Below are 115,343 nucleotides of genomic sequence, written 5' to 3'. Positions count from 1 at the left end.
ACCTTTAAAGACAATAATCCGTACATCCGGCACTCCCTCATAGCTGAAGCCATCGAAGCAACTATCAAACTTGATCAGGTTCTCCACTACCGCCACATCGTTCTTTCCACCAAGAGAAAAAAGACCTGCAAGAGCGTTACTGATATGGCGTTCGACATCTTCTTTATTGATGGTCGCGCCAGAAGGCTTCGTGTAAACCCCATCTTTGTGAGACGTGATCACTAGGATACCTTTACCACCACTGCCTTGTGCGGGTTTGATAACAAATCCGGGCCAATCTAGAACCATTTTATGGATCTTTTTGACTTCAGCTTGATGGCCAATCACACCAATCAGTTTTGGAACCGTTGCACCTGCTTGTTCCGCAATGATTTTTGTTTTTAGCTTGTCATCAACCAATGGGTATTTTGAACGATCATTATAGCGACCAATATAACTATGGTTGCGTTTGTTCATTCCCATTATGCCTTTATCTTTTAGCTTAAAGGGTGAGGTGAATTGTTCCCACATAACTTAGTCCTCCGCTAAAGGTTTAAAGCGACGAAGTTCGGTTAATCGGTAGCCGGTGTAGTTACCCAGTAATAGGATCACTGCAAGGATAACCAATTGAAGCCCAATAAAGTTAAACGTTAAGTGCTGGATAAATCCGTTGGTCATGCCTAAGTAAACTAATACTGCGGTGAAAAGCGAGCCGCCACCTTGAAGCATTACCTCTTTAGCGCCTTCCTCTTCCCAAAGGATAGACATACGTTCGATTGTCCAAGAGAGGATGATCATCGGGAAGAAGGTAATGGAGAGTCCTTCTGTCAGACCAATCTTGAAAGCAACCACGGTGAACACCGAGATGATCAAGATAACCGTAATGATGACGGCGGATATTCGAGCTACGAGTAATAAATTCAGCTTGGATAAATAACTTCGAATGATCAACCCTGTTCCCACAATCAACAAGAAGCCGACAATACCGGTGACTAATTGAGTTTGTACGAAGGCAACCGCGATAAGCACTGGCATGAAGGTACCTGATGTTTTCAGCCCAATGATCACACGTAAGAACACCACAATTAGCGCACCGATTGGAATCAGCATGATGGTTTTAAACATCGCTTGCTCTTCAAGGGGGAGGCTATGAATGGAGAAGTTGAGTAGTTGGTCGGCCACGACTTTGTTTTCTGTTGCCTGCGAAGATGAAACCTCTTGTGCGATCATTGAGAAATGCACGCTGCTGCTGCTTCCTCCGATCACATCGAGTAGAGAGACATTCGACTCATCCCAGATAAGCAGATTCGCTTGATTCGTTTCAATCCCGCTCTCTGGCGAAAAAAGTACCCAATCTTTTCCGTTCCAAACTTGCACCATACGTTGAATATTTTGGCGACGACGACCATCTTCAAGTTCGATAACACCTACTGATTTATTGTCTACACCGGCATAAGACAGCAGCTTAGTTGCTGCTTTTACTTTGTCCATTGTGTTTAGAATCAATGCTGCATTTTGACTATCGGGATCATTAAGGATTTTTATCAGTTCACGAGCAAAAGTGACGTTATCTGCCGAGCGTTGTGTAGCTCGTTCAATCACTGCAATGGCTGCTGCCTCTTCCGGCCCGTTAAAGGTTGGTTTGACAAGGCTTCCCTCTTGTGGAGGAATAACGTCAACTTGAGCTTGGTCATCAACTAAAAATTCGGTTTTGTAATAGATGGTTTGAGCATCTTTAGCTTGCCGAATTGACCACTCAGCCCTACGTCCAGTATCAGTATTCAAATAAGAGACACCGTAACCTGGCGATGAGGCTGATTCACTGATTAGCGTAAAACCTGATTGAGTGTGCGGTGCCGCAAGTGATACTTTGGCGGCTTTACCCTCGGCTGTAAACTCGATTCTGGCTTCTATATTCCAAACTTGGCTGGTTTCACCCGGAGTCCACGGCACGCCATAAGTTTGATGACGGAACATACTCAATGCAACCCCGCCAATCATTAAGAGCGCAATTGAGATATAGAAAGGAATTCTTGACGTCATAAAGTGTTCCTATTTTTCAGTCTTATTATCTGTATGAAGATATTTTTTGCTGACATCCACTAACGCGATATCTTTTATAAACTCTCTTCCAAGTAATACAGGATTGCTCATTTGAGAGCGATCTGCCAATGTAAATTGCGCTTTTTCATGGATTTTTCCGACTTTCACCCATAATTCAATGGCAGCACGTCGTTCTGTTTCGTTGGTAGTGGATTGACGAATTTTTACGTAGCGAATAATAGGCGCTTCAATCCAGTGTTTATCTGCTTGTTTATCTGTTTGTTTTTCTGATGTTTCTGAACCGTCTGCAAGATGGAATTTTACCCATTTTTTACCGTTGCGTTCAAATTCTTGAATATCAATGGCATTAAGCGAAGAGGTCGCGGCTCCAGTATCAATACGAGCATCAAATGATTGCTTCATTGACTCGATGGTAACTTTTTCTATTGCACCTAAAATGATGCTGCTTTGATGAGTGGTATTGCTTGTCTGTTCGACTGGGCTTTCTGTCGCAGGTTCATCGACGGAATTGGTGATGGGAGTCGCTTGTATTGCAACATCAAGCTTATCATTCAGTTGTTGGACATCAGTCTCAAGGCTTTCAATATAGTCAGCTTGGTTGCTTATCTGCAATTCAAGATTGGTCAACTTGTTGGAAAGATTCGTCTCTGATTGTTGGATCGTATTCACCAGTATTTGATGATTTTTATCTGCACTGGTGAGAGAGCAACCAGAAAGTAAACTGACGATGACGATAGGAGCATATCGCTTAAACATGTACGACCTTAATATTGAACTTTAAGTTATTGTTATCGTAAGTTTAACCTATCCGCAAGAATGCGTGAAGCTTCCTTATGTTAATGTGAAGTCATGCTCAGCTTATTGAGTAAAAACAGTGTCAAAAATGGTCTTTATTAACACTGTTTTGGATTTTGGATACTTTGGCGTGTGACTATGGTTTCTTGGCAACCAAAATAGCACGTCTTGGTGCGGGGTGGCCTTCGACCGTTTTAGTCGAGTCATTCGGGTCAAGATAATCAGGAAGTGAGTTGTGTGTCATCCATGTTGTTGAACGCTGCTCGCCCACCGTCGTGACATTCTCATCGACGATTTTTACATCAACAAATCCGGTTTGTTCCAACCACACTTTGAGTGCTTTAGCTGAAGGGAAAAAGTACACATTGCGCATTTGTGCGTAGCGGTCTACTGGTACTAACACCGCATTTTCATCGCCAGCAATAACCAAGGTTTCAAGCACAAGTTCGCCACCAGAAACAAGCTGATCTCTCAGTTGAATCAAGTGATCTAACGGTGAACGGCGGTGGTAAAGTACGCCCATGCTAAAGACAGTATCGAAAGCTTCTAATTTTGGTAACTGCTCGATGCCTAAAGGCAGAAGGTGAGCGCGTTGATCGTCGCCCATCAATTTACGAATCGCTTCAAACTGGATCAAGAATAGATGTGAAGGATCAATACCCACACATAGGCGAGCTTGTTCACCGAGCATGCGCCACATATGGTAACCGTTACCACAGCCGACATCTAAAATAGAGCGATCTTTCAACGGTGAGATATGAGGTAATACTCGATCCCATTTCCAATCTGAGCGCCACTCTGTATCGATGTGAATGTCGTGAGCGGTATAAGGACCTTTACGCCAAGGGTGAAATGTTTTCAGCAAGCTTTCTAGTTTTTTACGTTCACCATCCGCAATCGGTTGTGCATTCGAAATGGTGACAGACTCTTTTAGCTCAATCGTATCAGGTTTATCTGATGGAATTTTGTTCAGCGCTTTAACCCAACGCTCAAAATCTCCATGATCTGCATTACCCCAATCTGTTAACTGTTGAGGTAAAACATTTAGCCAAGGTTGAAGGCGAGTATCTTGTGCTATCAGTTGATAGAAATTAGCAAAATTGAACATGAGTTATCTTAATCGTTATATAAATGAGAGAGGCACTCTGTATAAAGTGCCGCTAAATAGTGAAGCTCACAGCTAGAGCGTGGTTAAAGTGCTATTTGATGGCAAACATAGAGCCGAAATTGAAACATTGAAACCAAACTTCGTAGCTTGAAAATCCAATGTCTTTAAAGCGATCTTTATGAATTTGGATAGAATCTGGTCGCATCACATTCTCAATGGCGCTACGTTTTTGACTCACTTCAAGTTCGCTATACCCATTGGCACGTTTGAAATCATGGTGCAAATCGATTAATAGCTCGTTTGAGGTTTCGTTTTCGAATACGTATTTTTCGGAGACGATGAGTATTCCGCCTGGGCGTAACCCTGCGTAAATCTTTTTAAGCAGCGCAGAGCGATCTTCAGGAGAGAGAAACTGTAGCGTGAAATTAAGCACGACAACGGAAGCATCTTTGATTTCAATTTCACGTATATCCGCTTCCAAAACCGTAACTGGGGTATCAGAGCGGTAAGCGTTAACATGTAATTTGCAGCGTTCAACCATTGCTGATGAATTATCAATGGCTAGAATTTGGCACCCTTCCTGCTGAATATGACGGCGCATAGAGAGCGTCGCTGCACCGAGAGAACAACCGAGATCGTAAACCTTTGAGTGAGGCTTAGCGAAACGTTCCGCAAGCATGCCAATAGCAGAGATAATATTGCTGTAGCCGGGAACCGATCGTTGGATCATATCTGGGAAAACTTCAGCTACTCTTTCATCAAAAGTAAAATCGCCAATCTTATCGATAGGAGCTGAAAAGATAGTGTCTTTAGTGTTCATGCTCATTTCTCAATGCAAGAGTTGGTGTGTGGAATACATGCGCCAACGTTACAAATTAGTGTTGCGAATACAGTCAATATTCAGAATTGGCGAATATTGACTGTAAAAAGGGGGCGTATTTTATGAAAAATTGCTCACTTTGTCATTAATAATGAGGAAGTAGATTTACACACTCAAAACATATCGATTTGTGGGCTGTTCACGCTATTCGGAAAAGTGGGGAGGGGTGGCAGGGTATGCCGTTGTTGAAGGGTTAAGTCTTGCTGTAACAGACCATAAAGTTTGAGCGCTAGTTCAGGTGCTTCAACGTTATCTGGTGTATGAATCATTAAATAGGGTTGCTTTCCTTGTTGGATCCAAGTGGAGAGCTTCACAAGCCAAGGTTGGAAAAAAGCCACATTAGCTTCAATATCTGGGTGTCCAATGAAGCGGATCATTGGGTTGGTGCTTGTTGCAATGGCATGGGTAGGGACTTTGGGTTTATTTTTGTGTGCTTCTCTTACCGCTTCCGTTGTCGGCGGAGCTGAAAACACAGGACGACTGTCCATAATGATCCGGTTGATGTTGTTTTCAATTAACCACTGATTAAACCGTTTTTCGTCATCATTCTTATTGAAGAAGCCCAAATGGCGGACCTCAATGCCTAATTTCATTTCTGGCGGAAAACCTTGGCAGAACTTCTGTAAAACAGGTAAGTCCGCAGGAGAGAAAGCGGCAGGCAGTTGGATGGTCCATTGACCAATTTTAGACCAGAGCGGCTGCATCACAATTAAGAAATCTTTCAAGCTTTGCTGGCTATGACGCAGCATCTGCTGGTGGGTGATCTCTTTTGGAAGCTTAAATGTGAAGCGAAATTCATCTGGCGTACTGGCTTGCCAGTTTTGAATTGTCGCCATTGACGGGGTCGCATAAAAAGTGGTGTTACCCTCGACGGTATGAAAGACCTGAGAATATTTTTCGAGCCTTTCTGCTGGTTTAGTACCACTTCCATAGAAGCTTGCTTGCCACTGAGAGTGCGACCACATGGTTAATCCAAGTCGAATGGGTAATTGAGTCATCATCTCTCTGTGAAGTAAGTGGCCGATATTTAACTGTACGAAACTTTTGATCGTTTGGAAACGGTAACGATATAATCCGATAAATAGTTAGACTTTTGATGTTTATTTAGCCGCTTGTTGGGGTGAAATGCATCAAAGCATGATAAAACACAACAAATTGTATTCTGGAAGGTCGATTTTAAGTGATTTTCAGCGTATAAATGACACTTTGCTCTGTCGGAAGTCCATTTTCTGGCAGCCTAGAATTAGACATTATTAAAGAGATTGGGAAATTCATTATGCGTACCCATTACTGTGGTGACCTGAACAAGTCCCTTGCAGGACAAACTGTAGAACTTTGCGGCTGGGTTAACCGTCGCCGTGATTTAGGCGGTCTTATCTTCATTGATATGCGAGATCGTGAAGGTGTCGTTCAGGTAGTTATTGACCCAGATATGAAAGATGTATTTGAGGTAGCTAGCCAACTGCGTAATGAGTTCTGTATCAAATTTACAGGTGAAGTTCGTGTTCGCCCTGACAGCCAAGTTAATAAAGATATGGCAACAGGTGAAGTGGAATTATTAGCAAGCGGTCTTGAAATCATCAACCGTTCAGAAGCGCTTCCACTAGACTTCAACCAAACGAACTCAGAAGAGCAGCGTCTTAAGTACCGTTACATCGATTTGCGTCGTCCAGAGATGAGCGATCGTATTAAACTACGTGCTCGTGCTTCTAGCTTTGTGCGCCGTTTCTTAGATGAGAACCTATTCTTAGATATTGAAACGCCTGTACTTACTAAAGCAACACCAGAAGGTGCTCGTGACTACTTAGTCCCTAGCCGTGTTCATAAAGGTAGCTTTTACGCGCTTCCACAATCTCCACAGTTGTTCAAACAGCTGCTGATGATGTCTGGATTTGACCGTTACTACCAAATCGTAAAATGTTTCCGTGATGAAGATTTACGTGCTGATCGTCAGCCTGAATTTACTCAAATCGATATCGAAACATCATTCATGTCTTCTCAAGAAGTTCGTGATGTAACAGAGCGTCTTGTACACGACATGTGGAAAGAGCTTTTAGATGTCGAGCTAGGTCAATTCCCGGTGATGCCATTCTCTGAAGCGATTCGTCGTTTTGGTTCTGACAAGCCTGATCTACGTAACCCACTAGAACTTGTTGACGTTGCCGATCTTGTAAAAGATGTGGAGTTCCAAGTATTTGCTGGCCCTGCGAATGATGAAAAAGGTCGTGTTGCGGTAATTCGTGTTCCTGGCGGTGCTAAACTGTCTCGTAAGCAAATTGACGAGTACGGTAAATTTGTCGGTATCTACGGCGCGAAAGGCTTAGCATGGATGAAAGTGAACGATCGTGCTGCGGGCTTTGAAGGTGTTCAATCTCCAGTTGCTAAGTTCCTAAGCGAAGATATCGTGAATGGTATTCTTGAGCGTACTGAAGCTGAAACAGGCGATATCATCCTATTTGGTGCAGATAAAGCGGGTATCGTTGCTGAGGCAATGGGCGCTCTACGTATCAAACTTGGTGACGATCTTGAGCTGACAGATAAGAAAGCGTGGGCACCACTTTGGGTTATCGATTTCCCAATGTTTGAAGAAGATGGTGAAGGTAACTTGCATGCCATGCACCACCCATTCACATCACCTCTAGGCATGACAGCGGAAGAGCTTCAAGCTAATCCGGCTGCTGCGAATTCTGATGCTTACGATATGGTTATCAATGGCTACGAAGTCGGTGGTGGTTCTGTTCGTATTCACAACTCAGACATGCAAACAGCAGTATTTAATATCTTAGGTATTGAAGCGAAAGAGCAACAAGAGAAATTCGGTTTCTTACTTGAAGCTCTAAAATACGGTACGCCACCACATGCTGGTCTTGCTTTTGGTCTTGATCGCCTTGCAATGTTACTTTGTGGTACAGAGAACATCCGTGACGTTATCGCATTCCCTAAAACAACAGCGGCTGCTTGTCTGTTGACGGACGCGCCTAGTCTTGCTAACCCAGCATCACTAGAAGAGTTAGCAATTGCCGTTAATTTAGCGAAAAAAGAGAAAGACGCCGAGTAATCAATCTCGAGTGGACTCTTGTTCGTTAAGTTTTAACAATGAATGCCCGTTTTGTTACGGGCATTTTTATATTTATGCCAAACTGAATTGAGCAAAATGCAGCCGCTTTATTTAGCTTGGGATGGTAAGGATTTATGTCAATTATTTTAGGAATCGATCCGGGTTCTCGCATTACAGGTTACGGTGTGATCAAACAAAATGGTCGCCACCTACACTATTTAGGTAGTGGTTGTATCCGTATGTCTGAAAAAGAGCTTCCAGGGCGACTCAAGCAAATATACGCCGGAGTGACGGAGATCATCACTCAGTTTCAACCGGATGTATTTGCCATTGAACAAGTCTTTATGTCGAAGAATGCCGATTCAGCTCTCAAGCTAGGTCAAGCCCGTGGTAGTGCGATTGTTGCCGCAGTGAATGCCGATTTACCCGTTTATGAATATGCTGCGAGGCTAATTAAGCAAGCGGTTACCGGTTCTGGTGGAGCAGATAAAGCGCAAGTTCAGCATATGGTGATGACGATGCTAAAGCTACCAGCCAAGCCTCAAGCGGATGCCGCTGATGGGTTAGGTGTGGCAATTTGTCATGCGAATACCAATAAAACATTGATTGCATTAGCTGGGAAAGCGACAGGAGCAAAAAGAGGGCGTTATAGGTAGTGATTTTTATTGTGGCGATCTTTTAGTCGATATAATCACTTAACGACTATTTAGCTCAAATTCATACAGTGAACAACAATAAAGAACTGGATATGTATCCAGTTCTTTTATATTCTTATTTGCGTATTTTATCCTTAAGAGAATGAATTGTGATTGGACGTCTTCGTGGAACCCTCATTGAAAAGCAGCCTCCTGAACTATTGATTGAAGTCAGCGGAATTGGTTATGAAGTTCAAATGCCAATGAGCTGTTTTTATGAATTACCAAATATAGGTGATGAGGCCATTATTTATACCCACTTTGTGGTTCGTGAAGATGCACAGTTACTTTATGGATTTAACACCGTTAAAGAGCGCGCTTTGTTCAGAGAAGTTATAAAAGCGAATGGTGTTGGACCAAAATTAGGTTTGGGTATCTTGTCGGGTATGACCGCGAGCCAATTTGTCTCAAGTGTTGAACGAGAAGACATTTCTACATTAGTGAAATTACCGGGTGTAGGTAAGAAAACCGCTGAACGTTTAGTGGTAGAAATGAAGGATCGTCTAAAGGGGTGGGGAGAAGGTGATTTGTTCACTCCTGCAACAGATGCGGCACCAAGTGATAATGGTACGATTACGAACCCTAACAGTGCCAAAGATGAAGCAGTAAGTGCGTTGCTTGCTTTGGGGTACAAGCCTGTTCAAGCATCTAAGATAGTTTCACAAGTAGCGAAACCTGACATGAGCAGCGAAGCTTTAATTAGAGAAGCGCTAAGAGCAATGGTGTAAAGTGAGAGCCACCGCTTTCGAATTTAACTATTTAAACAAATCACTATAAAAGTAGAGTAATTGATGATTGAAGCTGATCGTTTAATCGCCCCTGATAATCCAGTCTTTAAAGATGAAGATGTTATTGACCGTGCGATACGTCCGAAGAAACTGGCTGACTACCGAGGTCAGGATCATGTCCGCGATCAGATGGAAATTTTCATTAAAGCCGCACAAATGCGTGAAGAGCCTCTTGACCATCTGTTGATCTTTGGGCCTCCAGGGCTTGGTAAAACTACGCTTGCTAATATTGTCGCGAATGAGATGGAAGTGAATATTCGCACCACTTCTGGACCTGTTTTGGAAAAAGCAGGGGATCTGGCTGCTTTGTTGACCAACCTAGAAGAGAATGACGTCTTATTTATTGATGAAATTCACCGTCTGAGCCCTATTGTTGAAGAGATCCTCTACCCTGCAATGGAAGATTACCAGCTCGACATCATGATTGGTGAAGGCCCAGCAGCACGCTCCATTAAAATCGATCTGCCACCCTTTACTCTGATAGGGGCAACCACGAGAGCGGGGTCATTAACGTCACCGCTGAGAGACCGATTTGGTATTGTTCAACGTCTTGAGTATTACAATGTCAAAGATCTACAACATATTGTGCAGCGCAGTGCGGATTGTTTAGGCTTGTCGATGGATTCAGAGGGCGCACTCGAAGTAGCTCGTCGTGCCCGAGGTACGCCACGTATTGCCAACCGATTGTTACGTCGGGTTCGTGATTATGCTGAAGTAAAAGGCAATGGACACATTTGTTCAGATATAGCGGATAAAGCGCTCGACATGCTTGATGTCGATAATCAAGGTTTCGATTACATGGACAGAAAATTGTTGCTGGCCATCATGGAAAAATTTTCAGGCGGCCCGGTAGGGTTAGATAATTTAGCCGCAGCAATAGGTGAAGAGAAAGATACGATTGAAGATGTGCTAGAGCCTTATTTGATTCAGCAAGGCTATCTTCAACGAACACCTCGCGGTCGAATTGCGACTGATAGAGCGTATTTACACTTTGGGATCGATAAACAGTAAAACAACTAAGATGGTTAGACCTTTAGTCTAGAGCAATCACAAGTAAACCATCATAGCAGTACCGCTAGAAGAGCCGACTTTAAGAATAAGTCGGCTTTTTTGATATTTGTAGAACTGAAACCACCTATCGCACAATGCAATCTATGATTCCATTTTTGGTAAGTTGATTAATGCTTAGTATCGAAAGAGCGGAATATGTGGATTTTGTGTGTTTTTATTTGGGTGTTCTGTTAATAAAACAATCACTATTCATGACTTTTATCACGGACTGTAACCTTAGAGGTTAATGTTCGGTTGATCTAAATCAAGTTGGGTAAAAAGCAATCAAATTGCTTGGTGTTTAATTGACTTAAATCAAAGCAAGAATTGGTTATAAACCTTTTGAAACAATCTGATTTTAGCAGTAATATTAGCTCTAGCTATATTAGCTATCGCTTAACAAATAACTAACCATTGGAGTACATTTTCGCAACAATAATTTCTTTATTAATAACAGTTTGTGGGGTGGTTTAACATTTCACGCTGATGTTGCAGAATGTCTAACGTGTCACTCAGCCGACACAAAGGAGTTACCATGATTGACGTTGTTGATCTCTCGCGATTGCAGTTTGCATTCACGGCGATGTATCACTTCTTATTCGTTCCATTGACTTTAGGTATGGCATTTTTGCTTGCCATCATGGAGTCTCTATATGTAATGACCGATAAGCAAATCTATAAGGACATGACAAAGTTCTGGGGTAAGCTATTCGGGATTAACTTTGCACTTGGTGTGGCAACAGGCCTTACCATGGAATTCCAGTTCGGAACCAACTGGTCTTACTATTCTCATTACGTAGGTGATATTTTTGGTGCTCCGCTTGCCATTGAAGCCTTAGTTGCCTTTTTCCTTGAATCTACTTTTGTGGGTCTCTTCTTCTTCGGTTGGGATAGGTTATCTAAACGACAACATTTGGCCGTAACTTGGTTGGTTGCGTTAGGTTCAAACTTCTCTGCACTATGGATCTTGATTGCGAACGGCTGGATGCAAAACCCTGTCGGCGCAGAATTTAACTTCGAAACCATGCGTATGGAAATGGTCAGCTTTGCTGAAGTCGTTTTCAACCCTGTAGCGCAAGTTAAATTTGTTCATACTGTTGCCTCTGGTTATACCGCAGGTTCAATGTTCGTACTTGGTATCAGCTCTTACTACCTATTAAAAGGCAGAGATGTTGCCTTTGCTCGCCGCTCATTCGCGATTGCCGCCTCTTTCGGTATGGCCGCTATTTTATCGGTAATGGTTCTAGGCGATGAGTCTGGTTATGAACTAGGTGAAGTGCAGAAAGTGAAGCTTGCGGCGATTGAAGCCGAGTGGCATACCGAAGAAGCACCAGCAGCATTTACTGTGTTTGGTTTACCTAACCAAGAAGAGATGCATACTGATTTCGCCATTAAGATCCCTTACGTAATGGGTATTATTGCAACTCGCTCTTTTGATACTCAAGTGACAGGCTTACGTGATTTACGTGAAGAGCACGTAGAGCGTATCCGCACAGGTATGTATGCTTACGAATTGCTTGAAAAGCTGCGTGCTGGTGACAAGACAGATGCTAACAAAGCGGCATTTGACGAAGTTAAGAATGATCTTGGCTACGGACTTCTACTTAAACGCTATACCGACAATGTTGTCGATGCGACTGAAGACCAGATTCAAGCTGCTGCGGACGATTCAATTCCGACGGTTTGGCCTCTATTCTTCTCATTCCGAATCATGGTTGCATGTGGCGTTGCGATGCTTCTGATTTTTGGCTTTGCGTTTATTCAAACCTGCCGCCAAAAAATTGGTCAGAAGAAGTGGTTATTAAAAGCGGCGTTGTACGGCATGCCACTACCTTGGATTGCAATCGAAGCCGGTTGGTTTGTTGCTGAATTCGGTCGTCAACCATGGGCTGTTGGTGAAATCTTACCTGTGAATGTGGCGGTTTCTGCTCTGACAATGGGTCAGCTATGGTCATCACTGTTTGCCATTCTAGCGCTTTACACGGTGTTCCTAATTGCAGAAGTTTTCCTAATGGTGAAATTTGCACGTAAAGGACCAAGTAGTCTAAAAACAGGTCGTTATCACTTTGAACAAGACGAAAACTCTGTTGAAGACAAAGTTAGTCGCCAAGTAGAAGTATAAGTGAGGAAGCACAATTATGTTTGATTACGAAATCTTACGACTTATTTGGTGGATACTAATTGGTGTATTACTGGTTGGTTTCGCCGTAACGGATGGCTTTGACTTAGGTGTGGGTGCCTTGGTTACAGTAATCGGTAAAAACGATACAGAGCGTCGAGTGATGATTAATACTATCGCTCCACACTGGGATGGTAACCAAGTTTGGTTAATTACTGCTGGTGGTGCTTTATTTGCAGCTTGGCCATTAGTGTACGCAACATCATTCTCTGGCTTCTACTTTGCAATGATTGTCGCGTTAGCAGCTCTATGGCTACGCCCACTTGGTTTGGATTACCGCTCTAAAATTGAAGATCCTAGATGGCGTAAAGCTTGGGATGGTGCAATTTGTGCGAGTGGCGTGATCCCACCAGTTATTTTTGGTGTCGCTTTTGGTAACTTGTTGCAAGGCGTACCTTTCCAACTGAGTGACTTCATGATGCCAACTTATCATGGTTCATTCTTTGGTTTATTGAATCCGTTTGCTTTACTTTGCGGTGTTATTAGCTTGTCTATGTTCTTGCTGCAAGGCGCGACATGGTTACAGATGAAAACCGTTGATGAAGTACATACGCGTTCACGTACTATTGCTCAGGTAATGGGGCTTGTGATTGCAGTTGCATTTGTAGCGGCAGGTTTTTGGATTCAAAGCATTGATGGTTATGTGATTGTTAGTGCGCTAGATCATGCCGCTCCGTCTAACCCAATCAACAAAGAAGTGGTTAGAGAAGCGGGTGCTTGGATGGCGAACTTTGAAAAATACCCATTAATGTGGATTGCACCAGCGCTTGGCGTAGTCATGCCGCTAATTGCAGTCATCGCATCTCGCTTTGAGAAAGGTGCCATTGCCTTTATCGCATCAAGCTTAACGAATGCTGGCGTTGTATTCACGGCTGGTTTAGCAATGTTCCCATTTGTTATGCCATCAAGCCTAGTTCCTAGCCACAGCTTAACGATGTGGGATGCGACTTCAAGTGAACTGACATTAAACCTGATGACAGGTGTTGCGTTCGTGATGGTGCCAATCATTTTGGCATACACAACTTGGACTTATTACAAAATGTTTGGTCGTCTTGATAAGAAATTTATCGAAGACAACAGTACATCGGCTTATTAAGGAGCATTACTATGTGGTATTTCGCATGGATCCTAGGTGTGTTACTGGCATGTGCCTTTGGGATCATCAATGCTCTTTGGTTAGAGCACTCAGAAATGATGGATAAAGACAGTGAGTAATCTCACAGAGCAAGTGACCCGCTTACATGCGCCCATGAATAAAACTGTGCTAAGAGCATTAGCATTGATTTTGGGCTTCATGCATGTAGGTTTGGTTATGTGGGATCCTGATACATACGGGCAAAGCATTGGTGGTTTTAACGCAATCATCAGTCCGTTACTCATTTGGGCAATATGCTCAAGTATGATTTTTGGGATTGGTTTTAAACCAAGAGCTTGGTATTGGCAGTTATTGTTTAGCCCTTACTTCTCTCTATCCATATTGCTCTATTTAACAATGATTCGTTTGGCATCGTGATATTACATGCTGGAACAATGAGTTGAATGTTTTTTATTCGAATAGAGGCTATCTTAATCAGATGGCCTCTATTTTTTTATACTCAATTCAAAAAAAGCTGTGACTTTTATACTAATCAGTAATTGATGGGTTATAGTATTTGCTTACTTAAGCTAACGATGGTTTTAATTTAATCAATATGGCAGAAACATTTAACTGGCCAGTGACGATTTACTATGAAGACACCGATGCTGGTGGTGTGGTTTATCATTCAAACTATCTGAAATTCTTTGAACGCGCACGAACTGAGATGCTGCGAGCAAAAGGAATTAGTCAGCAAGTATTATTGGAACAAAACATCGGCTTTGTAGTCCGACATATCGATATAGATTTCTTACAAGGAGCCAAGTTAGATGACAAGCTTACTGTTGCCTCTTATCTAACTGAAATGAAACGAGCTTCATTGATCTTCTGTCAAGAGATCGTCAATCCTGATGGCGACATATTGTGTAAAGCCATAGTTAAGGTAGCATGTATCGATAATATGAAAATGAAACCCAAGGCGATGCCTAAATCAATTATTTTGGAGTTTACCGACAGTGAATGCTGATATTTCTATTCTCGATCTCTTTTTACAAGCTAGCATCCTAGTTAAGATCGTAATGTTAATTTTAATGGGAATGTCTGTCGCTTCCTGGGCGATGATCATTAAACGTAGCAAAGTACTTGCTGCTGCCGCGAAAAATACCGAAACCTTTGAAGATAAATTTTGGTCGGGTGCGGACTTATCCCAGCTATATCAAGACGTAAAAAAGCGTAAGGATGATATTACAGGGACGGAAGAGATTTTTTATTCAGGTTTTACCGAGTTTGCGCGATTACGTAAGAGTAATGCAGCCTCTCCTGACTTTATTATGGAAGGGACAGGCCGAGCCATGCGCGTCTCTGTTGCACGTGAAGTTGATGAACTTGAAACTAATTTACCTTTTCTTGCTACGGTAGGTTCGATTAGTCCTTACATTGGTCTATTTGGAACCGTTTGGGGGATCATGCATGCCTTTATCGCCCTTGGTGAAGTTAAACAGGCAACTCTTGCCATGGTTGCTCCGGGTATTGCTGAAGCGCTGGTTGCAACAGCGATGGGTCTATTTGCCGCTATCCCTGCAGTAATGGCTTACAACCGCTTAAGTAACAAAGTCAGTAAGTTAGAACATAACTACGCGACATTCTCTGAAGAGTTTCACAGCATTCTTCACCGTCAAGCAATGGCGGGAAGGGAGTAATCGATGGCGGGTTATCAACGCAAAAAGCGTAAAATGACTGCTGAGATTAATGTTGTTCCTTATATTGATGTCATGTTAGTCCTGCTCATCATCTTTATGGTGACATCCCCTTTTGTTACACAAGGGGTTGATGTAGAGCTACCAACTGCCTCAAGTGCGAAATCAGCACCTGAGTTATTAGGTGATAAAGCGTCAAGTTTCATTATTGTCGAAATAGACAAAGAGGGTAATTTGGGCTTAAGCGTTAATAATGAAGATGTGCAGCGAGGCTTGTCATTAACGGACGTTATTGTACGAGTGAAAGCTGAATTGTCGATAAACCCTGAGTCACCTGTTGCTGTTGGTGGGGATGCTGCGACGCCATACTCTGACGTTGTATTAGTCCTTGATGAATTAAGCCAAGCGGGTGTACCTAAAGTTGGGTTATTAACGGACATAAAGGGATAAATTTCCGTATTAGCATGAAAGAAAACAATAAAAAAAATAACAGTCGAGGTAGCTACGGCGGACCAGTTGCCATTTCTTTAGGCTTACATGCCATATTGGTTGTGGGTCTGCTGTGGGGAACAGATTTTACCATGTCGAAACCTGAAGTTTCAGGACAGATGGTTCAGGCTGTGGTTATCGATCCGCAACTCGTGCGTAAGCAAGCTCGTGAAATTAGAAAGCAACGCGAAAGTGCGGCTAACAAAGAACAAGATAGACTTGAAAAATTAAGACGCGAAAGCGAACGCCTAGAGAAAAATCGAAAAGCAGAAGAAGAGTCGATACGTAAACTCAAAGAACAACAAGCTCGTGAAGCTAAAGCGACACGCGCAGCGGAGAAAAAACGCAAAGCGCAAGAAGAGCGCGTTAAGAAAGAGCAGCAGAAGGCAAAAAAAGCGGAGGAAGCCCGTAAGCTGAAAGAGATTGAACTCAAGAAAGCAGAGCAAAAACGCGTAGCGAAACAAGCCGCGATTGCACAGGCTGAGAAAGAACGAGTAGCAAAAGAGGCCGCCATTGCCAGAGCGGAAAAACAACGTATAGAGAAAGAGAAAGCCGCAGAAGCTGCGAAAGAAAAAGCGCGACGAGCAAAAGAAGCAGCAAAAAAAGCGGAAGCGGATCGTATTGCAAAAGAGAAAGCGGCAAAGAAAGCAGCAGACTTGGCTAAGAAAGAGCAAGCTCGATTAAAGCAATTGGAAAAAGAACGCAAGCAGCAAGAAGAGGCGATGAACAATATCTTTTCTGGCCTTGAAGATGAAGCGTCACAAAATAATTCTGCAAAGCAGCAGTTCATCACTTCTGAAACGGATCGTTACGGTGCAATTTACACTCAATTGATCCAACAAAATTTGTTACTAGAAGACAGCTATAAAGGAAAGTCTTGTAAAGTCAATTTAAGACTAATCCCAACGGGTGCTGATGCTATGTTGAGTAATTTGTCGATTATTGGTGGTGATACTAGGTTATGCGCAGCTACTAAAAGAGCCGTAGCTCAAGTTCGTTCTTTTCCATTGCCAAAAGATTTGAGTGTAGTGGAAAAGCTTAAAAATATTAATTTAACCGTAGTACCAGAGTAAAAGGAATAACTTGTGTTTAAACGACTGATCATTGGGTGCCTGTTGGTTATTTCGAGTAGTGTTCAACTTGCGAATGCCGCTCTAGAATTGGTGATTACGGACGGAATAAATTCTGCGCGACCAATTGCGATCGTTCCTTTTAAATGGGACGGTACGAAACCATTACCACACGATGTGTCTGCCATTGTGGCTTCAGATTTACAACGTAGTGGTAAATTTAGTCCGATAAAAATCAGCAAAATGCCTCAAACTCCCTACAACGAGGGTGAGGTCGATTTTGATGCTTGGACAAGTTTAGGCGTTGATTCACTGCTTACCGGTTCTGTTACTCAAAATGCAGAGGGCAAATTTGTCATCAATTACCAATTAGTTGATGTGATTCGTGGGCAGTTAACTCAAGGACAAAGCAAAGCTCTGAGTACTGATGGACAGCTTGTATTGTCAAAAGACCATGTCCTATTTAGCAAAAGAGCGGTCATTGATGGCAAAAGAATGCGTGAATATGCTCACCGTATTTCTGATTTAGTTTATGAAGAGTTGACTGGGGAAAGAGGCGCATTTCTAACTCGTATCTCTTACGTCGTCGTGAATGATAAAGATAAATACCCCTACCAATTACGCGTAGCCGATTACGATGGATACGATGAAAAACTTGTGTTGCGTTCTAAGCAACCGTTAATGTCTCCCGCTTGGTCTCCTGATGGTCGACAGCTTGCGTATGTGAGTTTTCAAAATGGACAAGCTGAAGTTTTCATCATGGACATTTATACCGGAAAGACGGAAAAAGTAACGTCATACCCTCGACACAATGGTGCGCCAAAATTTTCACCTGATGGCAAGACATTGGCTATTGTCTTATCTAAAACGGGCAGCTTGCAAGTTTATACATTGGATTTAGCAACACGTAAATTGACTCAAATAACGAGCGGTAGATCAAATAATACAGAACCGTTTTGGCATCCTGATGGAAAATCCTTAGTTTTCACATCGGATCGGGGTGGTAAACCTCAGATTTATAGAGTAAATTTGGCAAATGGTTCGACTAACCGTTTGACTTGGCAAGGTAGCCAGAATTTAGGCGGCCAAATAACGCCAGATGGACGATTCCTCATTATGGTGAATCGCAGTAATTCTGGTTTCAATTTGGCAAAACAAGATTTGGAGACTGGTGCCGTTCAAGTGTTAACCAAAACACTCTTGGATGAATCACCAAGTATTGCCCCAAATGGCGGAATGGTCATTTATAGCTCCATTTATAACAAGACCAATGTATTATCCATGGTTTCTATAGATGGTCGATTCAAAGCTAGATTACCGGCAACAAATGGACGTGTAAGAGCGCCCTCATGGTCCCCGTTTTTGTAGCGACTCAGTTTGATAAAGTAAGGAAATAAAAAATGCAACTAAACAAAGTTCTTAAAGGGTTACTTATTGCTCTTCCTGTATTAGCAGTAACAGCATGTAGCTCAAGCGATGATGCAACTTCAACATCTGGCACTGAGACTAACCAATCTACAGCGGGTTCTTCAAATGGTGTGGATACAACAGTTGTTTCTCCAATCGGTGAGAACGCAGCACTTTCTGAGCAAGAGCTAAAAGAGCAAGCTCTTCGTGAAACTCAAACTATCTACTTTGCATTTGATAACTCAACAATTGCTGGTGATTACGAAGATATGTTAGCTGCTCATGCCGCTTACTTAAGCAAAAACGCATCACTACAAGTGACTATTGAAGGTCATGCTGATGAGCGTGGTACTCCTGAGTACAACATCGCACTTGGTGAACGCCGTGCCGCAGCTGTTGGTAAATACCTTCAAGCTCTAGGTGTTCAAGCTGACCAAATTAGTATTGTAAGCTACGGTGAAGAGAAGCCACTTCTTCTTGGCCAGTCTGCTGACGTATACGCTAAGAACCGCCGCGCAGTTCTAGTATACTAATCGAGGAATTGCCTCATGTTCAGTAACACTAAGCGTGCTGTTACGCTTACGTTACTGGCAAGTGCAGCGAACTTTGCGTTCGCTGCACCAGCTCCAGTATCTGACCTAAACAGTACCTCTTCGAATTCTGCTACGTCTTCTAGTATTTCTGCGTCAAATTCATCTGAAACTGATATCCAACGTTTGGAACGCTTGCTGAAAAATCGCAATCGCGTTCAACTGCAAATGCAACAACAAATGGATGGAATGTTACTTGAGATCAGTGAATTAAGAGGCGAACTAGAACGAAACAGCTACGATATGAAACAGATGTTAGAACGCCAGCGCGAACTATTCATTGAGTTAGATCGTATCCGTAGTGAAGTGAAAAATAGCTCTGTCCAAGCACCGAAAGTGGATGCTAAAGACAGCGCCGTAACAGGTGGAACTTTCAGCTCTGATGTTGATGAGCAAACCGCTTACCAGAATGCGGTTGACTTGATCCTAAAGCAACGAGACTACACAGGTGCCATTACTGCATTTAAGCAGTTCCAAGTCGATTTCCCTGACTCTGCCTTTGCTTCTAATGCACATTATTGGTTAGGCCAATTGTACTTTGCGAAGAAGCAAGATAAAGACGCAGTGAAAAGTTTTGCAGCCGTGGTTTCTTACAAAGAGTCAAGTAAGCGAGCGGATGCATTAGTTAAGTTGGGAGATATTTCAGCGAGAAATAATAACTCCGATCAAGCGAAAAAGTACTATCAGCAAGTCATTAGTGAATATCCTGGAAGTGCTTCAGCTAAAGTGGCTGCTACGCATTTATAGGTTTGCTACCCATATACAAAACAAGGTTGCTGAGGCAGCCTTTTTTGTTTTTGAATCCTTTTTGATTCAAAACCTAGTCAAGGTTATACTATTTGGATTATTGGAAGTTGCTAGAGCAAAACAATGAGCCATATACTGGACACCATCGACACTGTATACCCTTTCCCTCCGAAACCGATGCCGCTTACTCTTGAAGAGAAGCAGTTGCATATTTCGAGAATTAAAACGCTTCTCAAAGAAAAAGACGCGGTTTTAATTGCCCATTATTATACCGATCCTGAAATTCAGGCACTAGCGGAAGAAACTGGCGGTTTTGTCGGTGATTCTCTTGAAATGGCCAAGTTCGGAAATCGTCATTCGGCAAGTACATTGATCATTGCTGGTGTTCGTTTTATGGGTGAGTCTGCAAAAATATTGACCCCAGAAAAACGAATCCTCATGCCAACCTTAGAAGCAGAATGCTCACTAGATTTAGGTTGCCCAGCAGACAAGTTTACAGAATTCTGTGACGCTCACCCCGATCATATCGTTGTTGTCTATGCGAATACTTCTGCTGCTGTGAAAGCGAGAGCGGACTGGGTAGTCACATCAAGCATCGCATTAGAAATTGTTGAGCATTTAGACGCAGAAGATAAACCAATTATTTGGGGGCCTGATCGTCACTTAGGCTCTTACATCGCGAATCAAACCGGCGCCGACATGCTGTTATGGCAAGGTGAGTGTGTGGTTCACGACGAGTTTTCTGCTAAAGCATTGAAGGATATGAAAGCGGTCTACCCTGAAGCTGCCATTCTTGTTCACCCTGAATCTCCAGCTAGCGTGGTTGAGCTTGCAGATGCTGTGGGTTCTACAAGCCAACTGATAAAGGCGGCGAAAGAGCTTCCTCAACAAAAAATGATCGTGGCGACGGATAAAGGTATCTTTTTCAAGATGCAGCAACTTGTGCCAGAGAAAGAGCTAATTGAAGCGCCAACTGCAGGTGCAGGTGCAACATGTCGTAGCTGTGCTCATTGTCCGTGGATGGCAATGAATGGATTGAAAGCGATTGAGCAGGCACTGACAGAAGGCGGTGAGCAGCATGAGATCTTCGTAAGTGAAGAACTTAGAGTGAAATCGTTGATTCCATTAAATCGTATGCTGGATTTTGCAGAACAGCTTAATTTAAAAGTGAAGGGCAACGCATAGCGCGGACGCTTTTTATACTATATTTATATAAAGCCAGCTTTAATGCTGGCTTTTTTGTGGGCGAGAAAACGTGATATTGAAAATCCTATATAACGTTGATTAATCAAAAGTTTTAACGCATGATGAATGTTAACAAATGTATTAATAAGGTAGGCAGTAGATGATGATTTGGTTGCAGTTCAAACGTTGGGCTCATGCTAACCTGTTTGAACTCAATGGACGAAACTTGTTGATTGCCTTTGTCGTTTATCTAGGCGTGAGCTGGTGTTTGTTAAGAGTGACAGGAGAAAGCGCATTAACCGCTTCTTTTACTGACTTCATTTATTATTTAGCCGTGACGGCTTCAACGGTTGGCTATGGCGATATGTCACCGGAAACCAATGCTGGAAAGTGGGCTGTGATGCTGTTTGTTATTCCAGGTGGCTTAACATTATTTGCGGCATTACTTGGGCAATTTGCTAGCGTTGGTATTGAGTATTGGCGCGCTGGTCTATTAGGGAAAAGAAAAATGAATGTTGAAAACCATATTTTATTGCTGGGCTGGAATGGGCAGCGAACCATTCACTTAATAAGAATGCTTCAACATGAAGAGACAGGACGCAGACCCATCGTACTATGCAGTCGCTCAGATATCGAAAATCCGTTACCAGGCGAGATTGGGTTTGTAAAAGTAACGAGCTACACAGATAGCCAAGAGATGGAGAATGCGCAGATAGCAGAAGCAAGCTGTATCTTAATTGACAACCCCGAAGATGATATTACGCTTTCAGCTGCACTGTACTGCTCAAACATCAACCCTACCGCGCATTTACTTGTCTACTTCAAAGACGAAGCATTAAGCCGCTTATTGCACCAACATTGCCCTAATTCGGAATGTATTCCTGCGATCGACACTGAAATGTTAGCAAAAGCGGCCGTTGATCCGGGTTCAAGTGCACTGCATCAAGAGTTATTAAGTTCAACGAGAGGAATGACACAGTATTCAACTATCTTTCCTATGGACAAAGATGAAACACTAATTGAGCCTATTTTCCATATGTTCAAATCCGAGCATATGGCAACACTGATTGCAATAGATGCAGGCGAGGGGATTGAACTTAACCCTGAGTTAAAAACGGTAGTTAAACCTGGGACGAAGATTTTTTATATTGCTGATGAAAGGCTTGAGCACTTTGATTGGAATAAGCTCAATTAGATATAAATGAAAGCTTCTGTCGATGAATAATAAACAAAGGCCAATGAATACTGGCCTTTGTTTATTCTAATAACGGTATGTTTACTTTAATGAGATCGTTTTATCGAGCTTATTGATTCTCAGCTAATGCAACGCCTTTTTGGGTTAGACCGCATAGCATAATTGGCATCGCATTAAATATCTCTTCAAACTGCTCAAGTCCTTCAATGCCTTGTTCTTTTAAGGCCGTGATTGATGTCTCTGGATCGTAAAGCATACTTAAAGAGAGCAGCACGCCACCGAGTAAGGCGTTATCTTCGCTCTCTTCTGGCATTAACGTCTCCCAGTCATCACGACTAAGTTGCCAGCCTTGAAGTACGCCTTCACAAAAATCTCGTGTGGCTTCATTCACAATCTCTTCTTCATCAAGCTGGCAAATGGTAGGCCAAACCCATTCACCGTCAAGAAGCGCAGGGCGGAAGCTATTCCACAGTTCAATGACTCTTTCTACGTAAGTTTCTAGCTGCTCACCATCAGAAAAAGGAGCGGCTTCTTCCCCCCCCCATAGAAACGAAAGCCATTCGTGCGGTGTTAAGACGTTCGGAGCGGCTGCCATTGCAGTCACGAATCCATATGTTTTCGCTTCATTAATTAATTTATCTTCGAGCTCTGGTAAAGACAGAATTTCTTGTAATGTCAAAATAGAATACCGTATCAGTTAAGAGGGTGTAGAATGAAGTGGCTATCTTACCAAGCAATAGCAAAGGGAAAAAGACTTGATGTGCTGAGTTAATCACTATAAATTTTAATGAATAATTGAAAAGTATCGAAGAAATATGGATATACGTTCGTCACTTAAGAAAAAAAGCATCATAGCACTGGGCCTTTACCTTTGCTTTTTCATTGCAATTATTGGCAGCGTAACCTACTGGGTGGTAGAGCCGCCAGTAAGGGATAAACTTGTCCGCAATTTAGACTTGCGCTCAGAATTACTTTCCGCACAAATCAATGAACCACTCAATAGCTCTTTAGGGGTTCTATTCTCAATAGTCGGCATTGTGCAAACTGATCAAACCCAAGAAAAGCTCGACGAGGTTTTTCGGTCCATCTTTTTATTAAGCGATAACATTGTAGTGAGTGGTGGCATTTGGCCGCAGCCTTACAGCATTGATCGCAACATTCCTTATTCAAGCTTGTTTTACAACAGAAGCAATACTGGTGAGATCGATCAGATAGTCTCTTGGAATAATCCAGAAGCGGCAGGTTATCATAAGGAGTCATGGTACACCGAAGTGGCTGGTCGACCAGAAAAAACTATCTCGTGGTCTGATGTATATATCGATTCCTATACACATATACAAATGATCACCGCTTCTACACCGTACTACTTAAAAGGGCAGTTTGCAGGCGTCGCAACCGTTGATTTGTCTTTGGCTGGTTTGATTGATTTTGTCAAAAAGCATGCTGAACAGTACGATCTTGGCGTGGTGTTGCGTGATAATTATGGAAAAATATTAACCGAACATAATTTTAAGGTTGTCGATAATATATACATCAGTCGCTATACATTCGGTGCCTTTGATTGGCAAATTGAAGTGGTTAACTCTAAACGGTTAGTGTCCGATGAGGTGTTCGAGCAAGTGATGAATATCGAATTAGGTATCGTGCCATTACTGCTTATTTGTGTCATGGCTGGCTATTATCTTCTTAGTCGCTATTTAATTAATCCAATAACCGTCATCGCCAGAAAAGTGGATGAATCGAAGCAGGGTGGGATCATTGAAATTTCTTATTCAAGCAGAGATGAAATACGGCATTTGGTTGACGCTTTTAATGAGAAAACGGTTTATTTAGAAGAAGAGAAAATCAAAGCGCAAGCATCGACTGAAGCTAAATCTTTGTTTTTGGCAACTTTATCTCATGAAATCCGTACGCCAATGAATGGGGTGTTAGGAACGGCTCAAATTCTACTTAAAACTGAACTTACAGAGGCTCAAGAGAAATATTTAAAAACTCTTTATGACTCTGGAGAGCACATGATGACGCTGCTCAATGAGATTTTAGATTTTTCTAAAATTGAACAAGGTCATCTTGAGCTAGATCGAAGTGGGTTCCCAATCGACTCAATTGTCGGCAGTATCAATAGTGTCTATTACACATTATGCACTGAAAAAGGGCTTCAATTTAAAGTGTATTCGGAGATCCCTACCGGACGTTGGTATTACTCGGATAAAGCGCGCTTACGGCAAATATTATTTAATCTTCTTAATAACGCGGTGAAGTTTACGTCTCGTGGTTTTGTTGAGGTGTATTTAAAAGAGTACGAAGAAGATGGAAGCGAGTTTTTATCTATAAGGGTTAAAGATACAGGGATCGGAATCTCGAAAGAGGCGCAGAAACGAATCTTTAATCCATTCGAACAAGCTGAATCAAGTACTACACGTCGTTTTGGCGGTACAGGGCTTGGTCTTACGATTGTTAAACGGATCGCGGAGCTTATGGGCGGAGGAGTATCGGTTGTTAGTGAGGAAGAGATTGGTACTAGCTTTGAAGTGAAAGTGAAGATTGCCGCATGTAAACCAGGCTCAAAACAATCCCTGTTACAGCAGAAGTTAGATTACTCAGGACTGCGGGTATTGATTGTTGAAGATAATCGTACTAATACCATCATTATTGAAACCTTCATGAAGAATAAAGGCTTTGAATGTGTATGTGTTGGAAATGGAGAAGAAGCTCTTCAAATCGTTGCGGAGCAGAAGTTTGATTTAATTTTGATGGATAATCATATGCCTGTGATGGACGGTGTTGAGTCGATCTCTGGTATTCGATCACTTAGCCCCCCTATGAGCACGGTTCTGATCTTTGGATGTACAGCTGACGTATTTCGTGAAACTCGTGAGAGGATGCTAGGGGTTGGCGCTGATTATATTATTGCAAAACCGATAGATGAACGTGAACTGGATGACGCGTTGTATCGTTACGCCAGAAAATTATATCAGTACCAAACTGAGTCAACAGCCGTAAAAAATGTAGAAGAACTTCTTGTTCAGTTCTTTATTGAGCTTGAAAATTTGCATATTTCTCAAGCAAGCGCGACATTGGATCAGCTTAAACATTTATGCTCAAGGCCAATATCTCCCGCTCTTGCCATTTTGCTTCAAAACATAGAGTCATCATTGCAACTTAATGCCGTACCGAAGCAAAGTGATCTCGACCAGTTAACCTTACTTCTTATAAATAACTAAAATGTAATTTACTTACTGATAATACTCGTTATTTGACTGGTTATTGAGCAGTTGTCCAAAAAGCAGTGTTATAAGCTGCTTTTTTAATCTTAATTAGTTATTAATTTACCCTCCCGTTATTACTTTGATATTTATCACTTTAAAATATGTGTTTTAATAGCGCAAATGACTGGCTGGTTATTTAAAGCTGGTTTTATATTGCGGTTTAATTGTGATTTAGTAGTGATAAGTGTTGGGGTGTGGTAATGAAGGCTAATGGGTCATTCTGTTTTCGTAATGCGGCAGCAGATACGTTTGCAATGGTTGTCTTTTGTTTTATTTCGGGAATGATTGTCGAAGTGTTCATCTCTGGAATGAGTTTTGAGCAATCTTTGGCATCTCGTGTTCTATCTATTCCCGTAAATATCGCGATTGCTTGGCCTTATGGAGTATTTCGAGATTGGTTTATACGCAGTGGTTATAAAGTATCAACATCAAAACTAATGAAGAATGTTTCTGATCTATTAGCATATGTCCTTTTCCAGTCACCAGTATATGCAGGCATTCTGCTTGCAGTTGGGGCATCGACCGATCAAATTATTACAGCAGTTTCAAGTAATGCCGTCATCTCTTGTGGTATGGGGGTGCTATATGGCTACTTTTTAGATATGTGCCGTAAGTGGTTTAAAGTTCCTGGCTATTACCAAACGGCTTAACTTGCTTACTTTGGTTTTATTTTGATCTAATTAGCTACTTAATGAACAAACAAACGTGTAATCTGACTTTTTTCGCCAATTTCACTTGACCGAAATGAGTTAAATCATTAAATTAGCGCCTCGTTGACCAAGCAGTTAACGAAATACGGTGAGTTGTCCGAGTGGCTGAAGGAGCACGCCTGGAAAGTGTGTGTACGGCAACGTACCGAGAGTTCGAATCTCTCACTCACCGCCACATTCTTGAAGAAAGACGTCTTAGGGCGTCTTTTTTTATGCCGGTAAGGAAATGCAAACCTGTCTCCAGTAACACCTCTTATACTCATCCGCTTGGTATTATCATAGCGAGCTGCTGATAGCATGCCGTGTGAGATCTGATGAAAGCATACCTAAGTCAGAGTATTAGGCTTAAATACTGGCTGAGCAAACTGATATCAGATATTGTTACTACTGATTGGCAAGAGTCTATCTTCATAAAAATAAACAAGAATCTGGATACCAGGGCAAGGAATCACGGTATGAAAAGTGTCTTTAGTGCGGCTATTAAACGTTTTAAGTTGGCTCACCGTTCAATTCGAATCGGTACTTATATTGTGGCGGCCTATGCTTCTTATGCATTGTTAATAGGTTTAGCTTTACCTGCTGCCATAGAGTCCCAATTACCAAAACAGCTTCACCAATTCATCGGGCGTGATGTTAGCGTTCAAGACATTAAAGTGAATCCTTTTCTACTGAGGATTGAAGTTAATGACTTCATGATCGCAGAGAGCGATGGAATCAATCGCTTTGTTCATTTTAAGCAGTTAAAAACACAGTTTAATTTTTGGCAAAGTATTATCACTTTAACACCGACATTAGAGTATTTTTCTCTAATAGAGCCTCAAGTTCAACTGACGAGATTAAGCCAAGATAGCGCGTCGACAAGGTTTAATTTTACAGACATTATTGAGCATATTGCGGCTTTACCTCAAAAGTCCTCCTCCGAAATCCAGCAGGAAGAATCAAATCAGACTGTTGAAAAAGTGTTTCCCTTTAAAGCGCTGACAATCAATTTATCGAATGCTGCCATCGACATTCACGATAGACAAACAGGCGTAACGCTTGGCTATCACGACATTAACTTTGAGCTAAACGAACTTGATACTCAGGCCCAAGTCTTTGATGCTTCGCAGAAGAGTGCAGCTGCAACGCCTCTATCGACAAACCAATTTGTTCTAGAACTGTCTGGAAGCGATAAGAGTCGTATTGAATTTAACGGGCAGTTTCAACTTCAGCCGCTACTCGCAAAAGGCGACATCGGGGTATCTGCGATCCAGTTACCACCCTTATGGCCGCTAAGTGAAAATATCATCAGCGCTAATTTGAGTCGTGGTGCCATTAACTTCAACTCACATTTCTCTGTGAGTGAATTGCAAGAACAAATCAATATTCAGCTTAATCAAGGGCGATTTTCTATCGATGATTTAGCGTTTGAGTATGATGGTAAGCCCAAAGTGAAATTGGATGAACTGGCACTTGATGGTATTAAAATAAGTACTGCTGATAAACAGGTAGATCTTGAAGAATTATCGGTTACAGGTTTATGGGGGGATGCAGCATTAAATAGTAAGGGGTTAGATTTACCTCGTTATTTCACTCCAACTAACCGAGAGCAAAAACAGGTGGATGTCATTACGTCTGAACCTTCAGAAAGTGATACTTCTCAAGATGCGGCATGGCGAGTGAATCTGGAAAAAGTTGCACTTATACAAGCAGATTTGAACCTCGAAGATCGTTTTGTGAGTGACAATATGCACTGGCGAATCTTTCCATTAGATTTTGAAACGGGTGCGTTAAATAGTGATTTAACCGATCCTATTCATTATAAACTTGATTTAGCAATAGGCTCAGAGTTTAACAAAGCGCCGACCAAAGCTCGTGGTCAATACAGCGTGGAAGGCTTGGCAGACTTAATGAATGAAGACTTTGTGGCGCAAATGAAACTTGTATCGCTGGATCTGACACAGTTTCAACGCTACATCGCTCCGCATCTCAACCTTATTGTGGATAACGGTACGCTCAGTACACAAGGCTCCTTGAGTGCCAACAGTAAAGGAAAAGCTATTTTTCAAGGGCAAAGCTCAATAGATAACTTAGTCATAAAAGATGTGCTTGAAAAAGAACCTCTGCTTAAGTGGGAGAGTATGTCGCTGGAAGCGTTGCATTTTGACCAGCAGAAAAAACGGTTGAAAATTGATACCATTTTATTCAACAAACCGTATGCTAAAGTTCTTGTAACGAAAGATCGATTGACTAATATTGGTCAAATAACGAAAAAACAAGAGAGCGTAGAAGCAGAAAGTAAGAAAACAGAAGCTCAAAAAACAGAAGGAAAAAAAGCGTCCTCAGTAACGTCCTCTCAATCGGCTGAACCACAGGTTGTAGCCTCTACTTCTAAGGAAAAACAAGGTAGTGATAAAAATACCTTGTCGCTTGATATTGATAAAATTGCGTTTATAAATGGCTCTGCCTTTTTTGCCGATTACTCATTGGTTCCGAACTTCGCTTCAGGAATTGAAATGCTAGAAGGCAGTATTCAGCATATTTCATCCAATCCTCAAACTCGTGCGAAAGTGGATATCAAAGGCAAAATTGATAAATACGCACCGGTCACCATCCTTGGAGAAGTAAACCCTCTAGCACAGCCTCCTTATCTAGATTTGGATTTCAAATTAGAGAGTGCTGAATTGACATCGGTGAGTCCATATTCTGGGCTTTATGCGGGGTATTACATTGATAAAGGTCAGCTATCTATAGATATCAATTACCGTCTAGAAAACAATATCTTGGAAGGCGAAAATAACGTTGTTGTGGATCAATTGACGCTAGGTAAACGTAGTGAATCTGATCTTGCGACGAGTCTACCCGTCACGCTTGCGATTGGGTTGTTGAAAGATACGGATGGCGTTATTGATCTTGGTTTTGGAGTCTCTGGTGATGTCAATAGCCCTGACTTTAGCTTCGGCGGTGCAATTTTAACCGTCTTGGAAAACCTGATCACGAAAGCGGTTACCGCTCCATTTTCATTATTAGCGGATATGGTTGGCAGTGATGAAGAGCTCGATTATGTCGAATTTGAACCGGGAACTTCAGAGCTGAATGAGGCTGGTGAACAGAAAATTGTTTTACTCGCAAAAGCACTCAATGCAAGGCCGAATCTAAACCTTAGCGTTGAAGGCTCCGTCTCTATTAAAGACGATTCGGCTAAAATAGCAGAAGACGAGTTACAGCAGAAACTATTAAAGAAAAGTGGTCTTGCTAGGCTTCCTGAAGATTTAAGTGCGAGCCGTATTCCAGATACTGGGCCGCTGAAAGAAGCACTAGAAGTGGTAGCCGTTGAAGAGTTAAAAATAGATCTTGCTCAAGAGCGTCTAACTTTACAGGAAAAAGTCGCAGAGCCAGAACAAATATCTAAAGCGCTTTCTATTAGTTTATACAACCAACTGCTTTCGGCACAAGACGTCTCGTACCAAGAGTTAGGTGAATTGGCTCAGGAGCGAGCGAAAGCAATCAAAACGTCGCTATTGGTTAATAAAGTGCAAGCAAACCGCGTATTCATCATGGATAGCAAAACAAAACTTAAAACTGAAGAGCATAAAGCGTTGCTCACGATTGACTCAAACTAATTAGGGTCAACTTTAATAGAATGCTCCTTATCCAAATAGGGAGCATTAAAGTGCGCATGATTAATTGTCAATAGAGCTTGCGAGTTGTGGATACTTTCTTTGATAGCGCGGCAACATCGTTTCATTACCGAGTAGCCCACCTTGATGAATATACAGTAGGGTTTTCTCTGGGTTTTCTGCGCTCCATCGGTCTAAGCATTGCCACATTAGAGGGTCATAAAGCAGGTCGAATTCAATGTCGGTTTGTTGCTCTAAATTTAGCCACGTTTGGTAATCTTGTTGATAGAGCTTGCCAAAGTGGTGCTTTTTATCCAGAGACAAAATTTCTGGGTGATCGCTTTCACCTAATTCATCAAATTGGCTTGTCAGATAATCATTCCCACCCACACAGGCACAGGTAATCACAGGAATGTTATGTGTTTTTAAATGCTTATGAAGATAGAGTGCCGTCGTCCCCGTCCCTGAAGGTAGGGCAACCACGAAATTATGATTCGGTTCAAATCGAACCCAACTCAGTATCTCTCTTGCGAGTTGCTTCACGCCATATTCGGCGAGAGGAGATCGGCCACCTTCTTCAACATACAAACATTCTTCGGCTGGCTGTCGAATCTCTTCAATATAAGATTTTGGATGCAGTTCTGGTGCAACTTCGGAAAGATCAATAATATTAGCGCCAAGTTCGAGCGCTCCACGATAATTACCTCTTGGATATGCTTTAACCGATGCTGGAATATGATCAACATAAAACTCGAAAGACCAACCCTTTATTCGAGCCAGAGCCGCTAATGAATAGAATGAATTGGCCTGCGCAGATCCATAAGATATCAGAGTGGTGACTTTAGGGTAGTCACTCTCTAGTATGTTCATAAATTTACGAGCTTTGTTACCTGAAAAGTGGGAATGGAGTTGATCATCACGCTTAAGAAAGAAAGTGCTTTTCTGAAATTGATGTTGGGTTATAGGGCTATTGTCTAATTTCATACAACAAAATGTTTAACTAAGTTGGGCACAGTATCTAGTAGTATGGTTAAAGAGTAAACCAACAATAATTATAGAATACAATTTACCGCTATCCGCTAATGTAGATAAGCGGATAGCGATAATCAGTTATGAGTCGGCTAGGGGGATTGATTTTTGAAGTGATGGAAACGTAACGACAGCTTCGCAGCCTCCGCTTTTATGGTTGCTTAGTGAGAAAGACCAGCCATATCGTGAACATAAATCATCAACAATGAGCAAGCCTAAGCCATGTCCATCTGCGGAAGGCTTCTCAGTTAGCCCTTCACCTTGATCTTTTATGTTTATATATTCTGATGTCATCCTTACTTCAACAACGCCTTGGTTCGTTGCAGCAATGGCATTTCGTACTAAATTGCCAATGATCATGTTCATGACCGCTGTAGTTGCTTGAACTTGAGGTGAGGTTTCAATGGTGCATTCCACATTTACTTGCTTTAAAACAGCCTGTTCCGAATTTTGGTCAAGAATCGATTTGAGTTCAGATTCACTAAATTCTCGCATTGGCTCTGAATCATGGTCACGTTCATAACGCACTAGACCGAGTAAGGCGTCGACCATGGTTGACATCTGATACGCCGCATCATCGATTCTTTTGATCTGTCTTGTCTGAAATTCATTATTATCACCACGGCTCAATAGTTTATTTGAGCCTCTAACGACAGTCAGTGGTGTTCTGAGTTCATGGCTTGCGTAGCGTGCAAATGCCTGCTCCCGCTTCAAAAGAGAGTTGATTTCATGCCGATAATGGTTCATCTGATCGGCTAACAATTTAAACTCAACAGCAGCGCCATTATTGATTGAAAACGCTTGATCCACTTTGCCTTTATTGGTTTCTAGTTGTTTGGATAATGAATTAATTGGCTCGATCAGACGTTGCGAAAGTCGGTATAGTAGTGCGCCGAATAGTAACATCAAGGTTGTGACAAGCCCCATGACAACAGAGACAGAAAAAATAATTTCATCTAGTTGAAGTTCAACTTTGTCGATTTCACTTAATAGAATTATTGGAAACTGAGTGCCATTTTTTGAAAACTCACCTACATAGACCATTCTTGAATGTGGATCGTCACCCACTTCGCCTAGAAAAAAAGTCTTATCTTGAAAGAAAGGTAAGTACTCCTTCGGAATGAGATCCCAGTCATTATAGGCATCTGTTAATATATCAATGGTGATGACCCCATCTTCACCAGCTTGATAACGAGAAATAGCTTCGTTACGATCAAGTATGATCCGTCGTTCGCCAACTCTATCTTCTGACCAATGTATTGCGCTGTAAAAAATGGTGTAACTCACTCCTCCGACAACGGTCGATAGCAGTGCGAAAAATAGAGCTAACCTGCCCGTTAAACTTTTTGTGCTGGAGCGAAAGGTATTAATCACTGGCTACCTCCAAACGAAACCCTACTTTTGGCACTGTAATTAACATTGGGGAAGAAAAAGGCTTATCAAGCTGATTTCTTAATTGATAGATATGACTTCTCAGAACGTCATTGTTGGGTTCGTTTTCTTGCCAAAGTTTGTTTGCTATCTGTTCGCGAGTGACAATTTCAGGTGCTTGTTGGCACAATAACTCAAGAATTGTATAGGTTGTTGGATTTAGTGAGAGTCGTTTGGAGTCTCGGTAAGCTTGATGTGTTTTTTGATCGATAACCAGGGAGCCATAACTCATTTTGGTGCTTGCTACACTGCCACGATAGCGATTGATTAAAGCATTCATTCGAGCTTCAAGGATGTCTAAATCAAAAGGTTTTGTTAGGTAGTCATCAGCACCATGTTCAAAGCCTTTAAGCATATCTTCGCGGTTATCTAGCGCGGTTAACATCAATATTGGAGTGCAGTTGCCTTTATCTCTCAGTTGATTACAAACGGTTAACCCATCCATACGCGGTAGCATTAAATCAAGAATGATGATGTCAAAGCTTTGTTCGAGAGCCAGTTGTAAGCCTAGCTCGCCATTGTCTGCGTAATCCAGTTCCATTCCAATGCATTCGAAGTAATCAAATAAAACGCCAGCGACTTCTCGGTTATCTTCAACTAACAGTACTTTCTTCATTTTTAAAATCTACGTTTAAAGGTGCTTTCCTATGATCATGATTTGATGTGAAAAAGATGTCAACGACATATCTTCCACATTGACTAGTAGACAATGCAAACAAATCCAATTTTATAGATTGTTGCATGAATGAATACACTACATAAAAACTACTTTGAGAAGCCAGTAGTACTTTCGGTTATTGTGCCTTATTTCAATGAGCAAGAGGTGTTACCTGAATGCCATTCTAGGTTGACTGCCGTTCTTGATGCTTTAGATGACCGTTGTGAAATAATTTATATCGATGATGGAAGTTCTGATAATAGTAAGGCGTTAGTGGAGAGCTTTCCTGTTTCGGGTTGCGACGTGATTAGTTTAGGGCTGAGTCGAAACTTTGGTAAAGAAGCGGCGATGTCTGCTGGATTGGAGCACTGTCGAGGGCTTGCTGTCATTCTCATTGATGCCGATCTGCAAGATCCACCAGAGTTAATTCCTTCTATGCTGGAAGAGTGGCGCAAAGGCTTTGATGTGGTCAATATGCAGCGCAGTCATCGACATGGGGAATCTTGGTTTAAACGTTTTTCCGCTGCGTCATTCTATCGAGTATTAAACTCAATGGCTCAGTTGAAAGTGCCCGAAAATGTCGGGGATTTTCGCTTACTAAGCCGTGAAGTGGTTGATCATATCAATCGTTTACCAGAGCGCAATCGCTATATGAAAGGCATTTTTTCATGGCCTGGTTTTAAACAATCTACGCTGCAATTTGAACGTGATGCTCGCTTTTGTGGTGAAACAAAATGGAATTATTTAAAGCTGTTTGGGTTAGCGATGGATGGCATTACTTCGTTCTCAATCCGCCCATTACGCATAGCGACCGTTCTTGGTGCGCTGATTGCGTGCACTGCTTTTGTATACGGTTCAATTATTGTTACGAAAACAGTCATGTATGGTGAAGCCGTAAGTGGTTACCCATCCATGATGGTTGTGATGCTTGGCCTTGGTGGGATTCAACTATTGAGTATTGGGTTACTCGGTGAGTACATAGGTCGAATATTTATTGAAACGAAAGCAAGGCCGTTGTATCTCGTTCAATCAATTTCAGAACAGCCAGCGAAACAACATACCACTTTTTTAAAGGCGATGGCATGAAACTGAACGTTGACATTAAGCGTAATCACCTCTGGATTTTACTTGGCTTTGCACTTTTACTCAGATTACTTTCATTAGCCGCTTACCCATTAATGGATACGACCGAAGCTCGTTACGGTGAAATGGCAAGGTTGATGGTCGAAACTGGCAATTGGTTGACGCCACAATTTGATTACGGGATTCCTTTTTGGGGTAAACCACCGCTGTTTACGTGGATGAGCGCTTACGGCATTCAAATTTTTGGACTGAATGAATTTGCAGTAAGAGCACCGCATTGGTTGACTGGAGTGGCCACTATTCTTCTGATTGCTTACATGGCGAGAAGAGTGGGTGTGAGTGGGTTAGTTTCCGGTATTGTGCTTGCTACTTGCGGTATCTTCTCGATTGCGGCTGGTGCCGTTATGACGGATATGGCACTAACCTTAGCGATGACGATTGCCATGGTCGGTTTTTACTTTTGCTGGCTCGACAATAAAGCAACAAAATCGGGATTTGCATGGGGAATAATTGGGTTTTTAGGGCTGGCCATGGGACTACTGGCGAAAGGACCCGTAGCGATCGTTATTATGGGTATTGCAGTTTTACCTTGGCTTATACTTCAACATGGTTTTCTGAATGGATTTCATGAGCTTTGGCGTCGTTTCCCAATTGTCTTTGGTTCAGTTGCGATGCTGTGTGTGGCTTTACCTTGGTACATTTTAGCGGAACTGAAAACACCCGGTTTTATTGATTACTTCATTGTCGGGGAGCATTTTAAACGTTTCGTCGTCAGTGGATGGGAGGGCGATCTATACGGCTCTGCTCATGATGAAGTGAAGGGGATGATTTGGGTCTTCTGGCTACAAGCAGCGGCTCCTTGGTCTATTGTTCTACCGTTTTTAGCTTGGCGAAGACGAGCCATGATTAAAGAAGTCGGTACCACTCACCATGGGCTGTTTAGTTTTTTATTATGTTGGTTGATCTCTCCATTAGTACTCTTTACTGCCGCAGGAAATATTCTTCCAGCATACGTGTTACCAGGAATACCCGCTCTTGGTCTCATGATTGCTATGCTGATAAAAGAGAAAGATTTGAAGTGGTTTTCAGGAGTCGCATGTATTTTACCTGTAGTACTGATGATTGCACTATTGATGCTTAATCTCGGTAAAGCTGAGCGCAGAAGTGATCGCGTTATCTTTGAACAAATCCAAGACAGTGCGCCTGCTTTTTATGTAGGTAAACGACCATTCTCTGGCCAGTTTTATAGTCGAGGGCAGGCTAAACGATTTACCTCGAATCAGCAGATCTTTAACTTAGATCGTTTTTACCTCATTGGAAAGATGGAGCCTGTTGAAACGCTTATTAAGGATTTGTCGCTGAATTGTAGAATGGAATTTACCGCGGTATCTAAGCGTTCACTTTTTACCTGCATGAAGATTGAAAATGATACAACGACTGATTAAGTTTTCTGTAGTGGGAGGCATCGGCTTCATAGTCGATGCCACCATCTTTGCGACGTTGAATATATTCTTTCATTGGGATCTGATGCTGATTCGAACGATAGCTTTCATTGGTGCCGCTACAACGACTTGGCTAGGAAATCGAATCTATACATTTAGTGACGTTGAAGACGCTCCTCGTTTGCAGCAATGGAAAAAATTTATCCTAGCGGCATCTATTTCTGCGGTGCCTAACTTTGTGGTGTTTAAATTGAGCCTGGAGTGGATTGGACCCGATGGATGGTATGTCTATATCGCCTTAGTATTAGGTGTACTGGCGGGAATGATAAGTAACTTTTTATTGAGTTCTCGATGGGTGTTCAAGGCTTCAAGTTCGTGTTAGCAATTTAACGTTAAGTTATTTAATGTTACGGATACAGAAAAGCGCAGATCTCTCTGCGCTTTTTATTATTTATAGACCTGAAGTGAGCCCGCTTGCACCATTAACGATGTTTAGGCTTACGATTTCCTTTCGGTTTTGCATTTCCACCTTGGGGGTTTCCATTCGCTTTCGCTTGGTTAGAACCTTGAGGGCGTTGTTTGCTTCGGCTTGGATTTTCACCTTGTTGATTATTTGCCGAGTTACGCTGACCTGTCGGTTTACCGTTACCATTCTTACTTGGTGAATGGTTGTTTTTCGAATGACCATTTGGCGATTTACGCTCTTTTTCACCACCCAATCCTGGTTGACCTTTTGAGTGTTTAGTCGCAAAGCGGTTTGCACCATGTCGCCCTGTTTTACGGCGTTGTGCTGGAGTCTGTGTTTCTAAGTCTTCAGCAGGCACTAAACAGTGAGGCTTGTCACCAATTAAGTGTTTTTGCCCCATCTCAATCAGAGCTTCACGAATGATCGGCCAGTTTGCTGGATCATGGTAGCGCAATAGAGCCTTGTGTAATCGACGATGACGTTCCCCTTTAGGTACAGGGACGTCTTCGCGTTTTTTATATTTCACTCGTTTCAGTGGGTTGGTTTCTGAGTAGTACATTGACGTTGCGTTACACATCGGTGATGGGTAAAAGTTTTGTACTTGGTCACACTCAAAATTATTTTTCTTCAACCACTGAGCTAGATGAAGCATGTCTTCATCTTCTGTTCCTGGGTGAGCCGAAATAAAGTATGGAATCAGGTACTGCTTCTTACCTGCTTCTTTACTGTACTTCTCAAACATCTCTTTGAAACGGTCATAGCTTCCCATGCCCGGTTTCATCATCAGATCCAATGGCCCTTTCTCTGTATGCTCAGGGGCAATTTTCAGATAGCCACCAACGTGATGAGTCACCAGTTCACGCACGTATTCCGGCGATTGAATCGCAAGGTCATAGCGAACGCCAGATGCAATCATGATTCGCTTTATGCCTTTCACTTTACGAGCTTCACGATAAAGATCGATAGTGTGCTTATGATCGGTATTGAGCTTATTACAAATCACAGGGAAGACACATGAAGGACGGCGACAAGTCGCTTCTGCTTTAGGTATTGAACAGCCTAAACGGTACATGTTTGCGGTAGGGCCACCTAAATCCGAGATTGTGCCTGTGAAACCTGGAACTTTATCTCTGATCTCTTCCATCTCATTGATGATCGACTCTTGCGAGCGGTTTTGAATAATGCGTCCTTCATGCTCAGTAATTGAACAGAATGAACAGCCACCAAAACATCCACGCATGATATTGATCGATGTTTTGATCATCTCATAAGCTGGAATTTTAGCTCCGCGATACATAGGGTGCGGAACTCGAGCGAAGAATAGCCCAAACACATAATCCATCTCTTCAGTGGTCAGAGGAATAGGGGCTTGGTTAACCCACAATTCGCGATTGGCGTGGCGTTGGATCAGTGCTCGGCCAGAATGCGGATTCGTTTCTAAGTGCATAATACGGCTAGCGTGAGCATATAGAATTCGGTCATTGTTCAGCTTTTCGAAAGGAGGTAAACGTATTGCTGTATTTTTAGAATCGTGGCGCGAAGGGCTTATATAAATCGGTTTTGCTTCAACTTCAACAGGCTTATCTTGTGCCGATTGAGCGTCTTTATTTGTTTCACACTGGGTTTCAACTTCGTATGGGTTAACCGGAACATAAGCGGTTTTCCCCGGCTTTTCTATACGAGAAGAGTCAATGATTTTAAAACCTTCCGGCTCCGCTGGTAAATTAACAGCCGTACCACGAATATTGGTCATATCCGCGATGGATTCGCCATTTGCTAAGCGGTGAGCAATATCGACGAGGGCACGTTCAGCGTTACCAAAAAGAAGTATGTCTGCTTTTGCATCAAACAGCACTGAGCGACGAACTTTATCAGACCAGTAATCGTAGTGTGCGATACGGCGCAAACTCGCTTCAATACCACCGAGAACGATAGGCGCTTCTTTATAAGCTTCGCGACAACGCTGTGAATAGACCAAAGTGGCACGATCTGGACGCTTACCGCCTTCATTATTTGGCGTGTAGGCATCATCATGGCGAAGTTTACGATCAGATGTATAGCGGTTGATCATCGAGTCCATGTTACCCGCAGTAATACCAAAAAATAGATTTGGCTTACCTAGCTTCATGAACGCGTCTTTATTGTCCCATTTAGGTTGAGCAATAATACCAACACGGAACCCTTGCGCTTCTAAAAGGCGTCCGATGATAGCCATTCCGAAGCTTGGGTGGTCGACATAAGCATCACCTGTGACAATGATAATGTCGCAGCTATCCCAACCTAGAGCATCCATCTCCTTTCTACTGGTAGGCAAAAAGGGTGCGGTTCCGTAGCACTCGGCCCAGTATTTTTTGTATTGATGAATAGGAGTGATATCGCTGTACATATTTTGACCTCTGATCTTTGAGGCGGGAATTATAGCGATATGTGATGTGAGTAGCTAGTGGAACATCCCCCTTGATTTTCTGGGTGTTTTCTATCTTTGACTAATGCTAATGAGGTAGTGAATCTCATTCTTATTTGGAGGGTGGAATTCGCACACTTTAAAACAGCTTGTGACTATTAAATAACGGTAAATGTGTTGATATGGGTGAGATATTAGTCAATTGCCGGGCTTTTCGCTGTTATTGAACATGGATGAAATAGAACCATTAGGAACTCACCCTTTTACTCTGATATGATCCGCCCCCTATAAAATCAAATTACGAAGCAATTGAGATGGTTGAGTCTATTCTAATGTCATTCGCGCCTATGTTGTTAGGTGCACAGCTAGTGTTAACCCTAGTTTTGGTCAAAGGCGATATATGCCCAGGTCAGCGAGGAAGAGTGCATAAAATGCTGCCTGCGATCGGTGTACTTTGGCTCGCAGTAGCTTCGATTAAGATTGAAGCTTTCTTAGTCGTGTTTGCGATATTCTATTTTTTCTCTAAGGTTCAGACCAATAAAACCCGCGATAAAGGGCCGTTATGGTTGCTCTATCTAGCGAACGGACTTGCACTCGCTTACGTTGGCATTGTTATCAGTGAGCAGCCATCAATCGCAGCATCGATTGTGAATTTTGCCTATATTGGAACATTAGGGGCGATCTTCGGTCAGTTGTTACTGTTGATTGCTCGCTCTCGATTGGACGCATTTCATCGTATTTTACCTGTCGCTGGCGTATTGAGCGGTATGCTGGTAGTGCTGGCGACCTTGTTGCACGCATACAGTCTCAATGAAGAGTCACTGGCTTTGGCGACACAAGGCTTATTAATAAGCTTTGCTCTACTTATCATCGGTATTGTTATTTGGTGCTGGCATCTATTTTTGTCTCAGTCTCCGAATAAGTTACAACTGACTCTTGCAAACCTTACGTTGTTGGCTGCAACCATTGGTTTACAGGCCTTTTTTATCGTTTGAGATAATTGCGAATTTTTCATCATATTTCGCAAAAAGTCACATTCTGACCTTAAAATTCGGTCTACGCTTAAAGTATCTAAATCCACTAGGAGCGTGATCATGGAATTGAGCAGTGTGGGAAGCCTAGACAGCAGTATTCTATTAGGTATTGTGAATGAAAAACTGCGTTTAGAGTGTGATAGCTTTGAAGAGTTAGTGAGTATGTATGAAATGGATGAACAGAATGTCGTCGGCAAACTTGATGGTTTGGGCTATCAATATGATCCATTGACCAATCAGTTTAAGTCCTACTAGTGAATAGAACGTGATTCATTCGCTTCATTAACTGCTTGCTTTCAAAGTGCTTGCTTTTCAAATTGAAGCCAGTGATGCCGATAGAGTCCTTTCTCTATTGGCAGACTATTTATTGGCAAGCTATCTATTTGTAAACGTTCTATTAGCAAACTTTCTAATGGCAAACGTTATGTAGGTAGCCTTGTTATTGACTAGGTTTGTGTTATGCCATCTTGATCCCATCAAGATGGCTTTTGCATTGCTGGCGAGCGGTATTAAAAAAAGCTTGAAGGTAATGTTTATCTTTTTCTGCATTTCTTGTTGCCGCGAATAAACGTCTCCATAACCCTTCCCCTAAAGGTTTGCTGGTAATTAAACCTTGTCGAGAGAATTCACTGATAGCCCAGTTGGGTAATGCTGCGACGCCAAGCCCTGCGGATACCATCTGTACTAGCATCAACGTATTATCTGCTTGCTTCCATTTTGCGGGCTCAACACCTGCGGGGCTCAGAAAATGTTTAACGACATCTAAGCGCTGTTTTTGAACGGGATAAGACAGCATCGTTTCATTGATGAGATCTTTGGGCTCGATGATCTCTTTATGGGCGAGCGGGGAGTGGGTAGAAGTAATCAAACGCATTTCGAAATCAAACAGTGGCTCATAGTGCACTTCAGATCGTGGTTGGATATCTGATGTGATCACCAAATCAAGCTCTCCCGCGAGCAGTGCTGGTAAAGGTTCAAAACCAAAGCCAGAAGAGAAGTCTAACGTGACACTTGGCCACGTAACTTGATACTCCTTAAGTGCAGGCATGAGCCATTGGAAGCAAGAGTGGCACTCAATCGCCATGTGCAATCTACCATTTACATCTTCTTTCAAGCTTGCTAGCTCATTTTCTGCTTTTGCCATCCTAGGCATTATGTCGTCAGCCAGTTTAAGCAAAATATCACCTTCAGACGTGAATTTTACCGGACGAGTCTTGCGTAAAAAAAGCTGTCCACCAAGCCTCGCTTCTAAATCTTTGAGTTGATGAGACAGCGCAGACTGTGTCAGATGCAATGACGTCGCGGTTGCCGTTAACGAGCCCGTATCCCTTAGCGTTACTAATGTCCGTAAATGTTTTAGCTCTATCATGAGTGTCCCTCATATTCCTTAAGCTTTCTGAACGTTATCAATACTTTTACGTGATTGAATTACTTACATCAGAGTTCTTTCTCGCTGTTTATAAGACTTAAACTACGACTCTTTTTGTGAGTTGTAAACATCTAGATGGCTAAATGAATTAATTAAATCTAATGGGGAGCTGAGAAACATGAATTTAATTCATAAACAAAATGAATATTTGGAGGTTGTTCAATGAGTCGTTTGACGCGATAGTTTAGCCATCCAGACATCTTGAGTGCGTTAGGGTAATCAAGTGAACTGAGCGAAATGACCTATTTAAGCGAATAATAAGGAATATTAAGATGGCTAGATTTGAAGCAGTAGAAAATAAAACAACCACTCACATTCTTGGCTACCCACGTATTGGCGAGAAGCGAGAACTGAAGTTTGCTTTAGAAAAATATTGGCGTGGCGAAATTGATCAAAACGGTTTGAAAGAACTAGGAAGCGAACTTAGGCTTCGTAACTGGAATACTCAGGCTGAGGCAAAACTCTCTTTTGCCACCGCAGGTGATTTTGCATGGTACGATCACGTTCTCACAACCACATTACTGCTTGGTCATGCACCGAAACGACATGCTGGTGGAGAAGAGGGCGAAAAGGCATTTCCAGATCTGGATACTCTTTTCCGCGTAGGTCGTGGTCAGTCTCAAGTTGAGTGTGGTTGTTCTAACCATTCTGGTGAAGGCAATGCAGCATCGGATATGACAAAGTGGTTTAATACTAATTACCACTATATCGTGCCAGAATTCAGTAAAGATGACAGTTTTGAAGTGAGTTGGCCCCAGTTATTTGAAGAGGTAAGCCAAGCCATTAATGCTGGCCACAAAGTGAAGCCAGTGCTGTTAGGTCCGCTGACTTATTTGTATCTTGGTAAAGAGGTTGAAGAGGGATTTGATCGACTTACCTTATTGCCGAGATTGCTTACGGCTTATCAAACTATTTTAGCAAAACTCGCAAAACTAGGGGTGGAGTGGGTACAAATTGATGAACCAATTTTGTCGCTAGAGCTAGAAAAAGAGTGGCTGAACTCATTCAAACTTGCTTATCAAGTCCTACAAAGTGATGTGAAACTACTCTTAACCACCTACTTTGATTCGGTGTCAGATACCCTCGATAAAATCGTTGAACTGCCTGTCAATGGCCTGCATATTGATTTGTCTGCCGCACCAGAGCAACTTGATTATGTGGTTGAAAAATTACCGCAAGAGTGGGTACTTTCTGCGGGTGTGATTAATGGGCGGAATGTGTGGCGAGCAGATTTAGGTGCTGAATTAGCTCGTCTACAGCCAGTGAAAGATAAGCTGGGTGATAAGTTGTGGGTTGCGAGTTCTTGTTCATTACTTCATAGCCCGGTAGATCTTGAGTTAGAACAGAAACTGTCAGATGAAGTGAAGAGTTGGTTTGCATTTGCGAAGCAAAAAGTGACCGAAGTGAGCCTGTTAGGGGCGGCGCTTGATGGCGACCAAAACGCAATTCTAGCTTGTGAAACTTACAGCCAACCCATTGTTGCTCGTCGTACTGCTGAGCATGTTAATAAGCCCAAGGTGCAAGCTCGGTTGAATTCAATTACTAAGACTTTGGCTGAACGAAGCGCAGCATACCCTGAACGTGCAGCGCATCAAGCAGAGGTTCTTGGCCTTCCATTATTGCCGACCACAACCATAGGGTCATTTCCTCAAACCGGAGAAATTCGAATTCAGCGCAATGCGTATCGCACAGGGAAATTGACAGAAGCGGAGTACAACAGTGCGTTAAAAGGTCATATTGCTGATGCGGTTAAGCGCCAAGAAGCTTTGGATCTGGATGTTCTTGTCCATGGTGAAGCGGAACGTAACGATATGGTTGAGTACTTTGCTGAGAACCTTGAAGGCTTTCAAACGACTCAGTTTGGCTGGGTGCAAAGTTATGGTTCACGTTGCGTTAAACCGGCGATTGTCGTAGCAGACATCGAACGAGAAAAACCAATGACTGTCGAGTGGTCTACCTATGCGCAATCCTTAACATCAAAACAGATGAAAGGAATGCTAACCGGCCCTGTGACTATTTTGTGTTGGACTTTCCCTCGTGAAGATATTAGCCGCAAAGAGATAGCCCAACAATTGGCATTTGCGCTTCGTGATGAGGTTTCAGATCTTCAAGATGCAGGTATTAACATTATTCAAATTGATGAACCTGCAATCCGTGAAGGCTTACCGTTGAAGCAGAGTGATCACGCAGAATACCTTGAGTGGGCTGTGGATGCGTTTAAGATTTCGGCGGCAAGTGCAAAACCAGAAACGCAAATACATACTCATATGTGTTACAGCGAATTTAATGAGATCATTCAGTCAGTGGCCGATTTAGATGCCGATGTGATCACCATTGAAACATCACGATCGAATATGGAGTTGCTCAAAGCGTTTGAGGAATTTAACTATCCGAATGAAATTGGCCCTGGCGTCTATGACATTCATTCGCCAAACATTCCAACGCAAGAGTGGATTGAAGATCTGCTTCGTAAAGCGGCGGATAAAATCCCAGCAGAACGCTTATGGGCAAACCCTGACTGTGGTCTAAAAACCCGAAATTGGAAAGAGACAGAAGCGGCTCTCGCGAACCTCGTGTCAGCGGCGAAGAAATTGCGCGTAGAACTGGCTTAAAAGGTTCTGGGTTTGGTCAAAGGGGCGGTGGTAATTCTGTTTGTTCGTTTGTTCGTTAGTTCGTTAATGTGAATGCTTAGCGCGATTACTTAATTTGATACAAAAATGGAATGACCTAAAATAAAAAAGGTTGATACACATTCGCTATTTAAATAGAGAATCGGTATCAACCTTTTCGTTTCATTGCATCAAACAGCCTACGCGAAATAGGTTCTATAAACTTTCACAGCGCTGCTGAGATATAAGCTCATCGACCATCAACTGACCGCGAGAGTTTCTCAGCATAATTCGGTAACTCACACCTATCTCTAGGTTTTGAAGCACTTCAACATTATTGCAGTAATAATCCATGCTGCTTTTTATGACGCTGTCGATTGGTTTCGCACCTTTCGCGTCGGTGTTATAGAGCATCATTAATTCAACCACACCATTTTTAGCCGACGCTCGCATGATTGAAAGCGGGCCTTGCTCAATCGGTAAACCAGCAGAAAGAACACTGGCTCGGCTTTGAGCGGTAAGCTCTATCATTCGTTGCTTTTCCTGCTCCTCGGTTGATGCGCAACCTGATAAAACAAGTAAAGAACTCATGAGAGCAATGGCTATACGAATTGTGGTCATCTAAAACACTTTTTTGAATGGTTTCACAATAACATTTTCATACACACCAGCACCGATGTAAGGATCGGCATCAGCCCATGTCTGAGCTTCGGCAAGGGAGTTGAATTGTGCGATAACAGTAGATCCAGTAAAACCCGCTTCACCCGGATTATCTGAATCGATGGCTGGCATAGGACCCGCAGTCAGTAGGCGGCCTTCATCTTGCAGTAGCTGTAAGCGTTCTAAATGCTGCGCGCGCACGCTCATACGTTTTTCTAAAGAGTTTTCTACGTCTTGTGAAAAGATGACATACCACATATTCAATATCCTTACTTTATGTCTGACTTCTATAAATGCTTATACAGCTAAGTTAGTCCGTTCAATGTACTGGAAGTTCACACCTTTAACCTCGAATTGAGCGCTATTTTGTGAATCTATCCTTGATTTACTGGGCGAGGGCGGCCTTCACTGTCGATTGCAACATAATTAAATGTCGCTTCACAGACTTGGTATCGATCCCCGATGCCATCAATCTTCACAGGTTTAATCCAAACTTCAAGATTGACAGACATAGAAGTGCGGCCAATTCGAGTACATTCACCGTAACAACACACCACATCACCAACGCTCACTGGCTGTTTAAAAGTGATACTTGAAACTGATACGGTAACAACACGGCCGCAAGAAATTTCTTTTGCCAGAATAGCACCTGCGAGATCGAGCTGTGACATGATCCAGCCACCGAAAATATCACCGTTAGCATTAGTGTCTGCAGGCATAGCAAGTGTACGAAGAAGAAGTTGGCCTTTTGGCGAGTTGATTTCTTGAGTCATGTTTAGAGGGTTCCGAAACGACAAACGAATCAGCGACCAATACGGTCGCTGAAAATTTAATGGCGGGATTATATCAAAAATAATCTATTGATCATCTAATGATAAAGCTTAACCATCATTTTTATCATTAGATGCCTGGTCTTCCGGTAGCTGTTGATCTTTTGGCAGATGCTTATAGATATAAACACCAGTTAATAAGGTAAACGCGAAGGTTGCAGCAAGTAGGCCGAATACTTTGAAATTGACCCATACATCGAGTGGTAAGCTAAATGCAACATAAACGTTCAATACTGCACAGAAGCTAAAGAAAACAACCCATGCCCAGTTAATTTTGTTCCAGACTGAATCAGGAAGCGTAATCTCTTTGCCTAGCATCCCTTTGATTGCCGATTTGCCTATCATATGGCTGATCAAAAGCCCAAGCGCAAAAAGAGTGTAAACAATCGTCACTTTCCACTTGATGAAGTTTTCATCATGCAGGAAGATCGTCATGCCACCAAATATGGCCACCATTAAAAAGGTGATGACTTGCATCTTTTCAACTTTTTTGTAGATGAAGTAAGTAATAGCAATCTGAATTGCTGATGCCACAATTAATGCGCCAGTTGCGGTATAGATGTCATACATCTTGTAAAGGGCGAAAAATATTATTAGTGGAATAAAATCAATTATTTGCTTCATGTTGCAAGATATATCCTATTTAAGTAATTGGGCACAGTCTAACGAAAAGTGCCCCAATGCAAAACAGATAGTGACAATTGGATACAAAAAATAAGCAAAGATCGTTATTTCATCATACTTGTAGATTGGAATTGTGGGATTAACCCTTTTATATCTTCCAAGTAACCTTCGCTTCGTAAGTTCTCAACGGTCGAGTGAAGCTCTTCACAACTCATCGCAAAGCATGAAGATTTTCCTGTCATCAAGTCTAAGTATTGATGGTATTCACTTTCAGTAAAGTGACCAATTCTGTCTAGTAGCAGGGCTTTGATTCCGTGATGGATGAGCCCGTAGTATGTGTGTCTTTGAACAGTCATAACTTGTACTCCATGTCTGAGTAGTTTGTCAGCAATTTCGATACTGGTCACTACTGTGTATGAAGAATAACTAGCAAAACAAATGCCAAAGTTTTAACGCTATTTTATCGCTTTTATGCCACAAATACTCAATTTGAAAATCAATTTGAATATTTGGCATCCCTCACCATTTACTGTTCCTCTCATTGTCTAAGACGTCTGTTTTTCATCTGCTTTAATGGTATGAAATCCAGACCAAATTCGAGTAAAGGTTGTGATCCAGCAAAGCGCTGAAAACACATAAGCGATATTTGCAAATTGAGAAGGAAATAAACAGAACAAAACAAAACAGCCAATAGTTTCTGTTCCTTCAGTTAATCCGCTCATGTAATAGAGGGACTTATTACTATAGACCGGATTATTAATGTTTCTCTTTCCTGCCATAACAGCAAAAGCGAGAAAACTACTGCCGGTGCCAATGAACGAAAAGATAAGCAGGGCGCCAGCAATAGCGTTTTGATCGGGGTTTGCCAGTACAAAGCCGAACGGAACAAGCGAATAAAATAAAAAATCTAAACTGATATCTAAGAAGCCACCAGAGTCTGTGATCCCTTGAATTCTCGCAAGAGCCCCGTCTAAACCATCGAATATTCGATTGATAACAATGAACAACAAGGCCCACTGATACTGCTGAAAAAGTAGAGCAGGAAAGGCTAAACAACCGAAAGCGAAGCCCGCAACCGTGATTTGATTGGCGGTAAGCCCTGCGGTGTTCGCGTGCTTAGCCGCGAAAGTGAGGGGTTGGCGAATGATTTGGATACTAAAGCGATCAAGCATGACTATCTCCCCATGGCCACGTTAAGCACTGGCTATTTGGTGGCACATCGTCACTGTCATGCGTCACCATTATTGTTGGTATATTGGCGTGTTTAAGCTGCGTAAATACCCAATCACGAAACTGAACTCTTAGCTCTTTATCTAATTTACTGAATGGTTCATCTAATAATGCCAGTTTGGGTTGAGCCAATAACATGCGTACTAAACTGACCCTTGCTCGCTGCCCACCAGAAATTTGGTCGGGGAGTGCATGGGCAAGTTCTAATAGACCCACTTTGTCTAAAGCCGCCATGGCAGCATCTTTACGCTCGTTTCCTTTGATTCTATTTGGCAGTGCAAACGCAAGATTTTCCCAAATGTTAAGGTGCGGGAAAAGGAGGTCTTCTTGAAATAGAATCCCCACTTGGCGCTTGTGTGGTGGTAGATCGCCAATAGTGTTACCACAAAGCGTTATCGTTCCTTGTGCCGTGAAATCGGGAGATAGATGACCTGCAATAGCGCTTAATAACGTTGATTTCCCACAGCCACTTGGACCCATTAAGGTTAATACTTCTCCAGCTTTAACTTGGGTCGAGATGACAGGAAATAGCAGATCGCCTTTATGTTTAGATATGGCGAGGTTTTTTATGCATAGAGTCATGTTTTAATGGCTTCCGAACAATTTGAGGTTGCTGATGGTGAGATCGCGTTTTAGCGAGATGAAGGCGGCTTACAAGCACCGCAAAAGAGAAGAAAATAAACGGCAGAAGAGCTTGCCACATGGCATAAATAGCAGTGACACGTCGATCATAGCCGCTAGCTAAGGCAACCGCTTCCGTTGTTAAGGTTGAAATTCTGCCCGCTCCCAGCATGAGAGTCGGCAAATATTGCGCTAGGCTGACACTCATACCGACTGCCCAAGCAAACATGATGGCAGGGAAAAGAATAGGCGCTTTGATTTTTAGCCACACATGCAGTGGCGTTTTTCCTAAACTTAGAGCCGCTTGTGAGATACAAGGATCGTAACTGCGCCAGGGGCCGTCTAGGGCTAAAAAAACGAAAGGAAACGCAAAGAAGATATGTGACCATGTCACCCAGAAGAAATAGGCATCGCCAGAAAAATAGAGTGTGGTGATCTGAATGCCGAATAAAATGGAGAGTTGAGGCACCAGCATAGGGATAGCAATCACAATGCCCGGCACATGCCAGCGGTTTTTTTCTCGGAATTCATGGCAAATAATGGCGAAAAATAGGGCGATGGTTGCGGCGAGTATGGCAATGAGAGTGCTATCAACGATGGTAGGCACCACGTTTTGCCACTCAGTCATCCAAAATCGAGTGCTTAGTTGCGTTGGGAATAGGTCAGGGAATCGCCAGCGTTGAGCAAAACTCCATAGCAGCATGAGAGGCAGCGTCATGATACTGATGCTAGCTAAACCTATGAATAGGCTAAGGCCCGGAAAGCTTACGCCAGAACGGCCTGATACTTGCCAATGTCTACAGTATCTTGTTATGAACTGCTCGACTGACCGAGCAAATCCAATCAACACCAGCGTAAGAGCAAATAACAGCATCGCCCCTGCACCTGCTCGGGGTAGCAAGCTCAAGTCTGGATCACTAAACCACTGCCACACTAATACCGCAAATGTTGGCGGGTTGGTTGGGCCCACAATCAAACCCACATCAACGACGGACGCACTGTAAGCAATAATCGCCATCATCGGGAAGCGAATTTTGGTGAGCCATTGTGGTAATACACACTTCCACCACATCTGGGCTGGTGTGTAACCTAAACTACTGGCCACTTTGTGTGTTTGGTCGATATTAAGTTGCTGAATGATGGGAATGCTCATAAGCAACAGAAAAGGAACCTCTTTGATGACCAGAACCAAGGTTAGTCCCAGAGCGTAAGCGTTTTTAATGAGCCAACTCTGAGAGGAAGGGTCACTGATGAAAGGTAGCCACTGAGCTAAAGGCTCAATCAAGCGAGCAAGCATTCCGGTAGGTGAGAACAGGAACGCAAAACCGATGGCAAACGCAACATGTGGCATTGCCAGTAGTGGCGACAGGAGGTTCTCTATCTTTTTCCAGACAGTACTTTGCCAGCTATTTTGTAGAATGGCGAAAGTGATCAAGCAAGTGAGTAGACTGCTCGTAAGAGTGCTGAAAACGGTCAAGCCTAAAGATTGCGCGCTGCCACTCCATTGAAAAACCGCTAGATAGCCGTTAAGCGAAACTTGGCTTAGACCTATCGCAGGAATATAGCCAAGTGACGATAAAATAACCCCGACAATACCTGGCGCGATAGGCACAATGCATACCGTCATAATCAGTAGGTAAAGCCCCCTTAACATTGAGGGCCTAACTGAATTTTTAGTGGTGCGTTAATCGTTTTAATTAAGATGATAGTGATGACCTATTTTATTTTCCGTAGCGTTTAAGCCACTCTTTTTCCAGTGCAACTTGCCAACTTGGATGCGGCTCAGCAACTGATTTGAATAGTTTGGTATTTTTCGCACTGCCTGTTAAATATTGCGACTGTAGGATAGATGGATCGCCCCAAATATTCAGGTCGCCTTTGCGTGATTGTGCTTCTGGGCTTAAAAGGAAGTTAATAGCAACTTGAGCCCCTTCTTTTGCTGAGGCATTCCATGGAATAGCCAAAAAGTGAATATTGCTCAGTGCGCCTGTCTCAAAAGCGTATGCTTGAGTTGTCTCTGCTAACTTACCGCTCGCTTGAGCAGAGAAAACGCCATTTGGATTGAATGTGATCGCAAGATCGATTTGATCATCATCAAGGAGCTGAAGCATTTCTGATGAGCCAGCAGGAAATTGCTTACCTTGACGCCAAGCTGTTTTGTGTAACTCGTCTAGGTATTTCCATAGTGAAGCGGTAACGAGTGGGAAGTCGGCGTCATTAACTGGTTTCTGCAGTGTTGCATCGTTACGAGTCAGTTCAATAAGCAGTGCTTTCAGGAAGCTTGTACCATGAAACTCAGGTGGTTTTGGGTAAGCGATACGATTAGGAAAGGCCTTGCTGTAGCTGAGTAACTCACTAAAAGAAGAAGGAGGATTATTTAATGTTGCTTGGTCGTGAATAAATACCAGTTGACCAATGCCCCACGGTGCTTCTAGTCCATCGGTTGGTTCAGAAAAGTCAAAATCAACAGGGAAATCTTGGTTTACATACTCCCAACTCGGTAAAGTGTTAACGAAAGGACCAAAGAGTAGATTGCTGTTTTTCATCGACTTAAAGTTTTCGCCGTTAATCCACACCATGTCGACACTGCCGCCATCACTCTTTCCTGCTGTTTTTTCTGCCAATAAACGAGCCGTCGTTTCTGATATGTCTGCCACTTTCACATGTTTAAAAGTGATGCCATAGCGACTGTTTAGCTCTTGTCCAGCCCAACGTAAATACTGGTTGATTTCTTGGCTTCCACCCCAAGCATGAAAATAGACCACTTGGCCTTCCGCTTTTGCTTCAATTTCTTGCCATGATGCTGCATGGGACGACAGAGAGAGTAGGGATGTACAAAGGAGCAAAAAAAATCGTTTCATAATGTCAAAAATCCATTTTAGTTAAACGGCAACAGTGCGTTTAAGTATTGTTGTAATTTATTGTATGGCAAGTTAATGATTTTGTAATGTTATCTCTGTTTAAGACCTGTTACCAAGGAAAAAACTTTCATAGTTTGACTGTTTTTAATTAGTTAGCCTGTTTTGGTCGGATAAAAGGGGACAATTAGAGTGGGAGGGTTTGAATTCGTGACATTATTTTCGGTTAATTGCGAATAAAAAAAGCTGCTCAAAATAGAGCAGCTTTTTATGACAATTAAGCTTTTGAGCTTAGGTTTAAGCTTGTTGTTTCTCTAGTTCTGCTTTCACAACGTCATCTTCAATTAATGAATCAACGATAACAGCACAAGCAGCATCACCAGTGATGTTTAGTGCAGTACGGATCATATCGAAAATACGGTCAAGAGCGAACAATAGCGGTAGACCTTCGATTGGAATGCCAGCAGCAAGTAGTACAGCCACAACTAGGAACGAAGGACCAGGAACGCCCGCTTGACCAACAGCACCCAGTGTTGAAGTGATGATGATTGCGATGTATGCGCCCATAGAAAGGTCGATGTTGAACAGTTGTGCAAAGAAAATCGCAACAAGGCCGTAGTAGATTGCGTTGCCCGACATATTAATGGTGGCACCAAGAGGAAGAACAAAAGATGCTGTTGAGTTACGCACGCCTAGCTCTTTTTCGCAGGTTTCCATTGTTACTGGAAGTGTCGCCATTGAAGATGCAGTTGACAGAGCAACGGCTTGAGGTTTCTTCATTGCGGTTAAGAATTTCTTAGCAGACGTCTTAGTGAATATTTGGATCATTAGCGGGTAAGCAACAAAACCAAAGATTAAGATAGCAGCAACATAAACGACGAACAGTTTGAATACGACCATCAGTGCGCCGAAACCAAATGTGCCGACAGCTTCAGCCATAAGACCAAACACACCCAGTGGAGCGATGATCATCACTTTGTTGATCATCCATACCATTGCATCAACGATTGCGTTCACGCCATTGATAATTGGCTCACGTTTCTCTTTTGCTTGCTTCGAGATAGCGATACCAAAAAATAGGCAGAAAACAAGAATTTGAAGAATGTTAGCTTCGTTCAGTGATTGGAAAACGTTGGTTGGGATCATACCAGTGATGGTAGCCCAAAAAGTAGGTAGTTCACCTTTAGAAGCGTATTCAGCAGAGAACATGCCTTCGACGCCAGATACGTCGATACCACGTCCTGGTTCGAAAACCTCACCCATAATTAGAGCAAGTGTCACCGCAAGAGCTGATGTCAAAGCGAAGTAACCAAGAGTAGTCACACCAACTTTACCAGCAGAAGAGCTATTACCTAGACCAGCAGCACCAGAAATAAGTGCAACTGCGACTAAAGGTATAACCAGCATTTTGATTAAATTAATAAAGATTGCGCCTAGTGGAGCAAAGATTGTTGCGCTTTCACCCATCATGGCACCAACGGCAGTACCAATGATCATAGCGATGACAACTTGGACACCGATGTTGCTTAATAAATTGTTTTGTTTTAACACTTCCATAACCTCTGTGCTATTTAATTGTAATTTCCCAGTATTAGTCTCTACTGTACGGCATAGATGTGGACTAATATCTCGCAGTAGTTTTACACTTAATTTTCATATTTAGCAATGAGAGAACAATTGCGCATGGTCTCAAAGTGCTGTTTTATGTACCGTTGGGTTAAATTGCGCACGCTGGCAACCGATTGCTGAGGGTTGTGCCACATTATTTATGTGTTTTATTTATAAAGTAAATGCTAGCCATATGAATTGTGAATTATGAAAATAAGTGGATTGTTAACACTTGTGAGGGGGTGGTGGGAGTTGATTTTTAGATCTTAAATTTAACAACATTTTGTGTTGAATGTTATTTTTTGAGTCGGTGATTGTTATTGTGTTATGGGCGAGGAGAGCAAAAAAAGAGCACAAAATCGTACTCTTTTTGTTCAAGTCGTGTGTAAGTCAGATCCAGAGTTCAGATCATTATTTCACCTACTGTTTATTTTTGAGTTGCCGCTTTCATTGAGGAGACAAAGCTCGAAAGCTGGCTAAGCATCTTCTCTGGCTGTTCAAGATGACTCTCAATAATTTTAACGACGGCTGAACCAGAGATTGCGCCAGCGGCTCCAGCTTGAATGGCCTCTTGAACCTGTTCTGGTTGGGATATGCCAAAGCCAAGTAGGGCTGGTGGTGCGTCAAATGCATTGAGGCGCTCTAATAAAGCCGTAACAGGCATATTCGCTTTGGTTTCTGCTCCTGTTACCCCTGAACGTGAAAGTAGGTAAGTGTAGCCACCCCCAAGGTCAGATACCGATTTCAGAGTTTCATTACTTGCTGTCGGTGGGGCGATAAAAATCGGATGCACACCATGTTTTTCAGCAGCGGCGACGAACTCGGTACTCTCATTGGTAGGAACATCTGCGATTAATACAGAATCAACTCCCGCCTCAGCACATCGTTGATAGAAATTCTCGATTCCACCCGCAAATACAAGGTTAGCGTACATCAATAAGCCGATTGGAAGATCTGGATGTTGAGCTCTGATTTTTGCGATCAGGTCAAAACAGATACTTGGAGTGGTTTTTGACTCTAAAGCTCGGATGTTCGCCCCTTGAATGGTTGGCCCGTCTGCAAGAGGATCTGAGAATGGAATGCCAAGCTCCAGCGCATCTGCACCCGATTCAACCAGTGTTTGCATGATCTGCAAAGAGAGCTCTGGGCTTGGATCGCCAATAGTGACGAAAGGAACAAAAGCGCCTTGTTGTTTGTCAGCTAAGCGCTGAAATAGTGTTTGATAGCGATCCATTATAGCGCTCCTTCTTTGTTGTCTGCTTTATTTGCAGCTTGTTGTTCAAGAATGTCATGTACAGTGAAAATGTCTTTATCTCCACGTCCTGAAAGGTTAACGACAAGCAATTGCTCTTTTTCTGGTTCGTCTTGAGCCATCTTGATTGCGTAAGCCAAAGCATGTGCTGATTCTAGTGCTGGAATAATCCCCTCTTTACGAGCTAATAGCTGAAACGTCTCTAGTGCTTCATCATCGGTAATGGATTCATACTGCGCTCGACCAATCGAGTTTAAGTAGGCGTGCTGTGGGCCAACAGATGGAAAATCAAGCCCGGCAGATACTGAGTATGACTCTTCTACTTGACCGTTAGGATCTTGCATCAAAGGTGATTTCATACCGAAGAAAATACCTGTTTTACCGTGTTTTAGAGGCGCGCCATGTTGGTCGGTATCGATACCTTTACCCGCGGGTTCAACCCCAATTAAGCGTACATTTTCTTCTTCAATGAAGTCCGCAAACATGCCAATCGCGTTCGAACCACCGCCGACACAAGCAATAACCGCATCAGGCAGACGACCTTCGCGAGCTAGGATTTGGTTCTTCGTCTCTTCGCCAATCATGTGTTGGAATTCACGGACAATGGTTGGGAAAGGGTGAGGGCCCGCAGCAGTACCTAATAAGTAGTGAGCTTCTTCATAGCTTGCAGACCAATCACGCAGTGCTTCGTTACACGCGTCTTTTAAGGTTGCAGAGCCTGAATGAACAGGAATGACTTCCGCTCCCATTAATTTCATACGGAACACGTTAGGACTCTGACGTTCCACATCTTTTGCACCCATGTAAACTCGGCATTTTAGATCAAGCAGCGCACACGCTAGAGCAGTGGCAACACCGTGTTGACCAGCACCAGTCTCTGCGATGATCTCTTTTTTACCCATACGTTTCGCAAGTAACGCTTGGCCTAATACTTGGTTGGTTTTATGAGCGCCACCATGGAGCAAATCTTCACGTTTAAGGTAAAGTTTTGTTTTTGTGCCCTTAGTCAAATTACGAGTTAGGGTGAGTGCGGTTGGGCGACCTGCATACTCTTGCAATAGCGTCATGAATTCAGATTGAAATTCAGGATCTTTTTGAGCATCAATAAAAGCTTGCTCTAGTTGGTCTAGTGCAGGTACTAAGATTTGTGGTACGTATTGTCCACCGTATTCGCCAAAATAAGCATCAAGTTTCGCCATGATTACATCCCTTTTTTTATCTTTTTGTTGCTGACATATCGGTTGGTATTGTTAATACATCAGCATTTAATTTGGTTGATTTGCTATTTATTCGTTCTTTAGCACTCGTTTTTATTGCTCAGTGTTGCTACGGATTCAGCTGTGGTTAATACGCTCGAACTTCAGCAAACGCATGTTGAAGCTTTTGGCTGTCTTTTGTTCCCGGCTGTGATTCCACGCCAGAGTTGAAATCCAAACCTAAACAGCCCAATGCTGCTGCTTGTCTTGCGTTTTGTGGCGATAATCCGCCCGCCAACATAATGTTGTTTGTGTCATTGATGAGTTCCCAATCGAAACTCACTCCTGTTCCACCAGATTGATTGCCGACTTTGGCATCCAATAAATGACGGTCAATGTGAGAGGCGAGTAAGCTAGGCATCGTTTCAGCAACGCCATAGGCTTTCCAAATCTCAGTTGAGGACGGTAGTAAAGCTTTCAATGTGTCGACATAGTGTTGATCTTCCTCACCATGCAGTTGTACCGCGCTTAACCCAAGTTCAATGGCATAAGATGAGACTTGCTCAATAGATTGGTTTTGGAAAACACCCACATATTTAAGTGGTGCACCGCTCATTACGATTCGGGCTGATTCCGGATTCACAAAGCGTTTGGATGTTTCGACAAAAATAAGGCCACCAAATACGGAACCTGCTTGATAAGCTTTGGCTGCGTCGTCGGGATGAGTTAATCCACACACTTTATTTTCGCCTAGAGTGACACTTCTGACGGCTAATTCAATGTCATCTTCAGCCATAATAGAGCTGCCGATAAGGAAGCCTGACGCAAACTCGGAGAGTTCTCGAACTTGCTGGTGGGTATAAATACCCGATTCCGAAATAATAGTCGTGCCTTTAGGAAGCAATGGCGCTAACTCTTTGGTGCGATTCAAGTCTGTTGATAGGTCGCGTAAGTTACGGTTGTTAATTCCAATCACTTTCGCTTTTAGTGCCACCGCGCGTTCAAGTTCTTCTTCATTGCTGACTTCCGTTAAAATGCCGAGCCCTAGTGAATGAGCCACTTCTGCAAGTTCACGGTATTGCTGATCATTAAGTACGGACAGCATCAGTAAAATGGCATCGGCACTATAATGGCGAGCTAGATAGACTTGGTAGATATCAACCATGAAGTCTTTACACAAAATAGGCTGTGTGACCTGTTTACGAACTTGGGGTAAAAAATCGAAATTACCTTGGAAGTATTTTTCATCGGCCAAAATTGAGATTGCACTGGCGTGGTCGTTATAAACCGAGGCAATGTAATCAAGGTCAAAGTTATCGCGAATTAACCCTTTAGAAGGCGATGCTTTTTTACATTCCAGTATAAAGGCCGCTTTATCACCAGAGAGCGCCGCGTAGAAATCTCGATCGGATGGAACCAACGATGCTTTAAAGCTTTCTAGAGGTTGAGACTGTTTTCTCGCCTCAATCCATTTGTGTTTGTCGTTGACAATTTTTACCAGCACTTCAGCCATCTCGGTATTTTCAATAGAGATGTGCTCTGAAAGTTGTTCTGCTTTGGCTTCTGATCTCGATGTCATCTATTTATCCTCGTTGCGCGAGTTGTTGTACTAGCTCAAAGGCTTTGCCTGAATTCATTACCTCAATCGCATGTTGGGTATTTGCTTTGAGATCTTCTCGTCCAAATAGGCGCAGTAATAGAGCGACATTGGCAGCAACGGCACCTAATTGAGCATCGGTTCCTTTGCCTGTCAGCATGTCGGAAATGATTGCGCGATTCTCTTCTGGCTCTCCACCTTTAATGGCGTCAAGCGGGTAAGTTTCTAATCCAAAGTCTTCAGGCTGAAGTGTGTACTCTGTGATTTTTCCATCCTTAATTTCAGCCACTAAGGTTTCGCCGTGAATTGCGACTTCATCTAGGCCACTACCATGTACTACTGCCGCTCGTTTCATTCCCATTTGTAGCATGGTTTCCGCGATAGGACGAACCAGTGACGCATCATAGACGCCCATTAACTCGATGTTAGGACGAGCAGGGTTGATCAATGGCCCTAAAATATTAAAGAGAGTGCGCGTTTTCATGGTTTGACGAACAGGCATCGCGTGACGGATGCCTCCGTGGTATTGCGGTGCGAACAAGAAAGCGACACCAAGATCATCGACGGCTTTACGAGTATCTTCTGCGCTCATCGCAAGGTTGATACCAAATGAGTCAAGTAGATCCGATGATCCAGATTTACTTGATACGCCACGGTTGCCATGTTTTGCGATTTTTACGCCACATGCCGCCGCAACAAACGCAGCAGTGGTTGAAATATTAATGGTGTTTGAACCGTCGCCACCTGTGCCAACGATGTCGGCGAAGTCATAATCAGGGCGAGGGAAAGGACTCGCATTGGCAAGTAGCGCTTTTGCGGCACCTGCGATTTCATCTGGTGTCTCGCCTTTTATTTTTAGAGCCGTAAGAGCTGCCGCCATCAGAATTGGGTCTAATTCACCTTGAATAATGACATCAAAAAGCTGGTGGCTCTCTTGCTGAGTCAAAGATTGTTGGTCGTACAATTTGTTGATGATGCTTTCCATTGTTGATTCCATAATTTTTTCCTCTAAATCCGTTTAGGCGTGTGCTTCGTCTAAAGCCCATTCAATTGCGTTGGAAAGCAGTGTTGCTCCGTAAGTCGTCATAATTGATTCTGGGTGAAACTGAAAGCCGCAAATTTTGTCTTGTTCATGAACCACTGACATTACTAAACCATCCACTTCGGCGGTAATGGTTAATGTTGGTGGCACATGAGTTGCCACGAGTGAGTGATAACGCGCAATCGCAAGTGGAGAGGGTAAACCTTGATAGGTCGAGTGATTGCTGTGTTCCATCATCGAAACCTTACCATGAATGATTTCACCTGCGCCCGCAACTGTGCCGCCATAAGCTTCAACAATGGCTTGGTGTCCAAGGCAGATACCAATCATCGGTACTTTGCCTTTTAGTGCTGTGATCAGTTCAGGCATACAACCCGCTTCTGATGGTGCGCCAGGGCCCGGTGACAATAAAACCAGTGGGTTATCGAGTTGATTAACGGCTTCTGCTATCACCGTAGCGGCAATGTTGTTTCGATAAATAGTCACTTGATGACCTAGTGAGCGGAATTGATCAACTAGGTTATAAGTAAAGGAGTCGAAGTTATCGACAAAGACGATATTAGCCATGCTTATGACTCCTGCTTTTGGGCGTTTTTAGATGCGACTTCTGGTTTGCGGTGTGCATCTTGAATGGCAGAAATAACAGCTTGAGCCTTGCCGCGTGTTTCATCTGCTTCTGCTTGTGGGTCGGAATCAAACACCACGCCAGCTCCCGCTTGAACTTGTGCCATTCCGTTTTCAACATAAGCCGAACGAATCACAATGCAGGTATCTAAATCGCCTTCACCGGTTAAGTAGCCTACAGCACCACCGTAACTGCCTCGACGAGCTTGTTCGACGTCACGAATCAATTGCATTGCTCTGATCTTAGGTGCGCCAGTCAGGGTTCCCATGTTCATGCACGCTTGATACGCATGAAGAGCGTCAAGATCTTCTCTTAGTTGCCCAATCACGCGAGAAACGAGATGCATGACGTGGCTATAGCGGTCTACCTTGAGTAAGTCAGCAACATGACGAGTGCCAGCGGCGCTGATTCTTGCTACATCGTTACGAGCTAAATCGACCAACATCATGTGTTCAGCGTTCTCTTTTTTGTCTGTGCGAAGTTCAAGTTCTATTCGACTGTCTAAGTCAAAATTGATACTGCCATTTGCATGTTTTCCGCGTCGACGAGTTCCGGCTATTGGGTAGATTTCAACTTGGTTTGTGTCTGTTTCGTATTTCAATGCGCTTTCTGGTGATGCCCCGAAAAGGGTAAATAGCTCATCTTGCATATAGAACATGTAAGGGCTTGGATTACTCTCTTTTAATGCTTTGTATGCGGCAAGGGGAGAAGGGCAAGGGAGAGTAAAATGGCGTGAAGGCACAACTTGGAACACATCACCTTTCACAACAAACTCTTTTAAATCACGAACGGTTTGACAGAAATCTTCATCACTGACGCTTGGAACCGCATCTGTGCACTCAACGGTTTGAGCAGCAGGTAGATTTGCTAGAGATTGGCATTGGTGATTAATCTGCTCTAGGCGCTGCTCAAGTTGACATTTTTCTACCTGAGTAGATTCAAATAGACTAGCTTGAAGTGAGCAGGATTCTGTTTGATGATCGACGATCATCAAGGTTTCAGCCACGTAGAAGACATAGTCTGGACACTGGTTCGTTGCTTTCGCATTGCCAAGAGGTTCAAAGCTTGCGACTAAATCATAAGCGAATAGACCACCAATGAAGATCGCATGTTTGTCTTGGTTCTCTAAGTTGAAACTGTGTTGCACTAAGCGCAGTGCATCAAATGAAGATGCTTCTCTTAGACGACTGTCCTCATCTAGGCAGAGGTTATTCGTTAAGTCATCAGAAGCGTTATCATCTTGGTAGATAATAGTAAGCGCATTCTCTTCAAGTTGGGATGAGATGTGTTGATGGATGTTACGCGCTAAGTGTTTAATTAGGTTACGCCCATTGTCTGTTAGGGCATTAAATACAACCTTGTGCCCATGACAGACAATTCGAACCGCTGCGTCAATCAGTAATAGGCTTTTAAGATTCTGTTTTGAATCAATCTCAGCAGACTCAAGTAAAAGACTGTCGGTTTTGTTTTCACATAATGTATGGAATAGACGAGTTGGATCTTGAGCATACGGAATAGAGGTATGCAAGACGTCGATTTTTCCTAGCTTCTTAATTTCAATGGCCTTGTTCACAAGACCTCCTTGAGTAATATTTATTAATTCTTCCTGCCTACATAGTCGCATAAAGCGAGAACGCACCCAATCTGCAATCTTCCGATATCGATGTTTTATTGTTCAGTTGAGTGTGAGATGTACAGCAAAATAAAAAGCCCGCTCATTGAGCGGGCTAAATGTATAGATTTTATTAATTAAAAGTATACGTTAGCCCACCAAGAACTTGTCCAAGTGCGCCACCAACTAAGATCAGTTGCATTAACTGAAAGTTTGTCTTTATGGTTTTGGTTAAATTCTTGTAACATAGTGAACCCAAAAAATGATTTAGTGTATTTGCGTACTAGTTAACTAGTGCGGAAGTAAAAAGTCAAGCCGAAAAGTAATGAATAATGAGAATAGATCTACACAGTCACACAACCGCTTCTGATGGTCGGTTTTCACCTAGCGAATTAATCGATCGCGCTTTGGGCTTTAATATCGAAGTGTTGGCGATCACAGATCACGATACTTTGGATGGTTTGCCGGTTGCGCATCGTTACATTGAAGACAACCAACTACCGATTCAATTGATTAATGGCATTGAAATTTCGACGGTTTGGCAAAATAAAGATATTCATATTGTTGGATTGAATGTTGACCCTAATTCCGCGGAACTTGCGGCGCTTATTGAGCGCCAAAAAGCGCATCGAGTTTCACGTGCTGCGTTAATTGCAGAGCGATTGAGCAAGGCAACACGTGAAGGTGTGCTTGAAGAAGTGCAAGCTATTGCGGGAGACGCTCCTGTTACGCGTGCTCATTTTGCTAAATGGTTAGTCGATAACGGCTACGCCAAAACAATGCAGCAAGTATTCAAGAAATTTTTAACGCGGAATAATCCAGGTTATGTGCCACCGACATGGTGTTCAATGACGGATGCGGTAGAAGCGATTCATGCTGCTGGTGGGCAAGCTGTATTGGCTCACCCTGGGCGATATGGGTTGACTGCTAAGTGGGTTAAGCGTTTACTAAGCGCCTATGTTGAAGCGGGTGGGGATGCAATGGAAGTTGCTCAACCACAACAAGCTCAGCAAGAAAGGCGCAACTTGGCGGATTATGCTATACAATACAAACTATTAGCTTCCCAAGGCAGCGACTTTCACTATCCATCACCTTGGATGGAGTTAGGAAGAAACCTCTGGCTCCCTTCTGGGGTTGAGCCAGTATGGCAAGATTGGGCTCTTATTGAGAAAGAAAAACCTTTAGAACAATAAGTACGCCACACAGATAGAGTCGAGAGACTCGATAATGAGGAATTACAATGAGCCAGTTTTTTTACGTACACCCTGAAAACCCTCAGGCTCGCTTGATCAGTCAAGCCGTAGCAATCATTCGTAATGGCGGGATTGTGGTCTATCCAACCGATTCCGGTTACGCATTGGGTTGTCAGTTAGAAAACAAACAAGCGTTAGAGCGTATTTGCCAAATTCGTCGTTTAGATAGCAAGCATAACTTCACGCTGTTATGTCGTGATCTTTCTGAAATTTCACTGTATGCACGAGTCGATAATACTGCATTCCGCTTATTGAAAAGCAATACCCCGGGGCCATACACCTTTATTTTTAAAGGGACTAAAGAAGTGCCTCGTCGTTTGATGAATGCAAAAAGAAAGACGATCGGTATTCGTATCCCTGACAATCAAATTGCCTTAGATCTTCTTGAAGCTCTTGGTGAACCTTTGATGTCTACGTCATTGATTCTTCCTGGTAATAGCCATACTGAATCCGATCCAGAAGAGATTCGTGACAGTCTAGAGCATGCCGTTGATGTGATCTTAAATGGTGGCTATTTAGGTGAGCAACCAACTACGGTTGTTGATTTTAGTGAAGACGATGTCACGATTTCACGTATTGGTGCTGGTGATACGGTACCGTTTGAATAAAACTGATTTGATAACGAGCATCTGCATTTGTCGAAATAACAGATGCTTTTTTTCATTGAATTTGCGATAATACGCGACCGCGATTCGATCGCAAAAATATTCATTCGACGTCTGTGAAGACGACAATTAGGTAGATAGTAGATAAATGAGCGAAAAAATACAGAAGGTTCTAGCACGCGCAGGTCACGGTTCTCGTCGTGAACTTGAAGCTTTGATTAAAGCGGGTCGTGTTAGTATTAATGGTCAAGTTGCTAAACTAGGTGAGCGCCTAGAAGACGAAAGTGCGGTTATCCGTATTGATGGTCATACTGTTTCTGGTAAAGCTTCGGAAGAAGTTGTATGTCGTGTACTTGCGTATTACAAACCGGAAGGGGAGTTGTGTACACGTAACGATCCTGAAGGTCGTCGTACCGTATTTGATCGCTTGCCAAAAATCCGTGGTTCTCGTTGGATTTCAGTGGGTCGTCTTGATGCGAACACTTCTGGTTTACTACTTTTTACAACGGATGGTGAACTTGCTAACCGTTTGATGCACCCTAGCCGTCAAGTTGAGCGTGAATACTTGGTTCGTGTTTTTGGTGAAATCAACGAAGACAAAGTTAAGAATGTAGTTCGCGGCGTTAAGCTTGAAGATGGTATGGCTCGTTTCGAAGATGTTGTTTATGCTGGCGGTGAAGGTATGAACCACACTTTCTATGTAGCAATCAACGAAGGTCGTAACCGTGAAGTTCGTCGTTTGTGGGAATCGCAAGATACCACGGTAAGCCGTCTTAAGCGTGTTCGTTATGGTGATATCTACTTAGATAAGAAATTACCTCGTGGCGGTTGGAAAGAGCTTGATCTAACAGAAGTTAACTACTTAAGAACATTAGTAGAACTTCCTGCTGAGAAAGAGACAATGCTTGATCTTGATGCGAACAATACTTCGCGTCAGCGTGAGCGTTCTCGTAGCCAAAAAATTCGTCGCGCAGTTAAGCGTCACGAAGAGCGTGCAAATGCACCGAAAGGCCGCAGTAATCAGCAGAAACGTCAAAAACCGAATACTCGTGGTACGACAACAAATGAAGCTGGAGCACCACCGAAAGGTTCTGCAAACAAGGCGAAGCCGAAACCGGGTTCAAGAAAACCGAATAACGGCCGTCCAAGTAAGCCGAGTAAGCCAAGAACTCGTATCTAGAGTTTCATAAGTTAAATAAAAAAACCTGCTTAATATGGCAGGTTTTTTTGTGCCTCAATAATGAGATTGATGCTCTTCAATTCATCGCTAACTTAGATCACTTATGGTTTGAAAAGTTATCGCCTTTCGCCATTCGATCGTAGAGGATTACGTTTACCGCAGCCGCAAGGTTCATGCAACCATTGGTCGGTACGTAGATCGTTTCGCGACAAAAATCAGTGATCTCTTTTTTCAGTGTTCCATCTTCAGGGCCAAAAATATAAAAGGCACGAGGTGGATGCTTGTAGTCAGGAAGAGGTTTCGCCCCTTCGATTAAATCGACCGCAACAGGAACACAGCCCAAAGGAATAATATCTTTTAAGCTTTCAACTCCGATAAGAGGAATATCTAAATGCTGTTCTTTTGTATCAGTACAAAATTGTCTCGCGAGATCGTAACGTGTTCCCGTGTAGAATACTGAGTTTACGTCATAACAGCCTGCAGCGCGCATGACTGAACCGACGTTTTCCGGTGTTTTAGGATTAAACAGGCCAATGCAAGAGTAGCCTTTAGCTAAGGTGCCATTTGTTGCTTTTGTCATAATTGAAATCGAATGCAAAGATAAGTAAAAGAGAATAAAAAAGCCTGAGTGCCGTAGTTAAAAGTAGGCTCAGGCTTAATCTTTACGCTGATGAAAACGAAGCGAAAATGGTAAGAACTAGTCGCGTTTCCATAGGGCGTGGCAAGAACGGTTGTCTGGGTCTCGGCTGATAAGTAAACGAGCAAACACATCGTCTAGGACATCGTCAGCTTCATTGACTAGGCCAATTCTAATTTCAGCGTAAACTTCTTTATCAACTTCAAATCCAACTTCTTGTACCCAGTCGTCTCCAGTCTCTACCAGTTCAGCAGCGCCTCGGTCTTCAAATTGTGCAGTGAATAGAATGACATCCGCAGGTTCTAGGTTGTCTGGTGCCATTTCTAGGAAGATGTCGTATGCCACATCGATAGCGTCATCATAAGAAATTAGTTCTGTCATTGTGTAACCTTCATTGGGTAGACTTAAAGTGCTTGGGACATAGTATATCAAGCCACGCACTATAAAAGGAATAACTTGATCGATTGATTCAGCTAGTAGATCATAACCTTGTGTATTCTTTTTCATTTTTAAAGACAAATAATCAAGATGGTATTACCCGTTATCAATCCAAGCTCGCCGTTTCAGGCCGAATTCCAACCGGCAATCACTGATCTTTTGAAATTCCTCAAGGGTGGGCTTGGAACCAACCTACACAGTGTCTATCTCTACGGTAGTGTTGCAAGAAAGTCGGCAAAGGTTGGTCGCTCCAACTTGGATGTCGTTGTGATCACTCATCGCGAATTTAACGATAACCGAACGACACTGCTTAATACTATTAAATGGCGTTTTCAGAAAAGCTTTCCGCAACTTACTGAGGTTTCAATTAAGACAGCGTTGGTGAGTGATATTGTCGATCTAGATAATATTTTCACTTGGGGTTTTATGCTTAAGCACTGCTGCGTATGCATCTATGGAGAAGATCTGTCAGATTGTTATGGTGAATTCGAACCTAGCTGGGAAATTGCAAAACACTGGAATATGGATGTAGATGATTGGTTGGAGATCTATCGCCATAGGATCGCAAAAGCGGCTACGGCACACGAGCAGATACACGCGCAAGTTACGATTGCTAAAAAGTTGCTTAGGGCTAGTTACTCGCTGATCATGTATCGCGATAAACGCTGGTTTGATGACCCAACGGAATGTGGGAAAGAGTTCTTACGTTACCATCCAGATAAAGAGGTCGAAATTCAACGATTAAATATACTGCTCACAGGAAAGTTGATCCCGAAACGCTCCGTGATTGGGATCTTGGATGGGTTTGGTGCTTGGTTGACGAAACAGTATAAAAAAACAGAGTTTAAAATTGGGTAGTGCTTCTTTATTAAAATAGTCCTAGTTGAGCGGCATTGAGTCGCTCAAAGTCGATATCAATAAATGGAAGAATAGCTTCGGCAACGGGTTTAATCTGCTTGTCTACATAGTGTTGATAATCGATTAAGCTCTGCTGGTACTCTTTTGGTTCAGGGCCGTTGATGGTGATGACATACTCGATTCGCCCCTTATTCTGATATTGAAGAGGACGACCGCGCTTCGCATTTATCTCATCTGCCATACGCGCTGCTCTGACTTGAGGTGGCACGTTTTTCTGATATTCGTGCAGTTTTCTGCGTAATCGTTTTTGATAGCTTAGCTCATCATCGAATTGACCTGCCTTGGTCTGTTCAACAAATTGACGGACGTATTCACTTGGATCTTCACCATGAAAAACCATTTGGTAGAGTTGCTGTTGAAATCGTTGTGCAAGCGGTGTCCAATCCGTTCTGGCACTTTCTAATCCTTTAAAAATGATTTTCTCATTGTCACCTTCTCCAGTCAGCCCTGCATAACGTTTCTTTGAGCCCGTCTCTGAACCCCGAATGGTGGGCATGAGGAACTTACGGTAATGGGTTTCGAATTCAATCTCTAAAATCGACGTGAGGTTGTACTCCTCCCTTAGATGAGCAGTCCACCACTCGTTAATTTCTTCAACTAATTGGTGACCAATCTTGTCAGCTTCTTGCTGTGATAATTGACCGTTTAGCGAGACAAAGGTGGAGTCGGTATCACCATAGATCACTTGATAGCCGCGTTGCTCAATCAGCATTTTGGTCTGTTTCATTATTTCATGACCGCGCATCGTGATTGAGGAGGCAAGTCGAGTATCAAAAAAACGGCAACCAGAAGAGCCTAAAACGCCATAGAAAGAGTTCATGATGATTTTTATCGCTTGTGAAAATGCTTTTTCATTATTCTTCTTTGCGATGTCGCGAGCAGCCCATAGATCTTCGATCATCTTAGGCAAGAAATGTTGTTTCCGATGAAATTGACCACCTCTAAAGCCAGGTACCGATCCCTTTTCGTCATTACCTATCTCTTGTTTCAGCCCTTCAATTAAACCGATAGGGTCAATCAGAAATGAACGAATAATTGAGGGATAAAGACTTTTGAAATCGAGTACCAGAACAGAGTCGTAGAGCTGTGGAATCGAGTCCATAACATAGCCGCCAGGGCTAGCAATCCAGTTTTCAGGCGCTAAATTGGGGGCGACATAACCTGAGCGATGGATCTGTGGGAGATACAAATTGGTGAAAGCCGCGACAGAACCGCCAATCCGGTCAAGTTCTACGCCAGTCAATCGTGTTCTTTCTATAGCAAAATCGAGTAAATGCGTATGTTGAAATATTCGATTTACGAGTACGCAATCTTGCAAGTTATAACGAGCGAGTGAAGGTTTATCTTCACGGAACATTCGATTGATTTCATCCATTCTGTCATGAACATTATGGATGTCTTTGCCTTCACCAAGTAACTCTCTTGAGACAGATTCTAACGACCAGGAGCGAAAATGGTAAGTCGCGGTTTTTAAGGTATCAATGCCATCAAGAACGACTCGACCTGGAATGGTGATAAAACCTTGCTGACTTTGGTTAGAGGTTCGAAAGAAACTGGATTGCTTTGCTCGACCAATTTTTAAAGCTAAGTGATGCCATTCAGCGCGCTTATGCAAAAGCCGGAAATCAAAATCAATAACATTCCACCCAATAATAATGTCGGGATCAAATTGTTGAAACCAATCAACCATTGCGATTAGCAGGGATCTCTCATCGGAGACCCATTGGATCTGTGTTTCACTGGGTTGCGAAGGCCCGATCATAATGACTCGGCTGTCCATAGGGCTATCTAACCCTATAGAGTAAAGAATCCCTTTTTCGGAACATTCGATATCAATTGATACGACAGAAAGTGACGGTATGTAATCGGTCGCTCTGCATTTTGCTTGTTCGATATGTCGATACGATTGCTTCTGTTTTTGTCGCCCTGTGAATTCAACACCGCCTTTAATGAATCGCTCCATTAAATACCTGTCGGCGAGTTTAATATCGGCCTCATATGTGGTGATGTCATTTAATGCCAACGTCGCTGAAAATTTATTGGCGTCTTTACTCGTATTGAAGTAACAGCCAGTAAGTGAATGCTGCTCAAAAGAAGTTAAAGGTAAAGGTTTAAACTGGACATTAACCGACTCTTGCTGCGCGATGGTTTGACACTGAGAAAGAGTGGATTGTGGAATAAAGAAAATGGGTTTTTCTTGAGGTATCGTTAATAGCGTAGGCCCGTTAGGCGTGCTGAGCCATAAGTCAATTTGAGTTGCACCAGATGTATCTCTGGCTTGGCGGGTAAGAATAAACCCCTGTTCAGTATTCAAAATAGACACTCAAAAAAATAGTGATGAGATAATAACAAACCTCAGTAAGAATAAAAGAAGATTGGGAGTTGTTATGCGAGTATTAAATAAATGCGGTGGATAAATATACACAAAAGTTAATATTCAGCAGAGTGATTTAAGTTGTTAGTTGCACATGTAACAAGTTGATCACAATCGTTTTAGTTGCTCAGGTAATACTTTAACTTAGTGATCTATAAGAACTTTAACGATGATTTTTTGTTCTTATAAAATAAGTTCTTGCTAAAGTTTGAGTTTGGGCACATATTCTTGGTAAGCATTTTTATACGAAATGCGTTACTATAAGCAACCATGCTGCTTCCCATATTTTGGGGATGCAGAACCAATAGACAAGTGTGGAGATACAAGTTTGATAAATGTTTTCCTTGTAGATGATCACGAGCTGGTTCGCACAGGGATACGACGTATTATAGAAGACGTCCGTGGAATGAACGTAGCAGGGGAAGCTGAAAGCGGTGAAGATGCAGTAAAATGGTGTCGGAGTAATAATACCGACGTTATTTTGATGGATATGAATATGCCGGGTATTGGTGGGCTTGAAGCGACCAAAAAAATCTTGCGATATAATCCAGATGTTAGAATCATTGTTTTGACGGTTCATACGGAGAATCCGTTTCCAACTAAAGTGATGCAAGCAGGAGCTGCCGGTTATCTAACCAAAGGTGCAGGTCCTGACGAAATGGTGAATGCTATTCGTGTCGTTCATACTGGACAGCGATATATTTCCCCAGAAATTGCGCAGCAAATGGCATTAAGTCAGTTTTCGCCTGCGTCTGAGAATCCATTTAAAGATCTTTCTGAACGTGAACTTCAGATCATGATGATGATCACCAAAGGACAGAAAGTAACGGATATTTCAGAGCAATTAAATTTAAGTCCAAAAACAGTCAATAGCTATCGCTACCGCTTGTTTAGCAAGTTAGATATAGGTGGTGATGTCGAGCTGACCCATTTGGCTATTCGACATGGAATTTTAGATACCGAGACCTTGTAGTGACATCATCGTTTGACTCGGTAGCTTTTCTAAAAACAGTCACACATCAGCCCGGCGTTTATCGTATGTATAACGCCGATGCTGTTGTGATATATGTAGGAAAAGCCAAAGACCTCCAAAAACGCCTTTCTAGTTATTTCCGCAAAAGAGTGGATAGTGAAAAAACGCGCGCTCTTGTAAGTAATATCGATAAAATTGACGTCACAGTGACACATACTGAGACAGAAGCTCTGATCTTAGAACATAACTACATTAAGCAGTATTTGCCTAAGTACAATGTTTTATTGAGAGATGATAAGTCTTACCCATACATCTTTATCAGCGGACATAAACATCCACGGTTATCAATGCACCGAGGAACGAAAAAGCGCAAAGGCGAATATTTTGGTCCTTATCCTGACTCTGGTGCGGTTCGAGAAACACTTCATTTAATTCAAAAAATATTCCCAGTTAGACAATGTGAAGATACGGTTTATGGTAATCGTACTCGTCCGTGCTTGATGTACCAAATTGGACGTTGTGCCGCACCATGTGTGAAAAGCATCATATCCGATGAAGATTATGCCGAGCTGGTGGGGTATGTTCGTCTGTTCTTGAAAGGCAAAGATAAGCAAGTACTTGAAACTTTGATCGACAAGATGGATAAGGCGAGCCAGCAACTCAAATTCGAAGAGGCCGCAGGGTTCAGAGATCAGATTCAGGCAATTCGACGAGTTCAAGAGCAGCAATTTGTCTCTGAAGACAGTATGGACGACATGGATGTACTCGGTTTTGCTCAAGAGAATGGCATTGCATGCATCCATATTTTGATGATCCGACAGGGTAAGATCCTGGGTAGTCGTAGCCATTTTCCAAAAATACCCAGCAAGACAACCTCGGAAGAGGTCTTTTATAGTTTCCTCAGTCAATATTATTTGGCACATAACGAATCGCGAACTATACCGACCCGAATAATATTAAGTGCGGGCTTAGTTGAAGAGACAAACGCTCTCCAGGATGCCTTAAGCGATGTTGCTGGGCGGAAAATCACATTTCAGACGAACCCAACGAAAAGTCGAAGTCAGTACCTTAAACTTGCTAACACCAATGCATTAACCGCGATCACGACCAAAATAAATCATAAGATGACGGTCAACCAGCGCTTCAAAGAGCTTCAAGATGTGTTGGCGGTTGAATCAATTCGCAGAATGGAATGTTTCGACATTAGTCATACTATGGGTGAAAGTACGATTGCGTCATGTGTTGTCTTCAATCATGAAGGCCCCGTGAAGCAGGAGTATCGCCGCTATAATATTACCGGAATTACAGGTGGTGATGATTACGCGGCAATGGGTCAAGTTCTAGAGCGCCGTTACTCCAAACAACTGGATGTAGATAAAATACCTGATGTGATTTTCATCGATGGTGGCAAAGGGCAACTGAATCGGTCACTAGAGATAATTTCCAAACATTGGGAAGATTGGCCAAAACGCCCAATCATGATTGGTATTGCTAAAGGCGTTACTCGTAAACCCGGGCTTGAAACCTTGATTACTACCGATGGTGAAGAGTTTAATTTACCAAGTGATGCACCTGCACTTCACCTCATTCAACATATTCGTGATGAAAGCCATAATCATGCGATTGCTGGACATAGAGCTAAACGTGGCAAAACGCGTCGCACGAGCCCTTTAGAGGGGATCGAAGGTGTCGGTCCGAAACGCAGACAAGCCTTACTAAAGAACATGGGCGGATTGCAAGAATTAAAACGTGCTACTGTTGAAGAAATAGCCAAAGTGCCCGGTATTAGTATTTCTTTGGCAGAAATTATTTATCAAGCATTGAAACAATAGCAAAAATCCCGCAACATGAAGGCGCAATTGATAAGAGCCTAATAATATGCGTTTTAATATACCTAACATTTTGTCGTTATTGAGATTATTTCTCATCCCTGTCTTTGTCGTAGTTTTCTATCTACCGTATTCATGGGCTCCATTTGCTGCGGCAATGGTGTTTTGGGTTGCGGGTTTTACCGATTGGTTAGATGGTATGCTAGCGCGAAAATTAGGCCAAACTTCTCGTTTCGGGGCATTCATTGACCCTGTGGCAGATAAGGTCTTAGTCGCAACGGCATTGATATTAGTGACTGAGCACTACCATTCAATATGGGTGACAATTCCAGCGGTAACTATGATTGGCCGTGAAATTATCATCTCTGCTTTAAGAGAATGGATGGCGGAAATCGGTAAACGAGCAAGTGTTGCCGTTTCGTGGGTAGGTAAAGTTAAAACCGTTTCCCAAATGTTTGCGCTTTGGGTGCTTATCTGGCGCTATGATGATTGGATGATTTGGGTAGGATATGGTGCACTTTACATTGCGACCATCTTAACCTACTGGTCAATGGTTCAATATTTGGCCGCTGCAAAAGATGATTTGCTTGATGAGCAGCATCATTAAGAATTAAAACAAAAAAAGCGAACCAATGGGGTTCGCTTTTTTTGTTTTAGTCTATTGGTTTTAAGGTGATGACTTCTGTGATTGAGTAGGAGAATGCACTTTCTTACTCTCACTCTCTAAGTTGCTAGCAGTTATCTTCTCCAATATGGAGGTTTAATTGCTACTAAACTGACCAATTTGGCACGTTTTGAATGTTTAGTAGCCAAACAGTCTGAAAATAGAAAAAATAGTGTTGACTCAACTGCTCTAATCCGTAAAATGCATCCCGTACCCAAGAGGAGCTCAACGAAATAAGTGAGCAACTTAACGGTGATAAAGGCGCCTTGGCAGAGTGGCTATGCAGCGGATTGCAAATCCGTGGACCTCGGTTCGACTCCGGGAGGCGCCTCCATTCTCTCTTTTAAAGAAGAATGAAATGCGATACTAGCTCAGTTGGTAGAGCGCAACCTTGCCAAGGTTGAGGTCATCGGTTCGAACCCGATGTATCGCTCCAAATTTGAATGTAGCGTTATGGCGACGATACATAAGATGGTGTCTAACCACTCTTCATTGAGTTACTGGTTAGGAGCATCGCAATAAAGAATTGCGTGCCCTGGTGGTGGAATTGGTAGACACAAGGGATTTAAAATCCCTCGGCGTTCGCGCTGTGCCGGTTCAAGTCCGGCCCGGGGCACCATCTATAAAAGTCTGCATTCTATGAATGCAGCAATGCGATACTAGCTCAGTTGGTAGAGCGCAACCTTGCCAAGGTTGAGGTCATCGGTTCGAACCCGATGTATCGCTCCAAATTGAAGAAGCCCGATCAGAAATGATTGGGCTTTTTTTCGTCTGAAATAAATAGATTGGGTGCGCAACCTTACCCAGGGTGAGGTCACGCCTAATGTTTTGAAGAGAGGGGTCTTGTGTGTCGCTCTCATTAATTAGACAGAAAGTAAATTGCCCTGATAGAAATCCCCGTTTTTTTCCGCTGTCGTTAACAGGTTAAGAATTTATTCTAAAGATGATCTGCTCTTTATTTGTCCAAAGAATGTTGGTTTTAACAACCTTGTCATTAAAAAATTGCAATCGCATTATTGTTTATGTTACTTTTCCGCCCAATCTCGGAATGAATCTGGGGGAGACGCGTAGTGAGCATTCTGCTGATTGTGAAACTGCGTAGGGTAGGTATTAGTTAAGCCTTTTAACTAATAGACGGGATACTAATGGTGCGATGCATCATGTTAATGGGAAACCCAACATTGAACTCAATTAAACTGCTTTTAAAAATCAGCTTTATACTTCCAACCTGTAGCATCATTACAGAACCTTGATCGCCTGAAGTTTAAATTCGTCATCGTTGAATGACCGTTTTCCCGAATCCGCAATATGCAGATCCGGCGCTTTAGCTACCCTAAAATTATTATTACACACTAATATAAACGTAATTTAGGGCTTATATATTTAGGTATTTGTATGAGTACAGTTTTTGATATCAACGCATCGAGTGTTGATGCCTTAGTTTCTATTCAAGTCCCGGTGACTGACGGACTATATGATCTTACGCTTGACCAAGCGTTGCTGGACCAGGCTGAGCATGAATCAGAAGTCCGTTCTTATCCTCGTCGTCTGCCTATTGCAATCAAGCGTGCATTTGGTGCATTGGTTGAAGATACGCGCGGTCAAATTTATTTAGATTGTCTTGCCGGAGCTGGAACCTTGGCTCTTGGTTATAATCACCCGGAGATCAATCAAGCACTGAAATCTCAGCTTGATTCCGGATTACCGTATCAAACTTTAGATATTACTACTGAGGTTAAAAATCATTTCATCAAACAGGTGAAAGCATTTCTACCTCAAGATTTTTCACATAATTCATCGATTCAATTTTGTGGTCCCTCAGGGGCCGATGCTGTGGAAGCTGCCATCAAACTCGCTAAGCAAACAACAGGTCGTAATACCATGTTTGCATTCCGTGGTGCCTATCATGGGATGACTAACGGAACCATGGGACTGATGGGGAACTTAGGCACCAAAGCGCGTAGAACAGGTTTAATGTCTGATGTTCACTTTATGCCATTCCCATATAATTTGCGCTGTCCTTTTGGTATTGGCGGCGATGAAGGTGCCAAGCAGAGCATTCGATACATTGAACGATTATTGAATGATGATGAAGCGGGTATCATGAAACCGGCGGCGATCATTGTTGAGCCAGTTCAAGGTGAAGGCGGTGTTATTCCTGCCCCTGCATTCTGGCTGAAAGAGTTACGCCGAATTACTCTTGAGCATGGAATTTTACTTATCTTAGATGAGATCCAATGTGGTGTTGGTAAAACTGGTCATCGCTTTGCATTTGAAGAGGCGGGAATTACGCCAGATATACTCTGCTTATCGAAAGCCATTGGTGGCGGCTTACCAATGTCTCTCTTAGTGTTTAGCAAAGAGATCGATACCTGGAAAGCGGGTGAACATACTGGAACATTCCGTGGTAATCAATTAGCTATGGTGTCTGGTGCTAAAGCACTAGAGATCATTGAGCGAGATAACCTTGTCGAACACGCTAACATTGCAGGGCAGTACTTACGCTCAGGGCTTGAAAAAATTCAGAGCAAGGTTAATTGCATCGGTGAAGTTCGCGGAAAAGGTTTAATGCTCGGGCTCGAAATTGTTCAGCCATCAGGCGAGCGTAATAAATTTGGTGAACCTGCTTCTGCTGGCGACTTAACGCTTGCGATTCAACGTGCGGCATTAGAGCGTGGGTTGATGATCGAAAAAGGCGGACGTGATGGATCGGTAATTCGTTTCTTGCCGCCGTTGATTATTTCGTTTGAGCAGATCGACTTTGCATTAAAAGTAATAGAAGAGGCGATCATTGCATCAGGCGGTGGGGTGACAAATACGCCTGAAAACCTAGCATGGAAAAAGCACTTCATTCACACCGGTGAATTTGGTAGCCAAGAATTTGCAACGGTAATGAATCATACCACTCAAGCGATGAAATCCTTGTTTGAGCAAGTAGAAACACCCTATTCGGCAATGGACCCTCTTGCTCTTGAAACTGCAATCAATAACGTCAATTTGGACAGCAAGAATGCAGTACTCGCAGACGTGATTGATGACACTGCCGAGCTTGTGGCAAAAAACTCAATATTCGTTCAGCACCCAGATTGCATCGCTCATCTACATACACCGCCTTTACTTTCATCTGTTGCCGCTGAATCAATCATCGCTGCGTTGAATCAATCAATGGACTCTTGGGATCAAGCCTCTTCAGCAACATATGTTGAGCAACGCGTTGTAGATTGGGTGTGTGATAAATTCGATTTAGGTGAGAAAGCCGATGGGGTCTTCACCAGTGGTGGCACTCAGAGCAACCTTATGGGGCTTCTATTAGCCCGAGATTGGATTGCCGACAAGTTCGATCAGCACTCGATTCAAAAGTTGGGACTACCTGAATATGCGTCTAAGTTACGTATTTTGTGTTCCAACAAGTCGCATTTTACTGTTCAGAAATCCGCATCGTTATTAGGTCTCGGAGAAAAGTCAGTGGCGTGTGTGGATACGCATCCTAACGGCACGATTAAAACAGATGCACTCATCGACACGATAGAACAGCTTAAATCTGAAGGGCTGATCCCGTTTGCTTTAGTAGGAACAGCGGGAACCACCGACCACGGTGCGATTGATGATCTCAGCACTCTTGCAGATATCGCGCAGCAGCACTCAATTTGGTTTCATGTTGATAGTGCTTACGGCGGCGCACTGATCCTTAGCTGTTCAAAAACTCGTTTATCTGGCATTGAACGTGCTGATTCAGTCAGTGTTGATTTCCATAAACTGTTCTTCCAAACCATCAGTTGTGGAGCAGTGTTAATTAAAGATAAAGCGAACTTTAAATATCTGCTTCATCACGCTGATTACCTAAATCGTGAGCATGATGAATTACCTAATTTAGTCGATAAATCTATCGCGACAACGAAAAGATTCGATGCGCTAAAAGTCTTCATGACGATGCAAAACGTTGGGCCACAAGTTTTAGGTCAAATGTACGATCATCTATTAGCGCAAACGCTGGACGTTGCGGATTTAGTGCGAGGCAGCAATGATTTTGAATTGCTCGCGGAGCCTTCTCTCTCTACGGTACTTTTCCGTAGTACACCGAAGAACTGCATAGATCTGAATCAGCTAAATAAAAATCTAAGGCTTGAGGCTCTAACTAAAGGGGTTGCAGTGTTGGGAGAAACGGTTGTTGATGGGCATTCAGCGCTCAAATTTACCATTTTGAATCCATGCCTTGCGCTATCAGATTTTGATTCACTTCTTACAAAGATTAAAACACTAGCCATTGAGTTAGTAGAAAAAGGAAATAAATAATGTCTATTTTACAAATTGGCGCAGGTGGCGTTGGTTGGGTTGTTGCACACAAAGCGGCACAAAATAATGAAGTACTTGGTGATATCACGATTGCATCACGCACCATTTCGAAGTGTGAGAAAATCATTGAATCAATCAAAGGTAAAAACAATCTTAAAGATCCATCGAAAAAATTAGAAGCTCGAGCAGTCGATGCGGATGATGTTGAAGCGTTAGTGGCATTAATTAAAGAAGTACAACCAGATTTGGTTATCAACGCGGGTCCTCCGTGGGTCAATATCACCATTATGGAAGCGTGCTTGCAGGCTAAGGTGTCATATTTAGATACTTCAGTGGCGGTGGATCTTTGTTCTGAAGGGCAACAAGTTCCTCAAGCTTATGATTGGCAGTGGGGCTTCCGTGAGAAGTTCGAAAAAGCGGGTATTACTGGCATTTTAGGTGCAGGCTTTGATCCTGGTGTTGTGAGTGTTTTTGCTGCTTATGCGGTTAAGCATTTGTTCGATGAAATTGACACCATCGATGTCATGGATGTTAACAATGGCGATCACGGTAAGAAGTTTGCGACAAACTTTGATCCTGAAACCAACATGTTAGAGATCCAGGGCGACTCTTTCTACTGGGAAAACGAAGAGTGGAAGCAAGTCCCTTGCCACACTCGTATGTTGGAATTTGATTTCCCTAATTGTGGTAGTCATAAAGTGTACTCAATGGCACATGATGAAGTCCGCTCGATGCAAGAGTTTATCCCAGCTAAACGTATTGAGTTTTGGATGGGATTCGGCGACAAATACCTGAACTACTTCAATTGCATGCGTGACATTGGCTTATTGAGCCCAGATCCACTGACTTTGCATGATGGTACGGTTGTTCAACCTCTGCATGTACTTAAAGCACTACTGCCAGACCCAACCTCACTTGCTCCGGGATACACTGGCTTAACGTGTATCGGTACGTGGGTTCAAGGTAAGAAAGATGGCAAAGAGCGTAGTGTGTTCATCTACAATAATGCAGACCACGAAGTGGCTTATGAAGATGTAGAGCACCAAGCGATTTCATACACGACTGGTGTACCAGCGATCACGGCAGCACTGCAATTCTTCCGTGGCGAATGGGCTGACAAAGGCGTGTTCAACATGGAACAGCTAAACCCAGACCCGTTCCTAGCAACAATGCCTGAAATCGGTCTAGATTGGCATGTTCAAGAGCTAGAGCCCGGTCAACCGCATATCAATATTCTTAAATAATCACTGAGAGATTATTTGCTTCCAAGCCGATGTTGAGCATCGGCTTTGTTCGATTTAAATAGTGATATAAAGATGCAGAAGAGTGAATTGAAAACCCCTTACTTTATAATTGATGAGAGTAAGCTAGTTGCAAATTTGGAAAAAGCGAAGTACTTGAAAGATATTTCAGGCGTTAAGTTAGTATTGGCTTTGAAATGCTTTTCTACGTGGGGCGTGTTTGATCTTATCAAACCCTATCTTGATGGGACAACCAGTAGCGGTCCATATGAAGTGAAGCTTGGACATGAGACCTTTGGTGGAGAAACTCATGCTTATAGTGTGGGCTACAGTGAAGATGACGTGCGTGAAGTCGCTGATATTTGCGATAAAATGATCTTTAATTCCCAGAGCCAGTTGGCTGCGTACCGTCATATTGTAGAAGGCAAAGCATCAATTGGGCTGCGTTTAAATCCGGGAGTGAGCTATGCAGGACAAGATCTAGCCAATCCTGCGCGTCAGTTTTCACGTTTAGGTGTCCAGGCAGATCAAATCAATCCTGCCGTTTTTGACTCACTGAATGGTGTCATGTTCCATATGAACTGTGAGAATAAAAGTGTTACTGCATTCAAAGGGTTACTTGACTCAATCTCGCTTCAATTCGGAAAATACCTTGATGAGCTAGAGTGGGTGAGTTTAGGTGGTGGTGTTTTCTTCACGTGGCCAGACTACGATATAGATACGTTAGGCTTAGCATTAAAAGAGTTTGCAGAGCGTCATGGTGTACAACTGTATCTTGAGCCAGGTGAAGCGATTATCACCAAAACAACGGATCTCGTGGTTACCGTTGTGGATATTGTTGAGAATGGTAAAAAAACGGCGATTGTGGATTCAGCTACTGAGGCACACCGTCTTGATACGCTTATCTATAACGAGCCAGCATCAGTATTAGAAGCGTCTGAAAGTGGTAGCCATGATTATGTGATTGGTTCATGTTCGTGCCTTGCAGGCGACCAGTTCTGTGAAGCAAGCTTTGACGAGCCACTGAACATTGGTCAAAAGCTGCATCTGTTGGACAGTGCAGGTTACACCATGGTGAAACTGAACTGGTTCAATGGCCTTAAAATGCCATCAATCTATTGCGAGCGCAGCAATGGTGAGGTTCAGATGCTGAATGAATTTGGTTATGAAGACTTTAAACGTTCATTGTCACAATGGTCGGTTAAGTAACAGAATTTATTATTCATAGAAATAAAAAGAGCAGCTAATGAGCTGCTCTAATTTAATTTGTATTTTCCAATTCGCTGCTCTGTTAGCTATTTTTATTTTTGTACATCTCATGATCAGCCGCGCTCAGTAACATATCCGCCGACGTTTCTGCTTTGGTGTGTACCACATGGCCAATTGAGGCTGAATATGAGATATCTAGCCCATTAAAATCTACTGTGGTGGTCATCGCTTTTGTTATTCTTGAAGCTAACTGCTCTGTTTCGCCATCGTGTCTTACATTCGAAATCATGATGACAAACTCATCACCACCTATTCTAGCAAGTGTATACTCAGAGCTAATCTCATTTTTTAATGCTTGAGCGCAACTGATTAATACTCGGTCTCCAGCAGCGTGCCCCCATGTATCATTGATGTATTTAAATTTATTGAGATCGATAAATAACAGCCCGATATTGTTACTTGTTGAGTCCTTTAGAGCCAAGTCCATCATCTTAGTGAGTTGATTTAGATTCGCGATTTTTGTTAATGGGTCATGACAAGCTTGGAATTCTAATTCGGACATGAGGCTTTGAGACTGTTTCAAAGATATTTTAAGTTGTTTCACTAAAGGTAAAACTAAAAATACACCACTGATAGATACAAGTAGGGCAACGATTACGCTTAAGCAGGTGTAGTCACTCTCGAATATATTTTCGGTTGAAACTGGGAAACTGATTTCTCGAACACCACGAAAGTCGCCATCTTTCCAAGTTATACCAGTGTAATCTGACATGGCGTTATGGCAGTTAAGGCATGGTTTTGACATATAAATTGGCGTGATCAAGGTGATCATGTTTTTTTCGCCGCTATCCATTTTTTCATACTTGAAAATATCTTCGGTATTTCCTTGTTCAAAATAAGTAAGAGCAGATTTCTGAGAATCATTTAGTTGTCTGTCTTTTCTATTTTCGAATGGATATTGGCTATAAATTTCAACGGATACATCAGAAAGTTGCTTGTTTAATCGTTGACCAAAAGCATTGCTGAATGTGATAGGGAAAGGCAAATCATGATCATTATCTAAGTAATTTAAGCTTGTTTTTGCTCCTGATGCTTTAGCTCTCGGAAGAATTTCATCAGAGTAATATTGATGTAAAAGTGAAAGTGTATTGCTGTATATGATAGCCGTATCTTGTGCGACACGCTTATAAGTGGAATCTTTATAATATTGGCTACCAATGAGGAATAGGCAAGATACAGAGAGAATATAAATAAATATTACAGACGTAATATTCTTTACCAACAAACACTTTAACGATTTCATTTTAATTGGATACCTTTTTTACCGTTCATCATTCTATCGAATGGCGAACGGTATATCAAATAGTATCCATAATGGGGCGTAATTATTCAGACCCTGTATGGTTATGCTTCTAAAATTACTCGTGTATCTTCGCTTAATGCTTCTAGTTCACTTGCCACATCTTCTATTTGTACATCCACAGGTAAGCGAATCGATAGAGTCGATGTGAATAAGCTCGAACTCACACCACCACCACCAGCGATGAATACCCGTTGGCAATCCATATCTAAAATACTGATTCCCTGTCCATCCAAAACGTGTGTAATTTCATTCACGATGCCAGCTCGATCATTTGAATCAAGACGTAGTTGATAGATGGTATCAACTTCATGTGCAGTGCTTGCTGAATCAACGATATTGACCATTAAATTTTTTTGTGCTTTAAATACGGCTTTGACGGTTTCGGCATTGGCTTCGGGAAGTTCAATTTTAATCACCGCGGCTACTTGGCTTTCTATAAAATTAACCTTGCTTATCAACCATTTACCACCATTATCGTGAGTTGTGGCTGCAAGTTCTTTTATGGTTGCTGGTGAGGCTTTACCGACGAAATTTACAATAAATGTACTATTCATATTTTATTCCCTCTTCTAAATACCAGTCATACATCTAACCTACTGGTTGATAACTATTTTATTTATATCCTTGGTTTTAGTGTAGAAGGTCTGTGGTAGGAATAGTTGATGAATATCAATTTTTTGGCCTAAGCGAAGGTCGGAATCTCAAATATCAAAACTCAGACACAAAAAAGCGGCAACAGAGTGCCGCTTAAATTGAAGATGTTTATATTAAAAAGTGATTTTTAAATCAACGCCGTAATACTGATTGTCGTACGCGGCACCAGCATCAAGGGCAAACTTGGCGGCATCTTGATTATTACCCCAAGGCTTATTGTTAAAGCTGAATTCGGCTTCACCGCCCCATGCATCACTTACCCAGTAATGGATATGACCGACTGGGTTTAGGAAAAAGAGTGATACGTCACCAACGGTTTCAGACCCCATTACTTCACCACCATTCGCCACAATCTCTTGTTCTGTTTCGAACATGATTTCACCAGCAACAGCACCAAAGAAAGGAGTAATGAAAATATCTTGCCATGAAGGTACTTCTGCAAAGGCTTCTACACCATATTCCCAGAAAAATGTGGACATAGTGAACGAGTACATGAATGACTCAAACTCATTAAACCCAGCATGGCGAGCAGCGGTGTAATAAACACCACCAAAATATGGGTGAGCAATATAGTTAAGGAAATGTTCATCGCGGTCCCATGTAGGGCCTGAAGTGACGTTATCTTTCCATTTGCTGCCAATATTGCTTAAGTCACGATCTTCAGCATCCCATTTGGTGATACTTTCAGGAAGTAAAGTCATCAAACCTACAGTCGCAACGCTAAGACCTAAAATTGTGTAAGTTTGACCTTTCAAGTAGTCCCAATCTTTCTCACTGCGAGGATTCATATACAAAGGCAGTTCAGGTTCTGAAAAATCTAAGCTTTGATCTGACGTTAGGGCATAAGAATTGCTTGTGTTGTAACGATAAGAGTTATTATCTAGGCAAAACTCTTGTTTGCAATCAACGGTATAGGAAAACTCAATATCTTGGCTAATATTGCTGTTTGCGTGGACTGTTACAGAAGATGACAGTGCTAGTCCTGCAATAGTTTTCATTAATACGGTTTGCTTTGACACGGATTGCTCCAAAGAGTGGGTTATTACGATCAAGATCGCAATTATCCATGAATAGAGCATGCTTGAAAATACTAAATAGGTAATTTTTCTGAAACTTATTGTGTAAAAGCGTTGTCTGATACTAGATCAGCGACATTTAAATACCCCCAGAGTATCAATGCCCGATTAAGTCATCGTGCACCAAAGGAATATATTATGTTGAAAATTGCAATGTTGAGTACTGGTGAGGAAGTTCTTCATGGTGACATTGTTGATACAAATGCTGCATGGTTATCGAGTAAATTCTATCAACACGGTTTTGGGCTATCTAAGCGATCAACCGTTGGTGATCAGCTTAGTGCTCTCACAGAAGAGTTTTTAATGCTGAGCTTTAATTACGATGTGATTATCGTAAATGGCGGTTTGGGGCCAACAACTGACGATATGAGTGCTGCCGCTGCTGCTAATGCTTCTGGCGAAAAATTGGTATTGTTTAGTGATTGGCTGAAAAAACTTGAAGCGATGTTTAGTGCTAGAGGTGTGGTAATGCCAGACAGCAACTTAAAACAAGCGATGTTGCCAAGTAATTCCGAGATTATTGATAATCCGATAGGCACTGCTTGTGGCTTCAAAATGAAAATTAACGATGCTATTTTCTATTTTACTCCTGGTGTACCTAGTGAATTCAAGCGAATGGTACAAGATCAAATATTGCCCGATTTGAAGATGTCTCAACCAGACGTTGAGCAGTCTGAATGCAGCCGTTTATTTACTTTTGGTTTGTCAGAGTCAGGAATTTCTGATTCATTAGATCAACTTAAGTTACCTGCTGGCTACGAACTTGGCTATCGTTCCTATTTACCTTTTATTGAGGTCAAGTTATTTGGCCCTAAAGATGGGTTAGAAGTTCGGATAAAACTACTGCAGATGATCTATAAGCTGCTAGAAGCTCATGTTGTCAGTGTAGATGAACCTATGTTGACGCACTTAGGGCATTTATTGGTTGATCAAAAGAAGACATTGTCGATTTCAGAGCAATCCACAAGAGGCTCCTTATCTTCTTGGTTACAGAGTGATGAGCTTATTGAAAGCTGTTGTGGGCATTCATGGATAATGAGCTCGTTAAATGAATCCCCAGGTGATGGGGGAGACCCTTTAGCCGCGGCGTTTGCTTTAGCAGCGGCTACACGAGAAAAGTGTGCGACTGATATTGCGTTAGTTACTGGAAAAATAGAGGAAAATCAATTTTCAGTTGCACTAGCAACACAAACTGGTGAATGGGGGCAGGTTCTTGAGTTTAAAAGAGACTACAACCGCAATGATGCTCGAAAAGTCATCAGTACAGTGGCGTCAGATATGTTGAGGCGTCACCTTGAAGGTAAGCCGATGTTTGTTCAGTATGGTTCACTGAATAGGATAAAAGAGCTGTTTATACCCGTGAGTGTTATTCAAGCTTAACCGCATAGTCAGCTCGCTGTAATTTTGTGCGCCGAAAAAGGTAAGCCGATGATAAATCAGCTTATCTTTTTTTTATCTTTATCTTAATTATCTATAAGTAATCGATCTATCGCTTAACTCAATGATTTTATTAGGATGATTTTTATGTCTCACTTTTGATACGCGCGAATAAAAAATAAACGGTTAAACTGACTCTAGTACTCATCAATGGATAGTGAGACTGGAGGCAGGATGCAGCAACAATCAAAAATAAAAGTTTTGTATCAAATCGCAAGTCAGGAAGTGGTATTAGGGGAGATTTTCAATAGCGCCAAGGGAGACATTGTCTCATTATGGCGTGGTTTTCCGAGTTCATTTCATCAACTTCCTAAGCAAGGTTATCGGTTGTCACTGTTTGATGATGATGGAAAACACATTGGGGATAAATCAGTTTCAGTCGATACGGCGGATATGATCTTGCTCGAAACTAAAGTGGGATAACGTTAAACGAGTAATATTTGGAATAAAAAAGAAGAGCCAGCGCGGTGAGGCGTTGGCTCTTTCGTTTTTGGAAGTCTTGAAGGGGAGAATACTTGGCCGAGGTGTAAAATTTGCAAATCAGATGGAATCTAAGCTCGCTGTTTTTTGACCGAATAGTTCACACTACTTAACGCAACATCCGTTTTTGCTCGACAGACACAAGGTAAGATCTCGTCATCGTTCGTATATGCCATTGCAAAACCAACATACTCGACCTCACCAGACTCTAGCTTGCAGCGACATGCGCCACAATGACCATCTCGGCAATTATACTCAGGGGTGAGCCCTGATTGCTCCATGGCCTCAAGTAGAGTGCTAGATGAGTTAGACTGGATAGAGGTCAAGCCGTTAATTTTGAGTGCTGGCATTACAGTTCAAAACCTTCGAAGTCATCTGCACTTACTTCGTTATCAATTTGACCTACGAGGTAAGAGCTAATTTCTGCTTCTTGAGGCGCAACTTGTACGTTGTCTGATGATAACCAAGCGTTGATCCATGGAATTGGATTCGAAGTCGCATGTGGGTAAGCGATGCCTAAACCGACAGCCTGCATACGAATATTGGTAATGTATTCAACATACTGACATAGAATGTCTTTGTTCAAACCAATCATTGAACCGTCTTTAAATAGATACTCTGCCCACTCTTTCTCTTGTTCTGCCGCGGCTTTAAACAAGTCAAAACAGTCCTGCTTACACTCTTCTGCAATCTGCATGAAAGAGAAATCATCTTGACCATTACGCAGAATATTAATCATATGCTGAGTACCTGTTAGATGAAGCGCTTCATCACGAGCAATCAGCTTGATGATTTTTGCGTTACCCTCCATTAACTCACGCTCTGCAAAAGCAAATGAGCAGGCAAAACTTACGTAGAAGCGGATTGCTTCAAGTGCATTCACGGACATTAGGCACAAGTAAAGTTTCTTCTTCAAGTTATGAAGGTTTACATCGACTGTTTCGCCATTAATATCGTGCTTGCCTACGCCATAACGGTGGTAGTCATTTGATGTCGCAATCAAATCGTCATAATAGTGAGCGATGTCTTTCGCGCGCTTTAAGATCTCTTCATTTTCTACGATATCGTCAAATACAACACTTGGATCATTGACGATGTTACGAATGATATGAGTGTAAGAGCGAGAGTGAATCGTTTCAGAGAAAGACCAAGTCTCGATCCAAGTTTCGACTTCAGGTAGTGACACTAAAGGAAGCAAAGCCACGTTTGGACTACGTCCTTGAATTGAATCCAACAGAGTTTGGTATTTCAAGTTAGAGATGAAAATATGCTTTTCATGATCTGGTAGTTTGTTGTAGTCAATACGGTCGCTTGATACATCAACTTCTTCTGGACGCCAGAAGAAAGAGAGTTGCTTCTCAATCAGTTTTTCGAAAATTTCAAACTTCTGTTGGTCGTAGCGTGCAACGTTTACTGATTGACCAAGGAACATTGGTTCTTTTAGTTGATCGTTTTTATTTTGAGAAAATGTACTGTAGGCCATGTGAACCTCTAAATCTTGTGAACTTATCAACCTAGTCGTTAGATTGAAGCAATAAAGCCTACCGTGGTTAGGTAGGCTACATTGGTGTTAAATTTTACAACCGCCGCCTTCGCAATCATCATCTTCCGGCTGAGCAGTGTCACCTTGGTCATCTTTAGCACCATCACGAGTGTTATGATAATAAAGCGTCTTCACACCGAACTTATAGGCTGTTAGTAAGTCTTGTAACAGCTTCTTCATTGGTACTTTACCGCTGTCATAAGCACTTGGATCATAGTTGGTGTTAGCAGAGATAGCTTGGTCAACAAACTTCTGCATGATGCCAACTAAGTGAAGGTAACCATTGTTTGAACCAATATTCCAAAGCAACTCATAGTTGTCTTTCAAATTCGCGAAATCAGGAACAACTTGCTTCAAAATACCATCTTTCGATGCTTTCACTGATACAAAACCGCGAGGTGGTTCGATACCATTGGTTGCATTCGATATTTGAGATGATGTTTCTGACGGCATTAAAGCTGTTAATGTTGAATTTCGTAGGCCGTGCGTCATGATCTCTTGGCGTAAAGTATCCCAATCATAATGAAGCTCTTCATCACAAATTAGATCGATATCTTTTTTGTACGTATCGATTGGCAGTAAACCTTTCGCATAATTTGTTTCGTCAAAAAGAGGGCATTTACCTTGCTCTTTCGCGAGTTCAACCGATGCTTTAAGCAAGTGATATTGAATAGCTTCGAATGTACGGTGAGTCAGAGCGTTTGCGCTGCCATCAGAGTACTTAACACCATTTTTCGCAAGGTAGTAAGCGTAGTTGATTACACCCACACCTAATGTTCGGCGATTCATTGTTGACTTGTAAGCCGCTGGCAAAGGGTAGTCTTGGTAGTCAAGTAGAGCATCAAGAGCACGAACCACAAGTTCAGACAGTTCAGCAAGATCATCTAAAGAATCGATAGCCCCAAGGTTAAATGCTGAAAGCGTACAAAGTGCAATTTCACCGCTGTCATCATCAACATTCGTTAATGGTTTAGTTGGCAGAGCGATCTCCAAACATAAGTTTGATTGACGAACTGGCGCAACTTTTGAGTCAAATGGACTATGAGTATTACAGTGATCGACGTTCTGAATATAAATACGACCCGTTGATGCTCGCTCTTGCATAAGGAGAGAGAATAGTTCTACTGCACGAACGGTTTCTCGTTTTACAGAAGCATCGTTTTCGTATTTAACATACAGACGTTCAAATTCATCTTGATCTTCGAAAAACGCATCGTAAAGGCCGGGTACATCAGATGGTGAGAATAGGCTGATATTTCCGCCTTCAACCAAACGTGAGTACATCAGTTTGTTTAACTGAACACCGTAATCCATATGACGAACACGGTTCTCTTCAACACCACGGTTGTTTTTAAGCACTAATAGAGATTGAACTTCACCATGCCATAGTGGATAAAATACGGTTGCCGCACCACCACGAACGCCACCTTGAGAGCAACATTTTACCGCAGTTTGGAAATATTTATAGAAAGGGATACAACCAGTATGGAAAGCTTCACCATTACGGATTTCAGAGCCTAAAGCGCGGATACGACCTGCATTAATACCGATACCAGCACGCTGAGATACGTAACGTACAATTGAGCTCGCCGTTGCATTGATTGAATCTAGGCTATCACCACATTCGATAAGTACACATGAGCTAAACTGGCGCGTAGGAGTACGAACACCAGACATAATTGGTGTTGGTAACGAGATCTTGAATGTTGAAGCCGCATCATAGAAGCGCTTAATGTAATCAAGGCGTGTCTCTTTTGGGTATTTCGCAAATAAACACGCAGCAACCAAGATATACAAGAATTGAGCACTCTCGTAAATTTCTTTAGTTACACGGTTTTGAACGAAGTATTTACCTTCAAGCTGCTTAACGGCGGCATAAGAGAAATCCAAATCACGGCGGTGATCAATGATGCCATCAAGTTGGTTAAGCTCTTCGCGAGTATAGTCTTGCATGATGTGTTGATCATACTTACCCATATCAATTAAACGCGAGACATGATCGTATAAAGTTGGTGGCTCGTATTGGCCATATGCTTTTTTACGAAGGTGAAATACTGCTAGACGCGCGGCTAAGTATTGATAATCAGGTGTCTCTTCAGAGATTAAATCTGCGGCTGACTTAATGATGGTCTCATGGATATCCGAAGTAGTAATACCGTCATAAAACTGAATGTGAGCTTTCAGTTCTACTTGAGATACGGATACGTTATGAAGGCCTTCTGCTGCCCATGTGATAACACGGTGTAGCTTTTCAAGATCAATGCTTTCTTTACGTCCATCACGCTTGGTGACAGTGAGTTGTTGGTTCATTCTGCTTTAGTTCCCTAACAAAACTGATAAAAGCCGTATTTTGAGTGTTTTTGTTTGCAATTATTGTAAATTGCGCTGCGGCTTTGTGATCTGAATCTACCCATATATTGTAGACTAAACACAAGATATAGGGGTAAGTTGTTTCGTGGCTACAAGATAGTGCTATCTATGATTATTTTCAAGGAGCAGTTTTGGACAGGGCTGTGGATAAGTAGGGGAAAGAAAAAAAACAGTTAGTAACCACTAACTGATGGTAACAGGGTGCACTTGATTGAATGAAATTGATGGTTTGCCGATGCTTTTAATTTGACCATTAACAAAAATAAATTCCTTGATCTTTGAACCAAACTGAGCAACAGATTTGTGGTGGTTAAAATAAAAACGGGTTGGTCAAAATGGAATCTAGAGCACGAAAAATAGGCTGAACTGAGCATCAAAAATATGATAAATGCAACTCAGTTCAGAGATATTTTTGAGAAAAATAAATCACACTAATCGAGTATGGACAATGTAGTTCACATCGACATTTGGGCCTAAGCGATATGTGTCCATTAACGGATTGTAATGTAGACCTGTGATCCCTAATTCTTGCAATGGTGTTTGGTCTACCATTTTGATGAGCTCGGCTGGACGGATAAATTTGTCATGGTTGTGAGTTCCGTCCGGAACGATTTTTAATAGTTTCTCAGCACCGACAATGGCAAACAGATAAGATTTAATATTACGGTTGAGAGTAGAGAAGAAGACATGGCCACCAGGTTTCACTAATTTTGCGCATGACTGGATAATAGAGAGTGGGTCGGGCACATGTTCGAGCATCTCCATGCAAGTGACGACATCGTAATGATTGGGATGGCTTTGAGCGTGATCCTCAATGGTGCTTTGAATATACGAGAGCTTTGTTCCCGTTTCTAATGCATGTAATCGTGCGACTTCTAATGGTTCTTTGCCCATATCTAACCCAGTAACAATCGCGCCCTCTTTAGCCATACTTTCAGCAAGAATGCCACCTCCACAGCCAACATCAAGAATCGTCTTGTCAAAAACACCGTCGGCTTTTTCTAAAACATAATTTAGACGCAGCGGGTTGATTTGATGTAGAGGTTTGAACTCACCTTCGAGATCCCACCAACGAGAAGCCATATCTTCAAATTTCTTAATTTCTAACGGGTCGACATTTTGAGGTTTGCCAGAACTGATGTTTGATGCTTGATCTTTGATCATATTTTTCGTCATAGGTTGTTTCACAATAAGTGCTGAATGGGTGTAATAGTCTAACGTCAGATTGAAGAATGCAACCATGATGCTAGATTGCGTTATTGTCGTTTTTGCATGTGGTGGCTTAATGTCCAAAAATATGTATTTATATTGACTGCAAAACAACCTACTTTCAGTAAGATATGAATCGTCAGTGCAATTTTTCACCAATTGATTCGCCACCAAGCTCACAACATGATAAAAGGACGATGAAAGTGATGCCGAATCAGGTAAATTTGTGTTATATTTTTTGGTCTTGTACGTATTAAAAATACGATCAGACTATAGAGGGAAAATGGCTCTATGAGCGATCTAGCTAAAGAGATCACGCCCGTAAACATTGAAGATGAGCTTCGAGGTTCATACCTAGACTATGCGATGTCAGTTATCGTTGGTCGTGCTCTTCCAGATGTGCGTGATGGCCTAAAACCAGTACACCGCCGCGTATTGTTCGCGATGAATGTACTTGGTAATGATTGGAACAAAGCATATAAAAAATCTGCCCGTGTAGTGGGTGACGTAATCGGTAAGTATCACCCACATGGTGATAGTGCGGTATACGATACTATTGTACGTATGGCACAACCATTCTCACTTCGTTACATGTTGGTCGACGGTCAAGGTAACTTTGGCTCGATCGATGGTGATTCAGCGGCGGCGATGCGTTATACCGAAGTTCGAATGTCGAAAATTGCTCATGAGCTTTTGGCTGACTTAGAAAAAGAAACGGTAGATTACGTACCTAACTACGATGGTACTGAGCAAATCCCTGCGGTTTTACCAACAAAAATTCCGAACCTATTGGTTAACGGTGCTTCTGGTATCGCAGTAGGTATGGCAACGAATATTCCACCGCATAACTTAGGTGAAGTGGTAGATGGTTGCCTAGCGTTTATTGATGATGAAGACATTACTATCGATGAGCTAATGGGATTCATCCCAGGCCCAGATTTCCCGACGGCTGCTATGATCAGCGGACGTAAAGGCATCATTGATGCTTATAAAACGGGTCGTGGTAAAGTTTACATGCGTTCAAAAGCGGATATTGAAGTTGAGAAGAATGGTAAAGAGACCATTATTGTCACTGAAATCCCGTATCAAGTGAACAAGGCTCGCTTGATTGAAAAGATCGCAGAATTGGTAAAAGACAAAAAAGTTGAAGGCATTAGTGCACTACGTGACGAGTCTGATAAAGACGGTATGCGTATTGTTATCGAATGTAAGCGTGACGCTGTGGGCGAAGTTGTTCTAAACAATCTTTACTCTCAAACTCAGCTTCAAACGACTTTTGGTATCAATATGGTTGCGCTTGATAATGGCCAGCCGAAATTGTTTAACCTAAAAGAGATGATCAAGTGTTTCGTTGATCACCGTCGTGAAGTTGTAACTCGTCGTACTATCTTCGAACTTAAAAAAGCTCGTGATCGTGCTCATATCCTTGAAGCACTAGCACTAGCATTAGCCAATATCGATGAAATCATCGAACTTATTCGTAACGCAGCAACACCAGCTGAAGCAAAAGTTGGTCTGGTTTCTCGCGGATGGGATTTGGGTAATGTTGCTTCTATGCTTGAACGTGCAGGTACTGACGCGGCTCGTCCAGATTGGTTAGAAGATCAATTTGGTATTCGTGACGGTCAATACTTCTTAACTGAGCAACAAGCTCAGGCGATTCTAGAACTGCGTTTACACAGACTGACAGGCCTAGAACACGAGAAAATCTTAGATGAATATAAAGATTTGCTCGAAGTTATTGCTGAACTTATGCATATTCTTGCTAGCACTGAACGCTTGATGGAAGTTATTCGTGAAGAGCTAGAAGCAGTTCGTGACGGTTTTGGCGACCCTCGTCGTACAGAAATCACAGCGGCAATGCACGATATTGATATGGAAGATCTTATCACTCAAGAAGATGTGGTAGTGACGCTTTCTCACGAAGGTTACGTGAAATATCAAATCCTTAGCGACTACGAAGCTCAGCGCCGTGGTGGTAAAGGTAAGAGTGCAACTAAGATGAAAGATGAGGATTACATTGAGCGTTTGCTTGTTGCTAATACTCACGACAATATCTTATGTTTCTCTACTCGTGGTAAAACGTACCGCTTGAAAGTATATCAATTGCCTCAAGCGAGCCGAACCGCTCGTGGTAAGCCAATCGTCAACATTCTTCCACTTGAAGAAAATGAACGTATCACGGCTATCCTACCAGTTACTGAGTTTACTGAAGATAAGTTTATCTTTATGGCAACTGGTGACGGTACCGTTAAGAAGACATCATTAGCAAGCTTCTCTAACGTTCGTTCAAACGGCTTAATTGCGGTTAACTTACGCGACGAAGATTCACTGATTGGTGTTGACATTACTGACGGCGAAAGTGACATCATGCTGTTCTCTAAAGCGGGTAAAGTGGTACGCTTCAGTGAAGATAAGGTTCGTAGCATGGGACGTACTGCGTCTGGTGTACGTGGCATGAAGCTAGCGGAAGATGACCAAGTTGTGTCTCTGATTGTTCCTTCAAATGAAGGCGACATTCTAACTGTAACGCAAAATGGTTACGGTAAGCGAACGACGCTTGCTGAGTACCCAACGAAGGGTCGTGCAACACAAGGTGTAGTTTCTATCAAAGTATCAGATAGAAATGGCCCAGTTGTTGGCGCGGTACAAGTTGAGGAAGGTGATGAGATGATGATGATCACCGACGCTGGTACTCTAGTTCGTACACGTGTTTCTGAAGTTAGCCAAGTTGGTCGTAACACTCAAGGTGTGACGCTAATCCGCACGACTGAAGACGAAAATGTAGTTGGTTTACAACGCATTGATGAAGTCGAAGAGTCTGAAGTTTTGGACGGCGAAGATGTAGAAGGTCATATTGCTGAAGGTGAACAACCTGCTAGTGATATCGCTGAATCTTCTGACCAACAGGAAGCTCCGACTGAAGGTAGCGATAGCGAAGAGTAGTCTCAAGACTCACTGAGCATTCTCCCCAAAAACCGAGCCTTTGTGCTCGGTTTTTTTATCCATAAAATACATGACTTTTATTGATCAATCTTACAATTTACAAGCAAAAACAGATTGTAAGTGTCTAATTGATATACCATAAACTGATAATTAGAGTGAGAGGAAAGATGATGCAACAGTGGACATTCGTTTTTATCACTGTGACATGTGTATTTATCGTTGGTTTTATCTATGCAATGACGCCAAAAGGGGAGCAGAAGAAGTACTCCCTAGCGTTAGGCGTCGGGGTCGTAGGGTTAAGTGTACTCGCGTGGTTTGTCTTACGTCAGCCAGTACAAACTGTCGCAGTGGATACCCCAGTTAAGCACTCTAGTCAGAAAATGATGACATTGAAGGAGGAGTTGCAAGCTCAACTCACACAAGATCCTAATCAAGGCGAGCTGTGGTTTCAACTTGGCCATGGTTACGTTCTTGAAAATGATTTTCAATCGGCGCTGACGTGTTTTGATTACGCAATTCGACTCAGTGAGAGCCCAACTGCAAGTCAATATGCGGCAAAAGCAACAGCACTTTATTACGTTAGCTCGCAACAAATGAGTTCGGATGTTGTGGCACTGTTAGATGCTGCTTTTGAATTAGATCCACAAAACCAAACGGGTTTAATGTTAGTCGCAAATGATCATTTTATCAGTTTCCGCTATCAACTCGCCATAGAGACTTGGACAAAAATTCTGGATTCGGAAAGACAAGAAGTGGATAGGGTAAGCTTGATTCAGTCGATTAATCGAGCCAAGGAGTTGGTAAATAATTGAAACCTTGATACAACTTCCAATCTAGAATCTGCTCCTAGATTGGAAGTTGAGTGCTATTTATCCACCTAAGCTATTCATTCACTTAAGATGTTCATTCTTCTATTCTGGTAACACCAACTTATCCACGATAAATGAGTTGATGTTTGTCGTGGAGTTCAGTCTAATTTGCTTCACTTTTGCGTATTCAGGGTCGTCGTGCCAAGCGAGTGCGGCTTCTTTATTTGGAAATTGAACCACAACCTTCATCTGAGCCATTTCCCCATCAACTACATGCCCTTCATTCGTGGCGACAAGAATTTCTCCGCCGTGTTTAGCAATCGTCGCTGCTGTTATGCCAATCGAACCTGGGTTGTAAAGCGAATACTGTTCTGGATCTGAAACATCATAATTTAAAATGAAAAATACCGTCATAATATAGATTCTCTTATTTGGATTTTGGTTTAATTATAGAGTAGATATTTATTTATATTGCAGGAAATAGTCGCGGTTCAAAAGGGGAATAATATCCAATGATTATGGGTTGAAACGACCATAATAGAATTTGTCTTGATATGAATACGAACAAAACCGTAATGAGAATGTGTCTTAATATACTTATTGTTTGCTTCTTATTTGATATGAATAAATAGTACCAAAGAAGAAATGACTTTAAGTGATATTAGCGAATCGAACTTAACTCTCTTTTCGCTAGGAATAAAAAAACCAGCCACGAGGGCTGGTTTTTGGAACAACATTGCTTATTGCTTATTGCTTATTGTGCGTAAGCTTGCGAACGATCTATTTGTAGTCGTAGCCCGCTTCACGTTTTTCAGCTTGCTCTTCCCACTGTGGAACGATGGTTTCTAAGAACTTCTTCTTATCAGCATTCATCTTATCCATATTCATACCAAGCGCTTTTTGAGCTTTTGCTTTGGTAGAGATATCAGGGATTTGAACAGGTTCAGTAATACCTTTCTTCGCAAGTAAGCGAATTAGCTTAGTACGCGCATCAGCGGCACGGTCAACTGCTGTACCTAGTACTTCAAGTGCAACTTCAGGAGCGTGCATATGAACACCGTGAGAAGCGATAGCATAGTCCCAGCGCCATTGTGCATGACGAATATCTTGTAGGATAGGCTTCATTTCTGCTTCTGTTGCACCAGCATCCCATGCTGCGCCCGCTTCAAAGTGTGCTGCCACAATTTGTTTTTCAGCGGTTAGCTTCATGTTTGTCACTTGAGTTTTACGAGTCGCAACAATACTTTGCATTTGTTCTTTGCTTTGAGTATGACATTGTGCACACGTGTCATCAAAACGATCGAATGGGTTACCCACTTTATGATCAGTAAAGACTGTGCCATCTTCTTTGGTTACTTTCGGCATATGACAGTCAACACAAGCAACTTTATTTTTGCCGTGTATGCCTTCGCGCCATGTTTCAAAGCCTGGGTGTTGTGCTTTTAGCATTGGAGCTTTAGATACTTTGTGCGTCCAGTCTTTGAAGCCAATACCGTCGTAGTACTCTTCCATTTGCTCAACTTTAGTACCTTTGTCCCAAGGGAATTTCACACCTTTCGTTGGGCCAGTAAAGTAGTATTCAACGTGACATTGAGAACAAACTGAAGATTGTTGATCTAAGCGAGACTGGTGATCAAAGTTTTTGCCGATAGTGTCAAAAGCACGTTCAACATAGGGACGAGTGATTTTTAATGCTGGCTCGCCATTCTTGAACTCTTCACTTTTCGTATCGTGGCAATCTGAACAACCGATAGGATTAACGATTTCGTTACCTAGACGAGCCCATTTACCTTCAAAATAGCCATCTTCACCACGATCTTCAATTGAACGAGCTACATCAGGGCTTTTACAGCTCCAGCAGGCCATCGGCATAGGACCAGTCTTTTCATCTGTTGGTCCACCCGTTCTTAGGGTTTGACGTACATCATCAATCGCGTAAAAGTGACCACGAGCTTTGTTGTAATCTTTTGCAAAACCATATCCAGCCCACATGATAACCATATTTGGATCGCTTTTTAGGGCATCTTCCAGCACTTCACTTTCAGATGTTTGCTTCCAAGTTTGGTATTGGTCTGGGTGCTTTTGTTCAAATTGGGTATTTCGTGGGTCACCAATTTCTTTTTCTTCTGATGCTGCAAAACTGGCGAAACCAACTAAAGAGGTGGTTACCATCAGTAAGGTTGCAGCCGAATTACGTATCCAGTGCTTTTTCAAAATAATATCTCCGTATTCTAGATTTTTTATAACAAGCGTTGTGAACTGGCTATATTCCAAACAAGAACTGGAGAGTTGTTGAAATAATAGTACATATCTTGAAACATTTATTAGCAATTATATCTAGAATTGTCTTAGATCAAATATCAATAGTGATCCATGTCACACCTGGTTCCGTATAACCCTAAAGGGGTAGTTATTAAGCTTGTTTCTTCAAATAGTTCATATAGTTAGAGATATGACCATTATATTAATAAGGTGAAATAGGTCACTAATTTGAGAGGTGTATATATATATTCTACTACTATAGAGTTATTATATTTACTTATAGCGTTGTGGCTTATCCAAAATAAGAATTGATATCATTTAGATTTGGCGATATACCATTCTAAAGGTACATTTTATTTGACCGGAATAATTAAGTAGAGAGCTTAATTTCGCTGGTATAAGGAAAGGATATAATGGGCAATATAAAATTGACCATAGCCATAATGTTGAAGTCTCTTCTAGCATTCTGTCTCTATGGTTATTCCATCCATGCCGTTGCCGACTCTTCATCTGTTCAGGTTGAAGATGCCTCGACACGACATGAAGTCAGCCTCATTCGTGATAAAGATTATAAATGTGTGCAATGTCATAAAGATTCAAAAGAAACTCTTTTTGGTTCTCATGGCGAAGATGCGCATAAAATTCTTGGACGCGAAGTAAATTGTACGGAATGTCATAGCAATATTAGTCCTGATCACCGTGAAGGTGCTCCGAAGGTTATTAAGTACTCCAACGCTCAATCGCAACCTGGCTCTGAAAAGGTATTCCTTGAACCTGACGCTATTTTAAAAGCGAACAGTCAATGTACCGATTGTCATAAGCCAGAATATTTACGTGAGTCCAGTTGGACACACGATGTTCACGCGAAAAACTTAACTTGTTCTAATTGCCACGATGTTCACGCTAAGAAAGCGAAAGTATTGGCATTCGACAAGAAAGAAAAAATTAAGCTATGCGTGGATTGCCACTCAGACTTCAACCAGTTAAAAGAAGAGGAGTGATGTTATGAGTTGTTCTAGACGTAATTTCTTAGCAGGCGCTGGTGCCGTTATTGTTACTACTGGTGTTGCGGGTACCGCTGTTGTTACTAGCCGTAAAACATTGGCAAGCGTTCAAGAAGATGGCAATAAACGCTATGGTATGATCCACGATGAAACTGCTTGTATCGGTTGTACGGCATGTTCAGATGCTTGTCGTGAAGTAAATAATGTTCCTGAAGGTGTATCACGATTAGAGATCATTCGCAGTGAACCTCAAGGCGAATTCCCTGATGTTGAATACCGTTTTACTCGCCAATCTTGTCAACATTGTGAAAATGCTCCTTGTGTTATGGTTTGCCCTACAGGCGCAGCCTATAAAGATGAGAAAACAGGCATCGTCGATGTGCACCACGATAAGTGTGTCGGCTGTGGCTACTGTTTAGCGGCTTGTCCTTACCAAGTTCGTTTCTTCCATCCTGAAAACAAATCAGCAGATAAATGTAACTTCTGTCGTGACACAAATCTTGCTCAAGGTAAATTACCTGCATGTGTCGAGTCTTGCCCGACGAAGGCGCTGACATTTGGTGACTTGAACGATCCTGAAAGTGAGATCAATCAAGTATTGAAGAATGAAGTGGTTTATCGAGATAAGGTTCATTTGGGTACTAAGCCTAAGTTGTTCAAAGTACCGCATCAGAAAGGGGAGATTTCATCATGAGTGCATGGGACACCGCATTTCAATCTAGCACAGTCGTGTGGGATTGGATTATTGCTATCTACTTGTTCTTAGCTGGTATGTCAGCAGGTGCTGTAATGATCTCAATTTACCTTAAACGCAAGGTAATTGAAGGAAACCCAGCTGAAAATGGTATTTTGAAAGCGACGGCTTTCCTTGCACCATTCGGTATCATATCTGGCCTAACGATTCTTATTTTCCATCTAACAAAACCACTTTCGTTTTGGAAAATAATGATCTTCTTTAATCCAACATCTGTGATGTCTATGGGGGTTATTCTCTTCCAAGTCTACATGGCGGTATTGTTTGTTTGGATTGGTATCATCTTTAAAAAACAAATTGTCGATTTCCTACAAGGTCGCTTTGCATTTGTTGATGGTTTACTGGAGAAATTCACTAAGTTTGAGAATTCAATTGAGCTATTCCTTGGGTTCCTTGCGCTACTACTAGCGGCTTATACTGGTTTCCTATTGTCAGCACTTCAAACGTACCCAATGCTGAATAATCCAGTACTTCCAATACTGTTCTTGTTTTCAAGCCTATCCTCTGGTGCTGCGGCATGTATCTTATTCGGCGTTCTTGTATTTAAAGAGTCTCCGCATGGGCCAAGTGTTTCATGGATCCACGGGTTTGAACGGCCAGTCGTTATGTTTGAGTTGTTCGTTTTGGTCACCTTCTTCACTGGACTAATTTTCTCTGGTGGACAGGCTGAGATTTCGGCAATGAATGCGATTGGCGAAGGCTTTTGGGCATCTTGGTTCTGGTGGGGCGTAATTGGCGCAGGTATGTTGCTACCGCTTTTACTTAATGCAGTCACGCCTAAGTCAATTCGCCATAGTGGCGGTTTTATTTTAGTCGTAACAACGCTGAGTTTAGTGGGCGTATTGATGTTACGTACTTTCATTCTATACGCAGGTCAAATGACAGTTGTTTAAATCAGTTTTGATTGATAACACTAGTGTTTGAAAGTGTCATTGCTTGTAAACTATAAGCTCCACTGATTTTGGTGGGGCTTTTTTTTGAGGTTTTATGATTGGTGAGTTAGGTCTATTTTCTCTTGTTCTAGTCGCTTGTTTGAGTTCAATAATCTGTGTGGCTATTGGCTGGAAAAGACAGCAAAACTCGCCGATTGAACTCTCTACTGTGCGCTCTTGTACTCAGCTATCTGCGCTGTTTTCTATCGTGAGTATAGTCCTGCTTGGCTTCGCCTTCTATATTGATGATTTTTCAATATCATATGTTGCAGCGCACTCTAATACTGAATTACCGATATTTTTCAAATTGGCGGCCGTATGGGGTGGTCATGAAGGCTCCCTGCTTTTCTGGGTTTTAACTCTTGGGTGCTGGAGTGGTTTAATTACGTTGAACCGACGTTATCCGCGAGCATATTTGATCAATGTTCTCTGGGTGATGAATGGCTTAATTGCGGTGTTTGCGTGGTTTACGCTTATCGCATCCAATCCATTTGTGATGAGTTCTATGATTCCTGTAGAGGGGCGAGATTTAAATCCTATGCTCCAAGATGTGGGGTTAATATTCCATCCGCCATTGCTCTACTTGGGCTATGTTGGCCTTTCGACGGTACTGGCATTTGCCGTTGCCGCCTTATTAACGCCGGAAATTGAGTACAACTGGGTTAAGTATTGTCAGCCTTGGTGCCAGAGCGCTTGGGTGTTTCTAACTGGTGGCATTATTCTGGGCTCTTGGTGGGCTTATTACGAACTAGGCTGGGGTGGTTGGTGGTTTTGGGATCCGGTAGAAAATGCATCTTTATTGCCGTGGTTAACTTCAACAGCACTATTGCACTGTTTGTCTGTTGCTCGTTATAAGCGTCAGCTAATGAAATGGGCGTTTTCGCTGTCTTTTATCACTTTCAGTTTGAGCATTCTAGGCACGTTCATCGTTCGATCTGGAGTACTGACATCCGTTCATGCTTTTGCCGTTGATCCGGGGAAAGGATTGACACTCTTATTGATACTTTCACTTGTTTTATTCGGATCATTTTGTCTATTGCTGACTAGAGGCGACGAGATTAAATCCGAGCCTATCACTCACTTTCTGAGTAAGAGTTTTGTGTTACTGCTGGCCAATAGCCTGCTTATTGTTGCGATGATAGTTGTCCTCGTTGGGACCTTCTATCCAATGCTATTTAGCTTATTAGGATTAGGAAATATTTCGGTAGGAGCTCCTTACTTCAATACCGTTTTTTCTCCGCTAGCGCTCATTGCTCTATTTATAATGGGAGCCAGCCCTTTTATTTCTTACTACAAACAGCGCAAGAACGTAAAACAAGTCGTTATCATTACCGCTATTACTTCTATCGTTGTTGGTGTATTGCTCTACCAGGTTCAAGTTGAATACAGTGATTGGCTAGTACAACTAACCTGGATAATTGCAGTTTGGGTGGTGTTATCTCATCTGTATTTGCTGAAATTTTCGCTGGTAACATCGGGTCGAGTACGAAGTGTTGCGGTTAATATGGCGCATATTGGTGTTGCTGTTGTTTGTATAGGTTCTGCGATGAATAGCGAACACTCTTATGAACTTAACCGCAGAATGGCACCAGGAACAGAAGTGGTATTCGCTGACTGGACGATCAAACATTTAGACACTGAGTTACATATTGGGCCAAACTATACATCAGAGAAGATATGGTTAGAGATTAGCGGCAATAACCGGACAGATATCATTATACCTGAGAGACGCCATTATCAAGTCCGCGTAATGAATATGAGTGAACCGGCTATGAAATGGTTCTGGCATGGTGATATTTATGTCACGGTTGGAGAGAAGGTCGATCTCAAATCCTATGCTGTAAGGATTCAATACAAGGCGTATGTTCGTTGGATATGGCTAGGAGCGCTGCTTTCGATTTTAGGCGTGGTGTTGCTTTTAGTTCAACCAAAACGCAGTCGCGAAAATCAATAAAAAACCAATACAGGGGCTGGCTTTGCAAAATAAAACCAAACTAAAAATTGGCGTACTGTTCCTCGTGATGTGTGCTTTTATTGGCACGCTGACCATTGGGTTATCTGAGAGTCAGAGTAGTAAATCAGTTTCGGTTAATAAACCTTTACCTGAGTTCATGCAAGCGGACTTAAGAGATTCACAGCAAGTTCTCACCAAGGTTGATGTTCTTACAGAGAATGTTCAATTGCTCAATGTATGGGCCTCTTGGTGTGGCGTTTGTAAATCAGAGCATGAATTTCTCAAAGAATTGAAAGATGAGAATATTAATATCATTGGTTTGAATTATAGGGATGATCTTAAACTGGCAAATAATATGCTTTTGGAGGAGGGTGATCCTTACAGAAGGATCATATTTGATCCTCGTGGAGAGTTTGCGTTGGATCTTGGCGTTATTGGTACTCCTGAATCTTATTTAATTAACAGGGATGGAATTATAATTAAGAAATACCGTGGAGCATTAACCCGTGATATTTGGAACCAAGAATTTAAACGCTACTTTAATAATTGATGAATCGTTGAAGAAAAACTATGCGAATACTATATTTTTTTATGATGGTTGTATTAGCCTCTTGTCATGCTCAAGCCTCAACTGACGAGGTGTTTGTCGGAGCAAATAAAGAAGTAAGCCAACAGGTTGAATTGTTTGAGTTTGATACGCCTTTACAGCAGAAACATGCCATTTTACTCGCAAAGTCATTGCGTTGCCCACAGTGTCAGAACCAAAATCTTGTCGAATCTAACTCTCCAATAGCTAAAGATTTGCGCTTAAAAGTCTTTACCATGCTAAAAGAGGGTAAGTCAGAAGAAGAAATAATAGAATTTATGACGGATCGTTTTGGTGATTTTGTTATGTATAAGCCCGCATTTAATGCGAAAAATCTATTACTTTGGATCTTTCCACTGCTGTTGTTGATCTTATTTCTACTCTTTGCGATAAAAAGTGTTAAAAAAAATAGTTTGTGACTATTATTCCATTTTCAATTAATGATTGTGTAATATATAAACGAAGTGATATTATTTAATCAAATAATATCACTTCGCACTATACCAAACGTTAATTGAATATAAGGCTTTGCACATGGACTCGATAACCTCGCAATTAAAAAATGACTTTTATGCGCATCTTCGTTCTATGCAAGCCAATAATTCCGGAATCTCGACCTCAAGTGTTTCTCTACTCACTCAAGAGGAGCTTTCTGAACTGGAAAGTGTTTGGATTCAATTAGCGGTGTGGAAAAAATCGCAGAAACAGCAACTGAATTGCTAATGTGTTCGTTATGTGTGGATAATATAACACATTGAAAATAAGCAACTTTAGTATAATGCCTCAATTTTATCATTATAAAATTGGGGCTTTTTATTGCCTGTGGATTGAAATGTTATAATATAACAATTATGATTTGGTCATTGAAAAATGAGGCGTGAGTCCCCATAGTTGAAGAATCGTAGTGCGAATACACTGCATTCCTTTTCTAAAATGCAGACAACAAATAGTCAAGTGAGTGAGAATATGGCGGAAGTACGTGCCAGAATAGAGTTGAAAGTCGGAGCAAAGAGTAATATCGATGCAGAGATGCTCTCTTTTAAAGGATTAGAAACGGATAAAGAACATGTAGCGGTTGTCTTCAAGTCTGTTGATCAGCTACCCACAATTCCGTTAGTTAGAATGCATTCAGAGTGCTTGACTGGCGATGTTTTTCATTCATCCCGTTGTGACTGTGGTGAGCAGTTAGAAGAAACGATCCAAAAGATGGGTGAGCAAGGCGGCATCATTCTTTATTTACGGCAAGAAGGTCGTGGTATTGGTCTATATAACAAGATTGATGCATACAAACTTCAAACTGAAGGGATGAATACCTATGAGGCGAACAATCATCTTGGATTTGGTGATGACCTTAGAGACTTCACTGAAGCCGCACAAATGTTAACAGCATTGGGTATTAATAAAATTCATTTAGTTACCAATAATCCTAAAAAAATCAATGATCTTAAGAACTTTGGTATTGAAATAGAATCAGTCGTTAATACGCTCGCTCATATTAAATCGGGCAACGAAAGCTACTTACAAGCGAAAGTCTCTCATGGGAAACACAACCTGAAGTTGTAGCCCTTCCTTAAAGTCTCTTCCCTAGATTTTCTGTTGAATTTGAATAAAGCCTCACTATTGTGAGGTTTTTTTGTTTTTGTCTTGCAAAAAAATTGTAAATTTGTATTATTCCAAACCTAAGTGCAAATGATAATAAGTTGCACTATCAATATAATTAAAATTTAGAATACGATTAAGCTCAACAAGGACGCTTTCATGACTATTAAACATTTAGTGGCAACAACCATTGCATCGTCACTACTTCTAGCTTCAGGCTCTACATTTGCCGCAGTAACTAAAGATCAAGTAGTAGAGCATTACGCAGATATTGCTCACGCGGTATTCGAAGACTCTGTTATTACAGCAAAAACTCTGGACACAGCAATTGATGGGTTTTTAGCCCAACCTTCAGCATCAAGTTTTGAGAAAGTAAAACAAACTTGGTTAGATTCACGCGTACCGTACCAACAATCTGAAGTATTCCGTTTTGGTAACGTCGTGGTCGATGACTGGGAAGGGCAACTGAATGCTTGGCCTCTTGATGAAGGTTTAATTGATTATGTTGGTAGTGATTATCAGTATGAGCTTGGTAATGAAGGTGCGAGTGCAAATATCGTAGCTAACAAAACTCTTAAAGTTGGTTCAAGTGTTATTGATGCAACAACCATCACTCCTGAGTTGATCGCAGATTTAAATGAAATTGGTGGCTCTGAAGCGAATGTAGCCTCTGGATACCATGCGATTGAATTCTTACTTTGGGGTCAAGATCTTAACGGTACAAATGCTGGTGCAGGCGCTCGTGCATACACCGATTTCGTTGTAGGCAGCGAATGTACAAATGGCAACTGTGATCGACGTGGTCAATATCTTAAAGCGGCTGCTGAACTTTTGATCCAAGATCTTGAGTGGATGGAAAAACAGTGGGAAGCCGGTGAAAAAGGTAACTATCGCCAAGAGCTATTAGCAGATTCTGCTGATAACGGTTTGCGTAAAATGCTGTTCGGCATGGGGTCACTTTCATTAGGTGAGTTAGCCGGCGAGCGTATGAAAGTGGCATTAGAGGCAAACTCAACGGAAGATGAGCATGACTGTTTCTCTGATAACACTCATAACTCTCACTACTACAATGAGCAAGGGATCTATAACGTTTATACAGGTTTGTACAAACGTGAAAGTGGCAAGTTACTTTCAGGACCTAGCCTTTACGATTTAGTGGCTCAGAAAGACAAAAAAGCAGCTAAAGAGATCCAGAAACAGTTCGATCTAGCTCGCGCACAAGTTGGTCAATTGGTGACTTCAGCAGAGAAAAACAATCAGCATTTCGATCAACTGATTGCCGCTAACAACCCGGCAGGTAATGCTTTGGTTAATAAGACAATCATGGCATTGGTTGCACAAACTGGTTCTATTGAAAGAGCGGCATCTGTCATTGGTATCAGCAGCTTAAACCCAGATACTGCCGATCACGAATTCTAAGCATAAAATAATAATATAGAAGGGCTCTCTTGAGCCCTTTCTGCTATCTCTAAAATAATAATCATATTTAAGTCAATGACAGCGGAAACCGCCTGCAATATGACCACTCTTTGATGGCATTTTTGAAAGCTAAATTACACAATAAGAATACAGTTATGAAATCATATATTTTCTCAGCAGCTATTGCCTTGATCACATCGTTTTCAATACAGGCAAGTGATGTTAAATCTGGTGGGCAAACCAGTGTGAAAAAAGAAGGGAGCAATGCCTTTTCTTTACCTGCTGCAAATTTACCAATGAGCAAACGCCTTGATTTTAGTGTTGGTAACAGTTTTTTCCGTAATCCGTGGGTGCAAGCACCAGCTTCAACCGATGCTCGTGATGGGTTAGGACCTCTATTCAATACGAATGGTTGTCAGAACTGCCACATTAAAGATGGGCGAGGGCACGCTCCTGAAAAAGGGGATACTCATGCCGTCTCTATGCTAGTTAGGCTAAGCATTCCAGCCATGACGGCAGAGCAAAAAAAAGCGTATATCAAAGATGGTGTCATTCCAGAACCAACGTACGGTGGTCAACTACAAGACTTTGCCTTACCAAATATAAAACCTGAAGGTTCAATTCAAATTGATTACACCGATGTCCCTGTCACGTTTAAAGATGGTTTCGTTGTCACCTTACGTAAACCCACATTAACCATTAATGATCTCGGCTTTGGTGAGATGCACCCAGACACTCAATTTTCTGCTCGTGTTGCTCCACCTATGATTGGTCTTGGTCTGCTTGAAAGTATTCCTGAAAGTACTATTTTGGCGTTTGCTGAACAACAGAAGCTAGCGGGACAAGGCGTTTCAGGTAAAGCTAACCGTGTATGGGACGTTCAAGCGGAAGAATTTGCGCTTGGTCGTTTTGGTTGGAAAGCTGGACAGCCGAATTTGATGCAGCAAAACGCGGCCGCCTTTAATGGTGATGTTGGATTAACGAGTTCACTTTTCCCAAATGAAAACTGTACATCGAAACAGAGCTTATGCGATGAATTGCCAAATGGTGGCGATATTGAAGTAAGTGATAATATTCTAGACTTTGTAGAGTTCTACTCTCAGCACCTTGCTGTCCCTATTCGCCGTAACGTGAAAGACGAAACCGTAATGAAAGGGCAAGCTCTTTTTGCTCAATCTGGTTGCCAAAGCTGTCACCAAACCAATATCAAGACGGCAAATCGTGAGGGTCTACCCGCGATTTCAAACCAAGTAATTAACCCTTATACCGATATGTTACTGCATGATATGGGTGAAGGGCTTGCAGATAATCGTCCTGAGTATTTAGCAAATGGCCAAGAGTGGAGAACAGCGCCGCTATGGGGCATTGGCTATACAAAAGAAGTCAACGGGCACACGATGTTTTTGCATGATGGTCGAGCAAGAAACCTTCTGGAAGCTGTGCTTTGGCATGGTGGAGAAGCGGAATCAGCAAAACAGCAAGTCCTCGGTTTTGACAAAGCAGAGCGTGATGCGCTGATTGTTTTCTTAAACTCATTGTAAGGATAAGTATATGTGGTTAAAAACATCTCGGATAATGAGTTTAATTGTTCCGACCGTATTGGTTTTAGGATGTCAGAGTACTGACTCGAAACACTCATCAAACCAAGCAGTGGTGAGCAAAATGGACACGACTGAACATATCAGTTCCAGCTTGTACCAAGTACAGTTTCAATCGGCTGTGAAACTGAACGAACAAGCAATATCGTTAAATAAGTCGATGAAATCATTCTGCTCTAATGGAGCCGACCTTTCTGATTTAAAAAGGCATTGGCAAGCATCAATGGCGGCTTGGATGCATTTACAAGGACAGGAGAGAGGCCCGGTAAAAGCATTGGAGCAGAGTTGGAATGTTCAATTTTGGCCAGACAAAAAGAATACGACAGGTCGAAAAATGTCTCAGTTGGTGTCATATGATAAATCATGGACAGCTGAAGAGATCTCGAACCAGAGTGTGACGGTGCAAGGTCTTGGTGCTATTGAGTGGATGTTGTTTGACGCTCAGTCACCTCTGCTTACCAATAAGGGGGAGATATGCTCATCAGCGACTGCAATTAGCCAGAATTTACAGAATCGTACTTCACAGATTCGACAGGCATGGCTCATTAATCCTTGGACCTCGATGAATGAAGCACAGTGGAATTCGGAATACGTGAGCCTACTTTCGAATCAGCTTGAATACAGTATGAAGAAGTTGAGTCGACCACTGGCAAAAATGGGCCATCCACGAGCCTACTTTTCTGAGTCGTGGCGTTCTGCTTCATCGTTATCCAATCTGAAGGAGAATCTGAAAGCGATGCAGGCTATTTATTTTGCCAATGGTTCTGGATTGGATGCGATCTTGCGTATGAGAGATAAAGGCGAACTTGCTGATCGAATCTCTTTACAGTTTGATATGGCCATCGACACTTGGCCAGAGCAAGACAGCCTATTCAATATGCTACAAACTAAGAGTGGGTACCAAAACGTACTTGCACAATACAATAAATTAGAACAGCTTAAGTATTTGATCCATGAAGAAGTGGCAATTGAACTTGGCGTAGTGATAGGATTTAACGCGACCGATGGTGACTGATTTAAATCGAAGAACGCTATTGAAAGCGGCTATGTATGGGGCGATGGTTCCTGTATTGCCCTATGGATGTGCAGCGCAATCAGCCAACGCCAATGCTTCTCCGGCATTGATAGGTTGCTCCTTGAGTGCAAAAAAGCAGTATCGTGCTGTTGTCGCTGATGAATCTGGCGCTGAAATTCACTCATTACCAATACCTGAGCGTGGTCATGGCGTTGCTATCAATAGCCAACATGGTGAGGATCAGTATAAATATCACGCTGCAGTTTTTGCTAGGCGTCCAGGTTCATATTTAATGGTGTTCGATTATTTATCTGGTGAGCAGATCTTGCTGCGGCCAGCGGATAAAAATCGCCATTATTATGGCCATGGTGTTTTCAGTAATGATGGTATGTACTTGTATGCAACCGAAGGTGAACGTGGTACTAGCCGTGGGATCATTGGTGTATACCGTGTTCAAGATGGCTATAAGAAAGTGGAAGAGTTTTCCGGTTTTGGATTGGGGCCCCATGAAGTGATCGCAATGCCAGATAATACACTCGCGATTGGGGTAGGTGGCGTTCATACTGATGGACGAATCGCATTGAATCTCGACGCTATGTCGCCTAGTTTGAGTTATGTATCCGCAGAAGGAAAGTTACTCGATCAAGTTTCTCTTGATGACCGCCACTTAAGCATTCGACACTTAGCACATGACGGAAGTGATACCGTGCTTTGCGGTCAGCAGTACCGTGGTGAACCTGATGAGTATCCCTCTTTACTGGCGATGCACCGTCGCGGTGGCGATATGGTTCAGCTTCAAGCAGAGCCTGAACAGTGGGCACGTTTCAATCACTATATTGCAAGCATTGCAGCAAGTGATGAATTGATTCTGGCGACATCGCCTCGTGGCAACTGTTATGGGATATGGTCGAAAGAGAGTGGCGCATTGATCGAATTAGCGGCACTTCCTGATGCATCCGGTGTGATTGAAGCTAACGGCATGTTTAAGGTGAGCTCTGGCTCGGGCTCGGTTGTTACTCGCAATAAGCAGCAATCCACTTCCAAATACTCTGGCGTGCAATGGGATAACCATTGGTCTGCCATTTGATCTATTGAATCACATTTTGACTTGAGCTTTTACGATGACGGCCCTTTGATTGTTAAGGGCTGTACACAAAAATGTTCGGGGTTGGATTTATATTCGAACTGAATGCCGGTATAACATCGTAGAGTCAAACACACTGCTTTATCTGAATTCTGACACTTTTTTACTCTGATAATATCGCATTTACTCCCCGCTAAAATTTCGCGAGATTCTTACATCTTAAGTAAAGTGATGAGACGATATAAATACAATTTTCAATAATTTCAATATTTTAGTGTGACCGCAGTGAACTCATCTGCTTTTTAACTATCCACAATTCAAATATCGGAGTGTTTAACTTCTAATTATTAACTTGTTGGTGTTTAGTGTGGTTTTTGTCTATTTTATGGAATTATTGATGGCGACGCCTTGTGTTTGCCATATTTGTGCGTATTCTTTGTGTGAGCTAAATGTTAAATTTATTGATTGTTAATGTTTCTTTATCAAGGAGTCGATGATGTTACATAACCACGAGAGTACCCTACATATCACTAGTTTATCCCGTCACGCTTTAGAACAGTTATCCCCTTCATTTAACCAACTACCATCAACAGAACATGCGGATGGTAAATATCGATTACGTCGTTATTCAGTTATATGCCTGCAAGATGGAACCGTGACAGAATTGGATAACCCAGGGTTTGTACAAACTGATGATATTAACCATTTTCAAGGTGATATTGTCCGTCAATTTGAATCCATTGAGCAGGGCATTCTCGATAGTGATGGCATGAAGGAGATGTGCCAACTGTTTGTTGATAGCAACAAGTTACCTAACGGGCAAGAAATTGAAATTCATCAAATTCGAATCGCAGCAATATACGATGAGACACAAGTTGCGCCGGAAGGGGTTCACCAAGATGGTTTTGATCACCTTGCATTAATCGGTATTGATCGTAGTAACATCATTGGTGGTGAGATTATGCTGTACAACAATAGCAATGAAGCACCATTTTTCAGAAAAATTCTTGAGAATGGTGAAGTAGCAATGCTAGCCGATAGCAAGCTGTGGCATAACGCTCAACCGATATGTCCCGTCGAGAATGAAGAAAAAGGGCATATGGATGTTTTTGTTCTGACAGCAAAGGATGCGCGTAATGAGCTTCAATCTTAATTCTGTTCGTGAACAGTTTAGTGCGTTATCTCAGCAATATAATGGAAAGCCCGTGATATTTTTGGATGGCCCTGGAGGTTCTCAAGTGCCGCAATCTGTCTTGGATTCGATGACAAGCTATCTCGGTTTCTATAACTCCAATCTAGGCGGGCATTTTTTTTCGAGTCAACACACGACAAATCTGATGGCACAGGCAAGAGAGTCAGTTCAAGCTCTAGTGAATGCAGAAACTCCCGATAATATGGTGTTTGGGGCGAACATGACGTCGTTGACCTTTCAATTGAGTCGAGCAATAAGCCGAGATTGGAAGGCTGGAGATGAAATCATCGTCACAGCATTAGATCACTATTCAAATGTTTCAAGTTGGCAGCAAGCGGCTGAAGATAAAGGCGTTGTAGTACATCAGGTTAAAGTCGATGAAAGTAATTGCTCGTTGGATATGGATCACTTTGCCTCTCTGCTTAGTGAGAAAACTAAGCTGGTGGCGGTAACATTCGCATCGAATACCACAGGTTCAATTGTCGATGTAAAAACAGTGATCGAACAGGCTCACTCTGTTGGCGCGAAAGTGTATGTTGATGCTGTTCATTACGCGCCGCATCATCTGATTGATGTTCAAGATTTAGGCTGTGACTTTCTAGCCTGTTCGGCTTATAAGTTCTTCGGCCCACATGTTGGTATTGCATATATTGCACCTCAATGGCTGCAAACCATTCAACCTTACAAAGTTGAACCTGCAACGAATTTAGGCGCTGGTCGGTTCGAAACTGGCACTCAAAGCTTTGAAGGCTTAGCTGGCGTGATCCAAGCGGTGGAGTATTTGTCTCAATGGGGCGAGCAAGGTAGCTCGTTGAGGAAGAGGCTTGAACAGAGTTTTAGCCAATATAATCAGCATGAACAAGCGCTCAGTGAATACTTCTTAAAACGCTTGAGTACCCTTGGTAATAAGGTGGTTCTACATGGGCGTGAAGAAGCTGATTCGAACCTTCGTACTCCAACCTTTGCTCTTGCATTCAAATATCATCATCCCGAATTTGTCGCTAAAAGTTTAGGTGAACACAACATCTGCGTCTGGAATGGCCACTTTTATGCGCTGGGGCTGATTAGGCAACTTGGCTTAGAGGAGAGTGGTGGTGTCGTAAGAATCGGCTTCATGCATTACAACACAATAGAAGAGGTCGATCAGCTGTTTGAGGCGCTTAACGGGCTGTAAATTTACTCGACTTATTGATGTATACTTGAAAGATATCAATACCAATCAGAGATACACTGGTTGGTATTTTTTATGCTCTTATCAAAATATAATGATCCTGTTTATGACGCTATTTCCGTCTTTTTCATATTTTTGGGAACAAAAGTGGCCGGTAGTGCTCCAACCACTTACATTTTAAGGGTCTTTTTGAAGAAATTAGATGCCATTTGAGAGCGAAACTTTTATCCTACCAAGGATTTTTTAAGGAAGTTGAATATGATCATCAAACCTAGAATTCGTGGATTTATCTGTACTACAACGCACCCAGTGGGTTGTGAAGCGAACGTAAAAGAACAAATTGCTTATACTAAAGCGCAAGGCCCAATCAAAAATGCACCTAAGCGTGTACTTGTTGTGGGTTCATCAAGTGGCTACGGTCTATCTTCTCGTATTGCAGCGGCATTCGGTGGCGGGGCATCAACGATTGGTGTTTTCTTTGAAAAAGCGGGTACTGAGAAAAAACCTGGTACGGCGGGTTACTACAACTCAGCGGCTTTTGAAAAATGTGCACATGAAGAAGGCTTGTACGCTAAAAGCTTAAATGGCGATGCATTCTCAAATGAAGCTAAACAAAAAACAATCGATTTAATCAAAGAAGACTTAGGTCAAATCGATATGGTGGTTTACTCATTAGCGTCTCCTGTTCGTAAGCTCCCTGATTCTGGTGAGTTGATTCGTTCATCTCTGAAGCCTATCGGTGAGACATATACGGCTACAGCGGTTGATACCAATAAAGATCAAATCATTGAAGCGAGCGTTGAGCCTGCAACTGAAGAAGAGATCAAAGACACTGTGACTGTAATGGGCGGTGAAGATTGGGAACTTTGGATGAATGCGCTTTCTGATGCAGGCGTGCTTGCTGAAGGCTGCAAAACGGTTGCTTACAGCTACATCGGAACAGAGCTAACATGGCCTATCTACTGGGATGGCGCGTTAGGTAAAGCGAAGATGGATTTAGATCGCGCTGCAACGGCATTAAATGAGAAGCTTAGCTCAACAGGTGGTACCGCGAATGTTGCAGTACTCAAATCTGTTGTGACTCAGGCAAGCTCTGCGATTCCTGTTATGCCGTTATACATTGCGATGGTATTCAAGAAAATGCGCGAAGAAGGTGTACATGAAGGCTGTATGGAACAGATTTTCCGTATGTTTAGCCAACGTCTGTATAAAGAAGATGGCAGCGTTGCAGAAGTGGACGATAAAAACCGTTTACGCCTAGATGACTGGGAACTGCGTGAAGACATCCAACAGCATTGTCGTAACCTTTGGCCACAAGTGACGTCTGAAAACCTTAAAGAACTGACGGATTACGTTGAGTATAAAGAAGAGTTCTTGAAACTGTTTGGTTTCGGTGTAGACGGTGTTGATTACGACGCTGACGTAGCTACAGCTATCGATTTTGATGTGATTGATATTTAAGTCGATTAATCAGAAATTACTGGTAATAGAAAAGGCGCTCATTGAGCGCCTTTTTGTTATCTGACCGTTTTGACTTTTAGCTAAGAATAATTAAGAACGTTCCTGCTAAAGTCATCAATATATTGGCGATAGCATAAGTGCCTGCGTAGCCCAATGCAGGAATGGTCGATTTTGCGTACTCATTAACGACATCCATTGCTGGCGCACACGTCCTTGCTCCAATAATGGCACCGAACAACATGGCTCTGTTCATTTTTAAAACATACGCCCCGACTAAATACGCGAGCATCACGGGAACCACACTCACGATGAGTGATAAGCCAATAACTTGAGGTCCAACTTGGGTTAAATGCTCGAACATATTCCCACCGGCACTTAAACCGATCCCCACCATAAAGAACATTAAGCCAAGGTCTTTAACCATGTTCAATGCACCTTGCGGGACATAACCAAAAGTAGGGTGATTGGCTCTTAAGAATCCAAGGGTAATACCGGCAAGTAATAACCCTACTGCGTTACCTAAGCTGAACGAGACCTGCCCAAAGGTCATTGTGACTAACCCGAAGAGTAGGCCTAAAATAAAGAAGCTACAGAATGCAAGTAAATCAGCCATTTGGCTATGTATAGAAATGAAACCAATTTTTTCCGCTAGACCGTGAACTCGGCTCTTTTCACCACTAATTTGTAGGACATCACCTTTAGCGAGAACGATGTCCAAATCCATCGGCATTTCGATTTGAGCCCGCGTTACAAGGTTTAAAAAACACCCATACTCTGACAGGTTGAGATCCGAAAGGCGCTTACCTGCGATACTGTCACTTTTAACTACGATCTCTTCTTCAACCACGCGCAAATCGAGTAAATTTCGATCGAAAACTTCCTTGCCGTTTCTGAAACTAGGATCTAGGCGAGCATGACTATCTGGAAAACCCACTAATGCTATTTCATCACCTTCTTGTAAAATAGCATCCCCATCAGGATGGGCAAGAATGCCATTACGACGAATTCGTTCAATGTAACAACCTGTTTGTCGGTAGATACCAAGCTCACGTAGGTTTTTGCCATCAGTCCAATCAATCAGCTCTTGCCCAACGCGATAGGCTCGAATAATAGGTAAGTAGACCTTACGCTGACTTCCGCCTCCAAGACCGCGCTCTTTTGCGATTTGTTGAGCTGAATCGTGCAAATTCTCTTTTTGAAGCTTAGGCAGTAATTTAGCAAACATTATCATGCTGATTAAGCCAACCAAATACGCCATAGCGTAACCGACTGAAATACTCTCAAGTATCAGTCCGATATCCATATTTCGCGGAATATTCGCCAGTCCGGAATTTAATGCATCCTGAGCACCGACTAAAACGGGTGTTGCAGTCAGTGCACCTGCCATCATCCCGGCAGCTAAACCGAAATCAAGCCCCAAATAATGGCTACAGAAGTAGGTCAAAGAGACAGCGGAGACTAACACCACGAGGCTGAGAATAAGGTAATGCTTACCATCGCGAAAAAAGATGCCGAAGAAGTTGGGGCCAGCTTCAATACCAACGCAATAGATGAAGAGCATGAAGCCGATAGTGAGAGCTTCCGAGTTAAATGAGAAACCAAGGTGACCCATAACAAGTGAAGTGATTAGCACGCCAATCGAGTTACCTAATTGCAAACTTCCAAAGCGGATTTTTCCAAAGGCAAGGCCAATAGCAAGGACAACGAAAATTAAAAGGATGGGGTTTTGCTCTAGTAGTAGTACTACGTCTATATTCACAGCGTTAGCTCAGTTAAACTTGATTTATAAAAGGTATTTAAGAGTGGGGAATTGTAGCGAATAATAAAAAAATGATAAGTGATATTTTTTATCTTTTGCTATTAGCTGACATAACATAACGAAAACAGTGGATATAAAAAACCCGCCTATCAATAGCGGGTTATTTTAGATACTGTGGTTGAGCGATTACTCGTCAAATAGACCAAGGTGCTCTTTAGCGTATGCTTCAAATTCTGTACAACCACCGATATGGTCTTGATCTACAAAGATTTGAGGAACAGTTTCAACTGGCTTACCAACTGTTTTTTCAAGATCAGCTTTGCTGATGCCTTCGGCATGGATATCAACATAGCGATAGTTGAAATCATCACGTTTCGCTTTTAACGTTTCAGCATGCTCTTTTGCACGAACACAGAATGGACAAGCAGGGCGACCAAAGATAACAACAAACATAACTCTCTCCTTTATTTTCTTGAAAGCAACTATGCCTCAATAGCCAAAGGAAATAAAGACAGATTTACCTGTTGTTTCAATAGGTAAAACCTATCAGGCGATTTCGTGAGCAAAACGGTGGTTACAGAAATCGTGAGCTTGACTTGAAACGTCTCATCTCAATTGTGATACGGTGCAAAAAACAGGCAATGCATCGGGATTCTTATCTGCAAATTGCACCAAATCAAATATTTATGCGTATTTAAAGCGCAATCTGTACTGAGTCCATCGAATCGAATTTGAACCTAAATTGTCTATCAACGACGAAATTAGGTAAGCATAAGGATATCGCATGTTTCAATTTATGACGTCAACTCGGATAATTTTTGGTGAGGGGGCGTTACAGTCCTCGCTATCGATACTGAATCAATTTGGCTACAGCGTCTTACTCGTCACGGGTCAAGAGCCTGAGCGTTCCTCCCCCATAATCCAATACCTTAAAAATCAATCAATGCGTTATCAACATGTCGCCATCAATGGTGAACCCAATATTACAATGGTTGAGGAAACGGCGGTATCGGGGCGAAAATTTCAGCCCGATATGGTGGTCGCTATCGGAGGCGGTAGTGTTATTGATATGGGTAAGGCGTTGGCGGCTGTTATTCCAAATCAAGGGGATGTTTATGATTACGTAGAAGTCGTTGGGCGAAATGTACCATTAAAAACGAAGCCAATTCCGCTTATTGCCATCCCCACCACAGCAAGCTCAGGGTCTGAAGTGACAAAAAATGCAGTATTGAAGTCAGGTCAAGATCGAGTGAAAGTGAGTCTGCGCAGCCCTGATATGTTGGCTGATGTCGCTATTGTTGATCCTACGCTTACATATGGAACTGATGCGTACACCTCAGGAAGAGGTGCAATGGATGCATTTACTCATCTGATGGAGGCGTACGTATGCGGGGACCCAAACCCGCTCACCGACATGGTGTGTGAAGAGGGACTTCGTCGATTAAGCCCGTCGATTATTGCGGCCTGCAAACAAGATGATCATAAAGCTCGAGCTGACCTCTCTTTTGCAGCAATGCTAGGAGGGATGGCCATTACCAATGCAAAACTCGGTGCTGCTCATGGGTTAGCCTCCGCTCTTGGTGGAAAGCTTAATGCACCACATAGCGTGATCAGTGGGCGTTTGGCACCGTTTGTTATGAGTGAAAATATCAATGAGGCAAAAGCGGCAGGGCGTAGTGATATCTTAAATCGATATAAAAGAATCGCACAGATAGTCACTGGGCGAACCAACGCTCATATTGAGGACAGTGTGCTTTGGGTGCAAATGGTTCTGGATAAATTAGCACTGCCTCACCTTTCCGAATTCGGTGTTTGCAGTACCTCTTTTGAACAAGTCGCGCAAGACGCATTACAGTCGGTTGCGATTAAAGGAAACCCATTACCTTTAAATGAAGAGAGGCTAATACACATTTTAAATCAAGTTTGTGGATCGGTGTGTGTTTGTGAAACGCAAGACTCAGTCACGCAAGCAAATGTGAAAGTGATTGATTCTATATTGCAGGCTGAGAAATAGTGCTATCAGGGAGCTGGAGGCTAACGGCTTGGAGATAGATAAATTGTAGGCGTACAGTGCAAAGATAAAAAAGTGAGTCTCGACATATTATTGAACATACTAATATGTTGAGACTCGCTTGTGTTAGTCATTGGAATCTTAAAATTGCGACATCTTATCGTAGCGAGAATCTTTAAGAGAATCTTTAACTCGCTTTAAGTTGTCACGAAAACCAGATCCACGACGAAGAGTAAAACCTGTCGCTAGCACATCAATGACCGTCATCTGTACTACACGGCTTGCCATTGGCATATAAACGTCAGTATCTTCAGGTACATCAAGTGAAATAGACAGTGAGCTCGCTTTATCAAGAGGTGAATCTTTTGCTGTAATAGCAATGACAGTTGCACCGTTTTCACGAGCGAGATTCGCAACTTCAACTTGGCTTTTCGTACGACCAGTATGAGAGATAAGGACAATCACATCGTTATCACTGCAATTTATGCAGCTCATACGTTGCATGACAATATCTTCAAAACAAGTGATTGGGATATTGAAGCGAATGAACTTATTCTGTGCATCTTTTGCAACAGCAGAAGAAGCTCCAAGACCAAAGAATGAAATTCGTTTAGCTTGAGTGAGCAAATCCATAGCACGATTTATCTGCATAGAGTCGATGCTATTTTTCGCTACATCTAAACACGCCATTGTCGATTCAAAGATCTTATGCGTGTAAGCATCAGGACCGTCATCTTCTTCAACGTTACGGTTTACATAAGGCGTTCCATTCGCAAGGCTTTGTGCAAGGTGCAATTTAAAGTCTGGGAAACCTTTAGTATCAAGACGACGACAGAATCGGTTAACTGTAGGTTCACTGACATCAGCCATTTTGGCTAGTGTCGCAATACTAGAGTGGATTGCTGTTTGGGGCGACGCCATGATAACTTCAGCTACTTTTCGCTCAGATTTGCTAAAATTTTCTAGATTTTTTTGTATTTTTTCTAATGTATTCATAGTGTTCACGAGGGCGTAGAGAACAACTTGCTGGTTTTTGCCATTACTTCTGAATCAGAAGTTATCATCACTAGCAGAGCTAGGTGAATATTTAATGACAAGAGCAAACCAGCACCATAAAAATAGTATAAACGTAACTGTGCTTAGCCTATAACAAAAGTCGAAACCAATTGGCTAGAATATGACAAACCTCAAACAATATTTTGGGAAAACTACAGAATTGGAGGCTAAGTGGAAAAAAATAGGCTTTTCTAGCACGAGGCTGATGTATTTGTTACACCAAAACGAAATAAATTTTCATTTTGGTGTAATTTCAAATTGCTATTAAGCGAGGATTTCTTGCGTTAATTGCTGAATTTTAGCCATTAATTTAGGTGCTAAAGAGGCGATTTGTCTCTGTTCAACAAGAACCGATTGAAGAATGTCGTGGGTGGTTAATGGGTTTGCCAATACCACTCTAAATACGATGGTATTGAGCTCATCCCATTGCTCAGGATTGAGTTGAGTTCTGGACACAAATGATTTTCCAGTCTCACGCTGCTTCTTCTGAACGAACTTGGTCAGCTCATTGATCAAGTTGTTGAGCTTTTTCTTACTTCCTTTATCCGCAATCAACAAGGCTTGTTTTACGTCTTGAGGAAGATAGCGGTAGGTCAGTAAGCACAGCTCAGGCTGAGAAACTAACTCAAAATCTTGTTGCTGTTGAATAAGCTCTGCGAAATATTGGGCTTTTTCAATACTTTCATTAATTAAAAGTTCGTAACCCGGTCGCCCGATAATATGCATGCTGGCATAAACAAGCATTGCCATACCTGAACGTGAGCCTTCAAGAGTATGACTGCCTAAATCTTTAGAGCCTTTTCTAAGAATATACTGAGCGTGATGTTCGATAGCCATCATTGCGTCAGGATCTTTAAACAGCACCATTCCTGCACCCATTGGAATATAAAGCTGTTTGTGAGCGTCAATGGTGACTGAGTCCGCCTCTTCGATGCCATCAAGCAGCGAACGATGAGAATTCGACATTAACGTTGCGCCACCCCAAGCGGCATCAACATGGAAATGGCAGTCATGTTTTCTACATATAGCAGCCATTTCTTTCAACGGGTCAATATTGCCGGTTTCTGTTGTGCCCGCGACACCAATGGTAGCAAATGGCAATATCTTATTAGCCTTTAGCTCGCTCATTTTTTCATCCAGTGCTTGTGGACAAATTCGGTTGTGGTGATCGGTCTTGATCGCAATAAGACTATCTTGGCCAATCCCAAGAACATCGGCCGCTTTTTTAAGCGAGTAGTGACCACGTTCTGAAACTAAGATGGCTAAACCTTCATAGCCATAGTGTTTCATTGCACGGAATAAGCCCTCTTTTTCGACACCTTTGAATGAACCTTCCGCTCGTAAAGCATTGTTACGTGCAACCCAAAGAGCGGTGATGTTCGCAATGGTGCCACCAGAACAAAACGCACCTAATGAGTGATTCGAACTGTGCATCCATCGAGAATAAAACTTATCTTCTTGCTGATAGATAAGACGATGAAGCATACCCAGAACTTGGCGTTCAAGAGGAGTGAAAGCTTTAGAGGTTTCGATTTTTACCAAGTTTTGGTTTAGCGCAATCATGATCTTAGATAGCGGCATTAAGAAATAGGGCAGAGCAGAGGTCATGTGCCCAATAAAACTTGGAGATGCAGTATGTACAGAATGCGCGACGAGAGAATCTAGCAAGTGTTCAGTATGTTCAGAGACAAACTCAGGTTGCTCTGGGATATGAGCATTAGAAAAATCTTTCTCGATTTCGAGTAATGGCTTCTCTTCCGCGACGATATGTTCACGTAAGAATTGATTAAGATTTTGGGAAAGTTTTTCTTCGATTTGAGTTAACGTTGAATCAGGTCCTTCTGGGACAGTGAAAATTCGAAGTAAGCTTTCGAAATTTACGTCAACAGTTTTTTGTTCCGATACCATAGCAGCTAGTTATTTTTCTATTATTTAAAAGCGCGAGCGAGATAATTTAAACGAAAACGGGAACAATGTCCCGTCTTAATTATGAAAACGAATTTTCCAGCAAATGAT

The 115,343-nt window shown here is 42.2% G+C and carries 101 protein-coding genes, 5 tRNA genes and 1 other annotated feature (1 of these 107 cut by a window edge); of the genes, 61 read left to right on the top strand and 45 right to left on the bottom strand.

Going from position 1 to position 115,343, the window contains the following annotated elements:
• From OCV39_RS09220 to OCV39_RS09195, 6 genes are all read right to left on the bottom strand, one after another.
• Positions 1 to 510: the 5' portion of an alpha-L-glutamate ligase-like protein gene (locus tag OCV39_RS09220; protein ID WP_017051962.1), read on the bottom strand. It extends 453 nt beyond the left edge of the window; 510 of the gene's 963 nt are visible here — the first part of the coding sequence; its start codon is at positions 508 to 510; its stop codon lies beyond the left edge, outside the window.
• A 3-nt stretch (positions 511 to 513) separates the two neighbouring features.
• Positions 514 to 2,022, bottom strand: a complete 1,509-nt coding sequence (locus tag OCV39_RS09215) for an inactive transglutaminase family protein (RefSeq protein ID WP_261888343.1) — start codon at positions 2,020 to 2,022, stop codon at positions 514 to 516.
• Positions 2,023 to 2,031: 9 nt separating this feature from the next.
• Positions 2,032 to 2,799: an ATP-dependent zinc protease gene (locus OCV39_RS09210; RefSeq protein ID WP_261888342.1), complete on the bottom strand. Its 768-nt coding sequence runs from the start codon at positions 2,797 to 2,799 to the stop codon at positions 2,032 to 2,034.
• 175 nt (positions 2,800 to 2,974) lie between these two features.
• On the bottom strand, positions 2,975 to 3,946 hold the full coding sequence (cmoB, locus tag OCV39_RS09205; protein WP_017051965.1) for a tRNA 5-methoxyuridine(34)/uridine 5-oxyacetic acid(34) synthase CmoB: 972 nt from the start codon (positions 3,944 to 3,946) through the stop codon (positions 2,975 to 2,977).
• A gap of 91 nt (positions 3,947 to 4,037) precedes the next feature.
• Positions 4,038 to 4,766: a carboxy-S-adenosyl-L-methionine synthase CmoA gene (gene cmoA / locus OCV39_RS09200; RefSeq protein WP_261888341.1), complete on the bottom strand. Its 729-nt coding sequence runs from the start codon at positions 4,764 to 4,766 to the stop codon at positions 4,038 to 4,040.
• A 173-nt stretch (positions 4,767 to 4,939) separates the two neighbouring features.
• On the bottom strand, positions 4,940 to 5,824 hold the full coding sequence (locus OCV39_RS09195; protein WP_261888340.1) for a DUF72 domain-containing protein: 885 nt from the start codon (positions 5,822 to 5,824) through the stop codon (positions 4,940 to 4,942).
• Between the two features lie 278 nt (positions 5,825 to 6,102).
• On the opposite strand from OCV39_RS09195, the gene aspS reads away from it, so the two are divergent.
• From aspS to OCV39_RS09110, 17 genes are all read left to right on the top strand, one after another.
• Positions 6,103 to 7,884 carry an aspartate--tRNA ligase gene (gene aspS, locus OCV39_RS09190; protein ID WP_029203292.1) on the top strand — a complete coding sequence of 594 codons (1,782 nt, stop codon included), beginning with the start codon at positions 6,103 to 6,105 and terminating at the stop codon, positions 7,882 to 7,884.
• A gap of 134 nt (positions 7,885 to 8,018) precedes the next feature.
• Positions 8,019 to 8,540, top strand: coding sequence for a crossover junction endodeoxyribonuclease RuvC (ruvC, locus tag OCV39_RS09185; RefSeq protein WP_017051969.1), 522 nt, complete (start codon positions 8,019 to 8,021; stop codon positions 8,538 to 8,540).
• A 149-nt stretch (positions 8,541 to 8,689) separates the two neighbouring features.
• Positions 8,690 to 9,307, top strand: coding sequence for a Holliday junction branch migration protein RuvA (gene ruvA, locus OCV39_RS09180; protein ID WP_017051970.1), 618 nt, complete (start codon positions 8,690 to 8,692; stop codon positions 9,305 to 9,307).
• Between the two features lie 63 nt (positions 9,308 to 9,370).
• Entirely contained in the window at positions 9,371 to 10,378 is a 1,008-nt protein-coding gene (ruvB, locus tag OCV39_RS09175; protein ID WP_017051971.1) for a Holliday junction branch migration DNA helicase RuvB, read from the top strand.
• A gap of 574 nt (positions 10,379 to 10,952) precedes the next feature.
• Positions 10,953 to 12,539, top strand: coding sequence for a cytochrome ubiquinol oxidase subunit I (gene cydA / locus OCV39_RS09170; RefSeq protein WP_017051972.1), 1,587 nt, complete (start codon positions 10,953 to 10,955; stop codon positions 12,537 to 12,539).
• 16 nt (positions 12,540 to 12,555) lie between these two features.
• Positions 12,556 to 13,692, top strand: a complete 1,137-nt coding sequence (gene cydB, locus OCV39_RS09165; RefSeq protein ID WP_017051973.1) for a cytochrome d ubiquinol oxidase subunit II — start codon at positions 12,556 to 12,558, stop codon at positions 13,690 to 13,692.
• 11 nt (positions 13,693 to 13,703) lie between these two features.
• Positions 13,704 to 13,811: a cytochrome bd-I oxidase subunit CydX gene (gene cydX, locus OCV39_RS09160; RefSeq protein ID WP_000270284.1), complete on the top strand. Its 108-nt coding sequence runs from the start codon at positions 13,704 to 13,706 to the stop codon at positions 13,809 to 13,811.
• Positions 13,804 to 14,109 carry a cyd operon protein YbgE gene (gene ybgE / locus OCV39_RS09155; RefSeq protein WP_017051974.1) on the top strand — a complete coding sequence of 102 codons (306 nt, stop codon included), beginning with the start codon at positions 13,804 to 13,806 and terminating at the stop codon, positions 14,107 to 14,109. The genes cydX and ybgE overlap by 8 nt, the downstream gene beginning before the upstream one ends.
• A 178-nt stretch (positions 14,110 to 14,287) precedes the next feature.
• Positions 14,288 to 14,698, top strand: coding sequence for a tol-pal system-associated acyl-CoA thioesterase (gene ybgC / locus OCV39_RS09150; protein WP_017051975.1), 411 nt, complete (start codon positions 14,288 to 14,290; stop codon positions 14,696 to 14,698).
• Positions 14,688 to 15,371, top strand: coding sequence for a protein TolQ (gene tolQ / locus OCV39_RS09145; RefSeq protein WP_017051976.1), 684 nt, complete (start codon positions 14,688 to 14,690; stop codon positions 15,369 to 15,371). The genes ybgC and tolQ overlap by 11 nt, the downstream gene beginning before the upstream one ends.
• A gap of 3 nt (positions 15,372 to 15,374) precedes the next feature.
• Positions 15,375 to 15,818 (top strand): ExbD/TolR family protein, encoded by a 444-nt coding sequence (locus OCV39_RS09140; protein ID WP_017051977.1) that lies wholly within the window; start codon positions 15,375 to 15,377, stop codon positions 15,816 to 15,818.
• A gap of 14 nt (positions 15,819 to 15,832) precedes the next feature.
• Positions 15,833 to 16,930 (top strand): cell envelope integrity protein TolA, encoded by a 1,098-nt coding sequence (tolA, locus tag OCV39_RS09135; protein WP_017051978.1) that lies wholly within the window; start codon positions 15,833 to 15,835, stop codon positions 16,928 to 16,930.
• Positions 16,931 to 16,942: 12 nt separating this feature from the next.
• The gene (gene tolB, locus OCV39_RS09130) at positions 16,943 to 18,295 is read left to right on the top strand and encodes a Tol-Pal system beta propeller repeat protein TolB (RefSeq protein ID WP_261888339.1); all 1,353 of its coding nucleotides are present in this window, start codon (positions 16,943 to 16,945) and stop codon (positions 18,293 to 18,295) included.
• Positions 18,296 to 18,327: 32 nt separating this feature from the next.
• Positions 18,328 to 18,867, top strand: coding sequence for a peptidoglycan-associated lipoprotein Pal (gene pal, locus OCV39_RS09125; RefSeq protein WP_136993761.1), 540 nt, complete (start codon positions 18,328 to 18,330; stop codon positions 18,865 to 18,867).
• Positions 18,868 to 18,882: 15 nt separating this feature from the next.
• Positions 18,883 to 19,671: a tol-pal system protein YbgF gene (gene ybgF, locus OCV39_RS09120; protein ID WP_171756562.1), complete on the top strand. Its 789-nt coding sequence runs from the start codon at positions 18,883 to 18,885 to the stop codon at positions 19,669 to 19,671.
• Positions 19,672 to 19,794: 123 nt separating this feature from the next.
• Positions 19,795 to 20,856 (top strand): quinolinate synthase NadA, encoded by a 1,062-nt coding sequence (gene nadA / locus OCV39_RS09115; RefSeq protein ID WP_017051982.1) that lies wholly within the window; start codon positions 19,795 to 19,797, stop codon positions 20,854 to 20,856.
• Positions 20,857 to 21,016: 160 nt separating this feature from the next.
• A complete protein-coding gene (locus OCV39_RS09110; protein WP_261888338.1) occupies positions 21,017 to 22,051 on the top strand; it encodes a potassium channel protein in 1,035 nt (344 codons plus the stop codon).
• 109 nt (positions 22,052 to 22,160) lie between these two features.
• Here OCV39_RS09110 and OCV39_RS09105 read toward each other — a convergent pair whose 3' ends face one another.
• Positions 22,161 to 22,730, bottom strand: coding sequence for a UPF0149 family protein (locus tag OCV39_RS09105; RefSeq protein WP_261888337.1), 570 nt, complete (start codon positions 22,728 to 22,730; stop codon positions 22,161 to 22,163).
• 136 nt (positions 22,731 to 22,866) lie between these two features.
• Here OCV39_RS09105 and OCV39_RS09100 point away from each other — a divergent pair, with 136 nt between their 5' ends.
• From OCV39_RS09100 to OCV39_RS09085, 4 genes are all read left to right on the top strand, one after another.
• Positions 22,867 to 25,275, top strand: coding sequence for a hybrid sensor histidine kinase/response regulator (locus OCV39_RS09100; protein WP_261888336.1), 2,409 nt, complete (start codon positions 22,867 to 22,869; stop codon positions 25,273 to 25,275).
• A gap of 245 nt (positions 25,276 to 25,520) precedes the next feature.
• Positions 25,521 to 25,970: an L-alanine exporter AlaE gene (locus tag OCV39_RS09095; RefSeq protein ID WP_017051986.1), complete on the top strand. Its 450-nt coding sequence runs from the start codon at positions 25,521 to 25,523 to the stop codon at positions 25,968 to 25,970.
• Between the two features lie 147 nt (positions 25,971 to 26,117).
• Positions 26,118 to 26,205 (top strand) — tRNA-Ser (locus OCV39_RS09090).
• A 280-nt stretch (positions 26,206 to 26,485) separates the two neighbouring features.
• Positions 26,486 to 29,632 carry a DUF748 domain-containing protein gene (locus OCV39_RS09085; RefSeq protein ID WP_261888335.1) on the top strand — a complete coding sequence of 1,049 codons (3,147 nt, stop codon included), beginning with the start codon at positions 26,486 to 26,488 and terminating at the stop codon, positions 29,630 to 29,632.
• A gap of 60 nt (positions 29,633 to 29,692) precedes the next feature.
• Here the strand turns inward: OCV39_RS09085 and OCV39_RS09080 are convergent, their stop codons facing one another.
• The 3 genes from OCV39_RS09080 to OCV39_RS09070 form a co-directional block, all read right to left on the bottom strand.
• Positions 29,693 to 30,613, bottom strand: coding sequence for a pyridoxal-phosphate dependent enzyme (locus OCV39_RS09080; RefSeq protein ID WP_261888334.1), 921 nt, complete (start codon positions 30,611 to 30,613; stop codon positions 29,693 to 29,695).
• Between the two features lie 126 nt (positions 30,614 to 30,739).
• On the bottom strand, positions 30,740 to 32,032 hold the full coding sequence (locus OCV39_RS09075) for a sensor histidine kinase (RefSeq protein ID WP_261888333.1): 1,293 nt from the start codon (positions 32,030 to 32,032) through the stop codon (positions 30,740 to 30,742).
• Positions 32,025 to 32,705 (bottom strand): response regulator transcription factor, encoded by a 681-nt coding sequence (locus tag OCV39_RS09070; RefSeq protein ID WP_171756413.1) that lies wholly within the window; start codon positions 32,703 to 32,705, stop codon positions 32,025 to 32,027. Before OCV39_RS09070 ends, OCV39_RS09075 begins: the two co-directional genes overlap by 8 nt.
• A 129-nt stretch (positions 32,706 to 32,834) precedes the next feature.
• On the opposite strand from OCV39_RS09070, the gene OCV39_RS09065 reads away from it, so the two are divergent.
• The 3 genes from OCV39_RS09065 to OCV39_RS09055 are packed head-to-tail and all read left to right on the top strand — an operon-like array spanning position 32,835 to position 35,654.
• Positions 32,835 to 33,833 (top strand): glycosyltransferase family 2 protein, encoded by a 999-nt coding sequence (locus tag OCV39_RS09065; protein ID WP_261888332.1) that lies wholly within the window; start codon positions 32,835 to 32,837, stop codon positions 33,831 to 33,833.
• Entirely contained in the window at positions 33,830 to 35,275 is a 1,446-nt protein-coding gene (locus OCV39_RS09060) for an ArnT family glycosyltransferase (RefSeq protein WP_261888331.1), read from the top strand. Before OCV39_RS09065 ends, OCV39_RS09060 begins: the two co-directional genes overlap by 4 nt.
• Complete coding sequence (locus OCV39_RS09055; RefSeq protein WP_136993770.1) at positions 35,256 to 35,654, top strand: GtrA family protein; 399 nt, start codon at positions 35,256 to 35,258, stop codon at positions 35,652 to 35,654. Before OCV39_RS09060 ends, OCV39_RS09055 begins: the two co-directional genes overlap by 20 nt.
• A gap of 100 nt (positions 35,655 to 35,754) precedes the next feature.
• Here the strand turns inward: OCV39_RS09055 and OCV39_RS09050 are convergent, their stop codons facing one another.
• The gene (locus tag OCV39_RS09050) at positions 35,755 to 38,124 is read right to left on the bottom strand and encodes a YgiQ family radical SAM protein (RefSeq protein ID WP_029203293.1); all 2,370 of its coding nucleotides are present in this window, start codon (positions 38,122 to 38,124) and stop codon (positions 35,755 to 35,757) included.
• Positions 38,125 to 38,456: 332 nt separating this feature from the next.
• Between OCV39_RS09050 and OCV39_RS09045 the strand changes: the two genes are divergently transcribed.
• Positions 38,457 to 39,137, top strand: coding sequence for a hypothetical protein (locus OCV39_RS09045; protein ID WP_113797395.1), 681 nt, complete (start codon positions 38,457 to 38,459; stop codon positions 39,135 to 39,137).
• A 99-nt stretch (positions 39,138 to 39,236) separates the two neighbouring features.
• Positions 39,237 to 39,431 carry a DUF4250 domain-containing protein gene (locus OCV39_RS09040; RefSeq protein WP_017051996.1) on the top strand — a complete coding sequence of 65 codons (195 nt, stop codon included), beginning with the start codon at positions 39,237 to 39,239 and terminating at the stop codon, positions 39,429 to 39,431.
• 202 nt (positions 39,432 to 39,633) lie between these two features.
• Here the strand turns inward: OCV39_RS09040 and OCV39_RS09035 are convergent, their stop codons facing one another.
• Positions 39,634 to 40,545 (bottom strand): LysR substrate-binding domain-containing protein, encoded by a 912-nt coding sequence (locus OCV39_RS09035; RefSeq protein ID WP_017051997.1) that lies wholly within the window; start codon positions 40,543 to 40,545, stop codon positions 39,634 to 39,636.
• A 332-nt stretch (positions 40,546 to 40,877) separates the two neighbouring features.
• Here OCV39_RS09035 and metE point away from each other — a divergent pair, with 332 nt between their 5' ends.
• Positions 40,878 to 43,217, top strand: coding sequence for a 5-methyltetrahydropteroyltriglutamate--homocysteine S-methyltransferase (gene metE / locus OCV39_RS09030; RefSeq protein ID WP_113797393.1), 2,340 nt, complete (start codon positions 40,878 to 40,880; stop codon positions 43,215 to 43,217).
• A gap of 213 nt (positions 43,218 to 43,430) precedes the next feature.
• Here metE and gspS2 read toward each other — a convergent pair whose 3' ends face one another.
• The 17 genes from gspS2 to OCV39_RS08945 form a co-directional block, all read right to left on the bottom strand.
• Positions 43,431 to 43,835 carry a GspS/AspS pilotin family protein gene (gene gspS2 / locus OCV39_RS09025; protein WP_113797391.1) on the bottom strand — a complete coding sequence of 135 codons (405 nt, stop codon included), beginning with the start codon at positions 43,833 to 43,835 and terminating at the stop codon, positions 43,431 to 43,433.
• The gene (locus OCV39_RS09020) at positions 43,836 to 44,132 is read right to left on the bottom strand and encodes a YciI family protein (RefSeq protein ID WP_017052000.1); all 297 of its coding nucleotides are present in this window, start codon (positions 44,130 to 44,132) and stop codon (positions 43,836 to 43,838) included.
• 116 nt (positions 44,133 to 44,248) lie between these two features.
• Entirely contained in the window at positions 44,249 to 44,647 is a 399-nt protein-coding gene (gene yciA / locus OCV39_RS09015; RefSeq protein WP_017052001.1) for an acyl-CoA thioester hydrolase YciA, read from the bottom strand.
• 108 nt (positions 44,648 to 44,755) lie between these two features.
• Positions 44,756 to 45,328 (bottom strand): septation protein A, encoded by a 573-nt coding sequence (locus OCV39_RS09010; protein WP_261888330.1) that lies wholly within the window; start codon positions 45,326 to 45,328, stop codon positions 44,756 to 44,758.
• Positions 45,329 to 45,432: 104 nt separating this feature from the next.
• Positions 45,433 to 45,684 carry a hypothetical protein gene (locus OCV39_RS09005; RefSeq protein ID WP_017052003.1) on the bottom strand — a complete coding sequence of 84 codons (252 nt, stop codon included), beginning with the start codon at positions 45,682 to 45,684 and terminating at the stop codon, positions 45,433 to 45,435.
• Between the two features lie 189 nt (positions 45,685 to 45,873).
• On the bottom strand, positions 45,874 to 46,500 hold the full coding sequence (locus OCV39_RS09000) for a CDP-alcohol phosphatidyltransferase family protein (RefSeq protein WP_261888329.1): 627 nt from the start codon (positions 46,498 to 46,500) through the stop codon (positions 45,874 to 45,876).
• The gene (locus tag OCV39_RS08995) at positions 46,493 to 47,140 is read right to left on the bottom strand and encodes an ATP-binding cassette domain-containing protein (RefSeq protein ID WP_261888328.1); all 648 of its coding nucleotides are present in this window, start codon (positions 47,138 to 47,140) and stop codon (positions 46,493 to 46,495) included. The genes OCV39_RS09000 and OCV39_RS08995 overlap by 8 nt, the downstream gene beginning before the upstream one ends.
• A complete protein-coding gene (locus OCV39_RS08990) occupies positions 47,106 to 48,833 on the bottom strand; it encodes an ABC transporter permease (protein WP_261888327.1) in 1,728 nt (575 codons plus the stop codon). The genes OCV39_RS08995 and OCV39_RS08990 overlap by 35 nt, the downstream gene beginning before the upstream one ends.
• Before the next feature lie 67 nt (positions 48,834 to 48,900).
• Positions 48,901 to 50,040 (bottom strand): ABC transporter substrate-binding protein, encoded by a 1,140-nt coding sequence (locus OCV39_RS08985; protein WP_017052007.1) that lies wholly within the window; start codon positions 50,038 to 50,040, stop codon positions 48,901 to 48,903.
• 294 nt (positions 50,041 to 50,334) lie between these two features.
• Positions 50,335 to 51,594: a dicarboxylate/amino acid:cation symporter gene (locus OCV39_RS08980; protein WP_113797387.1), complete on the bottom strand. Its 1,260-nt coding sequence runs from the start codon at positions 51,592 to 51,594 to the stop codon at positions 50,335 to 50,337.
• A gap of 478 nt (positions 51,595 to 52,072) precedes the next feature.
• On the bottom strand, positions 52,073 to 52,879 hold the full coding sequence (gene trpA, locus OCV39_RS08975; RefSeq protein WP_261888326.1) for a tryptophan synthase subunit alpha: 807 nt from the start codon (positions 52,877 to 52,879) through the stop codon (positions 52,073 to 52,075).
• Positions 52,879 to 54,096 (bottom strand): tryptophan synthase subunit beta, encoded by a 1,218-nt coding sequence (trpB, locus tag OCV39_RS08970; protein WP_017052010.1) that lies wholly within the window; start codon positions 54,094 to 54,096, stop codon positions 52,879 to 52,881. Before trpB ends, trpA begins: the two co-directional genes overlap by 1 nt.
• Before the next feature lie 145 nt (positions 54,097 to 54,241).
• A complete protein-coding gene (trpCF, locus tag OCV39_RS08965; RefSeq protein ID WP_261888325.1) occupies positions 54,242 to 55,672 on the bottom strand; it encodes a bifunctional indole-3-glycerol-phosphate synthase TrpC/phosphoribosylanthranilate isomerase TrpF in 1,431 nt (476 codons plus the stop codon).
• 4 nt (positions 55,673 to 55,676) lie between these two features.
• Positions 55,677 to 56,675: an anthranilate phosphoribosyltransferase gene (gene trpD / locus OCV39_RS08960; protein WP_390903245.1), complete on the bottom strand. Its 999-nt coding sequence runs from the start codon at positions 56,673 to 56,675 to the stop codon at positions 55,677 to 55,679.
• Between the two features lie 33 nt (positions 56,676 to 56,708).
• A complete protein-coding gene (locus OCV39_RS08955) occupies positions 56,709 to 57,299 on the bottom strand; it encodes an aminodeoxychorismate/anthranilate synthase component II (RefSeq protein ID WP_261888323.1) in 591 nt (196 codons plus the stop codon).
• 2 nt (positions 57,300 to 57,301) lie between these two features.
• The gene (locus OCV39_RS08950; protein ID WP_390903217.1) at positions 57,302 to 58,981 is read right to left on the bottom strand and encodes an anthranilate synthase component 1; all 1,680 of its coding nucleotides are present in this window, start codon (positions 58,979 to 58,981) and stop codon (positions 57,302 to 57,304) included.
• A 77-nt stretch (positions 58,982 to 59,058) separates the two neighbouring features.
• Positions 59,059 to 59,160: a sequence feature (Trp leader region), on the bottom strand.
• Positions 59,107 to 59,217: a Trp operon leader peptide gene (locus OCV39_RS08945; protein WP_084654809.1), complete on the bottom strand. Its 111-nt coding sequence runs from the start codon at positions 59,215 to 59,217 to the stop codon at positions 59,107 to 59,109. Its footprint overlaps the feature before it by 54 nt.
• Before the next feature lie 84 nt (positions 59,218 to 59,301).
• Here OCV39_RS08945 and rnm point away from each other — a divergent pair, with 84 nt between their 5' ends.
• The 3 genes from rnm to rluB all read left to right on the top strand — a co-directional run bounded on the left by rnm (position 59,302) and on the right by rluB (position 62,007).
• On the top strand, positions 59,302 to 60,162 hold the full coding sequence (gene rnm, locus OCV39_RS08940; protein ID WP_113797377.1) for an RNase RNM: 861 nt from the start codon (positions 59,302 to 59,304) through the stop codon (positions 60,160 to 60,162).
• Between the two features lie 47 nt (positions 60,163 to 60,209).
• The gene (locus tag OCV39_RS08935) at positions 60,210 to 60,830 is read left to right on the top strand and encodes an L-threonylcarbamoyladenylate synthase (protein WP_017052016.1); all 621 of its coding nucleotides are present in this window, start codon (positions 60,210 to 60,212) and stop codon (positions 60,828 to 60,830) included.
• 145 nt (positions 60,831 to 60,975) lie between these two features.
• Positions 60,976 to 62,007: a 23S rRNA pseudouridine(2605) synthase RluB gene (gene rluB / locus OCV39_RS08930; RefSeq protein WP_136993781.1), complete on the top strand. Its 1,032-nt coding sequence runs from the start codon at positions 60,976 to 60,978 to the stop codon at positions 62,005 to 62,007.
• 97 nt (positions 62,008 to 62,104) lie between these two features.
• On the opposite strand, the gene OCV39_RS08925 is transcribed toward rluB, so the two are convergent.
• Complete coding sequence (locus tag OCV39_RS08925) at positions 62,105 to 62,587, bottom strand: RNA methyltransferase (protein ID WP_017052018.1); 483 nt, start codon at positions 62,585 to 62,587, stop codon at positions 62,105 to 62,107.
• A 117-nt stretch (positions 62,588 to 62,704) separates the two neighbouring features.
• Positions 62,705 to 63,025 (bottom strand): HI1450 family dsDNA-mimic protein, encoded by a 321-nt coding sequence (locus OCV39_RS08920; protein WP_029203296.1) that lies wholly within the window; start codon positions 63,023 to 63,025, stop codon positions 62,705 to 62,707.
• Positions 63,026 to 63,172: 147 nt separating this feature from the next.
• On the opposite strand from OCV39_RS08920, the gene OCV39_RS08915 reads away from it, so the two are divergent.
• Entirely contained in the window at positions 63,173 to 63,940 is a 768-nt protein-coding gene (locus OCV39_RS08915) for a nucleotidyltransferase domain-containing protein (protein WP_136993783.1), read from the top strand.
• Positions 63,941 to 63,950: 10 nt separating this feature from the next.
• Here OCV39_RS08915 and OCV39_RS08910 read toward each other — a convergent pair whose 3' ends face one another.
• Positions 63,951 to 66,314, bottom strand: a complete 2,364-nt coding sequence (locus OCV39_RS08910; protein ID WP_261888321.1) for a DNA polymerase II — start codon at positions 66,312 to 66,314, stop codon at positions 63,951 to 63,953.
• Between the two features lie 388 nt (positions 66,315 to 66,702).
• Between OCV39_RS08910 and uvrY the strand changes: the two genes are divergently transcribed.
• The 10 genes from uvrY (at position 66,703) to nspC (ending at position 76,583) form a co-directional block, all read left to right on the top strand.
• Complete coding sequence (gene uvrY / locus OCV39_RS08905) at positions 66,703 to 67,347, top strand: UvrY/SirA/GacA family response regulator transcription factor (RefSeq protein WP_029203297.1); 645 nt, start codon at positions 66,703 to 66,705, stop codon at positions 67,345 to 67,347.
• Positions 67,347 to 69,179 carry an excinuclease ABC subunit UvrC gene (gene uvrC, locus OCV39_RS08900; RefSeq protein ID WP_113797369.1) on the top strand — a complete coding sequence of 611 codons (1,833 nt, stop codon included), beginning with the start codon at positions 67,347 to 67,349 and terminating at the stop codon, positions 69,177 to 69,179. Before uvrY ends, uvrC begins: the two co-directional genes overlap by 1 nt.
• Before the next feature lie 46 nt (positions 69,180 to 69,225).
• Entirely contained in the window at positions 69,226 to 69,783 is a 558-nt protein-coding gene (gene pgsA, locus OCV39_RS08895; RefSeq protein ID WP_017052024.1) for a CDP-diacylglycerol--glycerol-3-phosphate 3-phosphatidyltransferase, read from the top strand.
• A 317-nt stretch (positions 69,784 to 70,100) separates the two neighbouring features.
• Positions 70,101 to 70,174: transfer RNA gene (locus OCV39_RS08890), tRNA-Cys, on the top strand.
• 26 nt (positions 70,175 to 70,200) lie between these two features.
• Positions 70,201 to 70,276: transfer RNA gene (locus OCV39_RS08885), tRNA-Gly, on the top strand.
• Between the two features lie 96 nt (positions 70,277 to 70,372).
• Positions 70,373 to 70,459 (top strand) — tRNA-Leu (locus OCV39_RS08880).
• A 34-nt stretch (positions 70,460 to 70,493) separates the two neighbouring features.
• Positions 70,494 to 70,569, top strand: a tRNA-Gly gene (locus tag OCV39_RS08875).
• A gap of 666 nt (positions 70,570 to 71,235) precedes the next feature.
• On the top strand, positions 71,236 to 74,133 hold the full coding sequence (locus OCV39_RS08870) for a pyridoxal phosphate-dependent class III aminotransferase (RefSeq protein ID WP_261888320.1): 2,898 nt from the start codon (positions 71,236 to 71,238) through the stop codon (positions 74,131 to 74,133).
• A complete protein-coding gene (locus OCV39_RS08865) occupies positions 74,133 to 75,377 on the top strand; it encodes a carboxynorspermidine synthase (protein WP_017054570.1) in 1,245 nt (414 codons plus the stop codon). Before OCV39_RS08870 ends, OCV39_RS08865 begins: the two co-directional genes overlap by 1 nt.
• Positions 75,378 to 75,449: 72 nt before the next feature.
• Positions 75,450 to 76,583: a carboxynorspermidine decarboxylase gene (gene nspC, locus OCV39_RS08860; protein WP_261888319.1), complete on the top strand. Its 1,134-nt coding sequence runs from the start codon at positions 75,450 to 75,452 to the stop codon at positions 76,581 to 76,583.
• A gap of 82 nt (positions 76,584 to 76,665) precedes the next feature.
• On the opposite strand, the gene OCV39_RS08855 is transcribed toward nspC, so the two are convergent.
• From OCV39_RS08855 to OCV39_RS08845, 3 genes are all read right to left on the bottom strand, one after another.
• Positions 76,666 to 77,886 carry a diguanylate cyclase domain-containing protein gene (locus OCV39_RS08855; RefSeq protein ID WP_261888318.1) on the bottom strand — a complete coding sequence of 407 codons (1,221 nt, stop codon included), beginning with the start codon at positions 77,884 to 77,886 and terminating at the stop codon, positions 76,666 to 76,668.
• Positions 77,887 to 77,987: 101 nt separating this feature from the next.
• A complete protein-coding gene (locus tag OCV39_RS08850) occupies positions 77,988 to 78,500 on the bottom strand; it encodes a glycine cleavage system protein R (RefSeq protein WP_261888317.1) in 513 nt (170 codons plus the stop codon).
• Between the two features lie 213 nt (positions 78,501 to 78,713).
• A complete protein-coding gene (locus OCV39_RS08845) occupies positions 78,714 to 79,598 on the bottom strand; it encodes a DUF3943 domain-containing protein (RefSeq protein ID WP_040887335.1) in 885 nt (294 codons plus the stop codon).
• A gap of 216 nt (positions 79,599 to 79,814) precedes the next feature.
• Here OCV39_RS08845 and OCV39_RS08840 point away from each other — a divergent pair, with 216 nt between their 5' ends.
• Together OCV39_RS08840 and OCV39_RS08835 are read left to right on the top strand one after the other, a co-directional pair.
• Entirely contained in the window at positions 79,815 to 81,056 is a 1,242-nt protein-coding gene (locus tag OCV39_RS08840; RefSeq protein ID WP_017054565.1) for a CinA family nicotinamide mononucleotide deamidase-related protein, read from the top strand.
• A gap of 231 nt (positions 81,057 to 81,287) precedes the next feature.
• A complete protein-coding gene (locus OCV39_RS08835) occupies positions 81,288 to 81,536 on the top strand; it encodes a hypothetical protein (RefSeq protein ID WP_017054564.1) in 249 nt (82 codons plus the stop codon).
• 128 nt (positions 81,537 to 81,664) lie between these two features.
• Here the strand turns inward: OCV39_RS08835 and yfaE are convergent, their stop codons facing one another.
• The 4 genes from yfaE to ubiG form a co-directional block, all read right to left on the bottom strand.
• Entirely contained in the window at positions 81,665 to 81,943 is a 279-nt protein-coding gene (gene yfaE, locus OCV39_RS08830) for a class I ribonucleotide reductase maintenance protein YfaE (protein ID WP_171756436.1), read from the bottom strand.
• Positions 81,943 to 83,076, bottom strand: a complete 1,134-nt coding sequence (gene nrdB / locus OCV39_RS08825) for a class Ia ribonucleoside-diphosphate reductase subunit beta (RefSeq protein ID WP_017054562.1) — start codon at positions 83,074 to 83,076, stop codon at positions 81,943 to 81,945. The genes yfaE and nrdB overlap by 1 nt, the downstream gene beginning before the upstream one ends.
• Before the next feature lie 87 nt (positions 83,077 to 83,163).
• Positions 83,164 to 85,446, bottom strand: coding sequence for a class 1a ribonucleoside-diphosphate reductase subunit alpha (gene nrdA / locus OCV39_RS08820; protein WP_171756437.1), 2,283 nt, complete (start codon positions 85,444 to 85,446; stop codon positions 83,164 to 83,166).
• 486 nt (positions 85,447 to 85,932) lie between these two features.
• On the bottom strand, positions 85,933 to 86,670 hold the full coding sequence (gene ubiG, locus OCV39_RS08815; protein ID WP_261889501.1) for a bifunctional 2-polyprenyl-6-hydroxyphenol methylase/3-demethylubiquinol 3-O-methyltransferase UbiG: 738 nt from the start codon (positions 86,668 to 86,670) through the stop codon (positions 85,933 to 85,935).
• Between the two features lie 336 nt (positions 86,671 to 87,006).
• Between ubiG and gyrA the strand changes: the two genes are divergently transcribed.
• Both gyrA and OCV39_RS08805 read left to right on the top strand, forming a co-directional pair.
• A complete protein-coding gene (gene gyrA, locus OCV39_RS08810) occupies positions 87,007 to 89,661 on the top strand; it encodes a DNA topoisomerase (ATP-hydrolyzing) subunit A (RefSeq protein ID WP_261888316.1) in 2,655 nt (884 codons plus the stop codon).
• A gap of 170 nt (positions 89,662 to 89,831) precedes the next feature.
• On the top strand, positions 89,832 to 90,473 hold the full coding sequence (locus OCV39_RS08805; RefSeq protein ID WP_017054558.1) for a TPR domain-containing protein: 642 nt from the start codon (positions 89,832 to 89,834) through the stop codon (positions 90,471 to 90,473).
• Positions 90,474 to 90,572: 99 nt separating this feature from the next.
• Here the strand turns inward: OCV39_RS08805 and OCV39_RS08800 are convergent, their stop codons facing one another.
• Together OCV39_RS08800 and nrfA are read right to left on the bottom strand one after the other, a co-directional pair.
• On the bottom strand, positions 90,573 to 90,884 hold the full coding sequence (locus OCV39_RS08800; protein WP_113797342.1) for a DUF1330 domain-containing protein: 312 nt from the start codon (positions 90,882 to 90,884) through the stop codon (positions 90,573 to 90,575).
• Between the two features lie 366 nt (positions 90,885 to 91,250).
• Positions 91,251 to 92,684: an ammonia-forming nitrite reductase cytochrome c552 subunit gene (gene nrfA / locus OCV39_RS08795; protein ID WP_261888315.1), complete on the bottom strand. Its 1,434-nt coding sequence runs from the start codon at positions 92,682 to 92,684 to the stop codon at positions 91,251 to 91,253.
• A 461-nt stretch (positions 92,685 to 93,145) separates the two neighbouring features.
• Between nrfA and nrfB the strand changes: the two genes are divergently transcribed.
• From nrfB to fabV, 15 genes are all read left to right on the top strand, one after another.
• Complete coding sequence (gene nrfB, locus OCV39_RS08790) at positions 93,146 to 93,733, top strand: cytochrome c nitrite reductase pentaheme subunit (protein ID WP_261888314.1); 588 nt, start codon at positions 93,146 to 93,148, stop codon at positions 93,731 to 93,733.
• Between the two features lie 4 nt (positions 93,734 to 93,737).
• Positions 93,738 to 94,430 (top strand): cytochrome c nitrite reductase Fe-S protein, encoded by a 693-nt coding sequence (nrfC, locus tag OCV39_RS08785; protein ID WP_017054553.1) that lies wholly within the window; start codon positions 93,738 to 93,740, stop codon positions 94,428 to 94,430.
• Positions 94,427 to 95,383: a cytochrome c nitrite reductase subunit NrfD gene (nrfD, locus tag OCV39_RS08780; RefSeq protein ID WP_017054552.1), complete on the top strand. Its 957-nt coding sequence runs from the start codon at positions 94,427 to 94,429 to the stop codon at positions 95,381 to 95,383. Before nrfC ends, nrfD begins: the two co-directional genes overlap by 4 nt.
• Before the next feature lie 94 nt (positions 95,384 to 95,477).
• Entirely contained in the window at positions 95,478 to 97,376 is a 1,899-nt protein-coding gene (locus OCV39_RS08775) for a heme lyase CcmF/NrfE family subunit (protein ID WP_261888313.1), read from the top strand.
• 22 nt (positions 97,377 to 97,398) lie between these two features.
• Entirely contained in the window at positions 97,399 to 97,926 is a 528-nt protein-coding gene (locus OCV39_RS08770; protein ID WP_261888312.1) for a DsbE family thiol:disulfide interchange protein, read from the top strand.
• A 41-nt stretch (positions 97,927 to 97,967) separates the two neighbouring features.
• Entirely contained in the window at positions 97,968 to 98,381 is a 414-nt protein-coding gene (nrfF, locus tag OCV39_RS08765; RefSeq protein WP_390903244.1) for a heme lyase NrfEFG subunit NrfF, read from the top strand.
• A 115-nt stretch (positions 98,382 to 98,496) separates the two neighbouring features.
• A complete protein-coding gene (locus OCV39_RS08760) occupies positions 98,497 to 98,685 on the top strand; it encodes a hypothetical protein (protein WP_017054548.1) in 189 nt (62 codons plus the stop codon).
• A gap of 210 nt (positions 98,686 to 98,895) precedes the next feature.
• Positions 98,896 to 99,525, top strand: coding sequence for a GTP cyclohydrolase II (locus OCV39_RS08755; RefSeq protein ID WP_113797334.1), 630 nt, complete (start codon positions 98,896 to 98,898; stop codon positions 99,523 to 99,525).
• Positions 99,526 to 99,720: 195 nt separating this feature from the next.
• Positions 99,721 to 100,980 (top strand): imelysin family protein, encoded by a 1,260-nt coding sequence (locus tag OCV39_RS08750; RefSeq protein WP_017054546.1) that lies wholly within the window; start codon positions 99,721 to 99,723, stop codon positions 100,978 to 100,980.
• 155 nt (positions 100,981 to 101,135) lie between these two features.
• Complete coding sequence (locus tag OCV39_RS08745; protein WP_113797330.1) at positions 101,136 to 102,521, top strand: di-heme oxidoreductase family protein; 1,386 nt, start codon at positions 101,136 to 101,138, stop codon at positions 102,519 to 102,521.
• 10 nt (positions 102,522 to 102,531) lie between these two features.
• Positions 102,532 to 103,593 (top strand): imelysin family protein, encoded by a 1,062-nt coding sequence (locus OCV39_RS08740; protein WP_261888311.1) that lies wholly within the window; start codon positions 102,532 to 102,534, stop codon positions 103,591 to 103,593.
• Positions 103,583 to 104,680 (top strand): DUF1513 domain-containing protein, encoded by a 1,098-nt coding sequence (locus OCV39_RS08735; RefSeq protein ID WP_261888310.1) that lies wholly within the window; start codon positions 103,583 to 103,585, stop codon positions 104,678 to 104,680. Before OCV39_RS08740 ends, OCV39_RS08735 begins: the two co-directional genes overlap by 11 nt.
• A gap of 493 nt (positions 104,681 to 105,173) precedes the next feature.
• Entirely contained in the window at positions 105,174 to 105,830 is a 657-nt protein-coding gene (locus OCV39_RS08730; RefSeq protein ID WP_017054542.1) for a 2OG-Fe dioxygenase family protein, read from the top strand.
• Complete coding sequence (locus OCV39_RS08725; RefSeq protein ID WP_261888309.1) at positions 105,814 to 107,043, top strand: cysteine desulfurase-like protein; 1,230 nt, start codon at positions 105,814 to 105,816, stop codon at positions 107,041 to 107,043. The genes OCV39_RS08730 and OCV39_RS08725 overlap by 17 nt, the downstream gene beginning before the upstream one ends.
• Positions 107,044 to 107,298: 255 nt before the next feature.
• Positions 107,299 to 108,501: an enoyl-ACP reductase FabV gene (fabV, locus tag OCV39_RS08720; RefSeq protein ID WP_017054540.1), complete on the top strand. Its 1,203-nt coding sequence runs from the start codon at positions 107,299 to 107,301 to the stop codon at positions 108,499 to 108,501.
• A gap of 76 nt (positions 108,502 to 108,577) precedes the next feature.
• Here fabV and OCV39_RS08715 read toward each other — a convergent pair whose 3' ends face one another.
• The gene (locus tag OCV39_RS08715; RefSeq protein ID WP_017054539.1) at positions 108,578 to 110,260 is read right to left on the bottom strand and encodes an aspartate:alanine antiporter; all 1,683 of its coding nucleotides are present in this window, start codon (positions 110,258 to 110,260) and stop codon (positions 108,578 to 108,580) included.
• Positions 110,261 to 110,446: 186 nt separating this feature from the next.
• Positions 110,447 to 110,713, bottom strand: coding sequence for a GrxA family glutaredoxin (locus OCV39_RS08710; protein ID WP_017054538.1), 267 nt, complete (start codon positions 110,711 to 110,713; stop codon positions 110,447 to 110,449).
• A 331-nt stretch (positions 110,714 to 111,044) separates the two neighbouring features.
• Between OCV39_RS08710 and OCV39_RS08705 the strand changes: the two genes are divergently transcribed.
• On the top strand, positions 111,045 to 112,274 hold the full coding sequence (locus OCV39_RS08705) for an iron-containing alcohol dehydrogenase (RefSeq protein WP_261888308.1): 1,230 nt from the start codon (positions 111,045 to 111,047) through the stop codon (positions 112,272 to 112,274).
• Between the two features lie 138 nt (positions 112,275 to 112,412).
• Here the strand turns inward: OCV39_RS08705 and OCV39_RS08700 are convergent, their stop codons facing one another.
• Both OCV39_RS08700 and panP read right to left on the bottom strand, forming a co-directional pair.
• Positions 112,413 to 113,267: a MurR/RpiR family transcriptional regulator gene (locus tag OCV39_RS08700; RefSeq protein WP_261888307.1), complete on the bottom strand. Its 855-nt coding sequence runs from the start codon at positions 113,265 to 113,267 to the stop codon at positions 112,413 to 112,415.
• Between the two features lie 324 nt (positions 113,268 to 113,591).
• Entirely contained in the window at positions 113,592 to 115,235 is a 1,644-nt protein-coding gene (gene panP, locus OCV39_RS08695) for a pyridoxal-dependent aspartate 1-decarboxylase PanP (protein WP_261888306.1), read from the bottom strand.
• Positions 115,236 to 115,343: the final 108 nt, after the last annotated feature.

The sequence above is a fragment of the Vibrio cortegadensis genome (assembly GCF_024347395.1).
GTDB lineage: Bacteria > Pseudomonadota > Gammaproteobacteria > Enterobacterales > Vibrionaceae > Vibrio > Vibrio cortegadensis.
The sequence above is the reverse complement of the archived record's forward strand: the minus strand, read 5'-3'. Positions and strand labels throughout refer to the sequence as shown.

Excerpts from the sequence above, each read along its gene's own strand:
- OCV39_RS09215 (WP_261888343.1), bottom strand. The coding sequence starts at position 2,022 with ATGACGTCAAGAATTCCTTTCTATATCTCAATTGCGCTCTTAATGATT.
- OCV39_RS09210 (WP_261888342.1), bottom strand. The coding sequence starts at position 2,799 with ATGTTTAAGCGATATGCTCCTATCGTCATCGTCAGTTTACTTTCTGGT.
- cmoB (WP_017051965.1), bottom strand. The coding sequence starts at position 3,946 with ATGTTCAATTTTGCTAATTTCTATCAACTGATAGCACAAGATACTCGC.
- cmoA (WP_261888341.1), bottom strand. The coding sequence starts at position 4,766 with ATGAACACTAAAGACACTATCTTTTCAGCTCCTATCGATAAGATTGGC.
- OCV39_RS09195 (WP_261888340.1), bottom strand. The coding sequence starts at position 5,824 with ATGACTCAATTACCCATTCGACTTGGATTAACCATGTGGTCGCACTCT.
- aspS (WP_029203292.1), top strand. The coding sequence starts at position 6,103 with ATGCGTACCCATTACTGTGGTGACCTGAACAAGTCCCTTGCAGGACAA.
- ruvC (WP_017051969.1), top strand. The coding sequence starts at position 8,019 with ATGTCAATTATTTTAGGAATCGATCCGGGTTCTCGCATTACAGGTTAC.
- ruvB (WP_017051971.1), top strand. The coding sequence starts at position 9,371 with ATGATTGAAGCTGATCGTTTAATCGCCCCTGATAATCCAGTCTTTAAA.
- cydA (WP_017051972.1), top strand. The coding sequence starts at position 10,953 with ATGATTGACGTTGTTGATCTCTCGCGATTGCAGTTTGCATTCACGGCG.
- cydB (WP_017051973.1), top strand. The coding sequence starts at position 12,556 with ATGTTTGATTACGAAATCTTACGACTTATTTGGTGGATACTAATTGGT.
- cydX (WP_000270284.1), top strand. The coding sequence starts at position 13,704 with ATGTGGTATTTCGCATGGATCCTAGGTGTGTTACTGGCATGTGCCTTT.
- ybgC (WP_017051975.1), top strand. The coding sequence starts at position 14,288 with ATGGCAGAAACATTTAACTGGCCAGTGACGATTTACTATGAAGACACC.
- OCV39_RS09140 (WP_017051977.1), top strand. The coding sequence starts at position 15,375 with ATGGCGGGTTATCAACGCAAAAAGCGTAAAATGACTGCTGAGATTAAT.
- tolA (WP_017051978.1), top strand. The coding sequence starts at position 15,833 with ATGAAAGAAAACAATAAAAAAAATAACAGTCGAGGTAGCTACGGCGGA.
- pal (WP_136993761.1), top strand. The coding sequence starts at position 18,328 with ATGCAACTAAACAAAGTTCTTAAAGGGTTACTTATTGCTCTTCCTGTA.
- ybgF (WP_171756562.1), top strand. The coding sequence starts at position 18,883 with ATGTTCAGTAACACTAAGCGTGCTGTTACGCTTACGTTACTGGCAAGT.
- nadA (WP_017051982.1), top strand. The coding sequence starts at position 19,795 with ATGAGCCATATACTGGACACCATCGACACTGTATACCCTTTCCCTCCG.
- OCV39_RS09110 (WP_261888338.1), top strand. The coding sequence starts at position 21,017 with ATGATGATTTGGTTGCAGTTCAAACGTTGGGCTCATGCTAACCTGTTT.
- OCV39_RS09100 (WP_261888336.1), top strand. The coding sequence starts at position 22,867 with ATGGATATACGTTCGTCACTTAAGAAAAAAAGCATCATAGCACTGGGC.
- OCV39_RS09095 (WP_017051986.1), top strand. The coding sequence starts at position 25,521 with ATGAAGGCTAATGGGTCATTCTGTTTTCGTAATGCGGCAGCAGATACG.
- OCV39_RS09085 (WP_261888335.1), top strand. The coding sequence starts at position 26,486 with ATGAAAAGTGTCTTTAGTGCGGCTATTAAACGTTTTAAGTTGGCTCAC.
- OCV39_RS09080 (WP_261888334.1), bottom strand. The coding sequence starts at position 30,613 with ATGAAATTAGACAATAGCCCTATAACCCAACATCAATTTCAGAAAAGC.
- OCV39_RS09070 (WP_171756413.1), bottom strand. The coding sequence starts at position 32,705 with ATGAAGAAAGTACTGTTAGTTGAAGATAACCGAGAAGTCGCTGGCGTT.
- OCV39_RS09065 (WP_261888332.1), top strand. The coding sequence starts at position 32,835 with ATGAATACACTACATAAAAACTACTTTGAGAAGCCAGTAGTACTTTCG.
- OCV39_RS09060 (WP_261888331.1), top strand. The coding sequence starts at position 33,830 with ATGAAACTGAACGTTGACATTAAGCGTAATCACCTCTGGATTTTACTT.
- OCV39_RS09055 (WP_136993770.1), top strand. The coding sequence starts at position 35,256 with ATGATACAACGACTGATTAAGTTTTCTGTAGTGGGAGGCATCGGCTTC.
- OCV39_RS09050 (WP_029203293.1), bottom strand. The coding sequence starts at position 38,124 with ATGTACAGCGATATCACTCCTATTCATCAATACAAAAAATACTGGGCC.
- OCV39_RS09045 (WP_113797395.1), top strand. The coding sequence starts at position 38,457 with ATGGTTGAGTCTATTCTAATGTCATTCGCGCCTATGTTGTTAGGTGCA.
- OCV39_RS09040 (WP_017051996.1), top strand. The coding sequence starts at position 39,237 with ATGGAATTGAGCAGTGTGGGAAGCCTAGACAGCAGTATTCTATTAGGT.
- OCV39_RS09035 (WP_017051997.1), bottom strand. The coding sequence starts at position 40,545 with ATGATAGAGCTAAAACATTTACGGACATTAGTAACGCTAAGGGATACG.
- metE (WP_113797393.1), top strand. The coding sequence starts at position 40,878 with ATGGCTAGATTTGAAGCAGTAGAAAATAAAACAACCACTCACATTCTT.
- gspS2 (WP_113797391.1), bottom strand. The coding sequence starts at position 43,835 with ATGACCACAATTCGTATAGCCATTGCTCTCATGAGTTCTTTACTTGTT.
- OCV39_RS09020 (WP_017052000.1), bottom strand. The coding sequence starts at position 44,132 with ATGTGGTATGTCATCTTTTCACAAGACGTAGAAAACTCTTTAGAAAAA.
- yciA (WP_017052001.1), bottom strand. The coding sequence starts at position 44,647 with ATGACTCAAGAAATCAACTCGCCAAAAGGCCAACTTCTTCTTCGTACA.
- OCV39_RS09010 (WP_261888330.1), bottom strand. The coding sequence starts at position 45,328 with ATGAAGCAAATAATTGATTTTATTCCACTAATAATATTTTTCGCCCTT.
- OCV39_RS09005 (WP_017052003.1), bottom strand. The coding sequence starts at position 45,684 with ATGACTGTTCAAAGACACACATACTACGGGCTCATCCATCACGGAATC.
- OCV39_RS09000 (WP_261888329.1), bottom strand. The coding sequence starts at position 46,500 with ATGCTTGATCGCTTTAGTATCCAAATCATTCGCCAACCCCTCACTTTC.
- OCV39_RS08995 (WP_261888328.1), bottom strand. The coding sequence starts at position 47,140 with ATGACTCTATGCATAAAAAACCTCGCCATATCTAAACATAAAGGCGAT.
- OCV39_RS08990 (WP_261888327.1), bottom strand. The coding sequence starts at position 48,833 with ATGTTAAGGGGGCTTTACCTACTGATTATGACGGTATGCATTGTGCCT.
- OCV39_RS08985 (WP_017052007.1), bottom strand. The coding sequence starts at position 50,040 with ATGAAACGATTTTTTTTGCTCCTTTGTACATCCCTACTCTCTCTGTCG.
- OCV39_RS08980 (WP_113797387.1), bottom strand. The coding sequence starts at position 51,594 with ATGGAAGTGTTAAAACAAAACAATTTATTAAGCAACATCGGTGTCCAA.
- trpA (WP_261888326.1), bottom strand. The coding sequence starts at position 52,879 with ATGGATCGCTATCAAACACTATTTCAGCGCTTAGCTGACAAACAACAA.
- trpB (WP_017052010.1), bottom strand. The coding sequence starts at position 54,096 with ATGGCGAAACTTGATGCTTATTTTGGCGAATACGGTGGACAATACGTA.
- trpCF (WP_261888325.1), bottom strand. The coding sequence starts at position 55,672 with ATGACATCGAGATCAGAAGCCAAAGCAGAACAACTTTCAGAGCACATC.
- trpD (WP_390903245.1), bottom strand. The coding sequence starts at position 56,675 with ATGGAAAGCATCATCAACAAATTGTACGACCAACAATCTTTGACTCAG.
- OCV39_RS08955 (WP_261888323.1), bottom strand. The coding sequence starts at position 57,299 with ATGGCTAATATCGTCTTTGTCGATAACTTCGACTCCTTTACTTATAAC.
- OCV39_RS08950 (WP_390903217.1), bottom strand. The coding sequence starts at position 58,981 with ATGCGACTATGTAGGCAGGAAGAATTAATAAATATTACTCAAGGAGGT.
- OCV39_RS08945 (WP_084654809.1), bottom strand. The coding sequence starts at position 59,217 with ATGTTACAAGAATTTAACCAAAACCATAAAGACAAACTTTCAGTTAAT.
- rnm (WP_113797377.1), top strand. The coding sequence starts at position 59,302 with ATGAGAATAGATCTACACAGTCACACAACCGCTTCTGATGGTCGGTTT.
- OCV39_RS08935 (WP_017052016.1), top strand. The coding sequence starts at position 60,210 with ATGAGCCAGTTTTTTTACGTACACCCTGAAAACCCTCAGGCTCGCTTG.
- rluB (WP_136993781.1), top strand. The coding sequence starts at position 60,976 with ATGAGCGAAAAAATACAGAAGGTTCTAGCACGCGCAGGTCACGGTTCT.
- OCV39_RS08925 (WP_017052018.1), bottom strand. The coding sequence starts at position 62,587 with ATGACAAAAGCAACAAATGGCACCTTAGCTAAAGGCTACTCTTGCATT.
- OCV39_RS08920 (WP_029203296.1), bottom strand. The coding sequence starts at position 63,025 with ATGACAGAACTAATTTCTTATGATGACGCTATCGATGTGGCATACGAC.
- OCV39_RS08915 (WP_136993783.1), top strand. The coding sequence starts at position 63,173 with ATGGTATTACCCGTTATCAATCCAAGCTCGCCGTTTCAGGCCGAATTC.
- pgsA (WP_017052024.1), top strand. The coding sequence starts at position 69,226 with ATGCGTTTTAATATACCTAACATTTTGTCGTTATTGAGATTATTTCTC.
- OCV39_RS08870 (WP_261888320.1), top strand. The coding sequence starts at position 71,236 with ATGAGTACAGTTTTTGATATCAACGCATCGAGTGTTGATGCCTTAGTT.
- OCV39_RS08865 (WP_017054570.1), top strand. The coding sequence starts at position 74,133 with ATGTCTATTTTACAAATTGGCGCAGGTGGCGTTGGTTGGGTTGTTGCA.
- nspC (WP_261888319.1), top strand. The coding sequence starts at position 75,450 with ATGCAGAAGAGTGAATTGAAAACCCCTTACTTTATAATTGATGAGAGT.
- OCV39_RS08855 (WP_261888318.1), bottom strand. The coding sequence starts at position 77,886 with ATGAAATCGTTAAAGTGTTTGTTGGTAAAGAATATTACGTCTGTAATA.
- OCV39_RS08850 (WP_261888317.1), bottom strand. The coding sequence starts at position 78,500 with ATGAATAGTACATTTATTGTAAATTTCGTCGGTAAAGCCTCACCAGCA.
- OCV39_RS08845 (WP_040887335.1), bottom strand. The coding sequence starts at position 79,598 with ATGAAAACTATTGCAGGACTAGCACTGTCATCTTCTGTAACAGTCCAC.
- OCV39_RS08840 (WP_017054565.1), top strand. The coding sequence starts at position 79,815 with ATGTTGAAAATTGCAATGTTGAGTACTGGTGAGGAAGTTCTTCATGGT.
- OCV39_RS08835 (WP_017054564.1), top strand. The coding sequence starts at position 81,288 with ATGCAGCAACAATCAAAAATAAAAGTTTTGTATCAAATCGCAAGTCAG.
- yfaE (WP_171756436.1), bottom strand. The coding sequence starts at position 81,943 with ATGCCAGCACTCAAAATTAACGGCTTGACCTCTATCCAGTCTAACTCA.
- nrdB (WP_017054562.1), bottom strand. The coding sequence starts at position 83,076 with ATGGCCTACAGTACATTTTCTCAAAATAAAAACGATCAACTAAAAGAA.
- nrdA (WP_171756437.1), bottom strand. The coding sequence starts at position 85,446 with ATGAACCAACAACTCACTGTCACCAAGCGTGATGGACGTAAAGAAAGC.
- ubiG (WP_261889501.1), bottom strand. The coding sequence starts at position 86,670 with ATGATCAAAGATCAAGCATCAAACATCAGTTCTGGCAAACCTCAAAAT.
- gyrA (WP_261888316.1), top strand. The coding sequence starts at position 87,007 with ATGAGCGATCTAGCTAAAGAGATCACGCCCGTAAACATTGAAGATGAG.
- OCV39_RS08805 (WP_017054558.1), top strand. The coding sequence starts at position 89,832 with ATGCAACAGTGGACATTCGTTTTTATCACTGTGACATGTGTATTTATC.
- OCV39_RS08800 (WP_113797342.1), bottom strand. The coding sequence starts at position 90,884 with ATGACGGTATTTTTCATTTTAAATTATGATGTTTCAGATCCAGAACAG.
- nrfB (WP_261888314.1), top strand. The coding sequence starts at position 93,146 with ATGGGCAATATAAAATTGACCATAGCCATAATGTTGAAGTCTCTTCTA.
- nrfC (WP_017054553.1), top strand. The coding sequence starts at position 93,738 with ATGAGTTGTTCTAGACGTAATTTCTTAGCAGGCGCTGGTGCCGTTATT.
- nrfD (WP_017054552.1), top strand. The coding sequence starts at position 94,427 with ATGAGTGCATGGGACACCGCATTTCAATCTAGCACAGTCGTGTGGGAT.
- OCV39_RS08775 (WP_261888313.1), top strand. The coding sequence starts at position 95,478 with ATGATTGGTGAGTTAGGTCTATTTTCTCTTGTTCTAGTCGCTTGTTTG.
- nrfF (WP_390903244.1), top strand. The coding sequence starts at position 97,968 with ATGATGGTTGTATTAGCCTCTTGTCATGCTCAAGCCTCAACTGACGAG.
- OCV39_RS08760 (WP_017054548.1), top strand. The coding sequence starts at position 98,497 with ATGGACTCGATAACCTCGCAATTAAAAAATGACTTTTATGCGCATCTT.
- OCV39_RS08755 (WP_113797334.1), top strand. The coding sequence starts at position 98,896 with ATGCAGACAACAAATAGTCAAGTGAGTGAGAATATGGCGGAAGTACGT.
- OCV39_RS08750 (WP_017054546.1), top strand. The coding sequence starts at position 99,721 with ATGACTATTAAACATTTAGTGGCAACAACCATTGCATCGTCACTACTT.
- OCV39_RS08745 (WP_113797330.1), top strand. The coding sequence starts at position 101,136 with ATGAAATCATATATTTTCTCAGCAGCTATTGCCTTGATCACATCGTTT.
- OCV39_RS08740 (WP_261888311.1), top strand. The coding sequence starts at position 102,532 with ATGTGGTTAAAAACATCTCGGATAATGAGTTTAATTGTTCCGACCGTA.
- OCV39_RS08735 (WP_261888310.1), top strand. The coding sequence starts at position 103,583 with ATGGTGACTGATTTAAATCGAAGAACGCTATTGAAAGCGGCTATGTAT.
- OCV39_RS08730 (WP_017054542.1), top strand. The coding sequence starts at position 105,174 with ATGTTACATAACCACGAGAGTACCCTACATATCACTAGTTTATCCCGT.
- OCV39_RS08725 (WP_261888309.1), top strand. The coding sequence starts at position 105,814 with ATGAGCTTCAATCTTAATTCTGTTCGTGAACAGTTTAGTGCGTTATCT.
- fabV (WP_017054540.1), top strand. The coding sequence starts at position 107,299 with ATGATCATCAAACCTAGAATTCGTGGATTTATCTGTACTACAACGCAC.
- OCV39_RS08710 (WP_017054538.1), bottom strand. The coding sequence starts at position 110,713 with ATGTTTGTTGTTATCTTTGGTCGCCCTGCTTGTCCATTCTGTGTTCGT.
- OCV39_RS08705 (WP_261888308.1), top strand. The coding sequence starts at position 111,045 with ATGTTTCAATTTATGACGTCAACTCGGATAATTTTTGGTGAGGGGGCG.
- OCV39_RS08700 (WP_261888307.1), bottom strand. The coding sequence starts at position 113,267 with ATGAATACATTAGAAAAAATACAAAAAAATCTAGAAAATTTTAGCAAA.
- panP (WP_261888306.1), bottom strand. The coding sequence starts at position 115,235 with ATGGTATCGGAACAAAAAACTGTTGACGTAAATTTCGAAAGCTTACTT.